Annotated in this window: 98 protein-coding genes and 7 tRNA genes; 50 read left to right on the forward strand and 55 right to left on the reverse strand. The window is 52.6% G+C overall.

What is annotated here, in order from left to right; translation table 11 throughout:
* The first annotated feature begins 559 nt into the window (after window positions 1–559).
* The 6 genes from VMX96_03075 to VMX96_03100 all read left to right on the forward strand — a co-directional run bounded on the left by VMX96_03075 (window position 560) and on the right by VMX96_03100 (window position 5,866).
* Window positions 560–1,480, forward strand: a complete 921-nt coding sequence (locus VMX96_03075; protein ID HUU62891.1) for a CFI-box-CTERM domain-containing protein — start codon at window positions 560–562, stop codon at window positions 1,478–1,480.
* Between the two features lie 416 nt (window positions 1,481–1,896).
* Entirely contained in the window at window positions 1,897–3,045 is a 1,149-nt protein-coding gene (locus VMX96_03080; protein HUU62892.1) for a CFI-box-CTERM domain-containing protein, read from the forward strand.
* A 149-nt stretch (window positions 3,046–3,194) separates the two neighbouring features.
* Window positions 3,195–4,541 (forward strand): CFI-box-CTERM domain-containing protein, encoded by a 1,347-nt coding sequence (locus VMX96_03085; GenBank protein HUU62893.1) that lies wholly within the window; start codon window positions 3,195–3,197, stop codon window positions 4,539–4,541.
* A gap of 257 nt (window positions 4,542–4,798) precedes the next feature.
* On the forward strand, window positions 4,799–4,939 hold the full coding sequence (locus VMX96_03090) for a GIY-YIG nuclease family protein (GenBank protein HUU62894.1): 141 nt from the start codon (window positions 4,799–4,801) through the stop codon (window positions 4,937–4,939).
* Between the two features lie 168 nt (window positions 4,940–5,107).
* Window positions 5,108–5,404, forward strand: coding sequence for a hypothetical protein (locus VMX96_03095; GenBank protein ID HUU62895.1), 297 nt, complete (start codon window positions 5,108–5,110; stop codon window positions 5,402–5,404).
* A 141-nt stretch (window positions 5,405–5,545) separates the two neighbouring features.
* Complete coding sequence (locus tag VMX96_03100; GenBank protein HUU62896.1) at window positions 5,546–5,866, forward strand: hypothetical protein; 321 nt, start codon at window positions 5,546–5,548, stop codon at window positions 5,864–5,866.
* On the opposite strand, the gene VMX96_03105 is transcribed toward VMX96_03100, so the two are convergent.
* Window positions 5,848–6,063 carry a hypothetical protein gene (locus VMX96_03105; protein HUU62897.1) on the reverse strand — a complete coding sequence of 72 codons (216 nt, stop codon included), beginning with the start codon at window positions 6,061–6,063 and terminating at the stop codon, window positions 5,848–5,850. The genes VMX96_03100 and VMX96_03105 overlap by 19 nt on opposite strands.
* 1 nt (window position 6,064) lies before the next feature.
* A complete protein-coding gene (locus VMX96_03110) occupies window positions 6,065–6,970 on the reverse strand; it encodes a DDE-type integrase/transposase/recombinase (protein ID HUU62898.1) in 906 nt (301 codons plus the stop codon).
* 344 nt (window positions 6,971–7,314) lie between these two features.
* On the opposite strand from VMX96_03110, the gene VMX96_03115 reads away from it, so the two are divergent.
* The 6 genes from VMX96_03115 (at window position 7,315) to VMX96_03140 (ending at window position 14,897) form a co-directional block, all read left to right on the forward strand.
* The gene (locus VMX96_03115; GenBank protein HUU62899.1) at window positions 7,315–8,325 is read left to right on the forward strand and encodes a CFI-box-CTERM domain-containing protein; all 1,011 of its coding nucleotides are present in this window, start codon (window positions 7,315–7,317) and stop codon (window positions 8,323–8,325) included.
* 151 nt (window positions 8,326–8,476) lie between these two features.
* Window positions 8,477–9,610: a leucine-rich repeat domain-containing protein gene (locus tag VMX96_03120; GenBank protein ID HUU62900.1), complete on the forward strand. Its 1,134-nt coding sequence runs from the start codon at window positions 8,477–8,479 to the stop codon at window positions 9,608–9,610.
* Window positions 9,611–10,136: 526 nt separating this feature from the next.
* Entirely contained in the window at window positions 10,137–11,555 is a 1,419-nt protein-coding gene (locus VMX96_03125; protein HUU62901.1) for a right-handed parallel beta-helix repeat-containing protein, read from the forward strand.
* Between the two features lie 78 nt (window positions 11,556–11,633).
* Complete coding sequence (locus VMX96_03130) at window positions 11,634–12,620, forward strand: CFI-box-CTERM domain-containing protein (GenBank protein ID HUU62902.1); 987 nt, start codon at window positions 11,634–11,636, stop codon at window positions 12,618–12,620.
* Window positions 12,621–12,910: 290 nt separating this feature from the next.
* Window positions 12,911–13,024, forward strand: coding sequence for a hypothetical protein (locus tag VMX96_03135; protein ID HUU62903.1), 114 nt, complete (start codon window positions 12,911–12,913; stop codon window positions 13,022–13,024).
* Between the two features lie 574 nt (window positions 13,025–13,598).
* Complete coding sequence (locus VMX96_03140) at window positions 13,599–14,897, forward strand: CFI-box-CTERM domain-containing protein (GenBank protein HUU62904.1); 1,299 nt, start codon at window positions 13,599–13,601, stop codon at window positions 14,895–14,897.
* 837 nt (window positions 14,898–15,734) lie between these two features.
* Here VMX96_03140 and VMX96_03145 read toward each other — a convergent pair.
* The 7 genes from VMX96_03145 to mnmE form a co-directional block, all read right to left on the reverse strand.
* A tRNA-Cys gene (locus VMX96_03145) sits at window positions 15,735–15,810 on the reverse strand.
* A gap of 12 nt (window positions 15,811–15,822) precedes the next feature.
* Window positions 15,823–15,897: transfer RNA gene (locus tag VMX96_03150), tRNA-Gly, on the reverse strand.
* A 3-nt stretch (window positions 15,898–15,900) separates the two neighbouring features.
* Window positions 15,901–15,984 (reverse strand) — tRNA-Leu (locus tag VMX96_03155).
* A 3-nt stretch (window positions 15,985–15,987) separates the two neighbouring features.
* A tRNA-Trp gene (locus tag VMX96_03160) sits at window positions 15,988–16,064 on the reverse strand.
* Between the two features lie 223 nt (window positions 16,065–16,287).
* Window positions 16,288–16,363 (reverse strand) — tRNA-Arg (locus VMX96_03165).
* Between the two features lie 43 nt (window positions 16,364–16,406).
* Window positions 16,407–16,482, reverse strand: a tRNA-Ala gene (locus tag VMX96_03170).
* 81 nt (window positions 16,483–16,563) lie between these two features.
* Window positions 16,564–17,928, reverse strand: a complete 1,365-nt coding sequence (gene mnmE, locus VMX96_03175) for a tRNA uridine-5-carboxymethylaminomethyl(34) synthesis GTPase MnmE (GenBank protein ID HUU62905.1) — start codon at window positions 17,926–17,928, stop codon at window positions 16,564–16,566.
* A 325-nt stretch (window positions 17,929–18,253) separates the two neighbouring features.
* Here mnmE and VMX96_03180 point away from each other — a divergent pair, with 325 nt between their 5' ends.
* The 3 genes from VMX96_03180 to VMX96_03190 all read left to right on the forward strand — a co-directional run bounded on the left by VMX96_03180 (window position 18,254) and on the right by VMX96_03190 (window position 20,510).
* On the forward strand, window positions 18,254–18,556 hold the full coding sequence (locus VMX96_03180) for a PadR family transcriptional regulator (GenBank protein ID HUU62906.1): 303 nt from the start codon (window positions 18,254–18,256) through the stop codon (window positions 18,554–18,556).
* Between the two features lie 3 nt (window positions 18,557–18,559).
* Window positions 18,560–19,777: an MFS transporter gene (locus tag VMX96_03185; protein HUU62907.1), complete on the forward strand. Its 1,218-nt coding sequence runs from the start codon at window positions 18,560–18,562 to the stop codon at window positions 19,775–19,777.
* A gap of 148 nt (window positions 19,778–19,925) precedes the next feature.
* Complete coding sequence (locus tag VMX96_03190) at window positions 19,926–20,510, forward strand: NYN domain-containing protein (GenBank protein HUU62908.1); 585 nt, start codon at window positions 19,926–19,928, stop codon at window positions 20,508–20,510.
* Between the two features lie 251 nt (window positions 20,511–20,761).
* On the opposite strand, the gene panC is transcribed toward VMX96_03190, so the two are convergent.
* From panC to VMX96_03240, 10 genes are all read right to left on the reverse strand, one after another.
* The gene (gene panC, locus VMX96_03195) at window positions 20,762–21,598 is read right to left on the reverse strand and encodes a pantoate--beta-alanine ligase (GenBank protein HUU62909.1); all 837 of its coding nucleotides are present in this window, start codon (window positions 21,596–21,598) and stop codon (window positions 20,762–20,764) included.
* A gap of 36 nt (window positions 21,599–21,634) precedes the next feature.
* Window positions 21,635–21,925 carry a GYD domain-containing protein gene (locus VMX96_03200; protein HUU62910.1) on the reverse strand — a complete coding sequence of 97 codons (291 nt, stop codon included), beginning with the start codon at window positions 21,923–21,925 and terminating at the stop codon, window positions 21,635–21,637.
* A gap of 131 nt (window positions 21,926–22,056) precedes the next feature.
* Window positions 22,057–22,899, reverse strand: a complete 843-nt coding sequence (gene panB, locus VMX96_03205) for a 3-methyl-2-oxobutanoate hydroxymethyltransferase (GenBank protein ID HUU62911.1) — start codon at window positions 22,897–22,899, stop codon at window positions 22,057–22,059.
* Window positions 22,896–23,264 carry an aspartate 1-decarboxylase gene (gene panD / locus VMX96_03210; GenBank protein ID HUU62912.1) on the reverse strand — a complete coding sequence of 123 codons (369 nt, stop codon included), beginning with the start codon at window positions 23,262–23,264 and terminating at the stop codon, window positions 22,896–22,898. Before panD ends, panB begins: the two co-directional genes overlap by 4 nt.
* Complete coding sequence (locus tag VMX96_03215; protein HUU62913.1) at window positions 23,261–24,157, reverse strand: DUF2520 domain-containing protein; 897 nt, start codon at window positions 24,155–24,157, stop codon at window positions 23,261–23,263. The genes panD and VMX96_03215 overlap by 4 nt, the downstream gene beginning before the upstream one ends.
* Window positions 24,158–24,340: 183 nt before the next feature.
* Window positions 24,341–25,300, reverse strand: a complete 960-nt coding sequence (locus VMX96_03220) for a P1 family peptidase (protein ID HUU62914.1) — start codon at window positions 25,298–25,300, stop codon at window positions 24,341–24,343.
* A gap of 223 nt (window positions 25,301–25,523) precedes the next feature.
* Window positions 25,524–26,339 carry a bifunctional DNA-formamidopyrimidine glycosylase/DNA-(apurinic or apyrimidinic site) lyase gene (gene mutM, locus VMX96_03225; protein HUU62915.1) on the reverse strand — a complete coding sequence of 272 codons (816 nt, stop codon included), beginning with the start codon at window positions 26,337–26,339 and terminating at the stop codon, window positions 25,524–25,526.
* Between the two features lie 347 nt (window positions 26,340–26,686).
* Window positions 26,687–27,049, reverse strand: coding sequence for a class I SAM-dependent methyltransferase (locus tag VMX96_03230; protein HUU62916.1), 363 nt, complete (start codon window positions 27,047–27,049; stop codon window positions 26,687–26,689).
* Window positions 27,050–27,066: 17 nt separating this feature from the next.
* Window positions 27,067–29,784, reverse strand: a complete 2,718-nt coding sequence (polA, locus tag VMX96_03235; protein ID HUU62917.1) for a DNA polymerase I — start codon at window positions 29,782–29,784, stop codon at window positions 27,067–27,069.
* 268 nt (window positions 29,785–30,052) lie between these two features.
* Entirely contained in the window at window positions 30,053–30,544 is a 492-nt protein-coding gene (locus tag VMX96_03240) for a GNAT family N-acetyltransferase (protein HUU62918.1), read from the reverse strand.
* A gap of 181 nt (window positions 30,545–30,725) precedes the next feature.
* On the opposite strand from VMX96_03240, the gene argF reads away from it, so the two are divergent.
* The 4 genes from argF (at window position 30,726) to VMX96_03260 (ending at window position 34,681) form a co-directional block, all read left to right on the forward strand.
* Entirely contained in the window at window positions 30,726–31,619 is an 894-nt protein-coding gene (argF, locus tag VMX96_03245; GenBank protein HUU62919.1) for an ornithine carbamoyltransferase, read from the forward strand.
* A complete protein-coding gene (gene der / locus VMX96_03250; GenBank protein HUU62920.1) occupies window positions 31,616–32,932 on the forward strand; it encodes a ribosome biogenesis GTPase Der in 1,317 nt (438 codons plus the stop codon). Before argF ends, der begins: the two co-directional genes overlap by 4 nt.
* Window positions 32,929–33,570, forward strand: a complete 642-nt coding sequence (gene plsY, locus VMX96_03255) for a glycerol-3-phosphate 1-O-acyltransferase PlsY (protein ID HUU62921.1) — start codon at window positions 32,929–32,931, stop codon at window positions 33,568–33,570. Before der ends, plsY begins: the two co-directional genes overlap by 4 nt.
* A 103-nt stretch (window positions 33,571–33,673) precedes the next feature.
* Entirely contained in the window at window positions 33,674–34,681 is a 1,008-nt protein-coding gene (locus VMX96_03260; protein HUU62922.1) for an NAD(P)H-dependent glycerol-3-phosphate dehydrogenase, read from the forward strand.
* Between the two features lie 92 nt (window positions 34,682–34,773).
* Here VMX96_03260 and VMX96_03265 read toward each other — a convergent pair whose 3' ends face one another.
* Window positions 34,774–35,559, reverse strand: a complete 786-nt coding sequence (locus VMX96_03265) for an RsmE family RNA methyltransferase (protein ID HUU62923.1) — start codon at window positions 35,557–35,559, stop codon at window positions 34,774–34,776.
* 23 nt (window positions 35,560–35,582) lie between these two features.
* On the reverse strand, window positions 35,583–36,698 hold the full coding sequence (gene dnaJ / locus VMX96_03270; GenBank protein ID HUU62924.1) for a molecular chaperone DnaJ: 1,116 nt from the start codon (window positions 36,696–36,698) through the stop codon (window positions 35,583–35,585).
* Between the two features lie 349 nt (window positions 36,699–37,047).
* Between dnaJ and hrcA the strand changes: the two genes are divergently transcribed.
* The 6 genes from hrcA to VMX96_03300 all read left to right on the forward strand — a co-directional run bounded on the left by hrcA (window position 37,048) and on the right by VMX96_03300 (window position 43,515).
* Window positions 37,048–38,082: a heat-inducible transcriptional repressor HrcA gene (hrcA, locus tag VMX96_03275; GenBank protein ID HUU62925.1), complete on the forward strand. Its 1,035-nt coding sequence runs from the start codon at window positions 37,048–37,050 to the stop codon at window positions 38,080–38,082.
* A 32-nt stretch (window positions 38,083–38,114) separates the two neighbouring features.
* A complete protein-coding gene (locus VMX96_03280; GenBank protein HUU62926.1) occupies window positions 38,115–38,711 on the forward strand; it encodes a nucleotide exchange factor GrpE in 597 nt (198 codons plus the stop codon).
* Entirely contained in the window at window positions 38,704–40,590 is a 1,887-nt protein-coding gene (gene dnaK / locus VMX96_03285; GenBank protein HUU62927.1) for a molecular chaperone DnaK, read from the forward strand. The genes VMX96_03280 and dnaK overlap by 8 nt, the downstream gene beginning before the upstream one ends.
* A 458-nt stretch (window positions 40,591–41,048) precedes the next feature.
* Window positions 41,049–42,053 carry a beta-ketoacyl-ACP synthase III gene (locus VMX96_03290; protein ID HUU62928.1) on the forward strand — a complete coding sequence of 335 codons (1,005 nt, stop codon included), beginning with the start codon at window positions 41,049–41,051 and terminating at the stop codon, window positions 42,051–42,053.
* A gap of 76 nt (window positions 42,054–42,129) precedes the next feature.
* Window positions 42,130–42,714: a biotin transporter BioY gene (locus VMX96_03295; protein ID HUU62929.1), complete on the forward strand. Its 585-nt coding sequence runs from the start codon at window positions 42,130–42,132 to the stop codon at window positions 42,712–42,714.
* Window positions 42,715–42,861: 147 nt separating this feature from the next.
* Window positions 42,862–43,515 carry an MBL fold metallo-hydrolase gene (locus VMX96_03300; GenBank protein ID HUU62930.1) on the forward strand — a complete coding sequence of 218 codons (654 nt, stop codon included), beginning with the start codon at window positions 42,862–42,864 and terminating at the stop codon, window positions 43,513–43,515.
* 523 nt (window positions 43,516–44,038) lie between these two features.
* Here the strand turns inward: VMX96_03300 and VMX96_03305 are convergent.
* The 5 genes from VMX96_03305 to VMX96_03325 all read right to left on the reverse strand — a co-directional run bounded on the left by VMX96_03305 (window position 44,039) and on the right by VMX96_03325 (window position 55,706).
* On the reverse strand, window positions 44,039–47,056 hold the full coding sequence (locus tag VMX96_03305; GenBank protein ID HUU62931.1) for a hypothetical protein: 3,018 nt from the start codon (window positions 47,054–47,056) through the stop codon (window positions 44,039–44,041).
* A 516-nt stretch (window positions 47,057–47,572) separates the two neighbouring features.
* Window positions 47,573–50,995, reverse strand: coding sequence for a hypothetical protein (locus VMX96_03310; GenBank protein HUU62932.1), 3,423 nt, complete (start codon window positions 50,993–50,995; stop codon window positions 47,573–47,575).
* Window positions 50,996–51,492: 497 nt separating this feature from the next.
* Window positions 51,493–52,761, reverse strand: a complete 1,269-nt coding sequence (gene rho, locus VMX96_03315; protein HUU62933.1) for a transcription termination factor Rho — start codon at window positions 52,759–52,761, stop codon at window positions 51,493–51,495.
* A gap of 457 nt (window positions 52,762–53,218) precedes the next feature.
* Window positions 53,219–53,869: a fructose-6-phosphate aldolase gene (gene fsa / locus VMX96_03320; GenBank protein HUU62934.1), complete on the reverse strand. Its 651-nt coding sequence runs from the start codon at window positions 53,867–53,869 to the stop codon at window positions 53,219–53,221.
* Window positions 53,870–54,077: 208 nt separating this feature from the next.
* Window positions 54,078–55,706 carry a CTP synthase gene (locus tag VMX96_03325; GenBank protein ID HUU62935.1) on the reverse strand — a complete coding sequence of 543 codons (1,629 nt, stop codon included), beginning with the start codon at window positions 55,704–55,706 and terminating at the stop codon, window positions 54,078–54,080.
* Window positions 55,707–55,942: 236 nt separating this feature from the next.
* Between VMX96_03325 and VMX96_03330 the strand changes: the two genes are divergently transcribed.
* Genes VMX96_03330 through VMX96_03345 form a run of 4 tightly spaced genes read left to right on the forward strand, consistent with a single transcriptional unit; the run spans window position 55,943 to window position 59,015 of the window.
* Window positions 55,943–56,797, forward strand: a complete 855-nt coding sequence (locus tag VMX96_03330; protein ID HUU62936.1) for a prephenate dehydrogenase/arogenate dehydrogenase family protein — start codon at window positions 55,943–55,945, stop codon at window positions 56,795–56,797.
* Between the two features lie 13 nt (window positions 56,798–56,810).
* The gene (gene aroA / locus VMX96_03335; protein HUU62937.1) at window positions 56,811–58,139 is read left to right on the forward strand and encodes a 3-phosphoshikimate 1-carboxyvinyltransferase; all 1,329 of its coding nucleotides are present in this window, start codon (window positions 56,811–56,813) and stop codon (window positions 58,137–58,139) included.
* 10 nt (window positions 58,140–58,149) lie between these two features.
* Window positions 58,150–58,401: a DUF370 domain-containing protein gene (locus tag VMX96_03340; GenBank protein ID HUU62938.1), complete on the forward strand. Its 252-nt coding sequence runs from the start codon at window positions 58,150–58,152 to the stop codon at window positions 58,399–58,401.
* Window positions 58,402–58,403: 2 nt separating this feature from the next.
* Window positions 58,404–59,015 (forward strand): guanylate kinase, encoded by a 612-nt coding sequence (locus VMX96_03345; protein ID HUU62939.1) that lies wholly within the window; start codon window positions 58,404–58,406, stop codon window positions 59,013–59,015.
* A gap of 227 nt (window positions 59,016–59,242) precedes the next feature.
* Here VMX96_03345 and VMX96_03350 read toward each other — a convergent pair whose 3' ends face one another.
* The gene (locus VMX96_03350) at window positions 59,243–60,088 is read right to left on the reverse strand and encodes a TIM barrel protein (protein ID HUU62940.1); all 846 of its coding nucleotides are present in this window, start codon (window positions 60,086–60,088) and stop codon (window positions 59,243–59,245) included.
* 86 nt (window positions 60,089–60,174) lie between these two features.
* On the opposite strand from VMX96_03350, the gene VMX96_03355 reads away from it, so the two are divergent.
* Window positions 60,175–61,449 carry an MFS transporter gene (locus tag VMX96_03355; GenBank protein HUU62941.1) on the forward strand — a complete coding sequence of 425 codons (1,275 nt, stop codon included), beginning with the start codon at window positions 60,175–60,177 and terminating at the stop codon, window positions 61,447–61,449.
* Window positions 61,450–61,461: 12 nt separating this feature from the next.
* Here the strand turns inward: VMX96_03355 and VMX96_03360 are convergent, their stop codons facing one another.
* The 13 genes from VMX96_03360 to VMX96_03420 all read right to left on the reverse strand — a co-directional run bounded on the left by VMX96_03360 (window position 61,462) and on the right by VMX96_03420 (window position 73,811).
* Complete coding sequence (locus VMX96_03360) at window positions 61,462–62,226, reverse strand: hypothetical protein (protein ID HUU62942.1); 765 nt, start codon at window positions 62,224–62,226, stop codon at window positions 61,462–61,464.
* A gap of 332 nt (window positions 62,227–62,558) precedes the next feature.
* Window positions 62,559–63,857, reverse strand: a complete 1,299-nt coding sequence (gene hemL / locus VMX96_03365; GenBank protein HUU62943.1) for a glutamate-1-semialdehyde 2,1-aminomutase — start codon at window positions 63,855–63,857, stop codon at window positions 62,559–62,561.
* Between the two features lie 17 nt (window positions 63,858–63,874).
* On the reverse strand, window positions 63,875–64,846 hold the full coding sequence (hemB, locus tag VMX96_03370; GenBank protein HUU62944.1) for a porphobilinogen synthase: 972 nt from the start codon (window positions 64,844–64,846) through the stop codon (window positions 63,875–63,877).
* Window positions 64,843–66,375 (reverse strand): uroporphyrinogen-III C-methyltransferase, encoded by a 1,533-nt coding sequence (gene cobA, locus VMX96_03375; GenBank protein HUU62945.1) that lies wholly within the window; start codon window positions 66,373–66,375, stop codon window positions 64,843–64,845. Before cobA ends, hemB begins: the two co-directional genes overlap by 4 nt.
* The gene (gene hemC / locus VMX96_03380; GenBank protein HUU62946.1) at window positions 66,372–67,295 is read right to left on the reverse strand and encodes a hydroxymethylbilane synthase; all 924 of its coding nucleotides are present in this window, start codon (window positions 67,293–67,295) and stop codon (window positions 66,372–66,374) included. The genes cobA and hemC overlap by 4 nt, the downstream gene beginning before the upstream one ends.
* Window positions 67,292–68,572, reverse strand: a complete 1,281-nt coding sequence (gene hemA / locus VMX96_03385) for a glutamyl-tRNA reductase (GenBank protein ID HUU62947.1) — start codon at window positions 68,570–68,572, stop codon at window positions 67,292–67,294. The genes hemC and hemA overlap by 4 nt, the downstream gene beginning before the upstream one ends.
* A 1-nt stretch (window position 68,573) precedes the next feature.
* On the reverse strand, window positions 68,574–69,239 hold the full coding sequence (locus tag VMX96_03390; protein ID HUU62948.1) for a bifunctional precorrin-2 dehydrogenase/sirohydrochlorin ferrochelatase: 666 nt from the start codon (window positions 69,237–69,239) through the stop codon (window positions 68,574–68,576).
* A complete protein-coding gene (locus VMX96_03395) occupies window positions 69,236–70,243 on the reverse strand; it encodes an AsnC family transcriptional regulator (protein HUU62949.1) in 1,008 nt (335 codons plus the stop codon). Before VMX96_03395 ends, VMX96_03390 begins: the two co-directional genes overlap by 4 nt.
* On the reverse strand, window positions 70,227–71,387 hold the full coding sequence (locus VMX96_03400) for a radical SAM protein (GenBank protein ID HUU62950.1): 1,161 nt from the start codon (window positions 71,385–71,387) through the stop codon (window positions 70,227–70,229). The genes VMX96_03395 and VMX96_03400 overlap by 17 nt, the downstream gene beginning before the upstream one ends.
* Window positions 71,384–72,556, reverse strand: coding sequence for a radical SAM protein (locus VMX96_03405; GenBank protein HUU62951.1), 1,173 nt, complete (start codon window positions 72,554–72,556; stop codon window positions 71,384–71,386). Before VMX96_03405 ends, VMX96_03400 begins: the two co-directional genes overlap by 4 nt.
* The gene (locus tag VMX96_03410; GenBank protein HUU62952.1) at window positions 72,553–73,227 is read right to left on the reverse strand and encodes a helix-turn-helix domain-containing protein; all 675 of its coding nucleotides are present in this window, start codon (window positions 73,225–73,227) and stop codon (window positions 72,553–72,555) included. The genes VMX96_03405 and VMX96_03410 overlap by 4 nt, the downstream gene beginning before the upstream one ends.
* 368 nt (window positions 73,228–73,595) lie before the next feature.
* A tRNA-Thr gene (locus VMX96_03415) sits at window positions 73,596–73,667 on the reverse strand.
* Window positions 73,647–73,811 (reverse strand): hypothetical protein, encoded by a 165-nt coding sequence (locus tag VMX96_03420; GenBank protein ID HUU62953.1) that lies wholly within the window; start codon window positions 73,809–73,811, stop codon window positions 73,647–73,649. The genes VMX96_03415 and VMX96_03420 overlap by 21 nt, the downstream gene beginning before the upstream one ends.
* 834 nt (window positions 73,812–74,645) lie before the next feature.
* Between VMX96_03420 and typA the strand changes: the two genes are divergently transcribed.
* A complete protein-coding gene (gene typA / locus VMX96_03425; GenBank protein ID HUU62954.1) occupies window positions 74,646–76,475 on the forward strand; it encodes a translational GTPase TypA in 1,830 nt (609 codons plus the stop codon).
* Window positions 76,476–76,669: 194 nt separating this feature from the next.
* Here typA and VMX96_03430 read toward each other — a convergent pair whose 3' ends face one another.
* The 3 genes from VMX96_03430 to VMX96_03440 all read right to left on the reverse strand — a co-directional run bounded on the left by VMX96_03430 (window position 76,670) and on the right by VMX96_03440 (window position 79,494).
* Window positions 76,670–77,656 carry an NAD(P)-dependent alcohol dehydrogenase gene (locus VMX96_03430; protein HUU62955.1) on the reverse strand — a complete coding sequence of 329 codons (987 nt, stop codon included), beginning with the start codon at window positions 77,654–77,656 and terminating at the stop codon, window positions 76,670–76,672.
* A 191-nt stretch (window positions 77,657–77,847) separates the two neighbouring features.
* Window positions 77,848–78,462 (reverse strand): DUF4389 domain-containing protein, encoded by a 615-nt coding sequence (locus tag VMX96_03435; protein ID HUU62956.1) that lies wholly within the window; start codon window positions 78,460–78,462, stop codon window positions 77,848–77,850.
* A 48-nt stretch (window positions 78,463–78,510) separates the two neighbouring features.
* Complete coding sequence (locus tag VMX96_03440; GenBank protein HUU62957.1) at window positions 78,511–79,494, reverse strand: NAD(P)-dependent alcohol dehydrogenase; 984 nt, start codon at window positions 79,492–79,494, stop codon at window positions 78,511–78,513.
* 404 nt (window positions 79,495–79,898) lie between these two features.
* On the opposite strand from VMX96_03440, the gene VMX96_03445 reads away from it, so the two are divergent.
* Window positions 79,899–80,558: a class I SAM-dependent methyltransferase gene (locus VMX96_03445; protein ID HUU62958.1), complete on the forward strand. Its 660-nt coding sequence runs from the start codon at window positions 79,899–79,901 to the stop codon at window positions 80,556–80,558.
* An 11-nt stretch (window positions 80,559–80,569) separates the two neighbouring features.
* On the opposite strand, the gene VMX96_03450 is transcribed toward VMX96_03445, so the two are convergent.
* The 4 genes from VMX96_03450 to VMX96_03465 form a co-directional block, all read right to left on the reverse strand.
* Entirely contained in the window at window positions 80,570–80,755 is a 186-nt protein-coding gene (locus VMX96_03450; GenBank protein HUU62959.1) for a hypothetical protein, read from the reverse strand.
* A 215-nt stretch (window positions 80,756–80,970) separates the two neighbouring features.
* On the reverse strand, window positions 80,971–81,951 hold the full coding sequence (locus VMX96_03455; protein ID HUU62960.1) for an NAD(P)-dependent alcohol dehydrogenase: 981 nt from the start codon (window positions 81,949–81,951) through the stop codon (window positions 80,971–80,973).
* A gap of 143 nt (window positions 81,952–82,094) precedes the next feature.
* Window positions 82,095–82,577, reverse strand: a complete 483-nt coding sequence (locus VMX96_03460) for a hypothetical protein (GenBank protein HUU62961.1) — start codon at window positions 82,575–82,577, stop codon at window positions 82,095–82,097.
* Between the two features lie 2 nt (window positions 82,578–82,579).
* Window positions 82,580–83,527 (reverse strand): NAD(P)-dependent alcohol dehydrogenase, encoded by a 948-nt coding sequence (locus tag VMX96_03465; protein HUU62962.1) that lies wholly within the window; start codon window positions 83,525–83,527, stop codon window positions 82,580–82,582.
* Window positions 83,528–84,208: 681 nt separating this feature from the next.
* On the opposite strand from VMX96_03465, the gene VMX96_03470 reads away from it, so the two are divergent.
* Together VMX96_03470 and VMX96_03475 are read left to right on the forward strand one after the other, a co-directional pair.
* Window positions 84,209–85,105 (forward strand): hypothetical protein, encoded by an 897-nt coding sequence (locus tag VMX96_03470; protein HUU62963.1) that lies wholly within the window; start codon window positions 84,209–84,211, stop codon window positions 85,103–85,105.
* A gap of 556 nt (window positions 85,106–85,661) precedes the next feature.
* On the forward strand, window positions 85,662–86,804 hold the full coding sequence (locus VMX96_03475; GenBank protein ID HUU62964.1) for a PD-(D/E)XK nuclease family protein: 1,143 nt from the start codon (window positions 85,662–85,664) through the stop codon (window positions 86,802–86,804).
* A gap of 222 nt (window positions 86,805–87,026) precedes the next feature.
* On the opposite strand, the gene VMX96_03480 is transcribed toward VMX96_03475, so the two are convergent.
* Window positions 87,027–87,695, reverse strand: a complete 669-nt coding sequence (locus VMX96_03480) for a hypothetical protein (protein HUU62965.1) — start codon at window positions 87,693–87,695, stop codon at window positions 87,027–87,029.
* 381 nt (window positions 87,696–88,076) lie between these two features.
* On the reverse strand, window positions 88,077–88,568 hold the full coding sequence (locus VMX96_03485; GenBank protein ID HUU62966.1) for a YajQ family cyclic di-GMP-binding protein: 492 nt from the start codon (window positions 88,566–88,568) through the stop codon (window positions 88,077–88,079).
* A 532-nt stretch (window positions 88,569–89,100) separates the two neighbouring features.
* Here VMX96_03485 and VMX96_03490 point away from each other — a divergent pair.
* From VMX96_03490 to cimA, 16 genes are all read left to right on the forward strand, one after another.
* Window positions 89,101–89,712: a YIP1 family protein gene (locus VMX96_03490; protein ID HUU62967.1), complete on the forward strand. Its 612-nt coding sequence runs from the start codon at window positions 89,101–89,103 to the stop codon at window positions 89,710–89,712.
* A 593-nt stretch (window positions 89,713–90,305) separates the two neighbouring features.
* Window positions 90,306–91,232, forward strand: a complete 927-nt coding sequence (locus VMX96_03495; protein ID HUU62968.1) for a dihydroorotate dehydrogenase — start codon at window positions 90,306–90,308, stop codon at window positions 91,230–91,232.
* Between the two features lie 50 nt (window positions 91,233–91,282).
* A complete protein-coding gene (gene ilvD, locus VMX96_03500) occupies window positions 91,283–92,938 on the forward strand; it encodes a dihydroxy-acid dehydratase (protein HUU62969.1) in 1,656 nt (551 codons plus the stop codon).
* A 228-nt stretch (window positions 92,939–93,166) separates the two neighbouring features.
* Window positions 93,167–94,858: a biosynthetic-type acetolactate synthase large subunit gene (gene ilvB / locus VMX96_03505; GenBank protein HUU62970.1), complete on the forward strand. Its 1,692-nt coding sequence runs from the start codon at window positions 93,167–93,169 to the stop codon at window positions 94,856–94,858.
* Window positions 94,858–95,427 (forward strand): acetolactate synthase small subunit, encoded by a 570-nt coding sequence (gene ilvN, locus VMX96_03510; protein HUU62971.1) that lies wholly within the window; start codon window positions 94,858–94,860, stop codon window positions 95,425–95,427. The genes ilvB and ilvN overlap by 1 nt, the downstream gene beginning before the upstream one ends.
* A gap of 10 nt (window positions 95,428–95,437) precedes the next feature.
* Window positions 95,438–96,430: a ketol-acid reductoisomerase gene (gene ilvC, locus VMX96_03515; protein HUU62972.1), complete on the forward strand. Its 993-nt coding sequence runs from the start codon at window positions 95,438–95,440 to the stop codon at window positions 96,428–96,430.
* 260 nt (window positions 96,431–96,690) lie between these two features.
* Window positions 96,691–98,238: a 2-isopropylmalate synthase gene (locus VMX96_03520; GenBank protein HUU62973.1), complete on the forward strand. Its 1,548-nt coding sequence runs from the start codon at window positions 96,691–96,693 to the stop codon at window positions 98,236–98,238.
* A gap of 10 nt (window positions 98,239–98,248) precedes the next feature.
* Window positions 98,249–98,386, forward strand: coding sequence for a hypothetical protein (locus VMX96_03525; protein HUU62974.1), 138 nt, complete (start codon window positions 98,249–98,251; stop codon window positions 98,384–98,386).
* Between the two features lie 34 nt (window positions 98,387–98,420).
* On the forward strand, window positions 98,421–98,819 hold the full coding sequence (locus VMX96_03530; protein HUU62975.1) for a DUF3795 domain-containing protein: 399 nt from the start codon (window positions 98,421–98,423) through the stop codon (window positions 98,817–98,819).
* Between the two features lie 23 nt (window positions 98,820–98,842).
* Window positions 98,843–99,250, forward strand: coding sequence for an MgtC/SapB family protein (locus tag VMX96_03535; protein HUU62976.1), 408 nt, complete (start codon window positions 98,843–98,845; stop codon window positions 99,248–99,250).
* A complete protein-coding gene (gene leuC, locus VMX96_03540; protein ID HUU62977.1) occupies window positions 99,250–100,512 on the forward strand; it encodes a 3-isopropylmalate dehydratase large subunit in 1,263 nt (420 codons plus the stop codon). Before VMX96_03535 ends, leuC begins: the two co-directional genes overlap by 1 nt.
* 2 nt (window positions 100,513–100,514) lie before the next feature.
* Window positions 100,515–100,697, forward strand: coding sequence for a hypothetical protein (locus VMX96_03545; GenBank protein HUU62978.1), 183 nt, complete (start codon window positions 100,515–100,517; stop codon window positions 100,695–100,697).
* Window positions 100,698–100,701: 4 nt separating this feature from the next.
* Window positions 100,702–101,211: a hypothetical protein gene (locus tag VMX96_03550; protein HUU62979.1), complete on the forward strand. Its 510-nt coding sequence runs from the start codon at window positions 100,702–100,704 to the stop codon at window positions 101,209–101,211.
* A gap of 31 nt (window positions 101,212–101,242) precedes the next feature.
* The gene (locus VMX96_03555; protein ID HUU62980.1) at window positions 101,243–101,746 is read left to right on the forward strand and encodes a 3-isopropylmalate dehydratase small subunit; all 504 of its coding nucleotides are present in this window, start codon (window positions 101,243–101,245) and stop codon (window positions 101,744–101,746) included.
* Window positions 101,743–102,834 (forward strand): 3-isopropylmalate dehydrogenase, encoded by a 1,092-nt coding sequence (gene leuB / locus VMX96_03560; protein ID HUU62981.1) that lies wholly within the window; start codon window positions 101,743–101,745, stop codon window positions 102,832–102,834. The genes VMX96_03555 and leuB overlap by 4 nt, the downstream gene beginning before the upstream one ends.
* Window positions 102,835–102,846: 12 nt before the next feature.
* Window positions 102,847–104,442 carry a citramalate synthase gene (gene cimA, locus VMX96_03565; GenBank protein HUU62982.1) on the forward strand — a complete coding sequence of 532 codons (1,596 nt, stop codon included), beginning with the start codon at window positions 102,847–102,849 and terminating at the stop codon, window positions 104,440–104,442.
* 130 nt (window positions 104,443–104,572) lie between these two features.
* On the opposite strand, the gene VMX96_03570 is transcribed toward cimA, so the two are convergent.
* From VMX96_03570 to radA, 6 genes are all read right to left on the reverse strand, one after another.
* On the reverse strand, window positions 104,573–106,258 hold the full coding sequence (locus VMX96_03570; GenBank protein HUU62983.1) for a thiamine pyrophosphate-binding protein: 1,686 nt from the start codon (window positions 106,256–106,258) through the stop codon (window positions 104,573–104,575).
* 18 nt (window positions 106,259–106,276) lie between these two features.
* Window positions 106,277–107,302: a 2-hydroxyacid dehydrogenase gene (locus VMX96_03575; GenBank protein HUU62984.1), complete on the reverse strand. Its 1,026-nt coding sequence runs from the start codon at window positions 107,300–107,302 to the stop codon at window positions 106,277–106,279.
* Window positions 107,303–107,596: 294 nt separating this feature from the next.
* The gene (locus VMX96_03580) at window positions 107,597–108,223 is read right to left on the reverse strand and encodes a SagB/ThcOx family dehydrogenase (GenBank protein HUU62985.1); all 627 of its coding nucleotides are present in this window, start codon (window positions 108,221–108,223) and stop codon (window positions 107,597–107,599) included.
* A gap of 2 nt (window positions 108,224–108,225) precedes the next feature.
* Window positions 108,226–109,404 (reverse strand): nickel pincer cofactor biosynthesis protein LarC, encoded by a 1,179-nt coding sequence (gene larC, locus VMX96_03585; protein HUU62986.1) that lies wholly within the window; start codon window positions 109,402–109,404, stop codon window positions 108,226–108,228.
* 75 nt (window positions 109,405–109,479) lie between these two features.
* Window positions 109,480–110,277 carry an ATP-dependent sacrificial sulfur transferase LarE gene (gene larE / locus VMX96_03590; protein ID HUU62987.1) on the reverse strand — a complete coding sequence of 266 codons (798 nt, stop codon included), beginning with the start codon at window positions 110,275–110,277 and terminating at the stop codon, window positions 109,480–109,482.
* Window positions 110,278–110,519: 242 nt separating this feature from the next.
* The coding region (gene radA, locus VMX96_03595; GenBank protein ID HUU62988.1) for a DNA repair protein RadA at window positions 110,520–111,852 on the reverse strand (1,333 nt) is incomplete at its 5' end.

The raw sequence follows: 111,852 nt of genomic DNA on the forward strand, positions 1-111,852 counted from the left end.
GAGCCGGATTCCACATTCCCTAACACCACCGCCTGATGGGCGTCTCGAGATGCCCATCGAGATGCCGAAGTATACCTCATGAGAGGCCTCCCTACAAAAAACCACATTTTTGTAAGGGTATTCCCCACACAAAAAAATACATACTTTCCCCACAAAAAATACATACTTTCCTTACAGACAAGTGGCGCATCTTGTGTTATTCTGAAAGAGAGCCTTTTGCCAGGCGCTTCCTGCAAGTAGCCACAATCACATACGGGCAAGACTGAGGATTCACACAAAAAAAAGAATATCGGCTCAGGAAGTATGGTGAATACTTGGTTTGTCCAAAAATAAGCCTTTAAGCGGGGCGTAGAAGCCCATCGCTTGAGGCTTTTATTTTTTTAGTTCCACGCAACTTTTGTTACATACCTCCTGACTGAGCTTTTTGAGCAAGGCTAAATAGTGATTAAGCCTCATTAGTTTGAAAGGGAGTTGAAGGAATTAAAACAAGGATAAACAGCGGATTTCAGCGAGTTAGTGTAGAGTCGATTCAGTTTAAAAGTAGAAGGGGGGTGAAAGAGTGAAAGCGAAGATAGTCTATTTGACAATGGCATTGGTGCTGGCAACGGGATTAGCAGTAGCTGCAGTACCCAGCGCCACTGTCCAGGCGGCGGACGAGGATCGTGATAGTTTCCAGGTGTGGGTGGAAGAGTGGCAGGATTTCGACGCTGACTACATTTACACCTGCACTCTGGCCGGTGAGTGGATTATTCATGAGATTGACCTCACGGGGCGTGATCAGGAGTTGACGGGGCCGTTGCTCATAAAGATAGAAAATGATGTCCCCGAGTGGACAGGATTTATACCCTATGGTCAGCTAGCGGTTGATTGGGCTAAACTCTACGTGGGGGCAGACGTAGTTGATTTCGTCGACATCGGCGACCCGGTCAGTGAGGCAACACACCTTCTAAATGATTGGGGCCCAATAGAACCTGACACTAGCGGTGGTTATTATGGGGATTTGGCAAATGGTGGTTCTCCAGACTATACCTCGGTGGACAAGAAGTGCCGAGTTACGCATTTTCCCGGTGGTACCTATGACTGGGCTCAGATTACACTGGATGCCGGGGAGGCCAATGCTACCAAGCTGGTGCTGAGGGTACTTGACGGAATAACTGGGACTCCACCGCCTACACCTACACCAACGCCTACCCCTACCCCTACCCCTACCCCTACCGGCCCTGAGGTTAAATGCTTCATCGCCACGGCAGCCTACGGCACAGCGGCCGCTGCGGAGATCGATGTGTTACGGGCCTTCAGGGATGAAGTGCTGCTGGAAAATAGCCTTGGCTCTCAGCTTGTGAAGCTGTACTACCAGACCAGCCCTCCGGTAGCGGACTTCATATCGGAAAACAGCCTCTTGAGGACCATTGTGAGGGAGCTGGTGATCGACCCCATGGTAGGTGTCGCCACATTCACACAGGGTATTTGGGGGAAATAGCTGAGGGGACACGATAGCTTGTTCTAAGATGACCCCTGGCCAGACCGGGGTGAGGTATACTTCGCCGCTGGGAGTGGAGAACCCTGGCGCTGGAGGTTTTTTATTAGGCTCCAGAAAGACACACTATGTTATTCCCCCGACATCGTATAAAAAAGCCGTTAATAGTGATTAAGCCTCAAGAGCCGTGGAAGGTGTGGACGAATAAAAATAATGACATTCAGCAAGTTTAAGTTGATTAAGCTAGCTTCATATAGATTTCAAAGTAGAAGGGGGGCGAAAAAGTTAAAGCGAAGATATTTTATTTAACGTTAGCATTGGCGCTTACGTTCTCGATATCAGTCGCAGCGATAACGACAGCAAGCCCTGCAATAGCGGCGACAAGTGCTTTACAGGATGGTGGCACAAGATTGGTCGCAATGCAGCAGAACGATGGAGGATGGGATTGGCCGCTATACGATGGCGACCCTAATGATCCCAGCCCACAGAACACTATCGGGCCAATCGGTAAGGGACTGGCGGAGGCGTACAAGGATACGGGCGATGCCTTTATGTACACTGCTCTGCAAGACGTGGCTACGTTCCTGCAGGCTAAGACCAATACCTTCTCTCCACCTGATGGCTACCTGGCTGCCGAGCTCGATAGCATCTTGGGCGGAACGACTAATGTTCTCCACGTCAATACATATTTCTACGGCCCGCTGGCCGCAGGTACGTATGATCGGAATGGAGAAGGTACGGAGTATAACGCAGAGGGCTATATAGACTGGCTCCAGGCTCGACGAGAGGGTACGAATTGGGCGGCGTGGGACATTGGCATGGGGGTAGTGGGGGCCGCTTCGGCAGGCGTGACCGGCAGTGAACTTGACTACTGGATTCAGGGAGTCAAGGATGAAATCAATGAAATGGACGGAGCGCTTACAGGTGACGTGGCCGGTCTGGCAGGGGGCCTCTACGGGCTGGCCTTTGTCCGAGAGGATTTCGACCCGACTGCCGGCGAGCACGCATCTGCCAGCAACCTGAACGATCTCGCGGATATTCTAGCCAGCTATCAGGTCGCTGAGTCCGGCGGTTTCGCCTGGAACTCGCTGCATGTTGCACTGGGTGAGGAGTGTGTCCAGGAGACGGCCTACGCGATTTTAGCGCTGGCGGAAGTCGGCGGATATAATAATGAGACCGGCAGCGCCGCACGTTACCTGGAGGGCGTCCAATTGGGCACCGGCGGCTGGGAGAATGGTGTCGGTGAACCCGGAGAGAACAATGAGTACACCGCTGAAGCCCTGTGGGGGATTGCAGTTGCACCGGCTAATGGTGGTGGCTGCTTCATCGCCACCGCTGCCTACGGCACGGAGGCCGCGGCGGAAATCGACACTCTCAGAGCCTTCAGGGATGAGGTGCTGCTGAAGAGCACAGTTGGCTCTCAACTTGTGGAGTTGTACTACAAGACCAGCCCTCCGGTAGCCGATTTTATTTCAGAAAACAGCCTCTTGAGGACCATTGTGAGGGAGCTGGTGATCGACCCCATGGTGAGTGTCGCCACGTTCACACAGGGTATCTGGGGGAAATAGCTGACCGGCATCGTATAGAAAAGGTGTTAATGCTACTTCAGCCTCAAGAGCTGGAGAGTGGATGATGAAATAAGGGCAAAGACATTCAGCGAATTTCAGCGATTTATTGCAGAGTCGATTCAGTTTAAAAGTAGAAAGGTGGTGAAGAAATGAAAGCGAAGATATTCTATTTGACATTAGCGATAGTGATGGCAGTGGCTCTCGTAGCGGCAATACTCCCTGCTATTGTTGCTGCGGATACCCCGGCAAATCCCACTGACTTATGTGTCGCAGGCGAGGAGGAATATATCTTCTTGGATTGGTTTGCCAATATTGAAGAAGACGTGATGGGGTACAATGTTTATCGCAGCACCTCAAGCGGTACTTTCTACACTTGCATCGCAACCACTACTGCGGGTACAGATACGGAGTGCGAATATAGGGATTATTACGGTTTACCCGGGGGCATCGAATATGGCATCACTTATTACTATGTGATAACAGCTTTTGATTCGATAAATGAGAGTGGTTACTCCAACGAGGTCAGTTCTGAGCTTAATAATCCCCATTTCACATATGTTCCCCAAAAAACTACGCTGTCTGTTTATGCTGGAAGTTCAGTTGACTTAGACATTACTATAGGGCTATCGCAATGGGATAGTGGGTGGACATCGCCGATACAGGCAGAGATGTATTTGGGCAGCCAGAAGCCATTGGATTCTTATCCTTTTACCGCCACTTTCGATCCGGCAACCTTTGACCTAACGAGCGTAACTGACAAGCAAATCGTGTCAGTCACCATAAACGCACCGGCAGAAATAACCCCCGGTGATTACGAGGTCAGGGTGAGCGCTAACAGGACAGGTGATTTAGATGGACAAGAGCTAAAGGATGGAACAGGATGTAAGATTAAATACTTACATGTATTAGAGGCACCCACACCTACACCCACTCCTACTCCTACACCCACTCCTACTCCTATACCTACACCAACACCAATGCTTACGCCAACACCAACACCAACACCAATGCCTACACCAACACCGACGCCTACTCCCACGCCAACCCCGACGCCTACACCTACACCAACGCCAACCCCAACCCCAACCTCAACGCCAACCCCAACGCCAACCCCAACCCCAACCCCAACGCCGACGCCGACCTCAACCCCCACCCCCACCCCTACACCCACACCCACACCAACCCCAACCACAACCCCTACGCCTACACCCACACCAACGCCTACACCTACCGGCCCTGAGTTAAAATGCTTCATCGCCACCGCAGCATATGGCACAGAGGCCGCTGCAGAGATCGATGTGTTACGGGCCTTCAGGGATGAGGTGCTGCTGGAAAGCACTCTGGGCTCTCAGCTTGTGGAGCTGTACTACCAGACCAGCCCTCCGGTAGCGGATTTTATATCAGAGAATGATGTGTTGAGGACCATTGTGAGGGAGCTGGTGATCGACCCCATGGTGAGTGTTGCCACATTCACACAGGGTATTTGGGGGAAATAACCGCGGGGACACCATAGATTTTACTAAGATGACCCCTGGACAGACCGGGGGAAGCTAACTTTCGCCGCCGGGAGTGGAGAACCCTGGCGGTGAAGTGTTTTTACCAGGGTTCGGGAAAGACCCGACGAGCCATTAATCAGTGAAGTCCAGATTCAAAATACCTTACCATAGGTGAGAATCCAAACGAATCAGCGTAGCTTTGCGTCCTACTCTTTATTAAGGGGTCATCATCCGGCTTGACCGGATGATCCAGGTAAATGGATAAAGACTACTATGTTTACGTCCTGGCAGACCAGAGGAATGGGACTCCATATGTTGGGGTTACTTCAAATCTGATTAGAAGGATACGGGAACACAAGAAAAAGGCGATTGATGGAGGGATTTGTATACTGAGTTAGTTTCTGGGTTGCCCGATCAAGTCGGGCAATGACAGGTACTGTAGGAGATAGGCAATGACAGGTTAGGTGAAAGTCGGGCAATCTTCTCTTTCGATCCACGAATTAAGGACGAGTAGGTTCTCCTCGATTGTGGTTGACATATTCTAATAAGCCTCCTAGAATAACGGTATGGATAGAGAACAAAAAATAAAAGAGTTAACAGATGTTTCTGCGGTGCGACGAATGGTTTTTGAGCGCGTAAAAGATTTAGTGGGAGATTACCAAGCAAAGAAAGAATCGAGCCAAATTGAAGAATTTGCCGAATTTGTATTATTGCGAGATTCCATAAAGAAAACCTTCGCACCACAAAACCTTTTTGAGCAGCAACTTGTTGAGTTCGTTCTAGCCTTTGCTGCAGCATTTTGTGATGCAATAACCGAAAATAATCGGCGATGGCTTCAGGTTCTTTCTGAAGAGGAAACATAATACCTAATAATTCACAAAATTCAGGTACACTCAATAGTTCTAATGAACCTTCAATAAAGTATGATTTTATCTCAGGAAGGTTTGAAACTCGACAACTAATCTTTTCTATATTCATACAAAATCCTTATTTGGAGGTATTGATTGGCAATAGTAAGTAAATGGAGACGCCTTAGTAATACCGAATCTATAAAAAGGATTCCACAACAAGCAGGAGTTTATGAGCTTGGAGATAGGAATAGAAATATAATATATATAGGTCATGCTGAAGGTGGTAATCTGCAAAATAGAGTTAAAGTCCATATTAACGACCCTTTTAATGAATGTATACGCATACGAGCCATTTATTTTCGATGTAGAGCACAAAAAGCACATAAAAGTGGGGAGATAGAATTGCTTAGACAATATAAAGCACAAAATAATGGCAATATCCCCCCTTGTAATATTCAAGACCCCTCACCTTGACATTCACCGACTGCCGTTCCTGTGCCAGCAAAGTCCCCAGATTTATCAAAATAAAAGTCTCGATTGCCGTCTTTAAAGTTGCCATAAATAGTGAAAAGATTAAATAACCCTTCTTTATTCACACTAAATTTTAATGTTAAGCCACTAATCGGGTCTTTTATAACCTGGCGTTTTACTTTAAATATATCATTATTCATCCTAATGATATTCCCCTTTCACTACATCTAGCCAATTCTTATACGGAAACTTAATACCTGCCTTCTCTGCTGGTGTTATGTTTCCTATACCTTCATGTGGTCTAAAAAAGTTATAGTGAACTAGCCACCCGTTCATTATGAGGGTGGCTGTTTCTCGCTTCTTTAATCCCCGCATTATTTTGGTGCGGGCTTTCAGCGACCCATGAAACCTTTCAATTAAATTTGTATTAGGCTGTACACGAAAACCTTTAGCTTGAATATGCCTAGTCTCTGCGCCAAATGCTAACTCAATGCCGTCTAGGTATGCTTGCAACTTATCGGTGATAACTGTTTTAGGGGCTTTGCCAGCTCTCCTTTCAGCACTTTCCATCAATACCCTAGCACTTGGGGTAGTGCGATTAACAGAAATATGAGATGCTAACAAGAACCTTGTCTTATCGTCAATTATGTCCCAAAACCATATATTTCTACCTCCAATTTTTAATACAGTCTCATCGGCTATCCAAATGTCGCCTACTTGCGCTGTATAGTCTTTAGCTACCGAGACAGCTATCTTTGTATATTTAGTTATCCATCCATACACAGTTGAATCAGACGGATAATTATTGTACGTTTGCTCTAAGTTTCGCCTGATAGCATTTAAAGACATGCTCTCATAAAACATACTTAAAGCCGAAGCTATTTGCACCGATGGGGTTTTCATCCCTATTGGTGCATCGTTATCAGCGAACTTCCTCTTGCAGTCCTTACACCACCATCGTTGCCGATTTTGCCAATGCCCATAGCGTACTATGTGCCTTGAACCGCAGAATTTACACTTTTCAGGCGGTAAATAAGCACTAACCTCTTTTATTACTTTAATCATCCCCTCCTCTAACCATCGCCTTGTTGCTCTTGATATTCTCATACTTACCCCCTTCAGAGTAAGTATGAGATTCGTCTCCTATATCGTCAACCACATTCGAGCAGTACCGACGAGTACAGCAGCTTGACAAAAAGCCTTTCTTGTGATAGATTTTACACGGACCGACGAGCCAGCACCGGCCGGCGGGTGGAAATAGCTACAACCATATAACGGGAAGACGAGGGTTCACGCCGAATAGAATATAGGCATAGGAGGTGTGGCCGTATCGTCTGCCCCCAGAGAAGGACCTTCGCTCGGGGTGGAGAGCCCTGGCTGCGGGGGTTTTTTTAACTCCACGCCAAACCCGTGTGCGATTCTAGTAAAATAACTTGAAAAAGGAGGGTGAAATGAGAATGGGCCATAAGTTGCTCATGGCGATTTTACTTGTTAGCTTGCTGGCACTGCTAATTCCGGCTCAGGTTGCCACAGCCGACGAAATAGTCAATTTCCCCGACCCTAATCTAGAGGCAGCTATTCGTGATGAGCTAAGAATGCCTACAGGAGACATCTACGAGTCTGACCTTGCCCGGCTTACCGTCCTTCACGCCACTGAAAGGGGTATAATTGACCTCACAGGATTGGAGTACTGCATTAATCTGATTACACTTTGGCTTCCGGGCAACCAGATAAGCGACATTGCGCCGTTATTTTACCTCACCAAGTTGCAAAGCCTTTATCTCGGTTGGAATCCTTTAGGCGACTTATCTGCGCTATCAAGCCTTACCAGCCTGACTATTCTTGACCTCCGTTGCACCCAGATAAGTAACATCTCTGCGCTATCAAGCCTCACCAGCGCGAATATATTCTACCTAAGTGCCAACCAGATAAGCGATGTCTCTGCGCTATCAAGCCTCACCAGCCTGACTGAGCTCTGGATAGGTAACAACACGATAAGCGACATCTCTGCGATATCAAGCACCACCGGCCTGACTAAGCTCTACCTCTATGAAAACCAGATAAGCGATGTCTCACCGCTCGTGACGAACGCAGGACTCTCAGAGGGAGACTGGGTTAACCTCCGTCACAATCCATTAAGTGCGGATTCCCTCGACATATATATACCTGAACTTCAGGATAGGGGTGTGCTCGTGCTTTACGATACTGGCGGCTGCTTCATCGCCACCGCAGCCTATGGCACATCGACAGCTGAGGAACTCGACACGCTCAGGGCCTTCAGAGATGATGTTCTGCTCCAGAATAGCATTGGCTCTCAATTGGTGGAGTGGTACTACCAGACAAGCCCTCCGGTAGCCGATTTTATATCGGAGCACCAGCCGTTAAGGACGTTGGTCAGGGAACTCCTGGTTGACCCCGTTACCTGGTTAGTCGAAGCCACGGGGACTCTCTGGCGGGATTAGGGCAGCTTCACCCCAGCCTGTACACAGGCATCTTAGCAGCCCTGGGGCGGGCATTTTATCCATCTGTGTTCCGCAGGATTGCCACAGGCCAGAACATGGCAGGAGTATGAGCGAGTAGCCCAGCCATGTGGATTTGTGGGGGGCAATAAAAATGAGGGAGCCAATAAAAATAATTCTCGTGGCGATAATAGCAATAGTCATAATTGCTATTATTACAGTCACTGCAATTGGTATAACAGGAGGGTTTTCTAAAGAAGAGCCCCCTACCCCTACACCTACGCCTACATCGACAGCCACCCCTGCGCCTACGCCTACATCGACAGCCACCCCTACGCCTACATCGGTAGGCACCCCTACCCCTATGCCTACACCAACCCCCGTTGTCGACCCTCAAGTCGGAACGAATGAAGTAGTCTATTTTCCCGACCCCAACCTTGAGACGGTAATAAGGGAGGTGATAAGAAGGCTCACTGGAGATATTTATAAGTCTGACCTTACCCGGCTTACCCGCCTTGTAGCCTGGGATAGGGGTATTGTTGACCTCACGGGATTGGAGTACTGCACTGGTCTCACTGCACTCGTACTTTCTGCAAACCAGATAAGCAACATCTCTGCGCTATCAAGCCTCACCAGCCTGATTAGGCTTGACCTTACTGAAAACCAGATAAGCGACATCTCTGCGCTGTCAAGCCTCACCAGCGTGACCAGGCTTGACCTCCGTGGAAATCATATAAGCGACATCTCCGCGCTATCAAGCCTCACCCGTCTGAATGAAGTCTACCTGGGTGGCAACCAGATAAGCGACATCTCTGCGCTATCAAGCATCACCAGCCTGAATAAGCTCTTCCTGAATAACAACCAGATAAGCGATGTCTCACCACTCGTGGCGAACGCAGGACTTTCAGGGGGTGATTATTTAACCCTCTGTATCAATCCATTAAGTACAGATTCCGTCATTACATATGTACCTGAACTTCAGGGGAGAGGTGTGTACGTGGTATGCCCTGTTGCCACAGATATCGACGAGGTAGAATTCTGCTTCATCGCCACCGCAGCGTATGGCACATCGAGCGCTGAGGAAATCGATGTGTTGAGGGCGTTCAGGGATGGGGTACTGCTGGAAAGCACAGTGGGCTCTCAGCTCGTGGAGTGGTACTACCAGACCAGCCCTCCGGTAGCGGACTTCATATCGGAAAACAGCCTCTTGAGGACCATTATGAGGGAGCTGGTGATCGACCCTATGGTGAGTATTGCCACGTTCACACAGGGTATTTGGGGGAAATAACCGGGGGGACACCATAGCTTGTTCTAAGGTGACCCCAAGCGAGACCGGGGGAGGTACATTATGCACACTGGGGGTGGAGAACCCTGGCTGCGAAGTATTTTTACCGGGTTCGAGAGAGACCCGACGAGTACAGCAGCTTGACAAAACGCCTTTATTGTGATAGATTATACATACGGCCGCCGAGCCAGCACCGGACGGCGGATGGAAATAGCGACAGTCATATAACGGGAAGACGAGGATTCACACCGGCAACAGAATACAGGCATAGGAGGTGTGGTCATATCGTCTGCCCCCAGAGAAGGACCTTCGCTCGGGGTGGAGAACCCTGGCTGCGGAGGTTTTTTTATTAGGCTCCGCAAAGATTTCTTTTTGTTATTTTCCCGACATCGTATAGAAAAGCCGTTATTGCTGCTTCAGCCTCAGGAACTGGAGAGAGGGGTGGAGGAATAAAAACAAAGACGATTCAGATGGTTTAAGCTAATTAAGCTGGCTTCATATATATTTCAAAGTAGAAGGGGGTGAAAAAGTGAAAGCAAAGATAGTATATATGGCACTGGCACTCGTGCTGGTTTTCTCACTGGCAGCGGTGGTGGTTCCAGAAAGCCCGGCGATGGCGGCAGACACCTGGTATGTTGACGGTGCACAAGGAACTGACGATGGCACCCATGGTACAGGTCCTGGTACCGATGCTTTTAAAACTATCCAGTATTCCATAAACGATGGCAGAGTTGGCAACGGTGACACCATCATCGTTGCAGCGGGGACTTACAGCCCTTCAACTAACGGGGAAGCAGTCCCAATAGTCATCAGCAAATCGGTAACTCTGAAAGGTACTCAAGCTGATGTGGATCCCAGGCCCAGCAGCGGCGGTAGGAGCGGTGCCGAATCAGTAATTGACGCAGAAGAAACCAGCAATGCCGTCGTGCAGATTTCGGCTGCTGACGTTGAAATAAATGGCTTCACCATAACCGGTGGAATCGGTGATATGGTGGAAGAGGTCGGTTCCGCCGATAGGCTTCTCTTCAGGTATAACATTCTCTACGACGATCTTGCGACATGCCCAGGAGACGAAGCAATTCAAATTAATTACTCCGACGGCGTGGTGATAGAATACAATTACGCGTACAACATCTGCGAAGACGCATTCAATATATCATATTCGACTAACGGCGTAATTAGGTGTAACGAAGCGCGCGGTATCAACACGATACACGGGGCCATCTATTGCTATGATGTAGCAGGAGTGGAGATCATTGGAAACATTTTATACAACGTCATCAACGGTGATGGGATAAAACTGGGGGATTCAGGTGAGCCTGTCACGGGCATAGTAGAGTGCAATAAAGTGCATGACACCGCACTAAATGGCATAAAGATTGAGGGTAATACCAGCAGCCTTGCTATTGAAAAGAATACCATCTACAACGCTGACGGAGATGGTATACAGATTAAAGATGATGTCAATGCATCAGATATAACAATACATAATAATAACATATATGACAACACAGGCAATGGCTTAACTAACAACGATTTTCTCCACCAGGTGAATGCCGAGAACAACTGGTGGGGCTGCGACACCGGGCCAGGTACCTCTGGCTGCGATTCGGTGATGGGCGATGTGGACTACGAACCTTACCTAAGTGAGCGAACAGAAGAGTGTAAGGTGTGTGGAGAGGGAGGAAATGGAGGAGGCTGCTTCATCGCCACCGCAGCCTACGGCACAGAGGCCGCTGCGGAGATCAATGTGTTGAGGTCGTTCAGGGATGAGGTGCTGCTGGAAAATAGCCTTGGCTATCAACTGGTAGAGTTGTACTACCAGACCAGCCCTCCGGTGGCAGACTTCATATCGGAAAACAGCCTCCTGAGGACCATTGTGAGGGAGCTGGTGATCGACCCCATGGTGAGTGTTGCCACATTCACACAGGGTATCTGGGGGGATTAAGCTTGGGGCAGAGTAGCTTGAGGAAGCGAGATTGATCGGGTCTAGGGTTGGGTAAAGCAAGCGGCAAAGGGGGTATAAATGAAAGCCAAGATACTCTATTCGGCAATAGGGCTGGTTATGATTCTGGCCCTGGCGGCGGTGGTAGTGCCGGCAGGCCCCGCGTTGGCGAATGACATTGCGTCATCAACACTGCATTTTGAGGGGGCTTTAACGGAGGCTGGTGGAGTATACACCGGCACGATTGCCATGACCGAGGGCACCTACTATATGACTGGTGGGCCTGGATGTGTTGATGGACAAACACCAGACGGCGGTCCGTGCAACGGCGGCTTTGACATTTATGCGGAAGAGGGTGGCACCGGTTATCTCCATGATTCTACCCACGACCCGGGGGAGACCACAATTATAGGTTCCGATCATGACTTCTATCACTCTGGTGGGGGATGGGGAGCTTATTACGATCCCGATTGCGTTGACTGGTACAACTATGAGTTGACACTTACAACTGACCATTGGTATTTGCGTTACAATGGCGGAGTTCTGGGCAGTGGGGTAGCAACACCAATGTCTGGTTCGATGAGCTGGTCTGCCATGTATGCCTCGGAAGATGACATCGGTGTTCCGTCCCCTGATCCTGCATATCCCGGTGAAGCTGCTCTCCATGGTGGTGGTTCCCAAGCTTGGGATATTGACTGGACTTGGGGTACTGAGGCGGTTCCTCTAGAGTTTCGTGGATTCGATGTTGAAGTAACAGATCTGGGAGAAGGGGACTATAGTGTTACTATGACGCCGGCAGAGGAAGGGGGAGAAGGAGGCTGCTTCATCGCCACCGCAGCCTACGGCACAGAGGCCGCTGCGGAAATCAATGTGTTGAGGGCGTTCAGGGATGAGGTGCTGCTGGAGAGCACTCTGGGCTCTCAACTTGTGGAGTGGTACTACCAGACCAGCCCTCCGGTAGCGGATTTCATATCGGAAAACAGCCTCTTGAGGACCATTGTGAGGGAGCTGGTGATCGACCCCATTGTGAGTGTTGCCACATTCACACAGGGTATTTGGGGGAAATAGCTGAAGGGACACCATAGCTTGTACTAAGATGACCCCAAGCGAGACCGGGGGAGGTACATTATGTACACTAGGGGTGGAGAACCCTGGCGGCGAAGTATTTTTACCGGGTTCGAGAAAGTCTCGACGAGCCCTTAATCAGTGAGTCCAGATTCAAAATGCCTTACCATAGGTGAGAATCCAAAAGAATCAGCTTAGCTTTGCGTTCGACTCTTTATTCACGGATTAAGGGGTCATCATCCGGCTTGACCGGATGATCCAGGTAAATGGATGAAGACTACTAGGTTTACGTCCTGGCAAGCCAGATGAATGGGACTCCATATGTTGGGGTTACCTCAAATCTGATTAGAAGGATACGGGAATACAAGAACAAGGCGATTGCTGGAGGGATTTGTATACTGAGTTAGTTTCTGGATTGCCCGATCAAGTCGGGCAATGACAGGTTAGGTGAAAGTCGGGCAATCTTCTCTTTCGATCCACTGATTAAGGACGGGCACAGCAGCTTGACAAAAAGCCTTTCTTGTGATAGATTATACATACGACCGTCGAGCCAGCACCGGACGGCGGATGAAGATAGCGATAGTCATATAACGGGAAGACGGGGATTCACACCGACAATAGAATACAGGCATAGGAGGTGTGGTCATATCGTCTGCCCCCAGAGAAGGACCTTCGCTCGGGGTGGAGAGCCCTGGCTGCGGAGGTTTTTTATTAGGCTCCACGAAGACCCCTTATGTTATTTACCCGGCATCGTATAGAAAAGCCGTTAATGCTGCTTCAGCCTCAAGAGCTTAAAGGGGGGTAGAGGAATAAAAACCAAGACGATTCAGCTGGTTTAAGCTAATTAAGCTGGCTTGGTATAGGTTGCAAAATTGCATTTAGGTGTTCGTTGCTCGGGTCGATGTTTGGCAGCCTGGCCCGTTGGAACAGGGCACAGAATAATTTAGAAATGAAACAAGAAGGGGTATTGGAGGGAATGATATGAAGAGAATACTATATGGTGCGCTGATTTGTGCCCTGATTGTGGGCGTCTCGATCCCCTTGTGGCCAGCCAGCGTTAGCGCGGCTGGCACTGCTATATACGTCGATGACGATTTTAACGACGACCCGGAACGTCACATGTGGGACACGATTCAAGAGGGAATAGACGACGCCACTGATGGCGCCGGCGATACTGTGTATGTGTACGCCGGGACATATAATGAAAACGTTGTTGCAGACAAGAGCAACTTGACTATACACGGCGAGTCTTCCTCTCTGGTGACCGTTGACGGAAATGGAGGGGACCATACCATCAAGATGACAGCGGATGACGTCACGGTGAGGCAGCTCAAAGTCACAGGCGCAACTGGCACAGGCTTCGCCGGCGTCTACTGGGGGAACGTCCAGAACGGCTATCTCGATCATTGCGATATCACCGGCAACTACTTTGGGGTCTTGCTGAATTCTATTTATAACCAAACCATTCAGTGTAACGACATCCATAACAACTCCAACAACGGGATACAGGTGAGCGATTCCACATTAAAAGACCTCACCATGAACGATATTTACAACAACCGTGATGGCATATCCCTGATCAACTCCTCAAAAATCACCATTTGGTACAACAAATCGTATAGCAACAGCAGGTACGGCATCTATGTAGACTCGTTGTCCTATGAAAACGACATCTACCTCAATGACTTCTTCGATAACACCGCTGGCAATGGATATTCAGATAGGTTTGCAGATGATAATAACTGGGAGACACCCAACAAGTCTCAGTGGTTCTGGTACTGCTACGGCGGAGACCCTTACTCGAGCTTTAGGGGCAACTATTGGGGGGACTACGGCGGAGTCGATGTTTCCCCTCTCGATGGGATTGGAGATACCTCTCACCCTCTGGGCAGTGAGGCAGATAGCTATCCGCTTATTAGCAGTTACACAAACTACCCAATGACCTACCCACTGGAGACCTGCCCAGGGTCGCCGGTGCCAGAATGCACAGCAGAGGTAGCGCCACCGTCGCCACCTGCACCGCCTGGCGGCTGCTTCATCGCCACTGCTGCCTACGGCACAGCGAGCGCTGCGGAGATCGATGTGTTACGGGCGTTCAGGGATGAGGTGCTGCTGGAAAGCACAGTGGGCTCTCAACTGGTGGAGTGGTACTACCAGACCAGCCCTCCGGTAGCCGATTTCATATCAGAGAATTATGTGTTAAGGACTCTGGTGAGGGAGTTCGTGGTTGACCCGATTGCTTCGTTAGTCGAAGTAACGGGGTCTCTCTGGCGAGATTAAGGCACAGGCTTTACCCGGCGTGCTTTTTTAAAATAGCGTCGGCGCTCGCAACGGGGTTTCTGACATCTGCCCTGCAGCAGAAGCATTATAATGTAGAGAATATGGGGAGTGCGGGACTCAAGCGCTTCCATAATAATGGCGGTAGTGCTCGTTCTAGTAATGAGCACTATCGCCTATTTTGTGGGGGCTCGCCGGCGCAGGCAGGGGTTTGAGGTTACGTGTTTACCAAGGTTTCCCCACACAAGAATACAGACTTTCCCGACAGACAAATGGCGCAGTTTACTATATAATTTACTAAGTGGGTTGCCATCCAATTGCCACGCGAGTTATCATTACCAGAGACGTTTTCTGTAGATGGCCACAATCATAGACTGGCAAAGCTGAGGATTCACATAAAAAAGAATATCGGCTCAGGAAGTGTGGCAACCAACTGTTTTATCTAAAAAATAAACCTTTGAGCCGGGCATAGAAGCCCGTAGCTTAAGGTTTTAAATATTCAGGTTCCGCGCCACCCCGGTTACCTACATCCTGAACCAGATTTTAAGTGGGGCAAGTAGGCTATTTAAGGAGGTTAGTAAATGAAGGCGACTCAGGATCAAGTATTAAGGCAAACAACAAAGATTGTATATACGGCGCAAAGTCGAGAATTGCTGTACTGGTATATACAGACATTCTTTTTCAGTCTCATAACATTGGGGTTCTATTTGCCAGTGGCCGCAAACAGGCTCTTGAGACTGCTCAGTCGACGAACGGTTATCTATTGGTATGAAGTGGTGGAATCACAGGAAGAATAGACCCGGTTAACACTTCGGCGTACCCGATAAGGTATATTATTTATGGAGGCGACGGGCGGATTCGAACCGCCGAATAGGGGTTTTGCAGACCCCCGCCTTAACCACTTGGCTACGTCGCCATTATCGTTCTATGGAGCGGAAGAAGGGATTCGAACCCTCGACCTTCTCCTTGGCAAGGAGACGTTCTACCACTGAACTACTTCCGCAAGTGCCGAGGAGGAGATTTGAACTCCTACGGGCTTTCGCCCACCACCCCCTCAAGATGGCGTGTCTACCGATTCCACCACCCCGGCGTCTGGCAGGGGCGGGAGGACTCGAACCCCCGACCTGCGGTTTTGGAGACCGCTGCTCTAGCCAACTGAGCTACACCCCTCTTCCCGCTCTACCTGCGGTCTGTATTACATCCAAAGCATATTTAACTTGCAGAACCGAGCAACCCTGTTCCAATATACTGGAACTCCCAGTTATTCCTCTCTCAGCGTTTACGCGCTTTTCTGGACTCTACCTGTCCAGCCTCGCAGGACTATATATTCTCAGTCCCATAGCACTTATTCAGCAGGATAACTTTAGAAACCTCAATAATATTAGCATATTTGTGGTACCCCTGGGGCGACTCGAACGCCCGACACGCGGTTTAGGAAACCGCTGCTCTATCCTCTGAGCTACAGGGGCTCTCAAAACCCTTGTTGATTACTTCCCCCCACATACCTGTTCATGGTGGAGATAGGGGGATTCGAACCCCCGACCTCTGCGATGCGAACGCAGCGCTCTCCCAGCTGAGCTATATCCCCAGCGTGCCAAATTATAGCAAAGGCCAAAGCTATATGTCAATGAAATGGCCCTCACTGCGCAGGCCATAGCACCCGGGGATGCTATTTACCGATGCAGAAACTGCCGAAGATGGTCTCCAGTAGCTCCTCGCTCACCGTCTCGCCGGTGATCTCACCCAGAGCATTCAGGGCGGCGGTGAGGTCGATGGTGGTGAAATCGTCGGGCATCTGAGAAGCGATGCTCGATAGTGCCTGCTCAAGATGATCCTCCGCCCGCTCCAGACAGGCCTTGTGGCGGGGATTGGAAACCAGCAGGGCGTCCGAAGTGTATACCTTCCCCCCGAGGGCACAATCCACCATCTTCTGCTCCAGCTTATCAAGCCCTTCACCGGAGAGGGCTGATACCGAGACAGTGTTCCAGGCGATATTATCCAGGGTGGCTCGCCGGGGCAGGTCACACTTATTTGCCGCTACCAGCACCTCTTTTTCGCGAAGTTCTGAGAGAAGGGTGATGATCTCTCTGTCGGAGCTTCGCAAGGGGGTGCCGGCATCGAGCACCAGCAGGACGATATCGGCCTGCTCTATAGCCTTGCGGCTGCGCGCCACTCCCAGAGACTCGACCAGACCCTTGAGCTTTACCATGCCTGCAGTATCGGTAAGGACGAAGGGCACCCCCTTCAGGTTCACCACTTCCTCCACCGTATCCCGTGTAGTTCCCGGTACCGGGCTGACGATGGCACGGCTCTGTCTGAGCAGGCGATTCAGGAGGCTTGATTTTCCCACATTACGGCGCCCCACAATAGCGGTCCTTACCCCCTGGCGATATACGATCCCCTGCTCTGCGCTTGAGATGAGCTCCTTGAGCATCTCGCGTGCCCTCTCCAGCGCAGGCATTATCTCCTGCTCTGCCACCTCATCTTCGGGGAAATCGATCCTGGCGGTTAGGTAGGCGAGAACGCTCATCAGCTCGGCACGCACTGCCTTTAGGGGCTGGGATAGGCTTCCACCGAGACCATGTATGGCAACCCTTAGGCTGGCTGATGTCTTAGCGCGCACCACATCCAGGACCGATTCCGCCTGAGCCAGGTCTATCCTGCCACTCAGGAATGCCCTCAGGGTAAACTCCCCCGGGTTCGCCGTCCGGGCGCCGTGCCTGAGCACCAACTCCAGGACTCGCTGCAGTGGTGAGGGGCCACCATGGCAGTTGATCTCCACGATGTCCTCTCTTGTATAGGTATGAGGCGCTGCCATATAGGAGACCAGCACCTCATCCACAACCTCCTTTGTGGCAGGGTCAATGATATGACCGTAGACCAGACGGCGGTCTTGTAGCGGGTGATGAAACAACTTCTCGGCGATTGCCAAAGCGCTGGCCCCGCTCAGGCGCACGATGCCGATCCCGCCCTCGCCAAGGGGGGTGGAGAGGGCAGCAATCGTGTCCTCATACATAGCCTGGTAAGTATACATCCTGTGCCCTTGCCCATCAAGGTAATGTGCCAGTCCAGTATACTGGTACACTGTCACTGGCTCATTGAACCTGTCATCGCGACTCCTATGCAGTGTCTACCTATTTAAGCCTACAGTATGGTGTGGATGTCTTCTCCTCTACACGTATCCAGGGTTGTTGCACCGTAGCGCTCCTGGTGTTGGTAAAAAAGTGAAATCGACGATACCATATGTCACCTAGCTAGCTGAACGAGATTATTTAATGCTTATGAAGGCTGCCCTTGACGGACAAGGTCAAATAAAGGTATCATATAGCGATATCACCAAGCGATAATGAGACGATGATATGCTGAAGGATTTCTTTATAGGTTTCATTAAGATTCACATCCTCTACCACGCTTCACAAGGTCCAATCTACGGGGTTGGGATCCTGGAGGAGCTTGGTCGGCATGGCTATCGGTTGAGCCCGGGGACCCTATACCCCACGCTGCATCGCCTTGCGAGGGAGGGCTATTTGGAGAGCAGCTCAAAGGTGGTCGGTGGGAAGGTCCGCAGATACTACACCATAACCGAGAGGGGTCTGGTAGCCCTTGAAGAAGCAAGGCGGAAGATCGCAGAGCTGGTAAACGAGGTGCTGCTGGATAAATAGGTCATGGAACCAGTGAGCAGCGAGAGAAAAAGGATTTTCGGGATCAGCCGTAACGTCTTCGCCCTGGGATGGGTGAGCTTCCTCACCGATGTCTCCACCGATATGATCTTCAACGTGTTCCCTCTCTTCCTATCCCATGTGCTCGGAGTGGGGACAGCATTCATCGGCCTTATGGAAGGGCTGGGCGATAGCGCTGCCACCATGCTCAAAGTGGTTAGCGGCTGGGCCAGCGACAGGCTAGGCCAGCGAAAGGGGCTCACCACCTATGGCTACGTACTTTCCACCGTGGCCAAGCCCTTTCTCCTTATTGCCACCAGCGGGGCGGTGGCGCTGGCCATCCGCTTATTTGAGCGCTCGGGCAAGGGGATTCGCACATCGCCCCGTGATGCCCTGATCGCAGATTCCACCACCGCGGAGAAGATGGGGCGCGGCTTTGGCTTTCACCGTGCTATGGATACCGCTGGTGCGGTCGGCGGGATTGCCATCGCTGCCGCTATCGTCTATCTGGTGCAGGGTTGGGAGACCAGGCTTTCCCTCCCCTCGTTCGAGTGGCTGGTCATTATCGGCGTTATCCCCGCGGCGCTTGCGGTGCTGGTACTTATCTTCTTCGTTCACGAGGGGAGAGCCTCGAGCGCTAAGCGGGTGGAAGGAGGCGCCGCCGATGGAAGGGGTTTGGAAAGGCGGTTCAAGATTTTCCTGGTGATAATGGTCATTTTTACCCTGGGCAACTCCGCCGATATATTCCTGGTGTTGAGGGCAAGCGATATTGGCCTGTCCCCACTACATATACTTCTTATGCTTATCCCGCTCAATCTGGTCTATGCCGCAACTGCCTATCCCTTTGGCAGGCTATCGGACAGGATAGGCAGGAAGCGGATCATCGTCGCCGGCTGGGGGATATACGCCCTTACCTATATCGGGTTTGCCCTGGCATCGCCAATGTGGCACGTAGTTTATGTTATTCTGCTCTTCGCTCTCTACGGGGTTTACTATGGGGCGGTGGAGGGGGTGACCAGGGCATTTGTTGCCGATATGGTGCCCAGGGAGAAGCGGGGGACAGCCTATGGCCTCTATCACGGGGCGATCGGGCTCAGCCTGCTGCTGGCGAGCGTAACTGCCGGGCTTCTATGGGAGGCGATAGACCCGGCGGCGACCTTCTTCTTCGGGGCAGCGATGGCAGTTGTGGCGATTGCAGGATTTGTGCTGTTTATCAAGGAGTAGCTTTTTAGAGCTTTGCCCGGGGGTAAATTTGCCTCTTGCTTAAAGTCGCGGTTACATTTATAGTAAGATTACGCTTTATGGAACCGAATTCCAGTCAGTGATTTGCGGATATGGTGGAAATAGTGTAGCATTTGTTAGGGGGGGATTTATGGAAGACAGGGTATCAATCTTCATCGATGGGAGCAACCTGTATCACGCGCTGCGCTCTAACCTGGGGCGCTACGACCTGAATTTCGCCGAGTTCGCCAGTAAGCTCTGTGGGCCCAGGCGTCTGTTCCGAACATACTACTACAACGTACTGCAGTACTCGAGCCAGCGGTCTGAAGGCCAGGGCGAGCAGCAGGAGTTCCTAAACGCCCTTCGCCAAACGCCGTATTTAGAGGTGAGACTGGGGGGCACCAAGCTGGCGCAGGGTGTCCGTGTGGAGAAGGGCATCGATGTCATGCTGGCCACAGACCTGCTGCATTTCGCCTGGATAAACCTCTATGACATTGCCGTGCTGGTGAGCGGGGACTCAGACTTTGCCTACGCTCTTCAGGCGGTGAAGAACATGGGAAAGCATGTAGAGGTGGCCTACTTTGAGACCAACATCTCCAGGGAACTCCTGGATATCGCCGACAACCGCCATCTGCTGAACCAGAAGTTCTTCCGGGGATTGTGGTCCCGCAAGCGCCCTCCAGAACGTAAGGCGACAAACAAGGCGACAAACAACCGGACGGTAGTGAAAAAGTAGCTAAGCTTGTACTTCCTTTCGGAAATCCGCGTCGTTTCTTGAGTGCCACAGAGAGGGGCGCTGCGAGGCTCGGGAAATAGCAGTCTCGAACAAGGTGATAAGACGTTTGCTTTTTACAGTAAAGTACTGGAAGCAATAAATATGCCCCTATCGGGTGAGATTTTGTTATAAATGAAGCACTGCGCTTAACACGGTATCCTGAATTAAAGACCAATATCGGTCGCTTATAGTAACACCCCGAGATTGTGGGCCTATCCCCCCAACATTGTATTATCGATAAGCCGCGTTCCGCCTATCCTGACTGCCAGCGAGATCAGGGCGGGTGCGGCGATCTCGGCTAGCTCCTCCAGCGTTTCGGGGTTGGCTATGCTCACGTAATCGATAGTGGCGAAAGGCTCGCGCTCGATGAGGGAGGTCATCTCCTGGCACAGGCGAGAGGCGTCCCTCTCACCATTTTCCCAGTGACCACGAGCAAGGCAGAGGGCCTTCCACAGTACCAGTGACGCCTTCCTTTCCTCTGGACTCAGGTAGGTATTGCGGCTGCTCATTGCCAGCCCGTCGGGCTCCCGCACTGTGGGAACGGCCACGACCTCAAGGTTCATGTTCAGTTCGGAGACCATCTTCCGGATCACCGCCAGTTGCTGGGCATCCTTCTGCCCGAAGTATGCTCTATTAGGCTGGACAATGTTCAGTAGCTTGGCCACCACTGTAGTGACCCCCCTGAAGTGACCGGGACGGGATTCACCCTCTAGCCGCTGGGTAATTCCTTCCAGCGTCACCCAGCTACTGAAGCCCTCCGGATACATCTCCCGGGCATCGGGCATAAAAACCAAACCTACACCCTCCTTCTCCAGTAAGGCGAGGTCTCGCTCCGGGTCGCGCGGGTACGCAGTGAAGTCTTCCTGGGGGCCAAACTGCGAGGGGTTAACGAAGATGCTGGCTATAACTGTGAGGGTCTCAGTCCGGGCGTGGCGCACCAGCTCGAGGTGCCCCTGGTGAAGGTAGCCCATGGTGGGCACGAAGCCAACAGAGCCGGTTAGCTTGCCCCGCTCGGCTTTCATTGAGGCGATGGTCTCAACAACCTTCATGGTGTTGATAGAGGGCACAGGTAGTTTCAGGCAGGCTTACTTTTTATGAAGGTTATAAATGAAATCATTGAGCGATGTAGCGCTCAGCGTCATTGTCTCCAGGGTGCCCCGGGAGCCCAGCTCTACTGCTACCCTGGTTATGGTGGCATCGTCCGGAGCATCCAGGATGTTAACGAAATCATAGGGGCCGAGGACGGCATATTGGCCCACTATCCGTGCTCCCATCGCCTCCACCTCCTTGTTGACCTCCTTTATACGCTCCGGCCTCTCTTTTATGGTCTTTCTGCCCCATGTGGTAAGTTTGGTGAGCATTACATATGTGGGCATCATGCCTCCTTTCAACTATAGGGTTCGGCTATCGCAGTCCTCCATCGATGTTTATTCTATCAGCTATGGGGCTGGGTTTCAATCCGGGCCACGATTTTTCGTCTATCTTAGCCCTTCAGCGATAAATTCTATTAGCTGTGAGATTTGTCTTTAATTTGGGCCAGAATGGATTCGTCCATCTCGTAGCTCTGTTTCGGGGTGGGGAAAGTCTCTGCCTTGACCTCGGCGATGTAATCGGCAACGGCGGAAGTGATTGCCTGGTTCAGCTTGGCGTATTGCTTGGCATGCTTGGGGACGAAATCGGTGAACAGGCCCAGGATGTCGCTTACTACCTGCACCTGGCCGTCGCAGTTTTTGCCAGCACCGATGCCGATGGTGGGCACTGTCACCCGCTCGGTGATCAATTTGGAAAGGGGTGCGGGAACACACTCGAGGACGATAGAGAAAACGCCGGCTTCCTCTAATGCCCTGGCGTCATTGAGCAGGCGCACCGCGACCTCCGGGGTCTTTCCCACCACTTTGTAGCCACCAATCTGGTGCACCGACTGCGGAGTAAGCCCGATGTGGCCCTGAACAGGGATGCCACATGCTACCAGCCGGCTCACCCTGTCGGCTACCACCTCCCCTCCCTCAAGCTTCACCGCCTGTGCCCCGCCCTCCTGAATGAAGCGAGCGGCATTGCGCAGGGCATCATCTATAGAGACATGATAGGTCATGAAGGGCATATCGCCTATCACCAGGGCATGCTTCGTCCCCCGGACCACCGCCTTGGTGTGATGGATCATCTCATCCATGGTCACCGGGATGGTTGACTCATAGCCCAGCATAACCATGCCCAGGCTATCGCCAACCAGGATCAGTGCCACCCCGGCCTCGTCGAGGAGCCTGGCGGTGGAGTAATCATAAGCGGTGAGCATGGGGATTTTGTCGCCGCGCTGCTTCATCTCCTTGATTTCGCCGATGGTGACCCTCATAGTGAAAGCACCTCGCCTTTCACCAGGGCATTCCGCTCGTCTACATAGACCAGTCTGGGCTTTGTAGCCTTTGCCTCCTCATCGGCGACAACTTTATAGGAAAGGATGATAACCCTGTCGCCCACGGAGACCAGCCTGGCCGCAGCGCCATTGATGCAGATCTCACCGCAGCCCCGCTCCCCGGTGATGGCGTAGGTCTCCAGGCGCGCACCGTTATCGATGTCCAGCACCTGGACCCTCTCATAGGGGAGGATGTCTGCCGCCTCCATGAGAAGCTCATCGATGGTGATGCTCCCCTCGTAGTTCAGGTTGGCATCGGTGACCCGCGCCCGGTGGATCTTTCCCTTCAGCATCGTTCTCATCATGCTTCCTCCTTTAGTAGTGTTTGCAATTCCCTGGCTTTCTGCTCATCTATCTTACCTTTTGCCAGGGCTATAGGGATCGTCTGGGACCCCAGCTCCCGATAGGTGGGTAGAATTCCGGGAGCAGTTCGCTCCAGAGCGAAAATATGCTTTTCTATGGTGCCCGAGTCCCCGCGGGCGATGGGCCCTGTGAGGCAGTCGGGAATGCCCACGTTATCGATGTTGTTCAGTGTTCCCCGGAGCAGGGGAAGCAGTGCCTGTGTTGCCTGCTGGGGCGGGATCCCGAAGGACTGCCACAGGTCGGTGGCCAGCTTCACCAGGGTTACCAGGTAGTTACAGGCAATCACCGCTGCAGCATGATAAAGCACTTTATCACCGGCGCCGAGCCTGATACAGGTCCCCTCGAGAGCGGCAGCCATCTCTCGGAGCTCGGTAAGCAGCGGCTCGTCCGCTTCAATGGCGAAGGTGGAGCCGGGCATGTTCTCTATAGCATGGGTCACGCTGGCGAAGGTCTGTAAAGGATGGAAGCCGCCGATAAGAGCACCGCGCTTGCTCGCCGGCTCCAGTATATCGGTCGAGTCGGCGCCGCTACAGTGAACTACGCTTTGATCGGGGTGCCATTTAATCCCGGCGGCTACCGGGGCGATGACGCCGTCAGGGGTGGTGATGAAAACTAGCTGGGCATTGTCGGCCACCGCCTGGTTGCTATCCAGTGCCTGGCATGTGGGGACAGCCTCTGCCAGCCGTTGCGCCGAGGCCTTGGTGCGACTGGAAACAGCGACCACCGGGTATCCCTTACCGCTGAGCCTGACCGCCAGCGCCGTACCCACCGTCCCAGCACCGATGAAACCGATCTTGCGCCGGGTGCTTTCCTGGTCTCGCCTTACTTCCTTCATAGCTTCTTCAGGCCTTCCTTGTAGCGGTGGCAAAGTTCAACGTATATTTTTTTACCAGTACCCCACATTTTCCTATGCTCATCGGTAGTATCCCCAAGTGCTCTCGTGTATATAGGCGCTTTCCGCTATCTGCGGCGCATTTCCCTCGAAGGAATAGAGTGCCATAGTGTTATCTTTTCCTCTCTAAATAATATCCCGAGCTGCCGGTATCCCGAAAAGCCCCTCGGCTTGCCTAACTGCTCTCATGATCGCTGCCGCCACCACCTCTGCCGCTATCGCCCCCAGTATGGTGACATCCTCAGCCCCTGCTTTACCGGTGGCGAGGGCAAACATGGTATCGCCATCGAACATGGTATGGGCCGGTCGGACGGTTCTCGCCAGTCCGTCGTGAGCAAGCTGAGCCATTTTGTTAACCTGCTCCTTGTCCAGTAAGGCATCGGTGGCTACCACCCCAATGGTGGTATTTGTAGGAAGAGCGCCGGGAGATTCCTCGCACCTTTTCATTATGTTGATAGTATCGAGAAAAACCCCCTTTACCGTGTCGCGGGGGCCGGCGATGATCCTGCCGGTTCCCGGGTCTACAACATCGCCAAAGGGATTAACCGCAACGATAGCCCCGATAGTGGCATCACCCAACCTCTGGCTTGCTGTCCCCAGGCCGCTCTTGGTCATTCTCTCCGGTCCTAGGATCTTGCCCAACGTGGCCCCGGTGCCAGCGCCGACGCAACCCTCGGCTACCGGCCCGGTTGAGGCGGCAAGGCATGCCTTGTAGCCCTCATCGGGACCGGGCCTCACCTGAGCGCTGCCTAAACGAAGATCGAAGAGAATGGCTGCTGGGACAATGGGCACCTTTGCCACGCCAGTGTCAATGCCGTAACCCCGCTCCTCTAAATAGCGCATCACCCCGCCGGCAGCATCGAGGCCGAAGGCGCTTCCCCCGCCGAGGAGGATAGCGTGCGCCTTGCCCACCAGGCTCATCGGCCGCAACGCGTCTGTCTCCCTGGTGCCCGGAGCAGCGCCACGTACATCAACGCCGGCCACTGCCCCCTCTTCACAGAGTATCACGGTGCAGCCGGTGGCGGCTTCTCTATCGGTGTAATGCCCCACCTTTATCCCTTGAACGTCGGTGATCGCGTTGTGCATGATCAAAGTCTTCGAAATGTAAAAAACCTTCTCGGGCAATACCCGAGAAGGCTTCAGTTAGTATCAACTTTATTTGCCGTCTCGGTCGTTACCGATCCAAGCGACTTATTGTCTGCCGTTTTTCTATTTAATTTTTTGGTTCACCGCCCCGATAACCTCGGGGTCGCCGAACTATAATCATATCATACGCTGCTGAAACTTGTCAAGGGCAGTGTGAAGGAATTTACGATTTCCTCTGGCAGTTGGGGCAGAAGCAGGTGCCCCGATTGCGAATGGGGATCCGCTCAATGGGCGTATCGCAAACAGGGCAGGGCTTGCCACTGCGGTGAGCCACCTTGAAGACAAATTGAGCTGTGCCCGGCTCGCCATCCGGGCGGCGGTAATCGTTGATGCTGGCTCCATGGCCACCGATGGCCTTCTCAAGCACCTGGCGTATGGCACGGTGCAGCCGCGCAATCTCCTCATTTGAAAGGCTATTCGCCATCCTCTGAGGGTGTATCGCGGCAGCAAAGAGGGCTTCATCTGCATACATGTTGCCAACGCCGGCGAGGAAGCCCTGGTCGCAGAGCAAAGCCTTAATCGGTACCGGGCGCTTTATTACCCCTTCCATTAGAACCTCAGCGGTAAAGCCTGGGCCCAGTGGCTCGGGGCCAAGCTTGCCCACCACCATGTTCTCATCTGACACCAGCCACATCCGGCCAAGCTTTCGCGGGTCGCGGAAGTGAAGCCTGGCTCCATCGTCGAGAAGGAATAGAGCCCGGGTGTAGGGATGGGAATCACCCTGGGTATCGAGGAGCAGCGAGCCGCTCATCATAAAGTGCAGGACAAGCGCCTCGCCAGTTGCGAGGCGAAGAACGAGGTATTTACCACGCCTAAAAATCTCCTGAATACATTGTCCCCTGAGGCGGTGGCAGAACTCATCTGGCGATGGGATTTGCACTGCTCTAGGCCAATTTAGGCTGACGCCGACAAAGCGTCGCCCCGCTATACTTTTGGACAGGTCTCTTTTTATAGTCTCTACTTCTGGTAGCTCAGGCATCTTTTCTCCTTTTCCAGTAGTTGGAAATAGGCTTGCGTGTCACCTACAGACTATCGGTCATTTTCGATACCTCGCCCTGATTTTTTAAATCGGTAGAGCTTTCCCTCCTTTTCTTCCAAGTAGAAGAGGCCGGCTGTAGCTACAATGTCTAAAAATTTACGTTCGCGCATTTCGTGTTCGTCTATAAACAGGGTGCCATGGGGTTTTAGGGTTCTATTCGCTTCCCTTAATGCCCCTTGCTTATCGCTATATTCATGGAAGGCGTATGACATAAAAACTGTATCTATGCTTTTATCATTAATGCGGGTATTTGCCACATCTGCTAGGATAGTGTGGATATTTCTTAGCTAGGCTATCCTAGCCATGGTCTTGACAATGGCTACATGGAAAGGTTGGTTGTCTAACGCATATACCCTACCCTTCTTCCTGACCGTACGAGCAATGGGGATAGTGTAGCGTCCGATGCCACAGCCGGCATCTAAAATGATCTGCCCTTCCCTAATACCGGCCATTTTCAACTTCTTCCGCTTCCTTTGAGGGGGTTCGATACAGAATATCCACATCCAGAAGCAGAAGGTATGGAATAAATACATTCCGATACCAGACATTCGCTGCCGATAGATGATCTTCAGAATTATATAGATGTAGATCGCCACCCCAAAGAAAATCCCTATCCCTATACCGACCCATTCCCCCGTTGTAAAATCCATTATTTTGCCCTTCTGGTTTAATCCATCTCCCCCCAGTTTTTCCCCACCTTGACCTCGACCGGAACCGGAACGCTGAGCTTCAGGGCATTGGGCATAATATCAAGTACCAGTTTCTTCATCTGCTCAAGCTCCTCCCGGGGTACCTCGAAGACCAGCTCATCGTGGACCTGAAGGATCATCCTGGACTTGAGCTTTCTCGAGCTCTTTTCCCGGTATATATCGATCATCGCCCTCTTGATAATGTCTGCTGATGTACCCTGAATTGGCATGTTTATCGCCATGCGCTCCGCCGCCGCCCGCACCTGCCCGTTAGGGGAGTTTATATCCGGCATGTAGCGCCGTCGGCCCAGCACAGTTTCCACATAGCCCTGCTCCCTGGCCTGACGCTTTGTTGCTTCGATATACTCCTTAACCCCGCTGTGTTTCTCGAAATAGGTGGTTATAAATTGTGTAGCCTCCTCACGTGAGAGCTCGGTAGCCTGCTCTAGCCCGTAGCCGCTCATCCCGTAGAGCACGCCGAAGTTCACCGTCTTGGCCACACGGCGCATATCCGCAGTCACCTCGGAAGGGGGCACGTCGAAGACCTCGGAGGCGGTGGCACGGTGGATGTCGTCATCTCGATTAAAGGCAGCCAGTAGCTGGGCATCCCGGGAGAGGTGCCCCATCACGCGAAGGTCGATCTGTGAGTAATCGCTGCTGAGAAGCATAGAGCCATCCCCGGCGATGAAGGCTTTTCTTATCTGACGCCCCAGCTCTCCGCGAATGGGGATGTTCTGCAGGTTGGGGTCACTGGAGGAGAGCCGCCCGGTGGTGGTTCCGGTCTGGTTAAAGGTTGTATGAACCCTGCCAGTTTTGGGGTTGACCAGGGCGGGTAGGGCATCAATATAGGTGGACTTAAGCTTGGTTAGCTGACGATAGTCCAGAAGCGGCTGAATAACCGGGTGAAGCCCTTTGAGTCCTTCGAGGACGGAGGCATCGGTGGAATAGCCGGTCTTGGTCCTCCGCCCGCCGGGGAGATTTAGCTCCTCGAAGAGGACAGTGCCCAGTTGACGCGTTGAGTTTATATTAAAACTGTGCCCGACCTGTTTATGGATCTCGGCCTCCAGCCCCAGCATCCGCTCTCCCAGGCTCTGGGACATCGCCCAGAGAGACTCTACATCCAGTGCCACCCCGTTACGTTCCATCTCGAGGAGTACAGGAATCAGTGGTACCTCCAGTTCGGCAAAAAGCTGCCACAGCCCCTGTTCCCTTAGCTCTGCCTCCAGTAATGCGGTCAGCCGCCCGGTGATGTCAGCATCGGCGCAGGCGTACCGAGCTGCTGCGGGGATGGCGACATAGTCCATCGAGGTTTGCTTCGACCTGGTGCCGATGAGGTCGGTAATGGGGGTCATCTCAACGCCAAGCTTGCTGAATGCCAGGGGCTTGAGTCCGATGGACTTCTCCCCCAGAAGGTGAGCGGCGATCATGGTGTCGAAGCTCAGATTCCCAAGCTCGATCCCATGCTCGGCGAGTACCATCATGTCATATTTGCCATTGTGGGCGCTCTTACCGAGTTTCGGGTCTTCGATAAGGGGCTTGAGTCTCTCCAGAACCTGGTTCAGGGGGAGCTGATCACCGAGGCGGTGTCCCACCGGAACATAGTAGGCCTTGCCCGGCTCGCAGGAGAAGGACATACCTACCAACTCGGCATACATTGCCTCCTTGCCCGTTGTCTCAGTGTCGATGGTGAATGAGGGGGCCTCGCCAAGCGCGGTGATAAGATCGTCCATGCGCTGTGGGGTGTCCACGATTCGATAATCCCCTTCAGCCCTCTCCGCTTTCGCTGTCTCCTTGCTCTCTCTTCCGTCCAGCTCGCCTATTTCGCCAAGTTTCTCCAGCATGCGGTTGAACTCCAGCTCGCGAAAGAGCGCCACAACCGTGGGGCGGTCGAAGGCTGATATGGCACAGGCATCGAGATCCAGGTCGATGGGGACATCGGTAACGATCGTGGCCAGCCGCTTGCTCTGGTACGCGTTTTCGACATCTTTCAGTGCATGCTGCACTCTGGCAGGTGTTATATCATGGATATGGGCGTATATTTGCTCAATGCTACCAAACTGCTGGAGCAGCTTTACTGCCGTCTTCTCTCCGATGCCGGCGACGCCGGGGATGTTGTCTGATGGGTCTCCCTTTAGCCCTTTCAGGTCGGCGATCTGATGAGGGGAGATGCCATACCGCTCTGCTACCTTCTCCTCATCGTATTGCACGGTGTCGCTAAAGCGCTTTCCCGGTCGCGGCGTGAGCACCCGCACTCTTGGGGAGACAAGCTGCAGTGTATCCATATCGCCGCTGACGATGAGGGTATCTATCCCCTGGGCTGAAGCCTGACGGGAGAGGGTGCCCAGGATGTCATCAGCCTCGTAGCCATCCATTTCGAAGCTGGGGATATTAAAGGCGTCCACCAGCTGGCGTACCCGGTGGAATTGGCTCTTGAGCTCCTCTGGGGTGGGGGGGCGCTGCGCCTTATAGGGTGCGAACTCCCGATGCCTGAAGGTGGGTGCAGGGTAGTCGAAGGCGATGGCGTAGTGGGTGGGTTTAAACTCGGCGAGCACCTTGAACACCATGTTGGCAAAGCCATATACCGCCCCTGTCGCCTCCCCTGTCTTGGTCACCGCCAGGGGGGGCAGGGCGTGAAAGGCGCGGTGGATCAGGGCATTTCCATCGAAGAGGATAAGTAAGGGTTTATTCTCGGCCATCTCCGCCACATTATAATTCTCCCCGCTCGGTTATAGCAATCTATTCGGACTATTCGGAGGACTTGAGGGATATGAGGTTAGTAAAACAGGCAGTTCAACACCTGTAATCGGTAGACGTATGAGATGGTGATTTCAGCTCAATATCTATAAGTTGTCGTTGGGTTGAGATGTTGACCAGAGCGAAATGCTATCTATGGGGGACATTAGCTTCGCTTCATTATTTATGGATACATACAATATTAAAATGGAGAGCAATACTTTTTACAGTTTACAGGATTTTAGAATATAGATAGCAGTCATAGTATTTATCTTCAACAAGTAGCATCTGCCGTAGGATACCTTCTTTTTCATAACCGCATTTAATAGTGATCCTCTGACTAGCCTTGTTTTCCTTTGCCATCTTCATTTCGATACGACTTAAGTTGGTTTTCTCGATAATAAACTCTTCCAGTTTCCCTAACGCCTGAGTTGCAACGCCCTTTTTCCAGTACTTCTCATCAATAAAAAATCCGACTTCACCGATGTAAGGTCTGAATTGGTCTACTCTAACCCCAATCGCTCCAATGTGCTTCCCGTTACATAATATAGAAAAGTTGAATTCGGTTTTAGTTTTACGTTTCTGGGAATCTAACCTTAAAAAATCCCTTTCTTCGTCGAGCGTTTTTGGTTTAGCCGGGAGATAGAGGAATTTTGGGTTTGATAAGATCTCGAAAAAACGTTTTGCATCGGATAATCGCTGTGGTCGGATTTCAACATTCATGTACTAACTCCATAGTAATAAAGTTCAATCGCTGCTTTTAGTAGAGCCTGGTGTGTAGAAAGGGTATATCGGAGTCCTCTGTTTGTCAAATGGTGCGGCCGCATTTGGTATGGGGCAGTGGGAAATAGTCGTTTCGAATTTGACTGTGATATACTTGTGTGGCATATTGATAGGGAAAAAGATGAAAGACCTTATTTCTATAGCCGATCTCAATTCTGCCGAAATACAGCACCTGATTGAGAGCGCCCTTAAGTTGAAGCGGGGAGGCACTAAGCCAATGCTTGAGGGGAAGATACTGGCGCTTATCTTCGAAAAGCCCTCGCTGCGCACGCGGGTGAGCTTCGATGTGGCCATGAATCGGCTCGGCGGGCACTCGCTCATGCTCTCTCAGGCAGAGGTTGGGCTGGGGGAGCGGGAGCCCATCGCAGATGTGGCCCGGGTACTTTCTCGCTATGTCGATGGCATCGTTGCCCGAACCTTCGCTCACCAGAGCGTAGCGCTTCTGGCGAAGCACGCTACCGTCCCGGTAATTAACGGCCTCACAGATGAGGAGCACCCATGCCAGGCTCTCTCGGATCTGCTCACCATCCATGAGAAGAAGGGGGGGCTTGAAGGGATAAGCGTTGCCTATATCGGAGATGCCAATAATGTTGCCAATAGCCTGCTCCTTGCCTGCTCCCTTACCGGAACGAAATTTAGCATCGCCTCACCGAAAGGGTACGGGCCAAAGCAGGAAGTCCTCGCCCGGGCTCAAAAGTGCGGGGGCGAAATACTGGTAACGGAAGATGTGAAGAAGGCGGTCGAGGATGCCGATGTGCTATACACCGATGTCTGGACCAGCATGGGGCAGGAGGCTGAGGCGAAGCGTCGCCGGGTGGCTTTCGCTCGCTATCAGGTAAACGGGCGGTTACTCGCACTCGCAAAACGGGATGCCATCTTCATGCACCCCCTGCCGGCGCATCATGGCGAGGAGGTAGCCGAGGGGCTGTTGGAATCGCCGCAGTCGGTGGTCTTCGACCAGGCGGAAAACCGGCTTCACATGCAGAAGGCGATACTGGCGAAGCTTCTAAAATGACCAGGCCAATCGTTGCCATCGTTGGGCGGCCCAATGTGGGCAAGTCTACCCTGTTTAATCGGCTGGTGGGCGAGCGTTTATCCATTATTGAGGATGAGCCGGGCACTACCCGCGATCGCCTCTATGCCGACATCGCCTGGAAGGAAAGCGCTTTCACTATAGTGGATACCGGCGGCCTCTTGCTCAACCCGCCCAGCGATATTGTCCAGAGGGTGAAAAGCCAGGTGGCGGTAGCCATCGAAGAGGCCGATATCATCATTTTTTTAGTAGATGTTCTCGATGGCGTGACCACCGTGGACAAGGAGTTGGCCGAGGTGTTCAGGCGCTCAGGCAAGCGACTGTTGCTCGTGGCCAATAAGGCTGATAACGAGAAGCGCTGCTACGAGGCGGCTCAGTTCTATGAACTGGCGCTCGGCGATCCGCTCCCAGTAAGCGCCTACCACGACCTGGGCATCGCTGAGCTTCTCGATAGGGTGGTGGAAAGCTTGCCTCACTTGCCACCCGAGGAGGAGGAGGTGGGGATTATGAAGGTGGCCATCGTGGGGCGCCCAAATGTGGGCAAATCGATGCTGCTTAACGCTATATTGGGCGAGGAGCGAGCCATTGTTACTGAGACGCCGGGGACGACCCGGGATGCTATAGATACTATATTTGAGCACAGCGGCGAGCGAATGATGCTCATCGATACGGCGGGCATAAGGAGGAGGGGCAGGGTGGAGGTTGGTATAGAGCGCTACAGCGTCGCGCGGGCGCTCAGGGCCATAAGCCGTGCCGATGTGGCTCTGCTCCTAACCGAGGCCACAGAGCCAGTAACCGCTCAGGATACCCACATAGCCGGCTACATAAGGCAGGCCTATAAGGGGATGCTGCTGGTGGTTAATAAGTGGGACCTGGTTTCGGAGACGGCGGACCGCAGGCAGTATACCAGAGTGGTTAGAGACCGGCTCAGGTTTATGCCCTATGTGCCTGTTTTGTATACCTCTGCCAAGTTTGGAGAAGGTGTGAGCGATGTACTTAATGTCGCCAGAGAAATATTCGAAGAACGAAAAAAGCGCGTGCCCACCGCACTGGTGAATAGCGTGGTTCGTGATGCGGTGGCGTCCCATGCACCACCGGCGGTGGCGGGGAAGAAGCTCAAGATACTCTATGCCACTCAGGCTGAGACCAGCCCCCCCACCTTCGTCTTCTCGGTTAACGATACGGCTCTACTACACTTCTCCTATCAACGCTACCTGGAGAACGAGCTGCGTCGCAGTTTTGGCTTTCAAGGGACACCGTTGCGCCTGGTCTTCAAAAGAAGGGGTGAGAAGTGATCGTTTTGGGGTTTATTGGCTTAGTTATCTTGGGCTACCTCATCGGGTCAATCCCCTTCGGTGTCATTGTGAGCAGGTTGGCACGGGGTATAGATGTCAGGGATTACGGCAGTGGCGGTATGGGAATGACCAACGTGCTGCGCACGGTGGGTGCCAGGGCGGGGGTCTTGGTCTTCCTTGCCGACATGGCGAAGGGGGCCGCTGCGGTGTCGCTTGCCTGGCCATTTTTCGCATCCTATCCCGACATGGTTGCCTGGGGTCACATGGCGGGAGGGGTAGCCGTCATTATCGGACATAGCTGGCCGGTATTTATTGGATTTAGAGGCGGGCGTGGCGTCACAACCGGTTTTGGCGTGCTGCTTACGATGTACTGGCCGGCGGGCCTCATCGCTTTAGCCGTCCTCCTAGCGGTTACCGGCCTGTCTCGATATGTATCACTGGGTTCCATGCTCGCAGCGCTTGCCGTGCTGGTAGCAATGATTTTGTTCGTCGTTTTTGATTTGCCGGGAGCAGAATTTGCCCATATCGTCTTTGGCTTAATCGTGGTGCCGATAATCATATTTCGTCATCGGGGCAACATACGAAGGCTGCTTTCGGGCGTTGAGCCGAAGATAGGCTCTTCTCATGCTAAGCGGTAGGCTTTTTATACTACAAGATACTTAATGCCTGGGGGCTTTATCTATAGAGAATAGCTAAGCTTCCATTCAGACGTAGCGTAACGTTGAAAAAAAGGGAGGCTTGATGAAGGTTGCCATCATCGGTACCACAAGCTGGGGCACGACCCTGGGGGTAATTCTGTCCCGCAGGGGCATTGATGTGGCGCTCTGGGCGAGGACTGTGGAGGAGGCTGAGCAGCTGGCCAGGGATGGAGAGAACAAAACCCGCCTGCCCGGCATCTCATTCCCCGGGGGGCTCTCACCTACCGGCGTTATAGAGGAGGCGCTTCAGGGTGCCTCGCTGGTTGTGCTGGCGGTGCCCTCTCAGCGGATGCGCGAAAATGTAAGGATAATGAAAGGGCATATCGCTAAAGGGGTGCCGATTTTAAGCGCTGCCAAAGGGCTGGAGGTGGACACCACGAAGAGAATGACCCAGGTGATCTCTGAGGAGATCGACCCTGCATATCGCCACAATATCTGTGTCTTGTCTGGCCCGAACTTGTCTATGGAGGTCGTCCATGGCCTGCCAGCGACAACGGTTATTGCTGCCCAGGATACCGCTGTGGCTAAGCGTGCTCAGGGGATAATGGCCTCTGCCACCTTTCGTGTCTATACTAATGATGATGTTATCGGTGTGGAGTTGGGTGGGGCGCTGAAGAATATCGTTGCGCTGGCGGCAGGCTTGAGCGATGGCTTGGGTTATGGAGATAACGCCAAGGCTGCATTGGTGAGCCGTGGGCTGGCGGAAATCTCCCGCCTAGGGGTGGCGATGGGGGCCAATCCACTTACCTTTGCCGGCCTCGCTGGGCTGGGAGACCTGGTAGCTACCTGCTCCAGCCCGCTCAGTCGCAATCGCTTCGTTGGTCAGGAGTTGGCCAAGGGGCGTCCACTTGCGGAGATAACGGCTTCCATGACAAACGTGGCTGAGGGGATTAGTACCACTGTTGCAGCCCGACGGATGGCCCGGGAGTACGGGGTGGATATGCCCATCACAGAGCAGGTGTACAGGGTGCTCTTCGAGTGGCTTGATGTGACTAAGGCTATGGCGACACTCATGGGGCGCGAGCTTAAGAGTGAGATGCTTGGGGAGTAGATATTACGTCTCAAGTGTCCAACGCCCGCAAGCTATAACACACACCGCACTATAAGCATAGGTCGTTTGTTGTCATGCAAGCGCAGATTATGTTATACGGGGTCCATGTCCCTATGTTCGTAAAGGATTATCGAGGCGGCGACAAGGCCTGCGGTCTCCGCTCGGAGCACCCGGTTTCCCAGGCTGATAGGGATAATGCCACAACCCCGGGCAAATTCCATTTCGAGTGGTGAGAATCCTCCCTCGGGACCGATGAAGAGGTTAACCGACAGTGAATTTTTCCCTGATATAATCCCCTGCCGGTGAATCTCGTGTTGCAACGCAGCGCGCAGTCCGGATATCTTTATCCCCTTTTCGTTATCCCTATCACTCACTACACCCTCCCAGGCCAGCATGGAAAAACCCATCGCCGAGCGGCAGGCTTGCTCAAAGAGCAATGCAGGCTCAAGCTTGGGGATCCTTCCCCGCTTCGATTGCTCCGCTGCCTCGATAATTATTCTCTGCCAGCGCTCAATCCTATTATCCTGGGGATGTTCTGCGATACAGCGCTCGCAGGTCAGGGGGACGAAGCAGGAAACGCCTAGCTCGGTACATTTCTGGATAATAAATTCAAACTTACTGCTCTTGAGCAGCGCTTGATAGAGTGTTATTTTGGTGTATGGCTCAGCCGACGGTCTCTTCTCACATATAACGCCGGTGACATGATCCCTGCTCACCCTTTCCAGCGATACCTCATACTCCCAGCCGGTATCGTCGAGGACCACGATGTGGTCACCGCCCTGCAATCGAAGCACATTACTCAACTGATGGACCAGCTTTCCCTCGATGGCCACACTCTCCTTGTCGATGCATTGCGGAGAGATAAAAAAGCGGTGCATTTCCCTTACTCAATCGCCCTGAGTCACGTTTCAAAGAGGTCCTTAAGCCTGTGAAAGAACCCCTTCTCCTCCTTGGGCATTACCGCAGGGCCCATGGTTTTCGCCAGCTTCTCGAATAGCCTGTGCTGCTCCTCATTTAGGGTCTCAGGGGTGACCACATGAACCATAATCAGTTGGTCTCCGCATCCTCCTCCCCGAAGATGAGGCACTCCCTTTTCCCTGAGTCGGAAGAGCTTTCCTGTTTGCGTTCTGGGGGGGATCTTGAGTGTGGAGGGGCCGTCTACTGTGGGCACATCGATCTCGGCGCCCAGCGCCGCCTGGGCGAAGTTGATGGGCAGGTCGTACAAGATGTCAACACCGCGGCGCTTGAAGAACTGGTGCTCCTCTACTGAAAGAGAAATGTAGAGGCTCCCGGCATTTCCACCCCGCGTTCCGGCATTGCCCTCCCCGCTGAGGTGGATCTGGGAGCCATTATCCACCCCGGCAGGTATAGTGATATTGATCTGGCGCGCCTTCTCCTCCCTGCCCGAGCCTCGGCATTGGGGGCAGGGCTTGGTGATAATACTCCCCTCACCCCCGCAGCGGTTGCAAGTGGTGGCATTTACGAACTGCCCGAAAATGCTACGCTGCACCCGGCGCACCTGCCCGGTGCCATTACACTCGGGGCAGGTTGAGGGCTGGCTACCCGGCGCATTGCCAGCGCCGTGACACTGGGAGCAATTCTCGATACACCGGATCTCGATTTCCTTCTCACACCCGAAGATCGCCTCTTCGAAGGTGATGGTAAGGTTATAGCGAAGGTCAGCTCCCCGCTGCGGGCCACGTCTCGCCGTTGAGGTAGCTCCGCCGAAAAAGGTATCGAAGATGTCGCCGAAGCCTCGGAAGATATCGAAGCCCTCGAAGCCTCTGCCAAACCCCTCACTGACATGCCCGAAACGATCGTAGGTTGCCCTCTTCTCGAGATCGGAGAGCACCTCGTAGGCCTCGCTAATCTCCTTGAACCTCTCCGCTGCCCCATCCTCTCGGTTGCGGTCGGGGTGGTACTGGAAAGCGAGCTTGCGGAAAGCCTGCTTTATCTTCTCACCGGAGGCTGACCGATTAACGCCCAGAACTTCATAGTAATCTCGTTTTACCGCCATATTTCAAATTCCATAGATAGATAGAGGCTAACATTTTATTATAATTCACTCGTGGCCTTATTACAAGCGCTTGTACACGGCGGTACTGTTCGGTTATGGTTGATTAGACACTGTAGGGTTGATGGCATGATTAAAATGTGACAGAAGTCGTATTAAAATATTATCCTCGTGTAGTAAAATAAGCATGGATTTCAAAGAAGTAGTCACTGTTTAAGATGGCTAATAATCTCCCTGCGCTGGAGGGAACATTAAGAAAGAGACGGTAGTTTCTCTTGACAAAGGGGAGGAAAAGGTAGTAAATTATTGCTGTTAGCACTCTCGCCTTTAGAGTGCTAACGAGTGAGGAGCCATGTTAGCGAAGCGGACAGGGAATATACTCGATATTATCGTTGGTGAATATATCTCGATGGCCAGGCCGGTGGGTTCGGAGGCGATCGTCGAACGCCATGGGCTGGGGGTTAGTTCTGCCACCGTTCGCAACGAGGTGGCACGTCTTGAGGAGGAGGGATATATTATCCGGCCTCATATATCAGGGGGAGCCATACCTTCAGATAAGGGCTATCGCCACTATGTGGAGTCCGTGGTCCGGGAGGCAGAGGAGATCCCACTGGATGAGCAGCGGATGCTCTCACATCTCTTCCATCAAGTGGAGCAAGAGCTGTCGGAGTGGACCCATCTTGCTGCTTCCCTGCTGGCGCGCATGGTTTGCAGTGTAGCCATTGTTACCTCCCCCAAGGCACTGTCGTGTCGCATCAAGCACCTGGAGCTGGTGGCGCTTCAGGAGTCCCTCGCGCTTGTAATCCTGTTGCTTCAGGAGGCGAGGCTCAAGCAGCAACTGATAGCCTTTGATAAGGTGGTATCGCAGGGGGAGCTTAGCGCTATTTCCGGTAAGCTGGGCACACTGTTTCACGGTTTGACCGTGGCTCAACTTCTGGCACAGGATGGGGTTCTTTCCCCGATTGAACAGCACATTAAGAATGCGGTTGTGCAGGTCATGGCGGATGAGGATAGGCGGAGGTATGAGGAGCCATATATCGAGGGGCTACGTCATATATTAACCCAGCCGGAGTTTACCCATGCCCAGAATATGCTGCGCCTTGTGGAGATGCTGGAAAGCAGGGACATGGTCAGGTCACTGCTTCCAGAGATGGTGGTTGATGGTGGTGTCCGGATAGTTATTGGGGCGGAGAATCGCGAGGATGCAATGAAAGGGTACAGTATTGTGGTCACCCAGTATGGCGTTCCGGGCGAGGTCAATGGTGCCCTTGGCGTGATTGGCCCCACGCGAATGCCGTACGGCAGGGCGATCTCCTCGGTGCGCTATGTTGGTTCGCTTTTAAGTGAGCTGGTCGCTGAGCTATATGTCGGTCCAGAGAGGCAGTAGGATATGGTGCGCAAGTAGGCAGGGGTATTGGTATGGATGAGAATGAACTTAGTGCTGAGGAAACGCCCCGGGTAGAGGAGGGTGAGGCGGTAGAGGGAGAAGAAGAGGATGTAGCATCGCTAAAAACGGCGCTTGCCGAGGAGCAGGCCAGGGCTGAGGGCTATCTGGCCAGTTGGCAAAGGGCTCAGGCGGACTTTGTGAATTACAAGAGGCGCACTGAGCAGGAGCGAAACGAGATGGTCATGCTTGCCAGTGCTACACTTATGCTAAACCTGCTTCCCGTTCTGGATGACCTGGGGCGGGCGCTGGATAACGTCTCGGAGAAGCTTAGCGGGCTCGCGTGGGTCGATGGCATCGTGCTAATATATCGCAAGCTCAAAGCGACGCTGGAGGGTAACGGGCTCAGTGAGATCAAGGCCCTCGGTGAGACATTTGACCCCAATTTTCATGAGGCGGCGCTCTACGCTGATGGGGAAGAGGGGAAGGTTATCGAGGAGTTGCAGAAGGGATATATGCTTCATGATCGGGTGCTGCGCCCTGCTATGGTGAAGGTAGGCAAGGGTCTGAAGGAGAAAGAAGAGGAAGAAGAAACATCTCAGGAGGAAGTACAGGAGGAGAACAATGGGTAAAGTAATCGGCATTGACCTGGGAACAACGAATAGCTGTGTTGCGGTGATTGAGGCTGGGGAACCTACGGTGATCCCCAGTGCTGAGGGTGGTCGCACTACCCCATCGATAGTGGCGGTAAGTAAGAGCGGGGAGCGGCTAATGGGGCAGGTTGCCAAGCGACAGGCAATTACCAATCCTGATAATACCATTTTTAGTATAAAGCGCCTCATGGGGCGGAAGTTCAAAGAGGACTCCGTGGAGCGTGATAAAAAGCTTTTGCCCTATAGAATAATTGACAACAACGGCGATGCTTGGGTAGTCATGGGAGATAAAAATTATAGCCCGGCGGAGATATCGGCAATGATCTTGCAGAAAATAAAGACGGATGCCGAGGCCTACCTGGGGGGCAAGATAACCGAGGCGGTGATCACCGTGCCTGCCTATTTCAGCGATAGCCAGCGCCAGGCAACCAAGGACGCGGGCAAGATCGCCGGGCTTGAGGTTCTCAGAATAATCAACGAGCCCACTGCGGCCGCGCTCGCCTATGGCCTGGATAAGAAGAAGGATGAGACCATTGCCGTATATGACCTGGGCGGTGGCACCTTTGATATATCCATTCTGGAGTTGGGCGAGGGCACCTTTCAGGTGAAGTCGACCAATGGTGACACTCACCTCGGCGGCGATGACTTCGATCAGAAGGTCACCAACTGGCTGTGCGACGAGTTCAAAAAGGACCAGGGGATTGACCTACGGCAGGATCGTATGGCGCTGCAACGGCTTAAGGAAGCGGCGGAGAAGGCTAAGTGTGAGCTATCCACGGTGCAGAAGACGGAGGTTAACCTTCCCTTTATAACCGCAGACGCAAGCGGCCCCAAGCATCTCAACATAGACCTTACCCGGGCTAAGCTGGAGCAACTGGTGGGTGACCTCGTAGAGCAGACCATGGCACCCTGTCGGCAGGCGCTGGAAGATGCCGGCATTAAATCGACTCAGTTGGATGAGGTGGTACTGGTTGGGGGGCAGACGCGCATGCCGTTGGTGCAGGAGAAGGTGAAGCAAATCTTCGGCAGGGAGCCCAATAAGGGGGTTGACCCCGATGAAGTGGTAGCCGTTGGTGCGGCAATACAGGCAGGGGTGCTTAAGGGGGATGTTGGTGACGTGCTCTTGCTGGATGTCACCCCGCTCACCCTGGGCATCGAGACCCTTGGCGGGGTGATGACCCCGCTCATCTCCCGAAATACTACAATCCCCACAGCGAAGAGTCAGGTCTTCTCCACTGCTGCCGATAACCAGCCTAGCGTGGAGATCCATGTGCTTCAGGGGGAGCGCAGCATGGCCGCTGACAATAAGACGCTGGGGCGGTTTATGCTCGATGGCATTATACCTGCTCCGCGGGGTATGCCTCAGGTCGAGGTTACCTTCGACATAGATGCTGATGGTATTGTGAGCGTTAAGGCGCAGGATAAAGGTACGGGTAAGGAGCAGAAGATCGTAATTACCGCATCAAGCGGTCTCTCCAAGAAGGAGATAGAGCAGATGCAGCGGGAGGCGGAGCAGCATGCTGCGGATGATGCCAAGCGCCGCGAGGAGGTGGAGACCAGAAACCAGGCCGATACCCTGGCCTATACTGCAGAAAAGACGCTCCGGGAACAAGGGGAAAAGGTGCCTGCAGACCTCAAGCAGCAGGCCGAGGATAAGATCGCCCAGGTGCGCTCAGCACTTCAGGGGAGCGACATAGCTGAGGTGAAACGCACCATGCAGGAGCTATCGACAATATTACAGCAGGTGGGCTCTTCTATATATCAAACGCCGCCATCCGGGGAGGAAGCGCCTACCGGCGAGGAGGAGCCACCCAAGAGCGATGAAGGGACCGTGGAGGGTGAGTTCCGCGAAGTCTAGGCATCGCTTTTTTAGTCCATAGCGCTTTGTGACAACCCTGGTTTCCTTTCATACTGCGAGGGCTACTATTATGTGAGCCAGGAGGTTTAATCTAGATTGAAGATGGGGCGGGGGAATATCCTCCGCCTTTTTACTTATGATCTGTGGGTTATTCGCTTAGCGCCGCGCTTCCCGTCATTTCGAGGCCCACGATTAAGGATTGAGTAGCTGCTAACTTCGGCCGACGCTTCGGCCCAAGTCAGGGTCGCACTGACAGGGGGAAGGACCGCTGCTGTTGATGACAAACTGCTAAGCGAGAGGCTGACGAGGCGTGAAACGTGAAGTTCAAGTAAATAAATCGGCTATGAGCTATCAACCATCAAACAAACAACCTATTCTCCGGGCGAGTACGGCAGCTTGACCCCATAGTGCCGCTTTGGTATACTTTTAGAAGTTTTATAAGCGGAAGGAATGAAGTATTGCACGCGCAGATAACGGGGTGGGGGAAGTATCTGCCACAGCGGGTGCTTACCAACAAGGACCTGGAGAGGCTAGTGGATACCTCAGATGAGTGGATCGTGACCCGCACCGGCATCAGGGAACGGCGCATCGTAGCTGATGACGAAACGGCATCGACCATGGCAGTAGCGGCGGGACGGGGTGCGCTTGAAGTTGCCCGGCTTTCGCCAGACCTCCTCGATATGGTAATCGTGGCAACTAATAGCCCGGACAGGATAATGCCAGCCTCCGCCGCACTGGTGCAACATGCCCTGGGTGCTAAGAAGGCCGCAGCCTTCGACATCGTTGGCGCGTGCAGCGGTTTTATCTATGCCCTGGTTAGCGCTTATCAGTATATCGCCGCAGGCGCCTACCGGAATATCCTGGTGGTGGCGAGCGAGGCAATAAGCCGTGCCATGAACTGGGAAGACCGATCAACCTGTGTGCTTTTTGGTGATGGCGCCGGGGCAGTGGTGGTGCAAGCAAATGAACATGCAACAGACATGCTGAGCTTTGTGATGGGAAATGACGGCTCGGGTGCCGACCTTCTATACATTAACCATCCCTGCGGCCTGCCAGCCAGTGTGAGTAATGATAGGCGCTACTATATGATTATGAAGGGGAGGGAGGTATTCAAGTTTGCGGTTAGGGCCATGGCTGAAGCCTCAAAGCAGGTGATAGATGCTGCTGGACTCAATATATCGGATATAGACCTCTTTATCCCTCATCAGGCAAACGATCGCATCACAAAGGCGGCAATAAAGGCACTGGATATTCCCGAGGATAGGGTTTTTAAGAATCTCGAGCACTATGGGAACCTGTCGGCGGCATCGCCTGCAGTGGCCCTTTGCGAAGCGGCCGAGCAGAAAAGGCTCAAAGCAGGCGACCTGGCGGTTCTGGTTGCCTTTGGTGCCGGCCTGTCCTGGGCTGCGATGGTGCTGCGCTGGCAGCCGGGAGGCCCGGTTAAGCGTGATGACCGAAGCTAGATATTAACCGGTAAGGCCCCCCATTCTTCTTGACACGATTTTTATAGAGCGAAAAATAAAAAGAAAGGAGTGGTGAATGCAAGTAAGAGCCCTTACTATGGTGGATGTGCTCTTCCCCAGGGCAACCCTGGCGCGCGATATGCTTCTCATCTTCGGTTTCGTCGCTGTCACCGCGCTCGGTGCACAGGTTGCCTTCTACATTGGCCTGGTCCCCATAACCGGGCAGACCTTTGCCGTGCTTATTGCCGGGGCACTCCTCGGAAGTAAGCGGGGCGCATTGAGTCAGCTTACCTACTTAGGGATGGGAGCCATGGGTGCCCCTATCTTTGCCGGATGGCAGGGGGGCCCCGCCGTGCTCATGGGCCCCACAGGAGGCTACCTCGTAGGCTTTGTTGCCGCTGCCTTCGTAGTGGGATTCCTCGCGGAGCGGGGGTGGGACCGCCGCACCTGGAGCATGGCCCTGGCGATGCTTATCGGCAACAGCGTAATATATGCTATCGGCCTTCCGTGGCTCTCTATCTGGCTCGGTCACTTCGCTTCGGCAGATTCGGTGCTCGCTATCGGGCTCTATCCCTTCATACCAGGGGATTTGCTAAAGCTGGTTTTGGCAGCAGTGGCCTTGCCCTCGGGGTGGGCTTTGTTGAACCGGTTTGGAAGGTAGTTTTGCCCGCACTATCGCTGCAAAAAGGTATCATGAGGGCCGATAAATCGGCCTTCATGATACCCTGGTACATTATCGATATAGGCTACTGTAGAGAGTACAGACCCCGACGCACAGGGGTGAGCGGTTGAGACAAGTTCACAGGGGGTGAGGATAATCGACATAACCTGGCTGGGTCATTCATGCTTCAGGATTAAGGGGAAGGGGGCCACCCTGCTCACTGACCCCTATAATGAGAGCATTGGCTACTCCCTGGGGAATCCCGAGGCAAACATCGTCACCTCCAGCCACCCCCATCCCGGGCATGGCTTCACCTCAGGGGTTGGCGGTGAGCCGAAGATTGTTCGTGGTCCCGGTGAATACGAGATCTCGGGCGTTTTTATCACCGGTATAGCTACCTTCCACGATGCCGAGAAGGGGGGAGAGCGGGGGAGGAACACCGTATACCTCATCGAGATAGAGGATATGAAGCTTTGCCACCTCGGTGACCTGGGGCATCCCCTTTCCACGGAGCAGGTGGCGGAGATAGGTAGCGTGGAGTTGCTGATGGTACCCGTTGGCGGATTTTCCACCATCGATGCGGTTACCGCAGCAGAAACAGTAAGGCTGCTTCAGCCCGGTATTGTAATTCCCATGCATTTCCAGACCGAGGCGGTACGTTTCCAGTTGGCGCCGGTGGAACGCTTTCTTAGGGAAATGGGGATAAAGGCTGGACTCGGGGCCCAGCCCAGGCTCTCCATAACCAGAGCGGGCCTATCTGAGGAGACTCAGGTGGTGGTTTTGGATTACCGCGGCCATTGACGGAAACCTCATAATACGTTGCGAGGGGCATTAACCACCAACCATCCCCAATCTCCAATTACCAATCACAAATCCCTAATCACTAAATGTAACTTGGTGATTGCCACGCTGCGCTCGCAATGACAGTATGGGGTGTGTTTCTCTGTCGTTGCGAGGACCCCGACGTGTCGGGGGACGGGGCATATGACGAGGATTATGGACAGGATTATACAATGTGGGGCTTGCCGCACTCCCAGACTGCGAGGCCAACAGGTCGGCCGACACCTCGGCCTATATCGGGGGAAACTTCGGCCCAACTAGAGGCTTGCAATGAAAGGGGTCGGAGCGGATGCTCCGACCTACCCAATAATATAATATCCTAAAGTTACCCAATCACACGATTAGCCAATCTCCCAAATGTAACGCTGGCATTGCTTCGTAGCCGATTCTCTTCTATCACAGTGAACATGGCTTTATTATCGCGGCGATAAATAAAGCCCCCACATTCTGTAGAGGGGGCTTTATATAATCTATATCCTTTCTATTACCTGGCTATTCTTGTCCTGGCGATGAGCACGATCCACGAGACCAGAAGTATTAGCAGTAACGTCAATGTGACACCAATCACCACCCAGACCCAGAACGGGGTAGGTTCCTCCTCCTCCTCAACGGGTTCTGCTATAGTGCTAAAGGTACCGGTATCGCTCCAAGGTGACTGGCTGGTCTCGCTGAGAGCCCTTACCTTCCAGCAATAGTGAGTGTCATACTTGAGGCTATCGGAGGGGATAACGTATACTGTTTCATAACCCAGGGCGTTGGAGCCGGTCTTATCGACCAACAGGTCAGCCCAATCGCAGTCCTCGGCAACCACAAGCTCGTACTTGGCGGCCTCGATGACGCTAGTCCACTCAAGTACTATTTTTAGTGGCATATCTATCTGTCCCGCACTCGGGCTCTCCAGCATTGGTAGAGCAGCAGCAGGACCAATGTATGTGGTGAAGCTCCGGGTATCGGACCATCGGCTCAGGAGCGGCTCTTTCACCCTCACCCGCCAGTAGTATTTACTACCCAGCCAGAGGACGGCACCTGTCACCAAACCACCACTCCCTTCTTGCTCAACGGTTCTGAATTCCTCGTCCTGAGCTATCTCCCACTGGTAATCTATGGCGCCGGTCATCGCCTCCCAGGAAAGCATTACCCTGGCCATCCCGGCATATGCACCGCCCTCCTTGAGGATATAGCCGGTGGTAACGCCATCAGCAGGTGCTGCCAGAGTCACCTTTTCGGTGAGGGTATCGGTGCACGTAAGAAGTTGGTCTGGAGAAGGCGCGTCATTAACCGCAAAAAGGATGCTGGAGCCGGGCGCTACCCTTAGCAGATCCAGCGTTGTGTTCGGGGGAAGCCCTGTGTCCATCATCTCGAATTCAAGGCCAGACTCCCCCATGGGATAGGTGGGATTAACGCTTCGCGCCACCCCCATACCCGCTCTCATATCTGAGGCATAGAGGATGCTATCATCGGTAACCACGAGGCCGGTGGCGTCTATGCCCGTAGCTGGCCCATATCCAGTTATATTATCCCAGAAACTCTCACTAACGGCGATGCGGATGCGGTAAATGTCACCGCTTGGGTTGCAACTGGCGTATATAATGTCATTGTCGGCATAATCGTTGTCGAAGGCTACTATGATTACATCGCTACTGTCACCTGGGCCGGTGCCCACTCGCTCGAACGAAAAGTCACCGTTGTAATTTTCGCAAATATATGCTCTGCCGTTGTCATCGCCGGCCAGTATGGCATGTCCTGGCCCCGCTACTAGCGACGTGACTTCACCTGTTATCACGCTCTTCACGGTATCGATCCAGTTATCGCCGCCGGTGCCGGTTTTACATTTCCGTACACTGCCGCTGGCAGCGCCGGTGAACAGGTTATTCATATCGACAACTTCCCACGCGGTGATATTCTCTGTTGCAGTTATCTCCTTTTGGAATGAAATGCCACCATCATTTGACCGGTATATATATGGGCTGTAATCCTTCTGTGCAACAAATATGCCAGCATCCGTTGGGAAAGCTGGACAAAGCTTAACCATATCGAATAGACATTGATGCTCGGTAAGCTGCTCGGTGAGAGTAGAGCAGTAAATCCTTTCCCAGGTTGCACCCATATCGGTGGTTTGCCACAGGCTTGTCGTACTGGCCCAAGAAACCGTAGCCATGAGCAGATTGCTATCTGCGGCGTAGTTTGGCGAGGGAGCCACATCATTGATTTTGATGATTCCAGTGTCGATCAAGCCCCTCTGGTTCCAGTACAACATGTCGTCATCCGCTGATGCGGATAGGGCGCTCTCCGACCCACTCGTGCTAACATATTGGGCGCCGGGTGCCATAATCACATTTGCCTTTTCTTCCCCCGTGGGCTGTTTACTGTAAATTGTATCCTCTGGTTTCCAGTTTTCGCCCCAATCGGTACTAACATAGACCAGGTGCTGTTTGGGTGTTATGCCAGTGTTGAGAGCCTCTGTTCCCACCAGAACGGTTGCCTCATCGACATAGCCGGTTACTGCTATACTCCATATATCAGTCTGAGTCTTTACAAAAATGTCATTGTCCCTGACATCGAGGTCGGTAGCTAACGATACCGCTACTGGTCCTCTACCTTCTATTTTATAGGCATCGCCCTGATTTCCTGTACCAGCTACGCCGACAAAGAGGATTGGCGTACTCGCATTATAAGAACCGGGGAAGGCCATGCATGCGTGATTCGATTCGAAAGATATATTGCCAGAACCCACCTTCTGGTCATAGAGTGTAGCATCGCTTATGCTAGCATCCCAATTCTCATCTCCGACTCTGAAACGAACCATGGTCTGCGAACTGTCGGTGACTACTGCCGCGATCTGCCCAAAACCGCTGTAGCCGCCATCGTTGGCATAGGTAGGGGAGAAAGCTGCATCCAGGGCTGAGCCTCCTACACCTTGCTCGTCCCATGAAGCCCCTTCCCTCTTAAGATAAACGCCATTATCTGTACCCGCTAGATATGTGGGATTTCCATACTCATCAAGAGCCGCATCGAGAGAGTGAATGTTGCCACCTATATCAAGTGGTAACTTGAAGCTGACACTACCGTCATCGGAAGTGTATATATAATTGGTGGTTGCCACCAGAACCGTCTCTTGATACTCCCAGTTTGGGGAGACTGCTATGTCCACGATGTCTCCTGTATCCGCTGTCTCAACAAGCTTATCAACGAGCCCGGTCTCCCTCCAGTTGTAGCCGCCATCGGTGGACTCCATCATGGTCCAATTACCCGATGCTTTTACGACTGCGGCGAATATGGTATCCCCCTCAGGGGATACCGCTATCGGCCCTACATCAGAGCCGTCCCACAACGCGTAGCCCCCATCCATTCCCTCCTGGGGGATGGGGATCTCGTTCCACTTGAGTCTGCCCGGGTCGGCGGAGGCGGGATCGCTATTCTGTACCACACCGACACCTGCCAGGGTTACCGCTAGCACCACCGCCATCACCCCACCAAATATCTTAGCTCTATTTGCTTTCATAATAACCCTCTTTGCTTTATTTATAGATTCCCACATCCCCAAAGGGAGATTTCTGCTGGATTATCTTGTCCTTATTTATACCTTTCAAATAACCCCATATACACCCCCATTTCAATTGTATCTATATACGAGTATCGCCTACAATTGGGTATACACTATCACATCGAGCCCAGTATTACAAGCATTGGACATTTATAACATATATAACGCACCATGTCAAGCCCATAAAGCACACTATATAGGTTATTCTGGTAATAGTAGCACAATATATAGTTATTGTCAATGCTTTTCTGTGCGGTGTTGCATTTTTCCTGTCGTTGTGTTAAGGGGAGACCCCGATATAGTCATGGCATTAAAACATCTCGGGGTGGGCGGGGACATTATTGGGCTTCTTCACATGCGGCTGGCGATGACATTAGGTGAGGTGTGGAGTATAAAGGGGAGGTGGCGCACAGAAAAAGGGAATGCCCTCCGAATACATTCGGAGGGCATTCTTATCTAACTTGAGCGTAGTGCTTAGACTGCCCGTCTCGTCCTCAGGATAAGGACGAGCACTGCAATCACCAGCAAGGCGCCAATTACTATCACCACCCAGACCCATGCCGGGGTTCCTGCCCCTGGCACAGCTCCAACGGTGAAGACGCCAGCGCCGCTCCAATCGGTCGCGGCTTTCACCTTCCAGTAGTAGGTGCCGTTGTCGAGCTCGTCGCCTGACTGATAGGCCGTGGCAGACGTCGTCTCATCAATCACCTTAGAACTGAAGTTGGAGTCGGTTGCCACCTGGATCTGGTAATTGGTGGCCCCGGCTACAGAACTCCACGAGAATGTTGGTGTTGAGGAGACACCTTCTGCGCCAGCACTGGGGCTCAGCAGCTGGGGAGCTACCGTGCCCGGCGTGGCTACAGTGGTGAAGGACAGAGCATCACTCCACGATCCCCTGACCGGCTCAGTAGCCCGCATTCGCCAGTAGTAGGTAACGCCTGGCTCCAGGCCGCTGACCGTGGCCGAAAGGTCGGATGTAGTTGTAGTCATGGGCGAGGTGAATGCGCTGTCGCTGGACACCTGCAAAGTGTATTGGTCGGCACCGATAGAGGCCCATGATAGTGCAACGCTTACCGCGTTACCTGAGATTGTGCCCACATCGGTGGCGCCATTAGCAGGAGCACTCGTACCGGCTGCCGGACCCGCACCGGAAAGCGTATCCTCATAGGCCGCCAGCTTGAAGCGCCAGTCCCATACGTCATACGCAGCGGAGAACAGGATGTTGCTGTCGGTGCCGGGAACAACGGGCATGAGCCACAGCCCATCGTAGGGACCCAGTACCTGTGGAACCATGTCCCACTCGGTATCTGTAGCAGCACCGTCGAGGCAGCGTATCATCCCGCCTTCGGTGAAGCGCATAACGGAGTTAGGTGTGATTACTCCCACCGAGTCATCGAGGAATATGGAGAATGGGACGTAGATGGTGCCATCAGCGCCTATAGAAAGGTCGGTGAGGGCAAGGTACATGATGGCCTCATCCTCAGGGGTAGCTGTCTCGGCGATGAAGTCATCGGCTCCATATAGAAGCTCCCATGTGCTTGCCTGGGTATCACCCTTGTTGACCACAGCCCTGTAGACGCCGACCTCTTCGGTGTCCTGGAGCGTCACTTTGTCGCCTGCAGGGTTCCACCACCAGTCGGCCATTGCCCCGCTTGCAGCGCCGTAGACAATGCTGTTGGTTCCCCAGCCAGCGTCGAAGTTGGCCATGGAGAGCAGAACACCGTCCAGGGTGCCACCCCAGTTTGGCTCCCACATCATCTCTGAGCAGATCATGGTGAAGTCGTCATCTGCACCGTCGAAGGAAATCCAGACCTCAGTGCAGATACTCGGCTGACCGACAGCAGAGCCGACAACACCGGTGTAGGCGACACCGGCTATCACGGCCATGTCGCTACCCACACCGCCGGCCTCGCTGTAGATGGGTGAGACGTTGAGGTCGGTAATCACCCCCACGTTGGTGAAGGCGCCAGCGGTCCAGCTATTGCCGCGGTTGGTGGTCTTGTAGACCCAGCCGTCGCTGTCGCCGACGAGGAGGGTGCTGTTGTCAACCACGCACCAGCCGAGCTCGCTCAGAGTGGTAGCTGTGGAAGGTGCCATCTGGCTGACGGGATGCCAGGTATCGCCCCTATCTGCGGAGAACCATAGCCTGTCAATGAGCATACCTGGCACAGGCTGCAAACCAGACATCAGGAATATGATGTTGGAATACTGGAACGCAGGGTCTACTTTCGCTACCCAGGTTAGAGCGGGTAGTCCTGCGGCTGTGAATATCCCCGGGTTGGCGATAGCTGTCTTTCCAGTGGGTATGAGGCCGAATCTCGAGATGCCCTCCTGGAGCAGCCTCTCCCACACTATAGCGCCATTGGCGCCGGTGGGGGCCTGACGCCACAGGCTCAGGTCGTACCCTGCTGCATTGTTATTGAGGTACCACTCGCTAGCGGTGGTAACGAAAAGCGTGTCATCATTGGCGTAGTTCGGCGATGCCTCTAAATAGGCCATGGTGACCAAGAAGATTGTCCCTGCCAGGTCGGTGGTCACCGCGATGTCATCCATGAGGCCAACGCCGTTATAGACCGAACCTGTCGCTGCAGCAATCTGCTTGGAAACGCCGCTGGTGGTACCACCTATCTCGGTCATCGTAGCAGCGAGGACCGCCTCGCCGGTGTTGGCAAGCGAGATAGGCCATGACCCAGCCGGCGACTTGATGGCGGGCGTCCATACAGGCCACAGTGTGAGGCTTTTCCCCTCAACCACGTTGTTCATTGATTCTGAGCCCACATAGCACGTGCCTGCCCCGGAGGTACCGTCAAACAGTATGTCGGAGAACCGGGCGTAGGCGACAGCATTTCTCGCCATCACTAAGGATGGGCCGGTTAGCGGCGCCAGTGCTTTTACAGCGTAGACCTCTCCGGCTAAAGGCGCGGTATTAACGTAGGCGAAGACCCACGAGCTGTTGAGGTAATGGAAGTCATCGGCTGTATCCATCCTCGCCGCGAGTAGACCCGGAACCGAGGATGGGACATTCCCAATCCTTAAAACCGCATCGCTGAGGGTTGGGCCATTCCAGAGCCCATCACTGCTTACCCAGAAGCTCATGATTACAGTTCCAGCAATCCAGTTATTCAGGATGGCAACGATAACGCCGTCATCGGCGTAGTTCGGTGAGAACATCACATCCAGGGCCTCGTAGCCCGTGCCGTATACGGAATTACCTGCCTTCTTGTCTCTCCAGGAGAGCAGGTTGTCCTCGTTCCAGGTGAAGACGCCCTCACCACCTGCTAATAAAGTGCCCGTGCCCACCACTGCCACATATGTACCGGGAACATTAATGTTCTCGGCAACATCCAGCGAAGTGATGAGGTCGTACGGGATAGCAAGGTTGGGGTCAACCACCCCCGGGCACTCGGGAACGATCCTTGTGAAGCTGCCGCCGCCGTTCAAGGAGCGGTACAGGTTGTCGTCGGTCGCCAGGAACACCACCTGGTTGGCGGCATCGGTGTCATCGTAGCCCGGCTGGGGTACGATCTCCACCGGAACCCCGGCAGCCGTAGCAACCTGTGTAGGTTCGTTCGCCGGGATAGCCCACAGCTTGTCCCATGTATAGCCGCCATCATTGGACTTGAAGACACGGAAGTTCGACGACATGGGGGTCCAGCGTACGCCACTCGTATCCTGGACGATGGCGAAAACGGTGCCGTCATCGGCGGCGGTTATGTCCCAGATATCGGTATCGGGGAACATCTGATAGTCAGCGGTGCTGGGTAGCGCCATCCTGTCGAATTTATCAGCACCGGGATCAGCATTAACTGTCGCCACTGTTGCCACGGCAGCAACTAGGCTAAAAACCATAGCAACAGCCACAAACACCATAATTATGCTTGGTAATTTACCTTTCATCTATCCTCCTTAATCAATTGGATCCAGAGATCCACTCCCTTTCAAAAAGGAACGAATCTTATCTCGTTCAGGTTACCTCATCTATCACCCCCTTCCGGTAATATCGGGACTATTTCAGGTCGAGTTATGCCCAGATATCGGCTTAGAATATCTTCCACACTGTAGCGTCAGTTAGCTAGTTTGCCAACACTACACAACATACAATAGAAAAAGCTCACCCCGACACATCGGGGCTAGCTTCCCGTAAACCAAAGTTCCCAATTCCAGCGGTTATAAACGATAACCAACATCAGATATTTGCTCTGCAACCGTTGCCTTTGACTTTTGCTTTTTAATATTCGTTTTCTAGCTATCCTTCAGCCCACTACAAAACCATCCGTATCCGTCGAGAATACGTTGTGTTATCTTATAACATAAATATTCAATTTGTCAATACCTTTACCGCTTTATATAGCTAATTGGCCATCTGTCTGGTAGCGCTAAGACTAATAGTCGCGCTACATATCCTTGGATAGGGTGGCGAGGAACTCGGCATTGGAGGAGGTCTTGGCTAACCTTTCCAGAACCCGCTCGGTTGCATCGGTAGGGCTTTGGGAGTTATTACTTAACAGGTTCGCCATTCGGCGGAGCAGCCACATCTTTTGCACGGTTTGCTCATTCACTATCAGTTCCTCACGGCGTGTGCCACTTCTCAGGATGTCCATGGCGGGGAATATGCGGCGCTCCGCAAGCTTGCGGTCGAGGTGAAGCTCCATGTTCCCTGTCCCCTTGAACTCCTCATAGATGACATCGTCCATTCGGCTGCCGGTATCGATGATACAGGTAGCAATGATGGTCAGTGAGCCTCCCTCCTCTGTGTTGCGGGCAGCGCCAAAGAAGCGCTTTGGAGGGTAGAGGGCTACCGAATCGATGCCTCCGGAGAGCGTACGCCCGCTGGAGGGCAGGGCGAGATTGTAGGCACGGGTGAGCCGGGTGATGCCATCGAGGAGGATCATCACATCCTTCCCGGTCTCCACCAGGCGCTTGGCCCGCTCCAGGGCGAGCTCAGCTACCTTGGTATGGCTCTCCACCGGCTCATCGAAGGTGGAGCTTATCACCTCCCCTTTCACTGAGCGCTTCATATCGGTGACCTCCTCGGGGCGCTCCCCGATGAGGCAGACCATGATAATGATGTCATTATAGTTGGCTGAGGTGCCATTAGCTATGTGCTTGAGCAGCATGGTCTTCCCCGCCTTGGGTGGGGAGACGATGAGCCCCCGTTGCCCGCGACCGATGGGAGCGATCAGGTTCAACAGGCGGGTGGCAAGATTGCCGGAGGTGGTTTCCAGGTCGATGAACCGCTCGGGGAAGGTGGGGGTCAGGGAATTGAAATGTGGGCGATCCTTCACCTGCTCCGGGTCAATGCCGTTGACCGCCTCGATGTGTAAAAGGCTATAGTATTTCTCCCCGTTCTTCGGCGGTCTTACTTGACCGGTGATGGTGTCGCCGGTGCGCAGTCCGAAGCGCCGAATCTGGGATTGTGATACGTAAATGTCGGTGGCCACAGCCCTGCTGCTGTTCTGGCGCAGGAAACCGTAACCGTCATCCATGATATCCAGCACACCGCCACTAAATAGATTTCCCTGCATCTCTGCGCTTGCCTGGAGAAGCCTCAAGACCAGATCCCGCTTCTTCAGGGATGTACAGCCGGAGATGCCAAGTTCCTTCGCCATTTCCTGCAATTGTTCGCGCGTCTTTGATTCCAGTTCCGTAATATTGATGCTCATTTTCTCATTACCTCTCTCTCCTTCACTTCTTCCTCCGGGATCGCTCGGTCGCTAATGCCCCTTCTATAGAAAGCCCCGGTGTTATTACCATGAAAATAAAGTACAAAGCAATTCTCACTGTCATTCTGAGCCCCGACTTGGTCCGAAGTGTCCCCTAATATAGGCCGAGGTGTCGGGGGGCGCGGCGATCTCGCCATTCGATACTATCCTGGAGATTCCTCTGTCTTTAATGCTCCTCTCAACGTAATATGAGGTTTCATGGCCCCGGCGATTTGTTTCATTGTATTAATCTTGAGATTCCGAAACAAGTTCGGAATGACACGTGATTACACCCAAGCCTCTTGTGAGAACTATCTTCACGAACGAACCCCCATCAACATCCGATGATAGCATATTTTGAGCCTGAGTGGTGCCGTTGGCAATCAGCATTTTGGATTGCCAGCGGAGCTAAGCCATCTCATTTTTGGGTTACCTTCTTCCAGTCTTCCGCGAAGCGGGAAATGCCGATATCGGTGAGTGGATGGCGAATCATCTGCATCAGTACACTATAGGGGATGGTGGCAATGTGGGCTCCTGCCTTGGCCGCGGCGATGGTATGCAGGGGATGGCGCAGGCTGGCGGCAATCACCTTGGTGTGAAGATCATATTTATGGAATATCTCCACCGCATCGGAAACCACCGCCATTCCCTGATGACCGATATCATCGAGCCGCCCCACAAAGGGGCTTACATAGGTAGCCCCCACAATGGCACCCAGAAGTGCCTGATTTGCGGAGAAACAAAGGGTAAGGTTTGTCTTGATGTTCTCCTGAGATAGCACGCTTATTGCCTCCAGCCCCGCCTCCGATACCGGTATCTTGACCACGATGTTCTCATGCCATGAGGAAAGCTCCCGTGCCTCCCGTTTCATCCCTTCGGCATCGAGGCTAAGCGCCTCTACGGATATGGGGCCGGGAACAATGGAACATATCTCCAGCACCGCTGCTTTAAGGTTACCGGCCTTTTCCCGCGAAACCAGGGTAGGATTCGTGGTCACGCCACTGATGACCCCCAGCCTGGCAGCATGGCGGATGTGCTCTATATTTGCCGTATCAAGATAAATATCCATCTTTTCGATTCCCTTTACTTCGTCTCCCTACCGCTTGGGGAACGCAAGTTTGCGGTGACAGCAATCACATTAAACATACTAACGTTTGCTCTTTAACCTGCCTACAGCGGCTTTTCAACCTCGGTTTGTCGCTGATAATGGATTGTTGGCGGTAAGCATTCCTTAATTTGGTAAAAATAAACCCTATCCCTTGAGTGGGAGGGGGAAATTATACCAGGGGCAGGGTGGGCTGAGCTCCCTCGCGGAGCACCCCTTTCGCTACCCCGACGAAATCGCGGAACAGGGGATGAGCACGGTTGGGACGCGAGAGGAACTCGGGGTGAAACTGGCATCCCAGCATAAATGGGTGGTCCCGAAGCTCGCCTATCTCAACCAGGCTCCCCTCTGGGGAGAGACCGCTGAAAACCATACCCGCGCTGACTAATGTATCCCGATAATCATTATTGAACTCAAATCGGTGGCGATGGCGTTCATAGATTACCTTCTCCCCGTATGCTGAAGCGGCTTTGGTCCCGGTTACCAGGTGACATGGATAGCTGCCCAACCGCATTGTGCCCCCTTTTCCTGATGCCTGGCGCTGTTCCGGAAGCAGGTCGATCACGGGATAGGGAGTCTCCGCATCAAACTCGGCAGAATTGGGCTCAGTGGAACCAAGCACATACCGGGCATACTCAATAATCATAATATGCATCCCCAGACAAAGTCCCAGGTAGGGGATTTTGTTCTCCCTGGCATATCGAGCTGCGGTTACCATGCCTTCGATGCCTCGAACGCCGAAGCCGCCGGGGACCACAATCCCTTGAACGGAGCGCAGCAAGCTGTCACCATCCCTCTCTAGGTCCTCCGAGTGAATCCAATGAATCTGTATAGCTCTATCATGGTAGACTGCAGCGTGGTCTAAAGCCTCCTTGACCGAGAGGTAGGAGTCTCGTAGCTCCACGTATTTCCCCACAATGGCGATAGAGACAGGTTCCTTGGGCTCCTTCATCTGGTTCACAAGGTGCCGCCACTCGTTGAGATCCGCGCTTGTGTTGGGTAGGCCAAGCATATCTAGAATGAGTTCCCCCAACCCCGCCTCCTCAAGGACGAGAGGGGTCTCATATATTACGGGCAGTGTGAGCAGGGGCACCACGGCACGCCGGTCGACATCGCAGAAGAGGGCGATCTTGTCCCTGATCTCGTCAGTGATGGGCTGGTCACTGCGGCATACAATAACATCCGGCTGGATACCGATGCGCCTAAGCTCATTGACGCTATGCTGGGTGGGCTTGGTCTTCAGCTCTCCGGTAGAGGAGAGGTATGGGAGAAGGGTAACATGAACATAGAGGATATTCTCCCTGCCCACCTCGCTCCTCATCTGGCGGATGGACTCGAGGAAGGGAAGTCCCTCGATGTCACCCACTGTGCCTCCTACCTCGACAATCACAACGCTCGCCCGGCTCTCTCTCGCCACCTCGCTGAAACGACGCTTTATCTCATTGGTAACATGAGGCACCACCTGAATAGTGCCGCCGAGAAAATCCCCACGCCGTTCCTGGGCAATGATCGAGCTGTAAATCTGACCCGTGGTCACGCTGGAGGAAGCAGTAAGGTTGGTATCGATGAAGCGTTCGTAGTGACCCAGGTCGAGGTCGGTTTCCTCACCGTCCTGAGTAACGAAGACCTCGCCATGCTGGTATGGAGACATTGTCCCCGGATCAACATTAATGTAGGGGTCCAGCTTCTGAACGGAGACCGAGATGTTGCGGCTTTTCAAGATCCTTCCTATAGAGGCAGCGGCGATGCCCTTTCCCACGGAGCTAACTACGCCGCCAGTTACAAAGATATACTTGGTCATCCCTTGGGTTCCTTATGGGGAAAGGACATTAGATTATTACTAGAAAGCTTTCTGCTCGTGGTATCCAAGTTGCAAAGAGGCAATAACCTTCAGGGATCTGATCCCCTCGAATTCAATATTATAAGGCTTCAAGTTGATAATGTCAAGGCATTTTTAGCTCTTATTCATGAGATTGGTGGTGGGGCAGAACTGTGTTATAATGTGCTGGCTCTGGCGTGGATTAGAGGTGTGGTTTAATGAGGATAGCCATTATCGGGCTGGGGTTGATCGGTGGGTCGATAGGCCTGGCCTTAAGAAAGGCTGATGCGGGCTTTGAGGTGGTAGGTTTCGCCCGCCGACCTGAGGTTGCATCTCGGGCGTTTGAGCTAGGGGCGGTGGACCGCACTGAGGTGAGTTTGCTTTCTGCAGTGAAGGGTGCTGACCTGGTCATTATCTCCACCCCTGCTATGGCAATGAATGGGATACTGGCCGAGATGGGGGTAGGCCTCCGCCAGGGCTCCATCGTTACCGATACGGCGAGCACCAAGGCAAGGGTTCTGGATTGGGCTAAGCAGGCTTTGCCCCCATCGGTGAGCTTTATCGGCGGACATCCCATGGCAGGCAAGGAGGCCTCCGGGGTAGAGGCTGCCGATGGCGATCTGTTTCGGGGCTGTAACTACTTACTGATAGCGGGTAGTGGTGCTAGTGAAGAGGCATGCGATAGGGTTGCGGCGATGGTGCGGCAAATCGGGGCAAATCCCCTCTTTGTGGATGCTTCAGAGCACGATAGTCTGGTCGCCGGCATAAGTCATCTTCCTCTGCTTATCTCGGTAGCCTTGGTCGCGGTGACAACCAAGAGTCCCTTGTGGCCCAAGATGGCAACGCTTGCCGCCTCGGGGTTTCGAGACCTTAGCCGCTTGGCATCGGGGGATCCCCTGATGAGTCGGGACATCTGCCTCACCAATAGGGAGCCCATCATTAAATGGATCGATGATTATATTGAGGAACTGAGGGCACTACGCTACCTGATAAGCGAGGGTGGTGAAATCGATAGGCTGGAAGAGGCCTTTATACAGGTACGCAAGGAACGAGAGAGATGGCTGCGAATGTAAGGATGGGGTTATTATGAAGCAGCGGGTAAGGGGTTGCTCGATTCTGCGGGGTCAGATCGAGCCACCGGGAGATAAGTCGATATCGCATCGTGCCCTTATACTGAATAGCATAGCCAGGGGGAGGGCGAGGATAGAGAATATAGCCCCGGGCGATGATGTCTGCGCCACGATATCATGTTTAAGGGCTTTGGGGGTGGAGATTAACCAGGAGGGGGACGCTTTAGTTGTCTCCGGCGTGGGTAGAGCGGGCTTTAGTGAGCCTGTAGATGTGCTCCATGCCGGTAACAGCGCCACCACAGTACGTCTTCTAGCGGGGCTGCTTGCCGCTCAGCCCTTTCTCTCCATAGTTACCGGGGATGAGTCGCTGAGGTCTCGCCCTATGGACCGCTTGATCCAGCCAATGCGCTTGATGGGAGCGGAGATCTGGGGGCGGGGCAGTAATTCCCTTGCACCGCTAGCGATCAAAGGGAATAAGCTTAAGGGAATAGACTATCGCCTACCTGTAGCGAGCGCACAGATAAAGTCAGCGATCCTTATTGCCGCCCTCTTCGCCGAGGGGGATACCACCATTACTGAGCCGGCGCCCTCGCGCGATCACACCGAGCGCATGCTCAAGGCTATGGGGGCAGGGCTCCGGCGTGAGGGCACAAGGATCAAGCTTACTCCCACTGCCTCACCGGTAAACATCGATGTTCGCGTCCCCGGTGATATTAGCGCTGCTGCCTGCTGGCTCGTAGCCGGGGCGATCCATCCCAATGCCCGGATCAGGGTGGTAAATACAGGGATCAACCCCTCCAGGAGCGGGATCATAGACGTACTTAAACAGATGGGTGCAAAGCTTGGTGTGGAGCGTGTACGAAGGGTGGGCGGCGAGCCTGTCGCCGATCTTGAGATCGAATCCAGCAACCTGGTAGCGACGCAGATTGGGGGAAGCCTCATCCCCAGGCTTATCGATGAGCTGCCGCTTATTGCCCTTGCTGGCTCTTTCGCACGGGGGACGACCACCATCATAGATGCTCAGGAGCTCAGGGTCAAGGAGTCCGATAGAATAGGGGCCACGGTGAGGGAGTTATCGAAACTGGGGGTTGATATATATGAGCTTCCCGATGGCATGGTTATTCGAGGGGGTGGGCAGGCCGCTGAGGGAGAGCGAGAGAAGAAGCTCACCGGTGCAGAGTGCGCGAGCAACCATGATCATCGTCTGGCAATGACCCTGGGTATTGCGGCACTGGTGGCTCAGGGAGAGACAGTGATCCATGATGCCGAGGTAGTAGCTATATCATATCCCAACTTCTGGCAGGAAATGGAGAGACTCGTTGTAATAGAAAGGGGGGAAAGCTAAAAAGCGGAACATGAAAACAGAGCTAATTCATGTCGGTTTCGGCAATGTGCTGGCAATAAACAGGGTAATCGCTATGGCACCCCCGAATTCAGCTCCCACCAAGCGCATGGCTCAAGAGGGCAAGAGCAAGGGGATGGTTATTGACCTGACCAATGGCAGAAGGACAAAAGCGGTGCTCATTATGGACAGCGGCCATATCGTGATGGCAGCCATCACTCCGGAGACCATTGCAGGCAGGCTGACAGCGATTCGGGAGGGTTAGGCCTGAAGGATAAGCGCCCCCTTTCCAGCAAGAAGCCACTGTTTATTGTGCTCTCCGGCCCTTCCGGTGTGGGCAAGGATGCGGTGCTCGCCTGGGTGAAGGGATCGGGGCATCCCCTCTATTTCACGGTGACTGCCACCACCCGTCCGCAAAGGAAGGGAGAGAGCGATGGGGTGGACTATCAGTTCGTCTCAAGGGAGAGGTTTGAGGAGATGGTCAGTGGAGGGGAACTTGTGGAATGGGCCGAGGTCTATGGCCATTTTTATGGGGTGCCCAGGCGCCAGGTGAAAGAGGCGCTGGAGCGGGGATGCGATGTCTTGGTGAAGGTCGATGTCCAGGGGGCGGCAACCATTAAGCGCGCCGTGCCCCAGGCACTCCTAATATTCCTGGCTCCTCCCTCTATGGCGGCATTGGAGAAACGGGTCAGGCAGCGCAATACTGAATCCGCCATCGAGCTGGAGCGGCGCCTCGCTACTGCTCATGAAGAGATGAGCCAACAAGGGATGTTCGATTATGTGGTGGTAAATGATCGGGTGGACCGGGCGGCAGCTCAGATAGATACCATTATCGCCGCGGAGAGGCGCCGGGAAAACCCTAGGGGGGTTGACCTTTAAATCGTCTTTGAACTCAGCTAAGCGGCACCCGGAACCCAATATGCCCCTCGACAGCAGAACTACTGGTTGTGAAAATGTTGCATGTTTACATCTGCGTTGTCTGTCATTCCTGCGGAAGCAGGAATTCAGAGAATGGTCGGTCTAGATTCCCGCCTGAGCGGGAATGACATGGGCATAGGGTTCATCAAGACACTTCAGGGCGCTATTTTCGTAGCAATAATATAAAACTATAGAGAGTTGTAGGTTTCCTGGAGAAGCAGCGCGTCTCCCTCACGTTCCGGGCTTTCACAGATAATAAGCCCCTTTACCTCTAGCTCCTTTAACGCTCTTAGGAGTTCCACATAGCGGAGGTCCGAGTCTTTCAGGTTAAGATGCTTGATCTCTCCCTTTTGGTCATACTGGATCCCCGAGAGGTGAATGTGCATCTGCTCCAGTGCCTGCCTCCCCAGCCTCTCCTCCACCTGTTTCAGTATGGCCATGAATTCACCATATGAATTGAAATTTCCTGTTCTGGCATGCAGGTGGGAGAAGTCGATGCAAGGGGCGACGCCCTCGATCTCAGCGCTCAGGTTTAAAATCTCATCCAGGGTTCCGAACTGGCTACCTTTCCCCCTGGTCTCGGGCCGCAGTAAGACCCGATTGCCCGATGCCCTGAGCTTTCTAACCGTCTCCTCCAGTTTCCCTTTTGCTCTGTCGTATACCGCTGCGGGTGAATCGTTTAGATAGGAGGCAGCGTGAAACACAATACACACGGCCCCAAAGAGCGAGGCGATACGCGCGGCCTGAATCAACCGCTCCTGGCTGGCGAGGACCTTCTCTTTCTCATGGGCATTGAGATTTATGAAATAGGGGGCGTGTGCGGTAAGCCTCACAGCACACTTTTTCGCAACCTCACCCACTTGCCGTGCCATCCCCTCATTCATCTTCACCCCGCGCACAAATTGCACCTCTAGGCAATTAAGCCCCAGTTCCGCTACCCGCTCGATGCCGGATTCGGTCGACTGTAATATGGAGCTGCGGGGGACGCCTGCGGTACCGAAAAGGAGTTTTTCGCTCTTAACCGTAGCTACCATAGGTGCATTCTAGCTGCCATGGTGAGGGGTGTCAAGAAATCTTGCTTGACATATGACAAGGAGGGCGATATTCTGCGGTGGAAGCGATGTCGGTTTTTCAACACCCTGACCCGCCAGGAAGTAGTGAACTGGATGCATTAATCCCTTATCAGGGAAAGGTCACTACCTTCACCTCGCTCAAGAATCGCCACTACCGCTGGTTCTGGCTGGGTATGCTCGCCTCCTTTGTAGCGGTCCATTTTCAGCTGGTTGCACGGAACTGGCTGGTCTATGAGATGACCGGTTCGGCGCTGTACTTGGGTATCGTGATCGCTGCCTGGGGGCTTCCCATCCTCCTGCTCTCGCTTTATGGGGGCGCGGTAGCCGATCGGGTTAAAAAGCGTGACCTTCTTATCTGGACCCAGGTGGCCAATGGCATTATCACCCTCATCATCGCTGTTCTGATAGGTACCGGGGAGATTGCCCTGTGGCATCTAATCGCTGCTGCAGCACTCACCGGTATTATCTTTGCCTTCCATGTACCTGCGCGCCTGGCGATAATCCCTGAACTGGTGCAGGAAAGGGAGCTCATGAATGCCATCGCACTTAACTCCACCGGGATGAATCTGTCAAGATTTATAGGCTTCGCCATTGGGGGAGCACTGCTAGGTGCCATCGGGGTGGCCGGCGTCTACTACTTAGTGGTGTTCTGCTTCTTTGTATCGGCGGCCTTGCTATTTATGCTGCCGGTGGTGGAGAAGGTTCGAGAGCGAGCGGTCACCTCGATACGGGTTGACCTGGTGGAGGGACTGCGCTACCTACACCACAGCCCCATCATCCGCTCGCTGCTGGCTATGGCCTTCGTCTCCATCGCCTTTGGCCTGCCCTACATGAACCTTATGCCCGTATTTGCCGTTGACATCTTCAATGTTGGCGAGGTTGGCCTGGGATTGCTTCTGGGCATGGCGGGACTGGGGTCGCTTATCGGCTCCCTCGTCATCGCCTCCCTGGGAGATTTCCGGAGGAAGGGGCTGCTTCTTGTCGGTCTCGCTTTCGGGTTCGGGGCCAGCGTGGCGTTCTTTGGTTTTTCAGGTTCCTACCCCCTCTCACTCGTGCTGCTTGTCGCGGTGGGTCTGCTCGGCACCGGCTATCTGGCGATTAATAATACACTGATTCAGAGCAGTGTGCCCCATGAGATGCTGGGAAGGGTGATGAGCATCTATGTTATGACCTTTGCCATGATGCCACTCGGGACATTGCCGCTGGGCGCTGTTAGCGAGGCTGTCGGAGCGCCACTGGCGATAGGGGCTGGTGGCATCATTGTGGTCCTCTTCACCCTGGTGATGGCTGTCTTTCAGCCCAGACTCAGGCGACTGGAGTAGGCGGAGGGGGGGTTACTCTTCCTCTTCCTCTTCCTCATCGGTTATCACCTCTTCGCCCAGGTAAGGGAGCATGACCTCCGCCTTCTCGCGCCTTCTCCTCCTGGAAAGGGGAAGGGCATCGATAGCATGCCTAAGTCCTGAGAGCCCTTCCTTGGCATCACCCGCCACCTTTACTACCACCCCCGCCAGCCCGGTCTCCCAGAGCTCTTTGAGGTCTTCCCCCGGTATACCGATGGGGGTTGTCGCTAACAGGGGCTTACGCACTAGGTTCGCCAGATGCTGGCAGACCATCAGTCGCTGCACCGTGAGCGAAGGCTCGTCACCGATAAGCACAGCATCGATAGGTAGTTGCGCGGTAGCTCGTATCAAGCCGTCGGGCAGCGAGGGCCCGAGCTTTAAAATCCGGCCCATCTCTCCCTCTCGAAGCAGAATGAGCGGAGCTTTTTCAGCGTCGAAGACCAGGAAATCGCATCCCGCCGCTTTGAGCCGGGCGAGCTGCTCCTCGGTAGTTTCGCCGATTGAAACTCCCCAGGGAAGCTCCCCGAAAGATGTGGCGATTTTTTCTGGTTTTTGGAAAAAATTGGCGCTCTCCTCCTCGCTGAGCAGCACGGCATCGGCACTCTCCCTGGCCGCAGCGATGGCAGTGGCATCTACCTCGGGAAGGGTGGCGATAAGCAACATGCGGGGGCTTTTCGGTGTCGCTACCGCTGTCCTGAAGCCTATAGAGGGGGTCGAACCTCGAGATACCTGATTCAACTTATCGAGAAGCTTGCTCACAATTCCTCCCTTTTCGAACTTTATGGTTGCAAAGGGAATCAGGGTGACTTTAAGAAACCCGATTCTCTCTAACGGGGGCTGGTATAGGCGAAAACAGCCAGCGGTCGGAATCGAACCGACGACCGGCGGTTTACGAATACGCGACTTGCAATTTCTCCTCAATCTGAAGCTAAAACTACTGTATTTCAGATCCCTATGACCTGCAGTTTTTACATCAACGAGGAGACAAGTCAAAAGCAATTATACAGAAATTCGAGAAAAATTCAATACAGTACGTCGGATCGCAAGAGAAAGCGTACACCTTTTTTTACTTGCACCAACCGACGCATACCCTAGCGAGCAGAAGCAAGAGAGTGGAGTGCCCTGTCTATAGCTTTAACTGTAATCTGAATATCTTCGCTGGAATGAGCAACGGAGACAAAAGCAGCTTCAAATTGAGAGGGGGGCCAGTAGATGCCTTCTTCTAATAGCTGTTGGAAGAACAGGCCAAAGAGCCGCGCATCTGCCCGCTTCGCTGATTCGAAATCAAATATTGGTTCATCGGTGAAGAAAGCAGTCAGGATCGAGCCTACGCGTGATGTATGCACAGGTACCTTCGCGCTGGTCGAAGCCGCGGCTATGCCCTCTTCTAAAGCAGATGACATGGCTTCCAGTTGCCTGTAAACCCCTGGTCGGCTTAAAACCTTGAGCGTCTCTATTCCCGCTGTCATAGCCAAGGGATTACCGGACAGCGTACCTGCCTGATAAACTGGCCCCATTGGTGCTACCATCTCCATAATCTCTCGCTTGCCACCATAAGCTCCTATTGGTAACCCGCCACCAATAACCTTTCCCAGACAGGTTAAATCTGGTGTTATTCCATAGAGGGCCTGCGCCCCTTCATAAGCCAGGCGAAAACCAGTGACCACCTCATCGAATATGAGTAGAGCCCCGCACTTTTCGGTTAATACACGAAGGCCTTCCAAGAATCCAGGCCGGGGTGGGACTACTCCCATGTTAGCGGCAACTGGCTCGACTATTACAGCCGCAATCTCTTTTGGATAGTGCTCGAATAAGTGCCTAACGGCATTTGTATCATTGTACGGAACTACGAGCGTATCACGAGTATAGCTCGATGGCACTCCGGGGCTATCTGGTATCCCTAATGTAGCTACTCCAGAGCCGGACTTGGCGAGAAGTCCGTCTGAATGTCCATGGTAGCACCCGGCGAACTTCACTATTCTGTCTCTGCCGGTGAAGGCTCTGGCCAGACGTATGGCACTCATGGTAGCTTCTGTGCCTGAGTTAACAAAGCGAATCATTTCAATAGCAGGCATAGCCGTGCAGACCATTTCTGCCAGCGTGGTCTCAAGCTCAGTGGGAGCGCCAAAGCTTGTACCTTGCTCTACCGCCTTCTTGAGCGCCTTCACCACTTGGGGGTGGGAATGTCCCAGGATTAATGGGCCCCAGGAACAAACGTAGTCTATAAATTCGTTGCCGTCCTCATCGCAGATTCGGGAACCCTGGCCACGTTTAATGAAGAGGGGGCATATATTAATTGCCTTAAAGGCTCGTACCGGGCTATTGACACCCCCGGGCAAATAGCGTTTGGCTTCATCAAAGAGCTCTCTTGAACGCTTTGAATCCTTCATATTCACCCCTCCCGGGCTCATACCCAGGGAGCAGCCTCCTTGGCGTGGTAGGTGATGATGAAGTCCGCACCTGCCCTCTTGATAGCGGTTAGAATCTCGAGTATCGTCTGTCTCTCATCTATCCAGCCGCGCTGCGCCGCTGCTTTAACCATGGCGAACTCGCCACTGACATTGTAGGCAGCCAATGGGCAATTGAAGGCATTGCGCACCCTATGCAGAACATCCAGGTAAGCCAAGGCAGGCTTTACCATAATCATGTCTGCGCCCTCGGCTATATCCTGTTCTACCTCCCTCAAAGCCTCTCGCCAGTTAGGGGGATCCATCTGATAAGAGCGGCGGTCGCCGAACTGCGGCGTGGATTCGGCGGCCTCGCGGAAGGGCCCGTAGAAAGCGGAGGCATATTTTGCGGCGTAGGAAAGAATGGGAATATGATTGAATCCCCCCTCATCCAGTGCTTCCCGGATCGCCTTAACCCTGCCATCCATCATATCGGATGGCGCCACTATGTCAGCACCGGCCTCAGCATGGGATAGGGCCGTTCTTGCCAGGAGTTTCAGGGTCTGGTCGTTATCGACATAGCCATCTACAACAATTCCACAGTGACCGTGGCTTGTATATTCACAGAGACAAACGTCGGTCATTATCAGTAGCTCCGGCACCGACTGCTTGACGGTGCGTACTGCTTGCTGAACAACCCCTCTGGGATGATAAGCCGCAGAGCCGAACGCGTCCTTATTGCTGGGTATACCAAACAGGATCACTGCTGGAATTCCGAGCTTAGCCACTCCCTCAATCTCCCCGGGCAGCATATCTATAGAATAGCGAAAGATGCCTGGCATGGTGGCTATTTCCTGTTTTTGGCCGTTGCCCTCTACGACAAAGAGGGGGTAAACCAGATCCCCTACACTGATGCGGGTTTCCCGAACTAAGGCCCGTAGCGGTTCCGTCTGCCGTAGACGACGAGAACGTAATAGAGGAAAGCCTGTCATGTGCTCCTCCCTTCACCTGTACGGTAGTACTGTTCTATAGCCTCCACTAATCCGGGGATCGTGTTTTCCCCGGCAACTATGTCCACTCTCAATCCCATTTCTTCAGCCGTAGCCGCTGTCTTTGGCCCGATGCAAGCAACCTTAGCCGTTCCTATTGAAGGGATCTCGGTACCCAGCAAAGCTAGTAAATTGGTCACAGTTGAGGAGCTGGTAAAGGTAACCGTGTCAATTTTTCCAGATAAGAGCATCTGTTTTCCTTGGGAACAATCTGTATTTGCCTGGATGGTCCTGTAAATAGCTATCTCGTGCACCTCTGCTCCGAGCTGGGTGATCCCTTCAGCCAGCTCCCTATTCGCTATGTCAGCACGAGGGAGTAGAACACGAGAACCAGCGACCACTCTATCTTTGATACCAGACAATAAGCACTCACTGGTATAGGTAGTGGGAACGTAGTCAGGGAGTATCCCATATGTAGTTATCGCCTTTGCGGTTGCTGGGCCGATAGCGCCGATCCTGATGCCCTTGAGACATCGGGCATCGAGAGCCAGATCAGATAACCGCAGGAAGAATGCCTCTACACCATTGACACTGGTGAAGACTATCCATTGATAATTGTCCAGATTAAGGATTTCTCGATCCAGTTCGTCTGTGTGTAGTGCAGCCTGAATCTCGATTACGGGCATTTTAACTGGCTGGGCGCCCTTCTCCCTGAGAAGTCTGCTCATTAGGCTGGTCTGATGCTCTGCCCTGGTGACCAGGATGCGCTTGCCAAATAGGGGAGTGTTGTCGAACCAGCGGAGCTTTTCCCGTAGCCTGACCACCTCTCCGACCACTATCACTGCGGGAGGGCTGAAACCTTTCTGCGTCGCTTTGGCTACTATGTCGGACAACGTGCCGACAACGGTTTCCTGCCTGGGCCCACAGCCCTCTCTGATAAGAGCAATTGGGGTAGTGGGAGCTCTGCCATGATCTACCAGTTTCCGAACTATATGAGACAGGTTTGCCACGCCCATAAGAAAGACCAGGGTGTCCGCCGCCGTAGCCAGCTTCTCCCAGGCAATGCTCGATCTGTCTTTGCTGGGATCCTCGTGTCCGGTAACAACGGCGAAAGACGATGCCAGCCCGCGGTGTGTAAGCGGGATGCCGGCATAGGCGGGGACAGCCGACGCCGATGATACCCCGCATATCACCTGAAAGGAGACCTGGTTCCGTGCCAGGGCTTCCGCCTCCTCTCCTCCCCGCCCTAGGATGAACGGGTCCCCTCCCTTCAGTCGCGCTACCGTCTTGCCCTCCTTTGCCTTCTCCACCAGCAGGCGATCTATATCGCCTTGCTCCCAGGCGTGGCACGCAGGGGTCTTACCCACGTATATCTTTTCCGCGTCAGGGCGGGCTGACTCGAGAAGGCTGCAATCGACCAAGTGATCATATACGATCACATCAGCATGCTTGAGACAATCGAGACCCTTAGTTGTAATCAGTCCTGGATCACCGGGTCCGGCTCCCAAGAGGTAAACCTTGCCACGCTTCACCGGACTTTCGCCTCTCTGATGAGTTGTGATGCACCCATTGCAAGTATCTTTTGAGCCAGCCGGATTCCTACCTGCTCGGGGCTAGAGATGTTTCCTTCCTCAGAGCTGCTTATAATTGACTGGCCAGTGGTGCCAGCCACCATTCCGTCAAGCCTGAGGGTATCGCTATTAAGTGTGCCCAGCGCTGCTATCGGGGCACGACAGCCGCCGCCCAGGGATCGGAGAAAGGCACGCTCGGCAACGACGCTGCACTGGGTGGGGTGGTGATTGAGTACGGAAACGAGCTCGGCTATGTGCTGGTCACACGAGCGTATCTCTATCCCCAGCGCTCCTTGTCCTACCGACGGAAGAAAGTGCTCTGGAGATAGGTATTCCGTTATCCTTTCCTCATAGCCAAGACGGATCATGGCCGCAGCAGCCAGTATAACGCTGTCAAGTTCACCAGAGGACACCTTCCGCAGTCGGGTATCAATATTTCCCCTGATGCTACATATTTCCAAGTCAGGGCGATAGCTGAGCACCTGAATGGCACGCCGCAAGCTCCCCGTGCCTACTCGTGAACCTGGTGCCAGCTCGGAGAGCCTGGTGGTTTTCGATACCAGAACATCCCTGGGATCGAGCCTCTCTACAACTGCTGCCAAGGATAGCCTGTTGGGGATTTCAGTGGGTATATCCTTAAGGCTATGAATTGCTAGGTCGATTCGGCCATCCAGTAGGGCCTCCTCCAGTTCCTTTACAAATACCCCCACACCTGCCATCCGATCCATAGGGACCTTATGCTCGCGGTCACCTCTGGTTACTATTATGTCGAGGGTGAACTCAAGCTCAGGATTCAGCTCTTGCAGTTTGGCTAACACGCTTTCAGCTTGAATTTGAGCAAGCTTGCTGCCCCGGGAACCAATGACGATGCCCTTCCTCACTCTCGCTTCTCCCCCTCCAGACCGAAAAGATCACGGACCAATTCAGTATAGCTTTCTTCTTTGTGGGCATTTTCCTTGAGGCACTGTATTGGTTCATGGAGTATTTTCCTTACGATTGCCTTAGTCATGGATTCCAGGCTAGCTCGCTCCTCGTCGGACAGCCCCTGAAGCTTCTTGAAGGTTATGTTCAATTGGCGAAGGCGTATCTCCTCAGCCTTATTTACCAGGGCGCTCACCGTAGGCCTCACCTCCAGAGCCTGCCACCACCGGAAGAACTTATCTGCCTGTGTCTCTACGATCGCTGAAGCACCACGGATTTCCTTCTCTCTCAGCTCACGGTTTGAATCTGAAACCTCGCTAAGGTGGTCAATGTTGTACAGGAATACATTATTTATTTGCTCAACCGCCGGATCCACATCCCGGGGAACTGCAATATCAATGATCACAAGAGGAAGCTTTGGGCGAGTTTCCATGGCCTCTTTCACAAGGTTAAGATCCAATACTAGATGTGGTGCTCCGGTACAGCTAATGACTACGTCTGAGGTGCTCAACTCAGCTTTTATATCGCTAATGGCAGCTGATCTCCCCCCCAGCATCGCTGCTAGAGTTGAAGCTCTCTCTTCTGATCGGGCGGTAACAGCTATATAGCGAGCACCCCTTTCTCTGGCTGCTTTGGCCACTAACATGCCAGCTTCGCTAGCGCCGATAACCAGAATTCTACGGTTGCTGAGGTTACCGATAACTCCTATTGCCAGGTCTACCGCCACGGAACTGACCGAAAGCGCATTTCTGCTAATCAAGGTCTCGTCCCTAACCAGCCTGCCTGTGCGGATAGCGTTCCGGAAGAGATTGCGTAAGGGAAAATTTACCGTTCGCACCTTTTCAGCAGCCTCCAATGCTCGCCCCACCTGTCCAAGGATCTCAAACTCGCCGATTATCATTGAGTCGAGCCCGGAAGCCACGCGAAAAAGATGCTCTATGGCCTCTTTATCCCTATACGCATAAACATAGTGTCGCAGGTCAGCGCCGGAGATGTTTGAATAAGTTTTTAGGAAGTCGATGCTGGCTTGCTTTGCATAACTGCTATCGCCGTTCACAGTGTAAATCTCAGTCCGGTTGCATGTGGAGAGAATAACGCCTTTGCCCACATAGCTACCTAGCGAAACCAGGGCATCGCCGAGCTGGCTGGTGCTGATAGCCAGCCTCTCGCGGGTCGCAACCGTCGTTGTGCTGTGATTTACGCCGACCAAGCAAAGATAGGAAGCAACTGGCTTCACCTCATGACTCCCTTCGTCCCAGCTTCTCTAGATTGGTTAGGAGGATCGCTTTCACTTCCTCAATTCGGCCTGCCTGCACCATGTCTATTAACGGGTCCAGATCTAGGACCTCTTGCCAGTCATCGCTTTCAACCGTAATCCCTCTTCTCTTCAATTCAGATCGAACCTCACTGACCAGTACGGCCAAAGAGGCATATTCAGTACCGAAGTCTTTCTCTAAATTGGCTCGGATTTTCCGCGCCAGTGCCGGGCTCCTCCCCCCGGTAGAGACGGCGATCGTAACATCGCCGCGGCTAAGATGCGAGGGAACAATAAAATCAGAGCGATGGGGATCATCTACTACATTAATCAGAATTCCTCTTCCCTTGGCTTCTGCAGCTACTTCCTCGTTCGTTTTGCCGTTGTCGGTAGCGGCTATAGCAATGAGGGCATCCACCAGATCACCCTGGGCATAATCTCTGGAAAGAAGGTGCACTTCCCCCCTCTCAGCCAGCTTACCCAGCTCTTGACAAGGGTCGGCGCTGATCACCTCGACGCTGGCCCCGTGCTTAAGAAGCGCATTTACCTTGCGAAGGGCGACCTGCCCACCACCGACCACCACACATTTCCTGCCCCTGATATTCAGAAAAATCGGGTAGTAGGGAGATGCTTGCTCGTGTCCATTCATACTTGATACCTTATTCTCACCTTCTTGAATTCTCTAACGCTGAATAGCACTACGTTGTCCTTACAGCCGGTCTGACGGGATACTTGGCTCACCACGCCCTGGCAGGCTTCTTTGGTACGCCCATGGATCATGGCGAAGAGGTTATACGGCCAGAGCGAATTGGTTCTCCGTTCGTAGCAATGACTGACCTCCCGAAAGGCTGCCAGCTTTCTTCCCACCTTGTCCACTATGTCCGGTGGAACTATCCAGCAGGCCATAGCGTTTGCCACGAAACCAATTCTGTTGTGCTTTATGGAGGCACCAAAGCGTCGCATTAAGCCGCGCTGCTTTAGAGAGCGAAAGCGATTCAGGAATTCATTCACATCCATGTGCAGCCTCGCTGATAACAGGTCAAAGGGCCTCTCCAAGAGGGGTAGGTCCTGCTGCAGCTCGTTGATCAATGCACGGTCGGCGGGCGACAACTGGTCGTCTATATGTGATGACCTGTTATAATCGATGCCGGTGTCCGGCAGCGCTTCACCGTTCCCATGCATATCAAAATAGACCCCTATTTTGAAAACCTTCAGTGCCGGTAGATCGAGAATATCGTCGGCACAAATGAGACCGTTTAATTTCCGCAGCTCGCTCTTCATATCCACCCTGTGAGGAAGGGCCAGGGTGAACCACAGATTGAAACGGTTATCACGTTGGTAGCAATGGCTGACTCCGGGGTGTTCGCTTATAACCCGAGCAGCATTATCCAGCCTGCTCTCAGGGACCCTCATTGCTACAAGGGTAGTACGGTAGCCCAGGCTCCCGGCATGGAAGACAGGGCCTATCTGACGAACGATTCCCACGGTCTTCAGCCTCTCGATTCTATGGATTACCTGCCCTGCGCTAATACCCAGCTGCAGCCCTAAATCGGAAAAGGGCTCCCTGACGAGAGGGAATTCAGCCTGTATCAGGTTAATCAGCCCTCTATCAATATCATCAAGGCCTGCAATATCATTAAGGCCTGTTTTCAACCTGTGCTCCCTCGCTGACTGCCTTTGTCTGTCTTTGCAGTGCGCCCGGCTCATAGATGCAGTATGGCTCCGCAGCCAGGTAGTCCCCTGTGGCTTCATACGCTCTAGCTCTGCACCCACCACATACCCTTTTATACTCACAGACACCACATTTCCCTTTAATGTTGGAGAGATCTCTCAACTCACGAAATAGGGGCGAACCTTCCCAGATCTTGCCGAAGCTTTCCTTTCTAATGTTGCCGGCCTCTACATCGAGGTACCCGCATCCCTGTACCCTCCCTCGGTGAGAGACGAAGCAATAGCCTATACCGGCCAGGCAGCCGCGGGTGAGCGATGCCATAGGACCATGCGTGTCGGCAGTTTTGGGTTTATCGGGCTCAATCTTTGCATCCCTCTGCACTATGACCCGCATGTAGTGGGGCGCGTCTGTAGGCTTGAAGAACATACTGTCTCCCAGTTCCATTTGTTTATCATATATCCAATTCAATATCCGCTCATATTCTTGAGGGCTAAGCTCCTCTGCTCTGAGCCCCTTGCCCCGCCCCGTTGGTACCAGCATGAAGGGGTGAAAAGCAACAGCCCCCACTCTTAGCGCCAAATCGAGCAGGTCATCCAGGTAGCGGGCATTCATCCTGGTAACCGTGCAATTAATCTGAACGTCGATGCCTGCTTTACGGGCCTCGGCTATACCTGCCACAGCAGCTTCAAATGCACCTGCCTTGCCCCGGAATTTATCCTGCAGTTCGGGAACTGGGAAGTCTACGCTCACCCCAATTCGTGATACCGGGACATCCTTTAAACGGGCAGCAGTCTCCTCGGTGATGAGCGTACCGTTGCTGCCCATGACAACTCGTAGTCCCTTGGTCACGGCATATCGGGCAATCTCGAATAGATCTTGGCGTAGCAACGGCTCGCCACCGCTGAGGATCAAGATTGGCCTACCCACTTCGAGGATCTCATCGATGAGGCGGAGGCATTCCTCAGTCGAAAGCTCGCCCTCGTAATGGCCATAGCCCGCCGACGCCCGGCAGTGAGCGCAAAACAGATTGCAGCTTCGAGTAATCTCCCAGGCCACCAGTTTCAAGCTGGGTTGAATCTTGTCCGTGGGATTGGGACGACCCCTTCTGAACGCTACTTCTCTCACTGGGTCAATCCAATCTCCTCATCAGTTAGATAGCATGCTGGGTCTTCTGCCCAGACATCACCGAAAACCGCCTCCCCTCGGACCCGCAGGTTTCCGTTGCAAAGGTCGAGGTGCTGACACTGGCCACAGCGGCCTCTCAGCAGCCCCTTCCTATCCTTTAGCCCCCGCATCAGTGGTTCAGAGGTATCCATCCATATATCGCCGAATTTTCGCTGGCGCACGTTCCCCAGAGAGTAATGCCACCAGAATTGATCGGGGTGAACATTTCCCAAATTATCTACCGCCCCAATTCGGATGCCTGAGTTATTGCCCCCATTTGCTCTAAGTAGAGCCAAGACCCTACTAGCACGCTGGGGATCTTGATTCTTTAACTTGAGGTAGAGGTAAACGCCATCAGCATGATTGCCCACGGTTAGGATTTCCTTTCGATGTCCACGTTTATTAAGCTCCAGGGTATGCTTACATATCATGTCTATTACAGCTCTGGTCTCAGAGGGGCCCAGGTCATCCTTTCTCATTCCCTCTGCTCTACCTGCATAGGCGAGATGATAAAAACAAATCCGATCAATACCTTCCTGTTCTACCAATCTGAAAATGGCTGGTATATCCTCATAGTTGGAGCGAGTAATAGTTAACCTAAGAGAAACCCGTTGCCCCAGGGCTATGCAGCTTCGGATGCCCTGGAGGGTTGCCTGGTAGGCGCCCCTTTTACCGCGAAAGCGGTCGTTGTCCGCCCCGATGCCGTCTAAGCTGATCCCAACTTCTCTAAAATCGACGCTGCGCATCTTTCTGGCTACCGGCTCTGTAATAAGGGTTCCATTGGTGGAAAGGACAGGAATTACTCCTTGGTCTTGAGCAAACCCCGCCAGTTCAAAGATGTCTTCTCTAAGTAGCGGCTCACCTCCGGAGAACAGGAGCACGGGCACGCCGAAATCCGCCAGGTCACGAATGAGTGCCTTTCCCTCCCCGGTGTCCATCTCTTCGGGATGTCCTCGGCTGGTGGCACTAGCGTAGCAATGGATGCAATGCAGGTTGCATTGCCTAGTACAGTTCCAAACAACAATGGGAGGTGAGAAACCATTTGATGGCAAACTAAGCTCTTTGTGACCGTAGCGAAGGTGGTCATCTGGCCCAACGTGGTCACAAAGTAGCCGGGAGATGGAGATCACAGGTCATTGCCTCTATTGTTGCTATGTCGGAGTGTATTTCGATTTTTCTCGTACGCCGTTATCAGCGAGACTAGAGCTTCGTCCATAACGTGACTTACGAGGGGTATAGCCTCGATTGCGCGCTCATTCAGCGCCTCCCTACCTTTCATGAGGCGAGTAGCCGCATTTACTACTGGATCACGGTGCTGAATGAAAGCCTCGATGGAATCGGTGAGTGATAGCCCTAGCTTTGCCAGTGTCTCACCAAAGTCACTCCCAACGTCTCGGACAAGCTCAACGTTCTCCTCTCGTTTAAGCGGCTCGGTTATGTATTTGATAACAAGGTTAAGGAGTCGCCTGCCAGCCTCAGCCAAATGTTGCTGGGATTCGCTGTCAAGCTCTTTATACCACGAAGTTGAACTGAATAGCGTATGGGCAATTTCGCGGTGTAATGGCGCAGCATGCTCTAGCTCGGTGACTAAGTCCTTAATGGTGTGCACCCTTTTTTGCGACCCCATAAACTGATGTAGCTCCACTCTGGAGTAGCGGCGGTGACCGCCGGGTGTAATAAAAGCCCTAATCTTACCGTCATCGGTCCACTGGCGTAGCGTTGTTTCGCTAACCCCGAGAAGGCGACTAGCTTCACTTATACTGATCTGTGATCGTTGGCTCAAAGATTTTAGTCTTGGCATAGACCACTCATTCCAGGCTGGAATCAAAGATTCTATTCCGCTGCAAAATTGCCGAAATCTACAGAATACTCTAAAATTCTACGGTGCATAATATATCATTGGAGCAACAAATGCAACAGTAATAACACTTTAGCATCCCAAGATAGATCGCTATGTATTAAAGAGAGAGTATAGCCCTGGAACCTGTTGCGGTATTTAGTAGCGGGCGATGTGAATGCTAGTGCGGTGAGACTATGATCAAGAGTCGTGGTGTCAATGTTTCGTATCTACGGAGACAACCCAATAAGGATTTCGGCACCTTTATTTATAGGAAAATTGCGGAGAATTAGAAGGGAATTTCTTTTAGTAATGCTGATTATTTTAAGTTTAGCCAGCGGTCGGAGTCGAACCGACGACCGGCGGTTTACGAAACCGCTGCTCTACCACTGAGCTACGCTGGCATCCAAAGCTAAATCTTGAAAAGTTGGCGTTAAATTGGCGTTATTTTTTTGAGATACCCCGTTTACTCCCGCTGGCAGCACTTCGTCCAGTAACGCCATAGCATCGCTTTGCATACCGTCAATTATATGGCTGTAGACATCCATTGTAAAGGCAACCGAGCTATGACCTAGCGCCTCTGAGATAACCTTCGGCTTCGCACCACGAAGGAGTGCGAGACTGGCGAAGGATGCCTAAGGTCGTGGAATCGCACCCTCCCCAAGATAACGGCCATCCATAGCCTGGCAGCAAATAGGGTAATCTCAAAGGATAAGATTAAAATTCGCAGCCTCGATGAAGTCGCTGTTGGCTGGGGAAAGCTGGAAACTGGATGTGACATACAAGAGTCCACCCCGACTCCCGGCGCGCCTACATACCGGTACGTAGAAGATCTCTATGGTCTGGCTAAGATAGGTGAAGACGAGCTCATGGACTCAGACTTCAACCTTCAAAATATACTGGTCGATAGCTTTTCCCGTGCCATCGCAGAGGCAGAGGGCGTGCCACCATTGGGAGAGGGTAAGCAAGAGGAAGCGTCAGGGTAAGCGTCACGATAGAGAAGCGGCTATATGGCTTAGGACTGGTTACTCCGCTTTCTAAAACCGCTCTGCTGGTGTATAATATTCATAGTGAATCTAATATTTTGTCTTTCGAGCTATTTTTACCTTTACCACCTCCGAAAAGAGCGCTTTTACGAATGAGGCTGACGGTGCCTCGATAGCGGAAGACTGGACATCATACCGTCCCCTTCTTCTTAGTACCCCAGACATTCCCAATCAGGCTAAACAGGCTCTTTACCTGCGCCTATCCCATGAGTGCCATTGCTGGTTTGAAATTAACGGGCACAGAAACACAGTAAGGGCGGCTATGACAAAGCAACGGATAACAGTGAATTGAATACGATGTAAACATGAATAGATAAAGGCAGGATTGCACCATACATGAACTATCGCAGTGATATCAGGAATATCGCTATTATTGCCCACGTTGACCATGGAAAGACCACCCTGGTGGATGCCATGCTCAAGCAGAGCAAGGTCTTTCGAGATAACCAGGCAGTAGGCGAGTTAATCATGGACAGTAATGCCCTTGAGCGAGAAAAGGGGATTACCATCATGGCTAAGAATACGGCCGTAGTGTACCGGGGCGTCAAAATCAATATCATTGATACCCCGGGGCATGTCGATTTCAGCGGTGAGGTGGAGCGTGTCATCAGCATGGCAGACGGCTGCCTTCTTCTGGTAGATTCTATCGAAGGACCTATGCCCCAGACCAAGTTTGTGCTGCGCCATGCTCTGCAAAGGGGATTGAAAATCATCGTCGTCATTAACAAGACAGACAGGCGTAATTCGCGGATAGCGGAAGTAAGCAGGCTCATCCAGGATCTGTTCCTGGAACTGGCTACCAGCACGGACCAGCTTGATTATCATGTTCTGTATGCCAGCGCCAAGGAGGGTATTGCGGTCACCGAACCGGGCATGCCTGGCAAAGATATCAGCTCTCTTTTCGATTGTATCCTGGCTAACGTGCCGCCTCCCCGGATTGAAATCGGGCCATTTCAGATGCTGGTTTCCAACCTGGACTATGACAGCCACAAGGGGCGAATCGCTATCGGCAGGATCTGGAGGGGCAAGGTGGCTCCCCATGATACCGTCGTCAGCGTGAACGCTGACGGAAATGTGGATTATCATGAGGTCGCCGAAGTATTTACCTATCTCGGACTCAAACGCTTGAAGGTAGACCAGGCTGAGGTGGGTGACATTGTCGCGGTGACCGGTATTAAAAAGGTCAGCATCGGGGATACTATCGCCAGCCCGGCACAGCCCTCAGCTCTGCCACGCATCGAGATTGGCGAGCCGACGGTAGAGATGACCTTCGGTGTCAACACCTCACCGTTTGCCGGCCGGGAGGGACGCTTTTGCACCACGCGGCAGTTACGGGGGCGGCTTTATAAGGAACTGGAGACCAATCTCAGTCTCAGGGTGCAGGATACGGATAGCCCGGACACCTTCCTGGTCAAAGGGAGAGGGGAAATGCACCTGGCCATCCTGATTGAAACCATGCGCCGCGAGGGCTACGAATTCGAAATCTCGAAACCAGAAGCGATTACCAAAGTAATTGATGGCAAGATTGTTGAGCCGGTAGAAGTGCTTACCATTGATACCAGAGATGAATATATCGGGGTTTTAACTGAGATGCTGAACAAGCGGCAGGCCCAGATGATTGATATGCGCAATGACGGTCAGGACAATGTGCGTCTGGTGTTTCGGATATCTACGAAGGGTCTCCTTGGTTTTCGCAGCTCTTTTCTCAACTCCACCCGCGGAGAGAGTACCATGAATACCCTGTTTGTGGGCTATGAACCATGGCGGGGGGAAATTGTCTCCACCCGCAATGGGGTGCTGGTCGCCTCGGAGCAAGGATTCGCGGTTACCTATGGCCTGAACAATGCCCAGGGACGCGGGCTGACCTTCATAGAACCCGGCACCCATGTCTATGAAGGCATGATTGTGGGACTGAGTTCACGGCTGCAGGACATTCCGGTTAATGTCTGCAAGGAAAAGAAGAAAACCAATATCCGGGCGTCTTCGTCGGATATTGCCATCAAACTGACGCCACCCCTGAAAATGAGTCTGGAGCAGGCAATTGATTTTGTAAATAGATATGAACTGGTGGAAGTAACACCTAAGAATATCAGACTGAGGAAGAAGTTACTGACCCAGTCACAGAGATTGCGGAGCATCTCTGCTGCCAGATTGAGCATAAAATGACGGGCGGAGTGATGGTAATAACATTACGGGCTACCTTTTATCTAACGTGGCTCGTGGCGAAACGTTGTTCCACATCTCTCGGTCGCTGGTTCAAATCCAGCCGCTGCCGAAAGGCCTCCGACCAACCAAAACCCGTCGCAACCCAGAAACATTAATAAAAACCACAGCTCCCCGCCGTCAACTGCAGCGCTTTGTTAGGTTTTGTTATTATGTTCCACAGTTACGACTACATTTCCCTTTTTATGCCCTGTTTCGACATACCTGTGGGCCTCGGCAATTTGTTCCAACGGATAGCGTCTATCTATGACCGGTTTTATCTTTCCAGCCTCAATAAGCTCTTTAAGGAAGATTAGATTTTCAGTCTTTGGGATTGCTGTCCCACCTATTGGTTTCTTGCTGCTTGTTATTGAAGTCCATCGCATTCGAATACTTATTGCCGGCGCAGCAACAGCGTGAAGATAGATTCCTTCTTTCTTTAGCGATCTCATGCAGCCTGAAAACGAACTCTTACCTACCGCGTCAAAAATGACATCATAGGTCTCACCGCTTTTAGTAAAATCCTCTTTAGTGTAATCAATAACCATATCGGCTCCCAGAGATTTCACCAATTCTAAATTTGTAGTACTGCATACCCCGGTAACAACTGCTCCAAAGTACTTGGCAAGCTGTACCGCATAAGTACCTACACTTCCTGAAGCTCCATAAATAAGAATTTTTTGTCCGCTCTGGATATTTGCTTTTCTAAGAAAATGAAAGGCTGTATTGCCCCCAAAAGGAATGGCGGCGGCTTCCTCATAAGTCATATTAGCCGGTTTTATAGCTACCGTCCCGTCTTCAGGTAGACATATGTACTCGGCATAAGCACCAACATCGTGTCCGGTATATGCAAAAACCTGGTCACATTTCCTAAATAGTTTTACATCTTTGCCTACTGATTCAATTTCCCCGGCTAGCTCACTCCCCAGTATAGCTTTTTTTGGTTTTCTAAGACCAAGCACTATTCGAGCGAGGAGCCAATAAGAGAGAGGAACTGTGAAACTTCGTATTCTAAAGTCCCCTGATGTTACTGTTGTCGCATGTATTTTTACCAGTATTTCATTGTCCTTAGGTATAGGTTTTTCTACCTCTTTGAGCTGAAGAACCTCCGGAGGCCCGTATTTTGTGCATACAATCGCTTTCATAAGTATTCCTCCAAGATTACTTTGATCCGGTCATTTTCAATATAGTTCACCACAATCTAACCAATAAGTTTGCAAAATCTAACATATATTATTCAGGATTTCCCATTTCAACTCTTCACATGTGCTTACTGTTACTCACATAACTGCTAGCCATTGCAATAGCTGTTTGGTATCGGGTGTCAATCAGATCCCTAATCCCAAAGTCGGAATGGTGGGTACTGGTCTGTCATTAGCGATGCGTAAGCGGCAACGCGGTATGTCCAGCGATTCATACCTACAACAAGTTTGAAAATATCCCCGGGGTATTTACCGGTAAATAAAAGTGCTATTGAAGCGATTATGGCTAAAATGAAAACCAGACCGCCTCCGTTTTCTCCACTTCCCTGGAAGATACCGACGATTATATAGTGGGGAATAGCCAGTAGCCACCACTTCACCAGTACTAGTCCCCGGGACAGTCTCTCAGGATATTCAATCTTCAAGTCAGCTGGGTAGTCGTCGTCAGGCTTGAGGCTGAACGGCGGATACTTGTCAGTGCCCAAAGCCTGGTAGCTGTAAAAGCCCACACGCCACGTCCAGCGTAGAACCCCCGTGTTAAACTTAAATAGACCCTTTGGGTATTTTCCCGTAAACAGGATAGCAAAAAAGGCGATGATAGCAACCACCACAAAGGCTATCCATAAAAATGCCAGGATAATATAGTGGGGAATCCCCAGTAACCACTTGAGGAGCCACCAACCGCGAGCCGGAGGTTTAGTTAGTTCACCTCTCACATTTACAGGATAATATGTCTGTTCTTGCACCATCTTTGACCTCCTTCTATATGTTTAGAATATTTAATGTGCAGCGCTTTGTTAGGTTTTGTTATTATGTTCCACAGTTATGACTACTTTTCCTTTGGCGTGTCCTTCTCCAAAATACTGGAGAGCTTCAGCAACCTCACTTAACGGGTAACGTCTATCTATAACAGGTACTACTTTACCGGCCTCAAAAAGCTCTTTCATAAAAGCCAAATCCTTGTTTGGTTTATGCGCCAGGATACCCATTTTCTTACCCCCGGTCATTGAAATCAATGGTCCCAGGAACATAGCTTGGAAAATTCGAGCCGTTGAACCTCCGACCATGACATAAATTCCCTTGGGACTTAATGCACGCTTGTAATCGAAAATCGAATGATGTGCCGCAAAATCAAGAATAAGGTCATAGCGCTGCCCATTTTTGGTGAAATCTTCCCTGGTGTAATCAATGATATGATCTGCACCAATCGAGCGCATCATATCCAATTTACTCGTGCTGTCCACGCCAGTCACTTCAGCCCCGAATGATTTGGCAATCTGCACTGCAAACGTACCCGCACCACCACCCGCACCATTAATCAAAACCTTTTGTCCTGGCTGAATCTGTCTTTTATCGCGAAGACCCTGCAGGGCGAGGACTGCCGCTTGGGGTACGGCCGCTACTTCCTCGAATGTCATACTGGCCGGTTTCAATACCAATGCATTTTCACGAGCACATATATACTCAGCAAAAGCGCCAAAACCATACCCAGATATGTCCCCGAATACCTCATCGCCTGGCTGAAACTGCTTTACGTTTCTGCCAACCGCTTCAACCCGCCCCGCTATGTCACATCCGAGTATCGTGTATTTTGGTTTTAGGAGACCGAATAGAAGGCGATTCATAAATGGAGTACCTTGGAGGAGACCCCAGTCCCAATCATTTACGGATGCCGCGTGAACTTTTACCAACACTTCATTGTCCTTGGGAGTAGGTTTTTCTACCTCTTTGAGCTGAAGAACATCCGGTGGTCCGTATTTTGTGTATACAATTGCTTTCATGGTATCCTCCTTCTAACAGGGATTTACCATATTAATGAATGTGGGAATGTTATATCCTTGCTTGCCACTTGTCAAGACCTCAAGAATGTTAGGTATGGGAAAAGGCTATCAGACTCAAAGATGCGGGCTGGCCGGATGCGGGCCAGGGTACATTTACGGCGCACACCGACGATAACGAGAGGGCGGGGCTACGTCCACACGGCGACGACAACGGCTGGGATAGAGACGGGGAGCTTCGGCTGTCAATGCTGTAGGTTTTAACAAAGGGGCCACCCATTATCGGGTAGTCTCTATAGTACGCCTGGCTGGCTCTTATAGAATAATCAGCACACTGCTTGTTAAATGCTACTGCGAAATATAAACTATGAAGAGAAGTCTCAATAATTGTTATTTTGGAAAAAGCTATGATAGGTATTACCTCAGAACAGATAGAAGTAGGACAGGCACTGTATACGAAGCCATTCTTATCTATTTACGACTGGTTTGCGCTCGGCCTAAACTGTCGCTTTGTATGGAAATGTCCTTCATACCATATGTTAGAGCTGTACAACCAACATGTCTCCACTAACCATCTGGATATCGGTGTAGGTACTGGTTATTTCCTCGACCAATGTAGATTTCCAACCACAAATCCCCGAATTGCATTGATGGACCTTAACCCAAATTGTCTTGAAGTAGCTGGAAGGCGTTTGGCACGATATGCTCCTGAAAAATATCTCAGGAACGCCCTGGAATCAATCGAAATCGATGCTCCGGGATTTGACTCGATTGGAATTCTTAATTTGCTCCACTGTCTACCTGGTACCTTTAAAACTAAGGGTATTGTATTTGAACACCTTAAAGCTCTATTGAATACCGGTGGGGTTATATTCGGCTCAACCATTCTCTATGGCGGAGTTAGACGAAGTCTTTTGTCAACATTCATATTGAATTGTGTAAATTTCAGAGGATATATGAATAATAAAACGGATGACCTCGAAGGATTGAGGCACAATCTTGAGAAGTATTTCTCTGAAAGTTCTATAGAAGTAATTGGATGCGAAGCTCTGTTTTGGGGTAAATAGGTATTCCCTTTTTACCATTCACCAAGTATGACCCGTAGAATTATCAGTCCGAGAAAACCGCCACCCAAACCAAGCATAACACTAGCAGTAATATTATCGACCAAAAAACCGACACCTATGCCAATAAAAAGACCAGCTGGTATCGCCAGCCCGGTAACGCCTTTTCGCTTCTTCGGTTGCTCTGACTGTGTAGACATAACTGCCTCCTACGCAAATTCATTAATGCGGTTTTATTGAATTCAGGAAATCGGATATTGAGTTTATTTCAACTGTATCCATATTTCAACCATACAACGACCTAAGTTCAGTTGCGGCGGGGGTCTGCCGAAAGGCGTCCGACCAACCAAAACCCGTCGCAACCCAGAAACATTAATAAAAACCACAGCTCCCCGCCGTCAACTGCAGCGATTTGTTAGGTTTTATTATTATGTTCCACCGTTATAACTACATTTCCCTTTTTGTGTCCTTTTTCAACATACCTGTGAGCCTCGACAATTTGTTCCAGCGGATAGCTTCTATCTATGATCGATTTTAACTTTCCCTCCTCAATAAGCTCTTTGAGGAAAACTAAATCTTCAGCCTTCTCCATTAATCCTGTTGGCGCCCATATTACTTTCTTGCTGCCTACCATTGAAGTCCATAGCATTTGAATATACACTGACGGCCCAGGGTTAGTTGTAAGATAGACCCCTCTTTGCTTTAGCGAGCTTTTACAACGCGAAAACGAACTCTTGCCTACCGTGTCAAAAATAATGTCATAGGTCTGGCCGCTTTTGGTAAAATCCTCTTTAGTGTAATCAATTACCTTATCGGCTCCCAGAGATTCCACCAATTCTAAATTCGTGGTACTGCATACCCCGGTAATTTCTGCCTCAAAGTACCTGGCAAGCTGTACCGCAGCAGTACCTACACTTCCAGAAGCTCCATAGATAAGGACTTTTTGTCCGCTCTGGACATTTCCTTTTCTAAGGAAAAGCAATGCGGTTATTGCCCCATCACAGACGGCGGCGGCTTCCTCATAGGTCATATTGGTCGGTTTTATTGCCAGCACTCCTTCTTCAGGCAGACATTTGTACTCGGCATAAGCACCTAAACCAGTACCGGAAGATCCAAAAACTTGGTCGCCTTCTCTAAATAGTGTTACATCTTTGCCTACTGATTCAATCTCTCCGGCAAACACAGCCCCTGGAATAGATCTTCTTGGTCTTATGAGACCAGTGACAACAACTCTTGAATCAAACCGGTCACCCTTTCTGAAGGTGCAGTCCGCTGCCGTTATTGTTGTCGCATGTACTTTTATCAGTACTTCATTGTCCTTGGGGATAGGTTTGGCTACCTCTTTGAGCTGAAGAACCTCCGGAGGCCCGTATTCTGTGTATACAATTGCTTTCATGAGTATCCTTCCAAGGCTACTTTGATTCGGCTATTTTTTGAAGAGTCTGCGACAATACATCCTGCAACCTTGTAAACCTATCTAATTTAGATTTCTCATTTCAGCCAGTGGCGGAGAGCCACAACTCAAATCCGTGGCTTCTGTCAAGTTTCTTGCTTAGCTGTATAGCGTTTTAGCTTTATGAACATAACTAATGCAGTTACCGCATAGAAAACCGCCAGGAGGATAAAGAACACGGTTACACATATTGGCACAACATCGGCCGCAGTATCCTTCGGAATTACACTGAAATCAAAGGGGAAGATGGATACTAATGATACAGCCACAACGATACCAAGGATATTGAAGGATATTTCAGCGGTCTTACGAAACCGGTAGTTGTCGTAAATAATCATGGCAATGGAAGCCATTATGACTAGAATCGATGCTGTAATCATAATAGGAAGCCAAAGGAAATAGTCATCAGTTAGCATAGATAATCGGGTAACACTTCCATCTGGTTCGGTAGTGCGCCATGCAATATACTCATGGAAGAAGGCAAAGAAGATGAGTTGAGCTAGAGTCACTAGGATAATGAAAAGGTGACTGGAGATTTCACCCGACCTGATCCGGGGTGATGATTCCATGACTAGTTGCTGTCCTCCACAGTTATGACTACATGTCCCTTTTTGTGTCCTTTTTCAACATACCTGTGAGCCTCGACAATTTGTTCCAACGGATAGCGTCTGTCAATGACCGTTTTTATCTTTCCCGCCTCAATAAGCTCTTTGAGGAAGATTAGATCTTCAGTCTTTATGCCGTCTCCGGAACCGGAGTCCTTAATAACGTTGAGATAGATTCCTGTCTTCTTTAGAGACTTTTTACCTCGTGAAGACGAAATCTTGTCTACAGCGTCAAAGATAACATCATATGTCTCACCGCTTTGGGTAAAATCCTCTTGGGTGTAATCAATTACCTTATCGGCTCCCAGATATTTCACCATTTCTAAATTAGTTGTACTGCAAACCCCGGTGACCTCTGCCCCGAATGATTTGGCAAGCTGTACCGCAAAAGTACCTACACTTCCAGAAGCTCCATAGATAAGGACTTTTTGTCCGCTCTGGATATTTGCTTTTCTAAGAACATACAATGCTGTAATTCCCCCAGAAGCAGCGCCAGCGGCGGCTTCCTCATAGCTCATATTGGCCGGTTTTATTGCCACCAACCCTTTTTTTACATCCGCCGCGTCCTCAGGCAGACATATGTACTCGGCATAAGCACCGAAAACAAAACCGGCTGATGCAAAAACCTGGTCACCTTTCTTAAATCGCTTCACGTCTTTGCCTACTGCTTCAACTTCCCCGGCTAACTCCATCCCTAGAATGCTTCTTTTTGGCTTTCTAATACCTAAATATATTCGAAAGGGGATCATTTGCCAGAAAGGGACATTGAAACTTCGAATTCTAACATCCCCTACGTGACAGGTTGTCGCATGTACTTTTATCAGTACTTCATTGTCCTTGGGAGTAGGCTTTTCTACCTCTTTGAGCTGAAGAACTTCCGGTGGCCCGTATTTTGTGCATACAATCGCTTTCATCAGTATTCCTCCTTCTAACCGGAATGTCCCATATTAATGAATGTGGGAATGTTATATCCTTGCTTGCCACTTGTCAAGACCTCAAGAATGTTAGGTATGGGAAAAGGCTATCAGACTCAAAGATGCGGGCTGGCCGGATGCGGGCCAGGGCACATTGATGGCGCACACCGGCAACGAACCGACGGACGGACAGCGGGCGGGGAGGAAACGGAGGGGAGGGGAATGTGGTGATGAAAGCGAGCAAGAGCGAAGCCGCTAGCCCCGGGGCAAAGCCCCATTGGGCAAGGCAAGGCTACGCTGGCGTCAATGACTAGTGTGTCTCAAAGGATAAGATAAAAATTCGCAGCCTCTGGTTCTGCTTACTGAACACGCATAGTGAGGGCATAGCAAGGTAAACGAGGAGAGTGGCCATGGAGCCACGCTCCTCTCTTTGGTTATATATACCTGGGAACTGGCGGCTACTTGATTAGCTTCCTTAACGTCCTGCTAGTAGCTTTATCGGCTGCCAAAACAACGTCCTACCCTACTAACAGGACGTCGGAAAAGCCAGTTTGCATATAGAGAATCCATAATTTATGATATTAAGAACGACGCATATGGGGTTAGTGGGTTGATTTTGAAAATAGAGGATTGCGTCTTATAATCAATGGGAAAGTCAAACAGAGTTTGGAGGAGGGATATATGGCTTCAATAGAAATTGAACTTGGTACTTTGAGCAATTCTTGTTTTGTAATAATGCCCTTTTCTGCGACATTCAATGACGAATATGAGAAGGTCATTAAACCAGCAGTAGAGTCAGCTGGCTTAGTTCCAATACGTGGGGATGAAATTTATTCAAGACCAAAAGTTATGGAGGATATTTGGAAAGCTCTGCGGTCTGCGAGAATTGTAGTTGCTGAATTGACAGGCAAAAACACGAATGTCTTTTACGAGGTGGGACTTGCCCATACTATAAGTAAACCAGTAATAATCATAACTAGGGATGAGAAAGACGTACCATTTGACTTAAAAGCCCTACGATACCTATATTACAATATGGAAGACCCGTTTTGGGGTGAAAATCTTAAGACAGCTATTTCAGGTATGATTCTACAGGTGCTTCAAGAGAAAGAGTATGGTCACGTATTCGAGGGAATAAAAATAGTAGGAAAAATAGAATATATACAGCCTGAAGTAGAGATTGAAAAAGAAAAGGAACTATCATGCGATTTAACAGGTATTTGGCAAGGTACTATGAATGTTGAAAAGACAGAATATAACTGCAATTTAGTTCTAGTTCAGAAAGGTGAAGAGCTTTCAGGTGCATTAAATGTATCGTGTTTCAAAAAAGAGGAGGCTGGCGAAGTACTTACATTAGTACAGGAAACTGTGGTCGGTGGAGTTAAGAACAATAGCTTCAGTATGTATGCAGTATCATATACTTATATACAACAAGGATTGTCATCCGGTTACTCTCTTGACTCCTTTAAGGGTGAATTGTCAGGAGATGAAGATGTAGTATCTGGTGAGAGTATTGATGAGAATAATCGCAAAGGCGAGTTTTCATTTAAGAAAGTGAAGCCTAAACAAGAAGCTTAATCTAGAGGTTAGTAATGAATTATAACTGAAAGTAATGATTAACCCTAAATATGACTAATAATTAGAAGTTGATAGCTTAAGAATTGATTATTTCTTGCTAATCCACTAGATAAAAAAGGCTGATATTTGCCAATACAAAGAGGACATCAGAAGATCATTTTTAATTCGGAATAACGTAGAAAAAGACGTTAAAGAACAAGGTAATAAGGCCTTAGACGAATTCCCAAACCGCGTGCCGATGACTTCTGAGCAAAATACTCGCAGTCTTCTCTCCTGACGGATAATCGTACGTACAAGAAATCAGATATCCCGATGTATGTTCAGTGGTAATAGGTTGCAATGGCACTATAATTTTCAGACTAGAGACTAGAGACTAGAGACTAGAGACTAGAGTTAGGCTGCCTTTTTAGCCTAACGTCACCCAGGAGTCGGTTCAGCCAGTAGAGAAATCCCCTTGTCTTGCCTGTGGTGGTATAATGCTGGCAATACTAAACTGATAAGTGGACAAAATAGTGGGTGCAAGTCACAATCACACGGGTAATAATTCGAGGTTTGCATGAACATCTTACGTATTCTCACATTAAACAAGCATGGTGACTTTGAAGAAGTATTATTCTCCTCAGCACTGAGCTATCTACTCGATCCTAAACAAGATCACGGGTTAAGCTCGAAATTACTAGAAAAAATCGCTAGAGAAGTGTTCCCCGATATTAGCCAAGCTGCCTTGGACGCGGCGGAGGTTGAACCGGAACGGACACTTGGAAACAAGGGTAACATTGACCTGCTCATAACACTGGGGGACAAGGTTCTGGCAATAGAAGTCAAGATATGGGATAGGTCTGCCAGGAACATATCACACAGTGATGAACATCAGGTCGAGAGATATTGCAGGCACCTAGCTAAAGAATTCAAAGATAGGGATTGGCAATTTATTTTTTTGATTCCTACCTCAGCATCCCCAAAATGTATCAACGAGTTTAAAATGGTATGCGCGGGAGAATTACGGAAGAATGTCAAGCTCATGACCTGGAGCACCGGTGACCCTGTTGATGAAGGGCACGATATTCCTGAGGGCAATGTTATCCAGAAATCCGTTGAAGTGATGATATTCGAATTGATGAATGATATCCCGAGGGTGAAATTGCCGTTGAATACGCAATGGTTGGTCGATTCTCTCACAGATATCATCCCGGATATCGTTGAAAAAATCCCGGAGCCGGGCAGGTTCCCGAACAGGGATTCTCTGATACACCTGTCGACGTGGCCCATATTCAAAGAATTTTTCACAGTTGGAAAACGATGGCCGATATCACTGCATTCAACTGTAGGGATACCATACGGCTTCGGAAATCAGCGTTCTGGGCTACATGGAAATAGCCTTTACCGGATCAGAACGGTGACGGACTATTATAGAGACTCCTCCGAGCGGGAAAAGTATCTGCCAAGAGAGAAAGTTGAAATTGAATGCTGGCCCGATGTCTACGAAGATTGTAAGCATGGGATACGTGCTTGGCTAGAAGAAATAGGATTAGATGATAGTGCGGTAAGGAATGATTACCATATTGATTCTGCGAAAAATGAACCGGTGGTCGTTCTCTCTTTGAGAAAAGATAACCAAGTCGATGAAGAACAAGTAAACCGCTTGAATCATATCTTAAAAGAGAGCTTCAGAAGATTATCTGAGAAAAAAAGAGGGTGAAAAGAAGACGCCTTTCGAAGAATGAGGCGATACTGTCTTGTCGGAACAGTGTCCCTGTCTCTCCCCGTAGTTTGTCTGGCTGTGCCTCCTCTAGTTCTTTGGCCATGAACCGCACGCGGCTTTTTGCTAGGCCAATCTCACTTTGAGTCATCTTTTCCATTTCTCTCCCTTCCCAACAAACAATATGGGACTCCCTTACCTTCAACTTGACTTTGTTAAGGATTATGGATACTTAAAGACTACAAACTGAAAGCTCCCAATAGCATAGGGAACTGAGACATATTGAGGGTCCCAACCACTCTCAACCTTATGGAGGGTTACGCATAGCTTTCCGTTAACGTTACCAGCACTGGTAAAGAGAGGAGGAGGACCACCTATCGGAGTGACCTGAACTACGTAGTTTAACTGATTGTAACTTATCCCAGTTAGTGTAATGGTATAACAATCTCCATTCCAGGTCACTTCATCTACATTATATCCGCTGATTAGTCGGGGATGTCCCTCAGGTTGGTTTGTATAGTCCTCATAGACATAGCCCATTGCAACAATTAGGTTTTCTCCTGCTAGTCCTTGCATACCCTGTAGGCCTTGAATTCCTTGAGGACCCTGATCTCCCTGGTTCCCTTTATCTCCCTTTAGACCCTGGATACCTTGGATTCCTTGAGGACCCTGTTCTCCCTTCTCCCCTTTATCCCCTGTATCTCCTTTTACTCCTGGAGGGCCTTGCTCCCCTTGTGGCCCCCCTTCGTCTCCTTTTAGACCCTGGATACCTTGGATTCCCTGAGGTCCCTGAGGCCCTACCAACCCCTGTTGGCCTGTACAGCTTGATAATATCAACAGACAACCTAGTAGGACCACTGCTACTGTTAGAAATCTCCTCCTGCCTTTCATTGTAATGCCTCCTTTACCACTATACCCTTTCCTCTCTTTTTGAGTTACAGGATCACGTTTGAACCGAAGCTGCTTTTTTAACGCTAATTTGGCGACAAACTAAACTGCACGGGTCGTCACCAAAAGGTACTCCAGCTAAAAAATGGGGTTTTACCGACGGACACAGAAGCTCTAATTCGTATCTGACGGCACAGGACGGCACACCTAGCATAGAATTACGAAACCGCTGCTCTGCCTCTGAGCTACGCTGGCGTCAATGAGTAGTGTGTCACAAAGGATGCCGATTTCAGGAAATCAGCCATCCCGATATTTGTGCAATAGTCTGGCTCGTGGCGAATTCAGTTATGCCTGGCTATTTGTAATGTGCCAAGTTAGGGGGCATCAGCTCTTCATGTTGACAAACTGCAGAGGAATGCTGTAATCCTGCTCCTTAAGCAGCCGCATGATTTCCTGGAGGTCATCGATCTTCTTGCCGGTGATCCTGACCTGTTCGTCTTGAATAGTTGGCTGAACCTTGATCTTAAGACCCTTGATGAGTTTGACGATTTTCTGGCAGGTCTCTTTGGGGATACCCTCCTTGATAAGGATATCCATCTTTGCTGTGCCATGGGAGGTGGGTTCGATCTCCTTGAGGTCCAGACACTTGGGATCCAATTTAAGACGAATGCATTGACCAATGAGCATCTCTGTAACTACTTTAACCTTCCAATCGTCTCCAGTAACAATATTAATATACTTAGATTTTCGGTCGAAAGTGATCTCAGACTTCACGTTTTTGAAATCGAATCGCGAGGAGATTTCACGCTTCACGTTGTTGATTGCATTGTCCAGTGCCTGCAGGTCCACCTTACTCACCACATCTACTGATGGCATCTTTACCTCCTTGGTAGTGACGATTCATCCGATTTATTTTACCACGAAAGTGACAATGACTCTGAATAATACGCGCAAGCATCTTCCGGGAATAATATTCACAGCCTCTTCCCCGCTCGGCTAATCGTAAGTACAAGAAATAAGACATCCCGATGTATGTTCAGTGGTAATAGGCTGCAATGGCACTACAATTTTAAGACTGGAGAGCGGAGTTAGGCTGCATTATCATATATTGGCCTAACGTCACCGGTCTTAGCCCTGTGGTTACCGCAGGGGCGGATAGGGCTTCATCAGGTGATTTAGATGAAGTCCCGCACATGGTAAAGGCTTTACAATTAAGATAAGATGGGCTTTTAACCCAGGGAGCTTCACTTCCGGCTAAATGCTGCCACCTGGAAGAGCAGGTGAATATACTTCGGTAGGTAAGGTCCCTCGGTGGCGGCAATAGCTTTATACTGATGGCTCTATTGACACCGCTGGGTAAACATGCTATTTTTCTTCAATATAAATCGAATAGGGAAAGGGGGATCACATGGGTAAGCTGGTGGACAGGATGATCAGAGCAGCGAAGCTAGATGGTAACCTATATGAAGTGGATAGCATGATCAGAGCAGCGAAGCTAGACGTTAACCTCTATGAAGAGGTAGAGGCCGACAAAACTGCGACACGTCAAGCGCTCCTCGTGGTCTTGATTTACAGCATATGTGCTGGAATAGGGGCAGGCCTTGTCAATGTATGGGACGAAGGTGTGGGGCATTACTTCTTGAGCCTATTTTTAGGGTCGCTATTTGCTCTCGTGTTCTGGTTGATATGGTCCCTAATCACCTACTTAATCGGCACCACTTTTTTTAAGGGGCCGAAGACAAAAGCAACCTACGGTGAGCTGCTGCGCACCATTGGTTTCGCGGCATCACCAGGGGTACTAATGATATTTGTCTTCATTCCCTTTGTCGGGGGAGTTATATCGTTTCTAGTATGGATATGGATGTTAGTCGCCATGGTCATTGCGGTGAGGCAAGCCCTGGACTTCACCACAGGGCGTGCCATTGGCACCGTTGTGGTGGGAGGTGTTGTATACCTGGTGGTCGCCCTTATTATAGGTATGGTATTGGGGCTGGGCATATATGGTATTTCTGAATTGTGATGGTGTCACTAAAGCCTGGCTCATCACACCCGTTTTTCCCGGCGTAGCCTATCCCGCTGTAGGCCTCTACTTCGTCGTCTCACTGTGGCTCGATGAAGATAAGCCCTGATCCACGGTTTAAAAAATCGGCTGCAGAATGGGCAACGTCTCAAGGATGCTCAATATAGCTATGTGCGGTGCGCAAATCCTCGTACTCGGCGTTGCTATTTAGGTCGCTCACGAAACTAACGCAGGTATATGCACTTTCCCGACGTTCGTTTTCATATGTCCTATCTTCTACCAGGAAGCTCGTGAGTTCGTTGTCTGTGGAGTTTATTGGGGTATATCCGATACCCGTTTTGTCGATGCATCTCATATCGTAGCCTTAATAAGCGCCGAGGGCATAATCCATATGAGCAATAGCGTAAAAAATATGCACCTAATCTAGAGCTGTCAGGTTTCAATTCAAGGTGTGTCATGAGTTTTGTGTGAGCTTTTTCAAGCTCCACGAACTCGAGTAATTTACTCACTCCCCTGGCGATATCTCAAGCAATAGGTTGAAGCGAGGATGGGGAAGGAGTATCATGGGGTAAATAGAATCGGAGGTTTCTTGTTTGAACCTTTCTATTCAGATTGCACCCAATAACAGGCGAGGGCTCAAACTGAGAAATCCGGTGATGACGGCATCGGGGACGGTTGGCTATGGCACGGAGTATGCTGAATTGGTTGACATCGAAAGGCTGGGAGCTATCGTCAGCAAAGGGACCACACTGAGCCCTTGCTCGGGCAACCCGCAACCGCGCCTTTTCGAGACCGCCTCGGGGCTTCTTAATTCGGTAGGGCTGCAAAATATTGGCGTGGATGCCCTTATCAATGATAAAGCGCCCATCTGGGTTACCTGGCTGACCCCGGTGATCGTGAACATTGCGGGGGAAGGCATCAGAGACTATGCCGAGATAGCGCGCAGGCTTGATGGCGTAGCCGGGGTAAGCGGCATCGAGGTAAATATAAGCTGTCCCAATGTCGCTCGGGGGGGGATGGAGTTTGGCGTCAGCCCTCAAGCCGCTGCGGAGGTAACCCGGGCGGTGAGAGAGCACACCACCCTACCTGTTATCGTCAAGCTGTCCCCTAATGTAGCTGGCATCGCAAGGATCGCTCTCGCTGTTGAGGAGGCGGGGGCCGATGCTATATCCCTGATTAATACCCTGCGCGGTATAGCGATCGACATAACGGAGAGAAGGCCATTTCTAGGGGGAATCACCGGGGGGCTCTCGGGGCCTGCCATCAAGCCAATTGCCTTATACATGGTTTATCAGGTGTCTCAAGAGGTAGCGGCTCCCGTCATCGGCTGTGGCGGTATAGCCTCCGCCAACGACGCTATTGAGTTCATCATGGCCGGGGCCAGCGCGGTGCAGGTCGGCACAGCGGGTATGGTTGACCCCGGTGCCCCGCTGGAGATTCTCTCAGGCATCGAGCGCTTTATGGAAAGGGAGGGAGTGGCGGATATTGCCGGGCTGATTGGCGTGGCCAAAGCTCCTTGACAAGTTGGTGAGCGCTATGATACTTTTTCGAATGAATCAGGAGGGGTAAGTTGAGATCTGATATTGCGAAGAAGGGTGTAGAGCGGGCCCCCCACCGTTCACTTCTGCGTGCAATGGGGCTAACCGATCGCGAGCTGGATCAGCCCTTTATCGGTGTGGTGAACAGCTTCAACGAGGTGATCCCGGGGCACATTCATCTTAATTCCATCGCTGAGGCGGTGAAGGGTGGGGTGAGAAGCGCCGGGGGCACCCCTTTTGAGGTGAATACCATTGGCATCTGCGACGGCATCGCTATGGGGCACCTGGGGATGAAGTATAGCCTGCCCAGCCGCGAGCTTATAGCCGACTCGGTGGAGTGTGTGGCTCAAGCCAACGCATTCGACGGTATGGTTTTCGTTACTAACTGCGACAAGATTACTCCTGGCATGCTTATGGCAGCGGCAAGGCTCAATGTTCCGTCTATCTTAGTGAGTGGCGGCCCCATGCTAGCAGGGAGATTGGGGGGAGCTAAACTCGATGTGAACACCATGTTTATAGCGGTCGGCAGGGTGAATACAGGTGAGATGAGCGAGGAAGAGCTCGAAGAGCTGGAGCGGGTTGCGTGCCCCGGCTGTGGGAGCTGCGCCGGGATGTTTACCGCCAACACCATGAACTGCCTCACCGAGGCGCTGGGTATGGCGCTGCCGGGTAACGGCACCATCCCCGCTGTAGATTCGCGGCGTATCGGGCTGGCCAGGGAAACGGGAAGGCAGGTTATGGAACTAGTCGCAGGGAACATCTGCCCTCGAGACATTATTACCAGGGAGGCGGTCCAGAATGCCTTTATGGTGGACATGGCACTGGGCGGTAGCACCAACTCGGTACTGCACCTCATTGCTATAGCCCACGAGGCGGGGATCGATTTCCCCCTTTCTGAGGTGAACGAGATAAGCGGTAAGACCCCGCATCTTACCAGGTTAAGCCCGGCGGGGGACTACCGTATTGAGGACCTTGACCTGGCCGGTGGCATAGGTGCAGTGATGAAGGAGATTCATGGACTGCTCAATATGGGGGTGAAGAGGGCATCGGGCAAGTCGCTGAGAGAGGAGCTGTCAGTGGCGAGGGTTCGTGATCGTGATGTCATCAGGCCTCTCACCCAGCCTCACTCACCCACGGGGGGTCTCACCATCATCTTTGGCAATCTGGCGCCGGAGGGGGCAGTGGTGAAGAGCGCAGCTGTGTCACCGAGCATGATGTCATACAAGGGGGAGGCGCGGGTTTTCAACTCCGAGGAGGAAGCTACCGAGGCCATCCTCGCCGGCTTGATCAAGCCGGGGCAGGTGGTGGTAATCCGCTACGAGGGGCCCAAGGGAGGGCCGGGGATGCGGGAGATGCTGGGCCCTACAGCCATATTGAGCGGCATGGGCCTCGATGAAAAGGTAGGTCTGATTACCGATGGCCGCTTCTCCGGGGCGACAAAGGGGGCCGCCATCGGCCATGTCTCCCCAGAGGCAGCAGCAAGGGGTCCCATCGCGGCGCTTAGGGACGGTGATACGATAAACATAGACATTACCAATCGCCGGATCGATGTGGAGTTGAGTGAAGAGGAGATTGGCAGGCGAATTTCCCAGCTTCCACGGTTTGAGCCCAAGATAAAGACAGGCTATCTTCTACGCTATGCTGAGCGGGTAACCTCAGCGGGTAGGGGAGCGGTATTCGAGGATTAGGCGGGTTGAGGGTAGATCTTGGATTTGCATCTATTGTGATTTGGGGGGTGGAGATTATATTCGTGAGTGAGGGGCGAGCGGTTAACAAATTCAGTTTGATGGGCGGCAAACACAATTTTTACCTCGGAGATGCTGAAAAAGTCATATTGAGGTAAGGGTATCAGGGATATTTATACCATATGTTTGTATATTCGTGGACGGTGAATTAAACTAGAAAGGGTAGATATTATGAAGCTAACCGGTGCGCAGATTCTTTGTGAAAGCCTGTTAAAGGAGGGTGTGGAGGTAATATTTGGCATCCCCGGTGGGGCGCTGTTGCCCTTTTATGACACCCTGCCCCAGTACCCAAGGCTTCGCCATATCCTGTGTCGCCATGAGCAGGGGGCTGCCCATGCCGCCGACGGCTACGCGCGCGCCTCGGGGAGGATGGGGGTATGTATGGCTACATCTGGACCCGGAGCCACCAACCTGGTCACCGGGATCGCCAATGCCTATATCGATTCGGCTCCAATGCTGGCGCTAACCGGTCAGGTGGCGAGACCCTTTATCGGCAAGGATGCCTTCCAGGAGATCGATATCACCGGTATTACCCTCCCCATTACAAAGCATAATTACCTGGTAATGGAGGCTGCGGATATTGCTACCGTGGTTCGGGAGGCCTGCAACATCGCCACTACCGGGAGACCGGCGCCGGTTCTTATAGATATTCCGCGCGATGTCTTTATGGAAGAGGCGGAGTTTCACTATCCCGATAGGGTGAAACTGAGGGGCTACAAGCCCACAGTTCAAGGTCACCCGGCACAGATAAAGAAGGCGGCAAGGTTCATAGGTGAGGCAAGGCGCCCTGTGATCATCGCCGGGAGGGGGGTGCTAATCTCAGGGGCCTCTCCGGAGCTCAGGGAGCTGGCGGAGAAGGCTCAGATACCGGTGGTTACGACACTACTGGGGATTGGCTCCTTCCCCGGGTCACATGTCTTAAGCCTGGGTATGCTGGGGATGCACGGGTTGGCCCATGTCAATATGGCGGTAGATGGCGCAGACCTCATTATTGCTATCGGGATGAGGTTCGATGACCGGGCTACGGCAAAGGTATCTGGCTTTGCCCCCAATGCCCATATTATTCATATCGATATAGACCCTGCGGAGATCGGGAAGAACGTGAAGGTGGATGTGCCCATAGTCGGCGATGTGAAGAATGTACTCAAGGCGCTCAATAAAGCGGTCGATGTCCAGGATCATGTCGAGTGGGTCTCACAGATCCAGGATTGGGAGGGGGAGCACCCCTCAACGGTGATCAGAGAGACGGAAAGTCTCCTCCCCCAGTTTGTGGTGCGCCAGATCTGCGAGGTGACCCATGGTGATGCCATAGTAGTCACCGGTGTGGGTCAGAACCAGATGTGGGCTGCAAACTATTTTAAGTTTGACAGGCCCAATACACTGCTCTCGGCCGGTGGGCTGGGTCCGATGGGGTATGAGCTTCCCGCTGCTATGGGGGCCAAGGTGGGATGCCCTGAAGAGACCGTGTGGTGCATCGCTGGCGATGGCGGCTTTCAGATGACCATTCAGGAGTTGGGCACCATCGCTCAGGAGAACCTCGCCGTCAAGATAGCGATACTCAATAACGGGTTCCTGGGGATGGTAAGGCAGTGGCAGGAGCTTTTCCACGGACGGCGCTATGTGGCTACGCCTCTAAGCGGCCCGGACTTCGTTAAGGTCGCCGAGGCCTACGGCATCGCTGCCGAGAGGGTAACGGACAGGCTTATGGTGACCGGGGCTATCGAGCGGGCCATGGCACACCAGGGGCCCTTCCTTATCGACTTTCAGGTCGAGCCGGAGGAGAACGTTTACCCTATGGTGCGACCGGGCGCTGCTCTGGCCGAGATGTTGGAGCAGCCTAGGGAGGAGGTTAGAGCTAAGTAATGGCCAAGCATACAATAATAGCCATGGTGGAAAACAAGCCCGGGGTGCTGAACCGGGTTGCCAGCCTTTTCCGAAGGAGGGGGTTCAATATCGAGAGCATAGCCGTTGGCCATACCGAGATGGATGGGATTTCACGGATGACCATCGTTGTCGATGGCACTGGTAGCTTGGTGGAGCAGGTTAGAAAGCAGCTCGATAAGCTCATCGATGTGGTCAAGGTTACCGACATCACCGAAGATAGTCTGCTAGCGCGGGAGTTGGCTCTGATCAAGGTTAATAGCACTCCTGCCACCAGGAGTGAGATTATCCAGATTGTGGACATCTTCAGGGCCAAAATTGTGGATGTCTCTGCCGATTCTGTGGTAGTGGAGGTAAGTGGTGATGAGGACAAACTGGAATCGCTACTTCGCATGCTGAGAGGCTTCGGCATCAAGGAGATCGCGCGCACCGGAAGAATCGCGATAACGCGGGGGGCCGCTGGTCCCATCCTGGTAGAGGAGGAAAGGCCGCGGAGGGAGCAGGCACGACCCAGGAAGAATAAAGGCATTAGCGAGATATCAAATCTGTAAGGAGAAGATCATGGCGAAAATTTACTACGACAAGGATGCAAATTTAGAGCTCATTAAGGAAAAGACTATCGGCATAATCGGTTTCGGCAGCCAGGGCCATGCCCACGCCCAGAACCTCAAGGATAGCGGATGCCAGGTCATGGTGGGCGAGCTGAAGAATAGCGAGCCGTGGAAAGCAGCGGCCAAGGCGGGGCTTAAGGTGGCCAGCGCTGATGAGGTGGCCAAGGCTGCGGACATAATCATGATGCTTGTCCCTGACCAGCTGCAAAAAGAGGTCTACAATAGCTCAATCGAGAAGAACCTAAAAAAGGGTGATATGCTGATGTTCGCTCATGGCTTTAACATCCACTATAACCAGATTATCCCTTCCCCGAAGATCGATGTGACCATGATAGCTCCCAAGAGCCCGGGCCACATGCTGCGCCGACTCTTCACCGAGGGCTCATGCCCCCCGGCGCTGGTGGCCGTCCACCAGAACGCCTCGGGAAAGGCCAAGGAGATGGCGCTGGCCTATGCCAAGGGTATAGGCTGCACCAGGGCGGGAGTGCTGGAGACCACTTTCGCCGAGGAGACGGAGACCGACCTATTCGGGGAGCAGACCGTGCTCTGTGGTGGCGTAACCTCACTAATTAAGGCCGGCTTCGAGACCCTGGTAGATGCCGGTTACCAGCCGGAGATCGCCTACTTCGAGGTGTGCCATGAGCTGAAGCTTATCATTGACCTCATCTACCAGGGTGGCTTTTCCTATATGCGCTATTCGGTGAGCGATACCGCGGAATACGGCGATTACACCAGGGGACCCAGGGTCATCGACGACTACGTGAGGGAGGAGATGGAGCAGATCCTCTGCGAGATTCAGGATGGCACCTTCGCCCGCGAATGGATACTGGAGAATCAAGCGGGGCGACCCAGCTTCAACGCCTCCCGCCGCCACGAGGCGGAGCACGAGATCGAGAAGGTAGGCAAGAAGCTGAGGGCGATGATGCCCTGGCTCAAGCGATAATTAAGATGGCAACAGAGGTTCCATCGCCAGTTATTGAATTCATCAGGGATCAGCTTTTTTAAAAGAGCGTCCTAAACAAGAGGCTATCGAGAATACTTATAATTATATATTGGAAAGGGGAGGTGAAGTTCTTAAGTATTGAACTCGTGGGTAGAGAAGATTGTTTAAAAACCCTTGAAAGGGTAGCGAGAGATATATAAAATCCATGATAGTTCGTACTGAGCAGAATGCAGTAGCCAACTGTTAGGTAGAGCGAAAAAATGAGTGAGAAGAGCAAAAAGAGCCAAAAGGCGGAGCGAGTTATAATCTTCGATACCACACTTCGTGATGGGGAGCAGGCGCCGGGGGCCACCCTTAACATCAATGAGAAGCTGGAGATCGCCCGGCAGTTGGAAAAACTCGGTGTCGATATCATCGAGGCTGGTTTCCCTATCGCCTCACCTGGGGACTTTGAGGCGGTGCGCCTTATTGCCGAGGAGGTTAAAGGGTCGTCCCTCTGTGCCCTGGCACATGCCGATGCCGAGGCCATTGACCGTGCCTGGGAGGCGATAAAAAAGGCGAAGAGCCCCCGCATCCATGTATTCCTCTCCAGCTCGGATATCCATCTCACCTATCAACTGAAAAAGGGGCAGGCTGAGGTACTGGAATTGGCCTGCGAGATGGTCGCTCACGCCAGGGGGCACGTGGAGGATGTGGAGTTCTCCCCGATGGATGCGACGCGCACCAGTCCTGAGTTCATCTATCAGATCATCCAGGCGGTGATCGAGGCGGGAGCCACCACGGTAAATATCCCCGATACCGTTGGCTATACCACTCCCGAGGAGTTCAGTAGCCTTATCAGGGGCATCTTTGAGCATGTGCCCAATATCCACGAGGCGGTGGTAAGCGTTCACTGCCACGACGACCTCGGGCTGGCGGTGGCCAACAGCCTGGCGGCACTGGCCTCAGGCGCTCGCCAGGTGGAATGCACCATAAATGGAATTGGAGAGCGGGCAGGGAACGCGTCAATGGAGGAGATAGTGATGGCGCTCCGCACCCGCAAGGACTTATTCGACCTGACCACCAATATCAATACATCCCAGATTTATAAGGCCAGTCGCCTGGTGAGCGAGCTCACAGGCTTTTCTATCCCTCCCAACAAGGCCATCGTGGGAGCCAATGCCTTCCGCCATGAGTCGGGGATTCATCAGGATGGCGTCATTAAGGAGCCGACTACCTATGAGATTATGGATGCCCGCACCATCGGGTTGCCCTCAAGCACGCTGGTGTTGGGCAAGCATAGCGGGCGCCATGCCCTGAAAACGAGGCTCGAGGAACTGGGCTACAGCCTTAATGAAGAGGACCTCGATCGCGCCTTCTCCGCCTTCAAGGAGCTTGCCGACAAGAAAAAGGAGGTCACCCACCGTGACCTCGAGTCACTGGTGGCGGAGGAGATGCGTACCATGTCGGAAGCCTACCATCTGGAGCAGGTGCAGGTCTCCTGCGGCGACAAGAGCGTGCCCACGGCCACGGTGAAGCTTATAGCACCTGATGGCCGGGTGCTGGCCGATGCAGCTCTGGGCGCAGGACCGGTAGACGCCGTCTATGAGGCGATCAACCGCCTTGTGGGCGTTCCCAATAAACTTATCGAGTTTAGCGTCACGTCGATCACCGAGGGCATCGACGCCATCGGTGAGGTGACCATCAGGATCGAGAGCGAGGGCCGGGTCTATACCGGTCGGGGTGCTGCCACCGATATCATCGTGGCTTCAGCTAAAGCCTACATGAACGCACTAAATCGGCTTCTGGCAGCGAAAGAAAGAGGGTAGGAGGCTAACAGTGGCTGAAGAAGAGATGGAACGTCGTCTAAAAAACCTGGAGCGAGCGTTCAAGATAATAATGGTGCTGGTCCTGGTGAACCTGTCCTGCAGTCTCTTTGCTCTCATAATAGTCATCGCTGTGTTGCTTGCCGGATAGTGGTTGGGATGTTGGCAGATAAGGGGCAAGAGACATGGCGGAGGCAAAAAGCGACGACCTGACAGCTTACTGCGGCCTCGATTGCGGCAAATGCTTCGGTTACACCAGGACGGTGAGCGAAGCGGCCAAGCAACTGCGGCGCACCATGCGAGCCGAGAAGATAAAGCAGGTATGGCCCACCATCCCCTTCCTAGGTGACTACGATACCTTCAAGAAGCATCTCGATGCCCTCGCCGGCCTCAGGTGCAGGGGTTGCCTAGAGGGGGGTGGCAACCCCTTTTGCAAGATACGTAAGTGCTGCCTCAAGCGTGGCTACGGTAGCTGTGCCCAGTGCGATGAGTTCGAGCGCTGTGAGAAGCTCGCCTTCCTCGAGCCGGGACACGGGGACGTACACCTGAAAAAACTTAGAAAAATTAAAAGCTTAGTGGCCTAACTTTTACAGGTCGGGGGTGAATCTTGTCAACAGAGTTGGAGATGATTTCGCGTCTTTTGCTGGCGGTGGGGCTGGCAGCTCTCATAGGATTGGAGCGGCAGCACGCTGGAAAAGCGGCCGGGCTTCGCACCCACTTGCTGGTCTGCATCGGTGCCGCCCTATTTACCATCGCCTCAATTTACGGCTTTGGAGGGGAGGCTGACCCCGCTCGGGTAGCCGCTGGCATAGTAGCCGGAATTGGATTTTTAGGTGCGGGTACCATCATAAGTACCAGAGAGGGAATCCTGGTCGGGCTTACCACTGCAGCCAGCATCTGGGCAGTTGCCGCCATAGGGCTTGCCGCCGGTGCCGGGCTATATATCCTGGCTCCCGTCGCAACCCTGGTTGTTATTATCGTGCTGAGGATTCCCAAAAAGATAGGTGGGGAGTGATGGGAGCAAGCCTGGCAGAGAAGATCCTCGCTGCTCATAGCGGAAGGGATAAGGTCAGCCCCGGCGAGTTTTTAAATGTCAGGGTTGACCTGGTTATGGCCAATGACATCACCGCTCCCATCGCCATCAGGGAGTTTGAGCGCCTTGGCGTATCAGAAGTCTTTGACCCGGAGAGGGTAGTGATGGTGGCGGACCACTTTGTCCCCAACAAGGATATCCCATCCGCGGAGCAGGCGAAGCTCATGCGGGGGTTCGCCCGGGGGCATGGGGTAAAGTATTTCGAGGTGGGAAGCGGCGGCATCGAACATGTGCTCCTGCCGGAGCAGGGACTGGTGCTGCCCGGCGATGTGGTAGTGGGAGCCGATTCACACACCTGCACCTATGGTGCGCTGGGGGCCTTCGCCACGGGGATGGGCTCCACCGACATCGCCTGCGCTATGGCTACGGGCGAGATATGGATGAAGGTTCCGCCGACGATAAGGCTTGTTTATCACGGCAGGGCGAAAAAGTGGGTCAGCGGTAAAGACTTCATCCTTTATACCATCGGCGACATCGGAGTGGATGGGGCGCTTTATGCCGCGATGGAGTTCTGCGGCGAGGCAATCGATGCCCTTTCTATGGACAGCCGATTCACCGTGGCCAATATGGCCATCGAGGCCGGTGCCAAGGCGGGAGTATTCAGGGTCGATAACAAGACCCGGGCCTATCTCAAGGATCGCACTATGCGTCCTTATAAGACCTATAAGCCCGATGAAGATGCCCATTACCAGAGGGTCATCGAGTACGATGTATCTCAGATCGAGCCCCAGGTTGCATTTCCCCACATGCCTTCGAACACAAGGTCGATAAGCGATGTGGGAGAGGTGAGGATCGACCAGGCGGTGATCGGCAGTTGTACCAACGGTCGCATTGAGGACCTGCAAATAGCCGCCGAGGTGCTGAAATGGAGGAAGGTTCACCCTGGGGTGCGCCTTATCGTAATCCCCGGCTCTCAGCAGGTATATCTCGAGGCGATGCATCGCGGCCTCATTGAAATCTTCATCCGGGCCGGGGCCGCGGTAAGCACGCCCACCTGTGGCCCCTGCCTCGGCGGACATATGGGTGTGCTGGCGGAGGGAGAGCGGTGCATATCAACCACCAACCGCAACTTCGTGGGAAGGATGGGGAGCCCGGATGCGGAGGTCTATCTCTCCAACCCGGCGATCGCCGCCGCCAGCGCGATATTGGGGAGGATCGGAAGCCCGGAGGAGATGGCGGGGTAACGGTGGATAGTTCGAAAAAAGGCGTGGCGGGCAAGATTGCCGTTTTTGTTGTGGGTCTGCTGGTAATCCTGGGCATTATAGTAGTGTCAAAAGCGTTTTTCAGGGGAATGCTGGTGGGGGTCGCTCTCGCTGGCTGTGTTATTACCCTTTTTTGGATGAGCAGGGCTATGAGAAGGAAGCGGTAGGGGGATGCAAGTAACTGAAATTTATGAAGAGATAATACCATTCTCCCTCATGAAACTGGTGCTGGGCGTGTTTATCGCTTTAACAATATTGTTCCTTGGCCTTTTTGTCTATCAGGTTTTGGTAGGGCCGGTTAGTGCTAATCCAGCCCCGGACTGGTTTTATCTCATTATGTTTGTGTTGTTTGCTGGATTTACCGCTCTTATCAGGAACTTCAATAAGCTAGCTATTAAAGTCAGCACTCAATCGGTCACTGTTGGCTTCGGGATTTTTAAGCGTGTTGTATCTTGGGACGATATCCATGGATGCTACTTAGACGATGCTTCAGCCTTTGGGAGCTATGGGGGTTGGGGTATTCGCACGGCGAAGGTTAAAGGCAAGTGGAGGCTGGTGTACAATGTCATCGGCAGCCCCACGGTCGTGTTGGAGCTTAAGAGGGGCAGGTTCAGGGAGTTTGTGTTTTCCACAAAAAACCCGGATGGGATAATGGAGATAGCGAGGAAACAAATCCGGTAGTGACAGGAGATTTTGTGAAGGGGAGTACATATTGAAACTCAAAGGCAGAGCCCATAAATACGGGGCAAATGTGGATACGGATGCCATCATCCCTGCCCGCTATCTCAATGTCTCCGAGCCGGTTGAGTTATCCAGGCACTGCATGGAGGGCATCGATAGCGATTTCTTGAGCCGGGTGAAGGCGGGAGACATCATCGTGGCTACCACCAACTTCGGCTGCGGCTCATCGCGGGAGCATGCCCCTATAGCCATCAAGGCAGCGGGGGTGTCCTGCGTCATCGCTCAGAGCTTCGCCCGCATCTTCTTCCGCAATGCCATTAACATTGGCCTGCCCCTGCTTGAGTGCGCCCAGGCGGATGAGATCGAGCAGGGCGACGAGCTAGAGGTGGTGCTGGGAGAAGGCGAGATCAGGGACATCACAAAGAACAAAGTGTTCAAGGCGGAGCAATACCCCGATTTCATGCTCCAGATTATTTCTTCAGGGGGTCTCATAGAATATACCAGGAAGAATATGGAGGCGAGGGGGGCTCAGTGAAATTCAATATCGCGCTGCTTCCCGGCGATGGCGTTGGCCCTGAGGTTGCTGCCGAGGGGGTCAAGGTTCTTGAGGCGGTGGGTAAAAGATTCGGGCACGAGTTCTCATTTCATGATGGAGACATCGGCGGCATAGCCATTGACAAGTATGGGGTCGCCCTGACGCGTGAGACGCTTTCGATGTGCCGGAGATGCGACGCAGTGCTCCTGGGGGCGGTCGGCGGCCCCAAGTGGGATGACCCGATAGCGAAGGTTCGCCCGGAAGACGGGCTTCTCGGTCTCAGAAAGGGTCTCAAGCTTTTTGCCAACCTGCGCCCGGTCAAAGTTCTCCCCCCTCTAATCGATTCCACCACCCTGAAGCCGGAGGCTATAAGGGACGTTGACCTCATGGTGGTGAGGGAGCTCACCGGGGGGATTTACTTCGGCAGGCCCAAAAAGCAGTGGCGGACAGCGAAGGGGAGAAAGGCGGTGGATAGCATGCTCTACTCGGAGCGGGAGATCGAGCGTATCATAAGGGTTGGATTTGAGATGGCGCGCAGTCGGCGAAAGAAGCTGGTCTCGGTGGATAAGGCCAATGTACTGGAATCGTCCCGCCTGTGGCGACAGATCGCCAGCGAGCTCTCCGCAGGTTACCCCGATGTGGAGCTTCAGCATATGCTGATAGATGCCTGCGCCATGAGGCTGATCCAGCGCCCCGCCGATTTCGATGTCATCGTCACCGGCAACATGTTTGGTGACATTATCACCGATGAGGCCTCGATGCTCGCCGGATCGATGGGGATGCTTCCCTCGGCGAGCCTGGCCGGTGTGCCCAGGGCTGGCGAGATGACCTTTGGCATGTATGAGCCGATTCACGGAAGCGCACCGCGGAGGGCGGGGCAGAATATTGCCAACCCAATCGCCACGATCGCGAGTGCCGCCATGATGCTCCGCTACTCGCTGGGGGTGGTAGAGGGTGCTGATGCGGTTGAAGAAGCGGTAAGCCATGCCCTGGAAAAGGGCTATCGTACCTATGATATAATGCAGGAAGGCAAGACCCAGGTAGGGACGCGGGAGATGGGAGATATAGTGGCGGAGAGGGTGAGCTAGGGGGAGGTAGTGTTGACACGGGTCCAGCTCTATGACACCACACTTCGCGATGGGGCGCAGCGCGAGGGTATATCCTTCACAGTGGAGGACAAGCTACGCATCGCCAGTAAGCTCGATGAGCTGGGCATCCACTTCATCGAGGGTGGCTGGCCGGGCTCAAACCCCAAGGACGAGGAGTTTTTCAGCAAAGCCCAGGGCCTTCACTTCTCCCATGCATGCTTGGTAGCCTTTGGCAGCACCCGACATCCTAAAGACAAAGCGGAAAAAGACCCCAACCTGCGTGCCCTGCTCGATGCCAAAACACAGGTGGTTACGATTGTGGGCAAGAGCTGGGACCTGCACGTCACCCAGGTATTGGAGACCACCCTGGATGAGAACCTGCGCATGATTGCAGAATCTATAGGCCATCTCAAATCCAATGGAAGAAGGGTATTCTTCGATGCGGAGCACTTCTTCGATGGCTATAAAGCGAATGCTGCTTATGCCCTCGAGACCATTAAATCCGCTGCTGAGGCGGGTGCTGAGTGCCTCATCCTCTGCGATACCAACGGTGGGGCGATGCCAGTTGATGTAGCCGCTGCCTGCGATGCTGCCCGGAAGGTGGTCGGCACCCCGCTGGGCATCCATGCCCATAACGATGCCGAGCTCGCTGTGGCCAACTCCCTGACCGCCATCAATGCCGGTGCCACCCAGGTTCAGGGCACCATCAACGGTTATGGAGAGCGCTGTGGTAATGCCAACCTGTGCTCTATCATCCCCGCCCTCAAGCTCAAGATGGGCATCGATTGCATCAGCGATGAGCAACTCGCCAGGCTGAGCGAGGTCGCTCACTATATAAGCGAGGTCGCCAATCTTACTGTCGATTCCCACCTTCCCTACGTGGGAGCCAGTGCCTTTGCCCACAAGGGCGGCCTACATGTGGCTGCCATGATGAAGTGGGACAGGAGCTATCATCATGTAAATCCCGATGTAGTGGGCAACCAGTGGCGGACACTGGTATCGGAGCTCTCTGGAAAAGGGAGTATCATTCATAAAGCGAGGGAACAGGGCCTGGAGGTTGGCCCTGAAGGTGGAGAGGCGCGTGCCATATTGGAGCGGGTTAAATCAATGGAGAGCCGTGGTTTCCAGTATGACAGTGCTGAGGCATCCTTCGAGCTACTGATACGCCGCGCCCAGCCAGACTACCATCCCCTCTTTGAGCTGGTCGATTTCATGGTGGTAGTGGAGAAAAGGCGCCGACCTTCAGTGATGGAGATCGAGGAGGAGCTATTATCCGAGGCAACGGTGAAGGTTAAGGTAGGGGGCGACGTGATCCATACCGCAGCCGAGGGCAACGGGCCGGTTAATGCCCTGGATGCCGCAATGCGCAAAGCGCTTCAATTTTTTTATCCCGACATTGAGGTGGTGCGCCTGGTGGACTATAAGGTGCGCGTCATAGAGGGAGTTGGGGGCACGGGGGCGCGGGTGCGCGTCCTCATCGAATCGAGCGATGGGGAGCAGGAGTGGCGAACGGTTGGCAGCTCCACCAACATTATCGAGGCGAGTTGGCTGGCGCTTGCCGATAGCCTGGAGTACTGGCTGCTGAAAAAGGGAACCGCGCCTCGGTAATCGTTGCATCGGGATTAAGATGGCCTATTTCTCCTACTTGCTGGCCTCTAAAAAGGGCGAAAAGCAAGTAAAATCTACCTTCTAGAGCGCTGGGAGGATCTTGGGGCTGGAAAGGCCTCGTTAATGTAGGTCAACCGGCTGACATACGGAGGGTCGCCTGGATATTAAGCGGCGGCATATCCTCCGGATCGATTATAACATCCACAACTACAGGCCCCTTTTCTGATACTGCGGCATCCACTACCTGTTCTATTTGTTCAGGGGAATCCAGCCTGTAACCCGAAGCTCCGAAACATCTGGCAAGTTCCGCGAAGTCCGGGTTGCCGTGCTCGGTCCCAAGGACGCGGCCCCCAAACTGGAGTTTCTGCCTGACGTTCAGCACGCGGTACTGGCAGTCATTGAGGATAAGAATCTTAATGTCGAGACCTTCACGGACCGCTGTCTCCAGATCCTGTATCGTCATCATGAAGTCTCCGTCCCCTAGTACCGCGAGCACGGCGCGCTCAGGGTGCACCATGCTCGCCGTCATTGACGCTGCCAGTCCGAATCCCATCGACCCGAAGTTGACGGTGGATAGAAAACTGAGGGGGTGGTTGCAGGGCATAAAAGCCATCGGGTAGAGCAGGTGCATCCCCGCTCCCACACTGACGACGGTATCATCGGGTAGTTTATTTGCGATTTCCTTGATGACGCGGCTGGGAGAAGGCAGGCTCCCTTCGCGGTTGAGGGATGTCTGGAGCATGTCGTCCCAGAGCACCCTGGCTTCGGCGAGCGCCTGGTCCCATGACGACCGGGCCGGTTCCCTGCGGTCGCCCAGTTCCTCGACTAACCGGCCGAGAAAATCCGCCACGTCGCACAGGACAAGCTTGCTTTCCGGGGCTTGTGGCGCGAGGGAGCCGGGCGATATATTCACCACCATCACATTTTTAGCTGAGAACGGGGCAGTGAACTCATAAGTGGTCATATCGCTTATGCCAGCGCCGAGGCATAGAAGTGCATCGCAGCTCTCCAGGGCCCTATCTGCAACCAGGTTCCCGCCCCCGAAACCGACACGGCCCAGGGACAGTGGGTGAGTTTCCGGTATGGTTCCACGGCCATTACCAGTAGTTATGACAGGCAGTGACAATAACTCAGCGAATTTCACCAGGTCACCTGAGGAGCGTGAGTAAGCAACCCCCGCCCCTGAAAGGACGAGCGGCAAAGCGGCAGAGTCGATCATGTCCAGGGCATCTCTCACATCCGCCTCTTTTATTGGCGGGGGAGCATCAGAAGCGAGCTCCATCGTTTCGATATCGATCTCTGCACTTTCCGTCCATACGTCTTCGGGGACCTCTATGAGAACAGGTCCGCGTGCGCCACTCATTGCGGCGCGATAAGCCCTGGAAAATACCTCTGTTACTTCGGATGCCGATTCAGTGCGGAAGGTACCCTTGCATAGCGGCGCAAAGAGGCGCTGGTGGTCAACCTCAAGCATCCCATCGCTCTTCGACAGGCGGCGTTTCACCGCTCCGGTTATGATCATTAACGGTGAACAGTCTTTATAAGCGTTCCCCGCAGCGATCATGGCGTTGAGCGCGCCAGGGCCTGAGTGCACCAAGGCCACGCCTGGTCTCCCGGTTAGCCTTCCTTCCGCATCGGCCATGCTGGCAGCGACCTGCTCGTGGCGGCAAGAGACATAGCGTATCCGGTCACGTACCTCGTAGAGCGCATCGACAAAAGCCACATTTGAGGTCCCGATGATTCCGTAGACCCTTGATGCGCCCATCCTAAGCAAGGCATTTGCGAGTGCCTGCGCTCCGCTCATCTGTTCCGGCATCTGTATAACCCCGTGTTTCTATTTGGATGAATTAGGAGATGTCTTCGGCTTAACCCCATTCACGATGTTTACCGGTTCTTTTCCCGTTAGGACGCTCAATACGTTATCGATAGTCAGATTTATTATGCGTATTCTGGACTCGTTTGTGGCCCCGGCGATATGAGGGGTGAGTATCGTATTGGGCGCATCAAGGATGGGGTTCTTCGGACTTATGGGTTCTTGTGAGAAAACATCGAGGCCGGCACCCCGTATTCGCCCTTCTTTTAACGCCCGAGCCAGCGCTGCCTCATCCACTATCGCACCCCTTGAGGCGTTTATAACAATCGCGTTGGTTTTCATCGCTGTAATTCGGTCAGCGCTTATCATATTCTCTGTTTGAGGTGTCAGAGGCACGTGAATGGTTATGACGTCGGACTCTGCGATGAGATCGTCAAGAGGGCGGTATGTTACCCCAAGCTCATCCTCTTCTTCTTTCGAGAGGCGGTTCACGTCGTAGTAAATCATGTGCGGGCCAAACGGCTTCGCCCTCTTTGCCACCTCTTTGCCGATGAGCCCGGCTCCGATGACACCCACGGTTTTTCCAAAAAGCTCGAAGACCCCGTGGATCTCCATCTCGTCCTGTGCCCACTCCCCTCGCTTCGTTTTCTCGTGAGACAGGGTCAGCTTCTTTAGACATCCGAGTATGAGCATTATGGTGTGCTCCGCCACCGCCAGGGTATTAGCTCCTGCTATGTTGGCCACGGGTATACCCTTCTTAGCGGCTTCATCTACATCGATATGCTGAAATCCGGTAGACGGCTGCTGTATCAGGATGCATTGCTCAGCCGACCGGATCACCTCGGCATCCATGGCGATATTATTTGTGTAGTCTCCGATGATTATGTGGGCATCCGAGACTGCTTCGATCAGTTCCTCCTTTGAAGATCCCTCATAGGTAACCACATATATATCTTCAAGTTCATTGCCAGTTACCCTGGTGCTTAAGAATGCCTCGATGGCCGCTTTAGGCAGGGGCGAAAGAACGAGTATCTTTTTCTTTGCCATATCAGCCTCCCTCTTTCCAGTGCAGACCGCCGGGTGTAATTATATCGGTAACCTCCGGCCAATACAATGTGGTGCCAAGCTTTGGCTCCTCCGTCCAAATAACAGAGCGATAGATGGGGAGCAGGAGTGGCGGACGGTTGGTAGCTTCCTCAACATTATCGAAGCGGGCTCACTCACGCTTGCCGATAACCTGGAGTATGGGCTCCCCAAAAAGGCACTACACCTTGATAAGCATAGCATTGGGATTCAACTATTCTGTTATCCTAATTATTGGCCTCGAGAAAGTGCAAAAAGTTACCTTGGTTTGCCCAGGGGGATTATATAGAGGGGCTTAACCTCCTTGGCGAGGTCCATCACTGCACTTACCTGTTCATCGTCGAAGGCTCCCACCATCACCGTTACCAGGCCGAGCGCCACTGCCTGAAGGCTGACGTTCTCACCAGCATGCCCCACTTCCATGTGCACGTATCTTTCCGCCCTTCTTCCATAGTACCGGGAGGTTCGCTCGAAAATAGCGCAGATCACGAGATCCACCGGCGCCCGCGCAATGAATTCCTGATCTCGGGCGGCAATGGCGAGTTCTCTCCTTTGGTCACCCTCTTTATGAAGGCTTAGGGAGTGCTTAGCCACATCATAATGGTAGATCCCTGGCTCAAGACCCTCGACACCATCCCTGCCTATAAAAATAAAAACGTCCAGGGGGTATGTAACGCCGGCGCTGGGTGCAGCCCTGAGTCCTCGGCTATCGGTGAGCCCCTGGGCAGCCCATAATACCTGGGAGAGCTGGGAAAGGGATAGAGGTTCCTCCTTATACTCTCTCACCGACCTTCTTTTATAGATGGTCTCCTCGAGAGACATATCCCCCCGTTCCCCGGCGGGAGGGAGTTTGACCTCCGGCCCCTCTTTGCCACGGTGCAACATGCTTACTTCCCGGTGAGCTTAGCGCTGGCCTCGGTGGTGACGATGCGATATACCATCTGGAGCGGTTGGTCATGCCTTCGGGCGAGACTGCGGCAATCCTCGTACTCAGGGGAGATGCCGACCACTTCTCCATGAAAGCGCTTAACCTTAACCCCTACCCTTCCCAGGCTGGAATCGAACTGTACCAACTCCTGCGAGGCGTGGTGGCGCTCCACCTGCTGCACCCGCAGGCCGAGGGTGGAGGTCTCCCGAAGCAGCGTCTCCACAACCTGCCCCTCGGTATCAGGAGGGGCGAGGGCGCTGAGCATAACCGCAGGGCGGTTTTTCTTCATCTGGATGGGGGTGAACCAGACGTCCAGCGCGCCCCGTTCAAAGAGGCGCTCCATTATATAGCCATAAAGCTCGGGGCTCATATCGTCGATGTTGGTCTCCAGGAGCAGGAGTTTTCGTTCATACTCTATCATTTCACCCAGCCAGAGGGGCAGCACATTGGGGATGTCGGCAGGTTCGCGATCCCCGATGCCATAGCCGATGCACTGGAGGGAGAGGGTGGGTCGCTCAAATGAGGCGATAGTGGTAACGATGGCTGCCCCGGTGGGGGTAACAAGCTCCATATCGCGGTAGGGCGTTGGTCTGATAGGTGCTCCTGCTGAGGCGATTAGCTCCAGTGTTGCCGGCGCCGGGATGGGAATGGTCCCGTGGCGGGTCTCGGCGGTGCCACTTCCCGAGGGCAGGGGGGAGCAAAAGAGTGCCTCGACTCCTAGAAGCTCAAGCCCAATAACAGCACCCACTATATCGACGATGGCATCGATGGCACCAACTTCGTGGAACTCGACCTCCTCTATTGGGATGCCGTGAACCCTTGCCTCCGCTTCGGCGAGACGCTCGAAGATGCGGGAACTCCGCTCTTTCACACGCTGGTTGAGAGCGCTTTTTCCGATAAGATCGAGGACATCGCTCAGGCTGCGTTGTTCTGAAGCGCTCCCCTCCGAAAAGACCGTTGCCTGGGTACCGGTGATAATCCCCCGACTCGCTCTCTGGGCGGATATTCGGTAGCCGGTGAAGGGGAGCCTGGCCAGCTCTTCGGTTAGTCGGTCGATGGAGAGCCCGCAATCCAGGAGAGCCCCCAGCATCATATCCCCGCTCAGGCCGGAGTAACAATCGAGATAGCCGACTTTCAAAACACTCCCTTTTCGCCCTTATCGGGATGGTTCTTTACTTCCAGTTTCGTGTCTTCTAACATCAGGGTGATTTATTCAAACGTGAACCCTTTTCGACTGCTGCGATAGCCGGGCAGGGTTCACGGTGACTTGGGTGTAGCCCAGGTCATGAAGCTCTGCCACCGCCCGCAGCCTTGTTTTTTCATGGGTTAAAAGCGCAATGTCCTCATCGCTGGCCTCGATGCGGGCGGTGTTGCCGTGATGCCGCACCCTGAAGTTGGAAAGACCCAGTTCAGCCAGGGCCTGCTCCGCTTTATCGATAAGCTCGAGAAGCTCGATAGTGATCGGGGTACCATAAGGGAGGCGGGTGGCGAGGCAGGGCGAGGAGGGTTTATACCAGTTGGGAAGCCCCCTGCTTCGGGAGAGTGCGCGAATCTCTCCCTTGGTGAGGCCGACTTCAAGCAAGGGGCTGGGGACGCCGAACTCCGCGGTAGCCTTTCTGCCGGGGCGGTAATCCCACAGGTCATCGTGGTTTGTACCGTCGACCACGAAAGTCAACCCCTCCTCGCTGGCTATGACGTTTAATCGCTGGCAAAGCCCCCGCTTGCAGTAGTAGCATCGCTGGGGGTCATTAGCTACAAAGGAGGGGTTTTCAAGCTCGTTGGTCTGGATAAGGATATGGCGAAAGCCCAGGTGTTGTGCTACAGATTGGGCTTGAACTATCTCCCGGGGCGAAAAAATGGGCGAACAGGTGGTAACCGCCAGTGATCGCTCGCCGAGGATCTCATGGGAGAGGGATGCCAGGAGGGTGCTATCGATTCCGCCGGAGTAGGCGACGAGCACCGAGCCAAGCTCTTTGAGCAGTGACTTAAGTTGTGCTAGCTTTGCCTCCATTTTTTCGACCTTCTCACGTCTGAGCAGTCCAACACGGCGATTTTAAACGGCTACAACGGGTATGAAAGTAGGTATGTATCGGCTGATCAATGGATTCGTTCATCATTGTTGTCACGAGTCGTGGGCAACTACGCTAAAAACACGCTCTTCTCCTCAGCGTCCCAATGGCTGCATGTCGCATCTAATATCTGGTTTACCATGTAACCCTTGAACTACCCGAAACTGTATTTTCGTGGCAATGCCTATAGAGCGGTGTGAGACTGCTCAGATTTAGCGAGAGCCAGCTTTAACGCTTCCCTCACCGACATGGCGCTGATGAGCTCGATCCCTGGGGGGGCACTTAGCCTGGTTGTCCCGGGGAGAAGGCAGCGCTTGAATCCCAGCTTCGCTGCCTCACTAAGTCTCCTGTCCAGATGGGGTACCGCCCTCAGCTCGCCGGAGAGTCCCAGCTCACCGATAGCCACCAGATTAGGGTCGATGGCGGCACCGCGAAGGCTGGAGGCGATGGCCAGGGCGATGCCCAGGTCGGCGGCGGGTTCATTGACCTTTAGACCACCGGCAACATTGACCATGATATCCTGACTACCCAGTGCTAGTCCAGCCCGCTTGGTAAGGACTGCAGTGATTAGGAGAAGGCGATTGAAGTCGATGCCGTTGGCGGTGCGTCGGGGTAAGCCAAAGCTGGTGGTGCTGGTAAGCGCCTGAATCTCCACCAGGAGTGGCCTGGTCCCCTCAAGGGTGGGCACCACAGCGGAGCCCACGGTCTCTCTTGCCCGTTGAGACAGGAAGGCCTCGGATGGGTTAGCCACCTCTATCAGGCCCTGGCTTCTCATCTCGAAGATACCCACTTCATTGGTGGAGCCGAAGCGATTCTTCACCCCTCTAAGTAGCCTGTAGGCGCTGAAGGGCTCGCCCTCAAGATAGAGTACCACATCGACGATGTGCTCCAGCACCCGCGGACCGGCGATGGCACCGTCCTTGGTCACGTGGCCGGAGATTAGCATGGGAACGTTGGAAACCTTTGACCATTGCATCAACCTCATGGTGCTCTCCCGGATCTGTCCCACGCTTCCGGGTGCTGAGCCCAGTTCATCGAGGTAAACTGTTTGAATGGAATCGATAATTGCCAGATCAGGGGGTTCCCCGGCGAGGTGCTCCAGGATAGCATCCAGGTTTGTCTCCGGGAGTATGAAAAGCCGGTCGCCGCCGAGCCCCAGGCGCTTTGCCCGTAGCCTCACCTGCCCCAGCGATTCCTCGCCGGTGACATACAGCACCCTTCTGCCACCCTGCGCCGCCGCGGCGGAGACCTGAAGCAGAAGGGTCGATTTGCCGATACCGGGGTCGCCGCCGATGAGCACCAGTGAACCGGGAACGATACCCCCTCCCAGCACTCGATTGAACTCTGCCAGGGAGAGGGTAAGCCTTGGGGTCTCCTCATCGGAGATTCGTGAGAGCTCCTGGGGGGAGCTTGAGGAAGGGCGGGATGTTCTGGACTGGCTGGCCGGGGCAAGCACCGTTTCTACGGAGGTGTTCCACCCCTTGCAAACGGGGCAGTGACCTAGCCACTTGATGCTT

The organism is Dehalococcoidia bacterium (assembly GCA_035528575.1).
Lineage (GTDB): Bacteria > Chloroflexota > Dehalococcoidia > E44-bin15 > E44-bin15 > DATKYK01.

What these genes read in the sequence shown, in the direction of transcription:
- VMX96_03390 (HUU62948.1), bottom strand. Translation starts at nt 69,239, where the DNA reads ATGAATGGACACGAGCAAGCATCTCCCTACTACCCGATTTTTCTGAAT.
- leuC (HUU62977.1), top strand. Translation starts at nt 99,250, where the DNA reads ATGGGAGCAAGCCTGGCAGAGAAGATCCTCGCTGCTCATAGCGGAAGG.
- VMX96_03310 (HUU62932.1), bottom strand. Translation starts at nt 50,995, where the DNA reads ATGAAAGGTAAATTACCAAGCATAATTATGGTGTTTGTGGCTGTTGCT.
- VMX96_03085 (HUU62893.1), top strand. Translation starts at nt 3,195, where the DNA reads ATGAAAGCGAAGATATTCTATTTGACATTAGCGATAGTGATGGCAGTG.
- VMX96_03080 (HUU62892.1), top strand. Translation starts at nt 1,897, where the DNA reads ATGCAGCAGAACGATGGAGGATGGGATTGGCCGCTATACGATGGCGAC.
- dnaK (HUU62927.1), top strand. Translation starts at nt 38,704, where the DNA reads ATGGGTAAAGTAATCGGCATTGACCTGGGAACAACGAATAGCTGTGTT.
- VMX96_03240 (HUU62918.1), bottom strand. Translation starts at nt 30,544, where the DNA reads ATGAATGTTGAAATCCGACCACAGCGATTATCCGATGCAAAACGTTTT.
- hrcA (HUU62925.1), top strand. Translation starts at nt 37,048, where the DNA reads ATGTTAGCGAAGCGGACAGGGAATATACTCGATATTATCGTTGGTGAA.
- VMX96_03140 (HUU62904.1), top strand. Translation starts at nt 13,599, where the DNA reads ATGAAGAGAATACTATATGGTGCGCTGATTTGTGCCCTGATTGTGGGC.
- VMX96_03350 (HUU62940.1), bottom strand. Translation starts at nt 60,088, where the DNA reads ATGGTAGCTACGGTTAAGAGCGAAAAACTCCTTTTCGGTACCGCAGGC.
- VMX96_03430 (HUU62955.1), bottom strand. Translation starts at nt 77,656, where the DNA reads ATGAAAGCGATTGTATGCACAAAATACGGGCCTCCGGAGGTTCTTCAG.
- VMX96_03485 (HUU62966.1), bottom strand. Translation starts at nt 88,568, where the DNA reads ATGCCATCAGTAGATGTGGTGAGTAAGGTGGACCTGCAGGCACTGGAC.
- VMX96_03105 (HUU62897.1), bottom strand. Translation starts at nt 6,063, where the DNA reads ATGAATAATGATATATTTAAAGTAAAACGCCAGGTTATAAAAGACCCG.
- VMX96_03410 (HUU62952.1), bottom strand. Translation starts at nt 73,227, where the DNA reads ATGCCAAGACTAAAATCTTTGAGCCAACGATCACAGATCAGTATAAGT.
- VMX96_03190 (HUU62908.1), top strand. Translation starts at nt 19,926, where the DNA reads ATGGAAGACAGGGTATCAATCTTCATCGATGGGAGCAACCTGTATCAC.
- VMX96_03465 (HUU62962.1), bottom strand. Translation starts at nt 83,527, where the DNA reads ATGAAAGCGATTGTATGCACAAAATACGGGCCACCGGAAGTTCTTCAG.
- VMX96_03265 (HUU62923.1), bottom strand. Translation starts at nt 35,559, where the DNA reads ATGCACCGCTTTTTTATCTCTCCGCAATGCATCGACAAGGAGAGTGTG.
- VMX96_03450 (HUU62959.1), bottom strand. Translation starts at nt 80,755, where the DNA reads ATGTCTACACAGTCAGAGCAACCGAAGAAGCGAAAAGGCGTTACCGGG.
- VMX96_03490 (HUU62967.1), top strand. Translation starts at nt 89,101, where the DNA reads ATGGGTAAGCTGGTGGACAGGATGATCAGAGCAGCGAAGCTAGATGGT.
- VMX96_03550 (HUU62979.1), top strand. Translation starts at nt 100,702, where the DNA reads ATGCAAGTAACTGAAATTTATGAAGAGATAATACCATTCTCCCTCATG.
- polA (HUU62917.1), bottom strand. Translation starts at nt 29,784, where the DNA reads ATGGCCGAGAATAAACCCTTACTTATCCTCTTCGATGGAAATGCCCTG.
- VMX96_03475 (HUU62964.1), top strand. Translation starts at nt 85,662, where the DNA reads ATGAACATCTTACGTATTCTCACATTAAACAAGCATGGTGACTTTGAA.
- VMX96_03575 (HUU62984.1), bottom strand. Translation starts at nt 107,302, where the DNA reads ATGGCAAAGAAAAAGATACTCGTTCTTTCGCCCCTGCCTAAAGCGGCC.
- VMX96_03440 (HUU62957.1), bottom strand. Translation starts at nt 79,494, where the DNA reads ATGAAAGCAATTGTATACACAAAATACGGACCACCGGATGTTCTTCAG.
- VMX96_03295 (HUU62929.1), top strand. Translation starts at nt 42,130, where the DNA reads ATGCAAGTAAGAGCCCTTACTATGGTGGATGTGCTCTTCCCCAGGGCA.
- VMX96_03470 (HUU62963.1), top strand. Translation starts at nt 84,209, where the DNA reads ATGGCTTCAATAGAAATTGAACTTGGTACTTTGAGCAATTCTTGTTTT.
- VMX96_03220 (HUU62914.1), bottom strand. Translation starts at nt 25,300, where the DNA reads ATGCACAACGCGATCACCGACGTTCAAGGGATAAAGGTGGGGCATTAC.
- larE (HUU62987.1), bottom strand. Translation starts at nt 110,277, where the DNA reads ATGGAGGCAAAGCTAGCACAACTTAAGTCACTGCTCAAAGAGCTTGGC.
- hemL (HUU62943.1), bottom strand. Translation starts at nt 63,857, where the DNA reads ATGAAGGATTCAAAGCGTTCAAGAGAGCTCTTTGATGAAGCCAAACGC.
- VMX96_03090 (HUU62894.1), top strand. Translation starts at nt 4,799, where the DNA reads ATGGATAAAGACTACTATGTTTACGTCCTGGCAGACCAGAGGAATGGG.
- VMX96_03325 (HUU62935.1), bottom strand. Translation starts at nt 55,706, where the DNA reads ATGACCAAGTATATCTTTGTAACTGGCGGCGTAGTTAGCTCCGTGGGA.
- VMX96_03355 (HUU62941.1), top strand. Translation starts at nt 60,175, where the DNA reads ATGTCGGTTTTTCAACACCCTGACCCGCCAGGAAGTAGTGAACTGGAT.
- rho (HUU62933.1), bottom strand. Translation starts at nt 52,761, where the DNA reads ATGAGCATCAATATTACGGAACTGGAATCAAAGACGCGCGAACAATTG.
- VMX96_03530 (HUU62975.1), top strand. Translation starts at nt 98,421, where the DNA reads ATGGCGGAGGCAAAAAGCGACGACCTGACAGCTTACTGCGGCCTCGAT.
- VMX96_03185 (HUU62907.1), top strand. Translation starts at nt 18,560, where the DNA reads ATGGAACCAGTGAGCAGCGAGAGAAAAAGGATTTTCGGGATCAGCCGT.
- VMX96_03200 (HUU62910.1), bottom strand. Translation starts at nt 21,925, where the DNA reads ATGCCCACATATGTAATGCTCACCAAACTTACCACATGGGGCAGAAAG.
- VMX96_03480 (HUU62965.1), bottom strand. Translation starts at nt 87,695, where the DNA reads ATGAAAGGCAGGAGGAGATTTCTAACAGTAGCAGTGGTCCTACTAGGT.
- VMX96_03260 (HUU62922.1), top strand. Translation starts at nt 33,674, where the DNA reads ATGAAGGTTGCCATCATCGGTACCACAAGCTGGGGCACGACCCTGGGG.
- VMX96_03520 (HUU62973.1), top strand. Translation starts at nt 96,691, where the DNA reads ATGAGTGAGAAGAGCAAAAAGAGCCAAAAGGCGGAGCGAGTTATAATC.
- VMX96_03340 (HUU62938.1), top strand. Translation starts at nt 58,150, where the DNA reads ATGAAAACAGAGCTAATTCATGTCGGTTTCGGCAATGTGCTGGCAATA.
- der (HUU62920.1), top strand. Translation starts at nt 31,616, where the DNA reads ATGACCAGGCCAATCGTTGCCATCGTTGGGCGGCCCAATGTGGGCAAG.
- fsa (HUU62934.1), bottom strand. Translation starts at nt 53,869, where the DNA reads ATGGATATTTATCTTGATACGGCAAATATAGAGCACATCCGCCATGCT.
- argF (HUU62919.1), top strand. Translation starts at nt 30,726, where the DNA reads ATGAAAGACCTTATTTCTATAGCCGATCTCAATTCTGCCGAAATACAG.
- VMX96_03280 (HUU62926.1), top strand. Translation starts at nt 38,115, where the DNA reads ATGGATGAGAATGAACTTAGTGCTGAGGAAACGCCCCGGGTAGAGGAG.
- VMX96_03435 (HUU62956.1), bottom strand. Translation starts at nt 78,462, where the DNA reads ATGGTGCAAGAACAGACATATTATCCTGTAAATGTGAGAGGTGAACTA.
- panD (HUU62912.1), bottom strand. Translation starts at nt 23,264, where the DNA reads ATGATGAGAACGATGCTGAAGGGAAAGATCCACCGGGCGCGGGTCACC.
- hemB (HUU62944.1), bottom strand. Translation starts at nt 64,846, where the DNA reads ATGACAGGCTTTCCTCTATTACGTTCTCGTCGTCTACGGCAGACGGAA.
- mnmE (HUU62905.1), bottom strand. Translation starts at nt 17,928, where the DNA reads ATGTATACTTACCAGGCTATGTATGAGGACACGATTGCTGCCCTCTCC.
- VMX96_03130 (HUU62902.1), top strand. Translation starts at nt 11,634, where the DNA reads ATGAAAGCCAAGATACTCTATTCGGCAATAGGGCTGGTTATGATTCTG.
- aroA (HUU62937.1), top strand. Translation starts at nt 56,811, where the DNA reads ATGAAGCAGCGGGTAAGGGGTTGCTCGATTCTGCGGGGTCAGATCGAG.
- VMX96_03215 (HUU62913.1), bottom strand. Translation starts at nt 24,157, where the DNA reads ATGAAGGAAGTAAGGCGAGACCAGGAAAGCACCCGGCGCAAGATCGGT.
- VMX96_03180 (HUU62906.1), top strand. Translation starts at nt 18,254, where the DNA reads ATGCTGAAGGATTTCTTTATAGGTTTCATTAAGATTCACATCCTCTAC.
- VMX96_03115 (HUU62899.1), top strand. Translation starts at nt 7,315, where the DNA reads ATGAGAATGGGCCATAAGTTGCTCATGGCGATTTTACTTGTTAGCTTG.
- VMX96_03420 (HUU62953.1), bottom strand. Translation starts at nt 73,811, where the DNA reads ATGGATGTCTACAGCCATATAATTGACGGTATGCAAAGCGATGCTATG.
- panC (HUU62909.1), bottom strand. Translation starts at nt 21,598, where the DNA reads ATGAAGGTTGTTGAGACCATCGCCTCAATGAAAGCCGAGCGGGGCAAG.
- VMX96_03445 (HUU62958.1), top strand. Translation starts at nt 79,899, where the DNA reads ATGATAGGTATTACCTCAGAACAGATAGAAGTAGGACAGGCACTGTAT.
- VMX96_03120 (HUU62900.1), top strand. Translation starts at nt 8,477, where the DNA reads ATGAGGGAGCCAATAAAAATAATTCTCGTGGCGATAATAGCAATAGTC.
- VMX96_03455 (HUU62960.1), bottom strand. Translation starts at nt 81,951, where the DNA reads ATGAAAGCAATTGTATACACAGAATACGGGCCTCCGGAGGTTCTTCAG.
- VMX96_03305 (HUU62931.1), bottom strand. Translation starts at nt 47,056, where the DNA reads ATGAAAGCAAATAGAGCTAAGATATTTGGTGGGGTGATGGCGGTGGTG.
- VMX96_03580 (HUU62985.1), bottom strand. Translation starts at nt 108,223, where the DNA reads ATGTTGCACCGTGGCAAAGAGGGGCCGGAGGTCAAACTCCCTCCCGCC.
- mutM (HUU62915.1), bottom strand. Translation starts at nt 26,339, where the DNA reads ATGCCTGAGCTACCAGAAGTAGAGACTATAAAAAGAGACCTGTCCAAA.
- ilvC (HUU62972.1), top strand. Translation starts at nt 95,438, where the DNA reads ATGGCGAAAATTTACTACGACAAGGATGCAAATTTAGAGCTCATTAAG.
- ilvN (HUU62971.1), top strand. Translation starts at nt 94,858, where the DNA reads ATGGCCAAGCATACAATAATAGCCATGGTGGAAAACAAGCCCGGGGTG.
- VMX96_03095 (HUU62895.1), top strand. Translation starts at nt 5,108, where the DNA reads ATGGATAGAGAACAAAAAATAAAAGAGTTAACAGATGTTTCTGCGGTG.
- panB (HUU62911.1), bottom strand. Translation starts at nt 22,899, where the DNA reads ATGAGGGTCACCATCGGCGAAATCAAGGAGATGAAGCAGCGCGGCGAC.
- typA (HUU62954.1), top strand. Translation starts at nt 74,646, where the DNA reads ATGAACTATCGCAGTGATATCAGGAATATCGCTATTATTGCCCACGTT.
- dnaJ (HUU62924.1), bottom strand. Translation starts at nt 36,698, where the DNA reads ATGGCGGTAAAACGAGATTACTATGAAGTTCTGGGCGTTAATCGGTCA.
- VMX96_03330 (HUU62936.1), top strand. Translation starts at nt 55,943, where the DNA reads ATGAGGATAGCCATTATCGGGCTGGGGTTGATCGGTGGGTCGATAGGC.
- VMX96_03460 (HUU62961.1), bottom strand. Translation starts at nt 82,577, where the DNA reads ATGGAATCATCACCCCGGATCAGGTCGGGTGAAATCTCCAGTCACCTT.
- VMX96_03230 (HUU62916.1), bottom strand. Translation starts at nt 27,049, where the DNA reads ATGGATTTTACAACGGGGGAATGGGTCGGTATAGGGATAGGGATTTTC.
- VMX96_03570 (HUU62983.1), bottom strand. Translation starts at nt 106,258, where the DNA reads ATGCCGGAACAGATGAGCGGAGCGCAGGCACTCGCAAATGCCTTGCTT.
- ilvB (HUU62970.1), top strand. Translation starts at nt 93,167, where the DNA reads ATGAAGCTAACCGGTGCGCAGATTCTTTGTGAAAGCCTGTTAAAGGAG.
- VMX96_03110 (HUU62898.1), bottom strand. Translation starts at nt 6,970, where the DNA reads ATGAGAATATCAAGAGCAACAAGGCGATGGTTAGAGGAGGGGATGATT.